Origin of the sequence: Mycobacterium sp. GA-0227b (assembly GCF_001499855.1) — a bacterium.
Lineage (GTDB): Bacteria > Actinomycetota > Actinomycetes > Mycobacteriales > Mycobacteriaceae > Mycobacterium.
In genome coordinates this window covers 1-111,361 of record NZ_LQIK01000032.1, presented here as the reverse complement: position 1 = coordinate 111,361, position 111,361 = coordinate 1, and the positions used below count along the sequence as shown (strand labels likewise).

Here is a 111,361-nt window from a genome sequence, read left to right as displayed (position 1 = left end):
GCGGCTCATCCGGCTGCTGGAGTTGCGGCCCGACCTGACCCAACCGCCACCCGGGACGATCGCTGCGCTGGCGGCCCGCGCCCAGGCCCGTCAGTCGGTCAAGGCCGCCACCGATGACCTCGACTTCCTGCGGCTCGCCGTGCTCGACGCGCTGCTGGTGCTGCACGCCGACACCGCCGCCGTCCCGCTGACCAAACTGCTGGAGTTGATCGGTGACCGCGCCGCTGAGGCGGCCGTCGCCGGGGCCGTCGACGATCTGCGCGACCGTGCGCTGGTGTGGGGCGACACGACCGTTCGGGTGGTGGCCGAAGCCGCCGCGGGGCTGCCGTGGTATCCGGGGCAGGCGACCGTCGAGGACACCACGGCAACGCCGGAGGAGATCGCGGCGCGGCTCGAAACGCTCGACGAGGCCCAGTCCGATCTGCTGCGCAAGCTGCTGGAGGGCTCGCCGGTGGGCCGCACCCGCGATGCCGCGCCCGGCACACCGCCCGACCGTCCGGTGCAGCGCCTGTTGGCGGCCGGACTGCTGCGCCAGGTGGACGCGGAAACGGTGATTCTGCCGCGTCTGGTCGGTCAGGTGCTGCGCGGCGAACTGCCCGGGCCCGTGCAGTGGACCGAACCCGACCCGGTGGTCGCGACGACGACGGCGGCCGACGCCGACGCGGTGGCTGCAGGAGCTGCCCTGGACTTACTGCGTGAAGTCGAGGTTGTTCTCGAAACCCTGGGGGCCACACCGGTTCCCGAGCTTCGCAGCGGCGGGCTCGGAGTGCGCGACGTCAAGCGGCTGACCAAGATGACCGGCATCGAGGAGCGCAGGCTGGGGCTGATCCTCACGGTGACGGCGGCCGCGGGTCTGATCTCGGCGGGCATGCCCGAGCCCGAACCGGAAGCCGGCGACGGGCCCTACTGGGCGCCGACGGTGTCTGCCGACCGGTTCGTCGAATCGCCGACCGCGGTCAAGTGGCACCTGATGGCCACGGCGTGGCTGGACCTGCCCGGTCGGCCGGGCCTGATCGGCAGCCGCGGACCTGACAACAAACCCTATGCCGCGCTGTCGGATTCGTTGTTCTCGACCGCGGCGCCGCTGGACCGCAAGTTGTTGCTCGAAATGCTCGCGAGCCTTCCGTCGGGCGCGGGCGTCGACGCGACGGAGGCGTCGCGCGCGATGATCTGGCGCAGGCCGCGCTGGGGGGCGCGGCTGCAACCGGCGCCGGTCGCCGACCTGCTGACGGAGGCACACGCGCTGGGCCTGGTGGGCCGCGGCGCGATCGCCACTCCGGCCCGGGCGCTGCTCGCCGACGCCGCCGGCGATGACGTGGTCAAGGAGATGGAGCGGATCCTGCCCGCGCCGATCGACCACTTCCTGCTCCAGGCCGACCTGACGGTGATCGTGCCGGGGCCGCTGCAACGAGACCTGGCCGAAGAACTGGCCGCGGTGGCGAGCGTGGAGTCTGCGGGCGCAGCAATGGTGTATCGCATCAGCGAAGCGTCGATCCGGCGGGCGCTCGACACCGGGCGGACCGCCGGTGAGCTGCACGCCCTGTTCGCCCGGCACTCCAAAACCCCTGTGCCGCAAGGTCTGACGTATCTCATCGACGACGTTGCGCGCAGGCACGGCCAGCTTCGCGTCGGGATGGCAGCATCGTTCGTGCGGTGCGAGGACGCCGCATTGCTGGCGCAGGCGGTTTCCGCGCCGGCGGCCGAAGCCCTGGAGATGCGGCTGCTCGCGCCGACCGTCGCGGTGTCCCAGGCGCCGATCTCCGAGGTGCTCGCCGCGCTGCGACAGGCCGGCTTCGCCCCGGCAGCCGAGGACTCGACCGGCACCATCGTCGACATCCGGGCGCGCGGCGCGCGGGTACCCGCCCCGCCCGGGCGTCGGCGCACCTACCGACTCCCCCCGACCCCCACCACCCAGACGCTGGCCGCCATCGTCGCGGTGCTCCGCAAGGTGGCGTCCGCCCCGACCGGCGGGATGCGGCTGGACCCCGCCGTGGCGATCACCCAGTTGCAGGAGGCCGCGCACATGCAGGCTTCCGTCGTGATCGGCTACGTCGACCCCGCAGGGGTGGCGACGCAGCGTGTCGTCGCGCCGATCAACGTGCGCGGGGGCCAGTTGACCGCCTACGACCCGGCGTCAGGGCGGGTTCGTGACTTCGCCGTCCATCGGATCACGTCGGTGGTCACCGCCGACGACGACTGACGCTCCCTTTGCGCGAGCGGGCGCGCCTGCACACCACAAGCGACGGAAAAGCAGCAGTTCACGCATGCTCGGCGGTGCCGAGGTCGGGCGGTTCTGGATAATGGACCGGATGACCAGCCAGCGAGAAACGCAGCGGATCGCGCATGACTGACGGCCCCCTGATCGTGCAGTCCGACAAGACCGTGCTGCTCGAAGTCGACCACGAGCAGGCGGGCGCCGCGCGTGCGGCCATCGCCCCGTTCGCCGAACTCGAACGTGCGCCCGAGCATGTGCACACCTACCGGATCACCCCGCTGGCGCTGTGGAACGCCCGCGCGGCGGGGCACGACGCCGAGCAGGTCGTCGACGCGCTGGTGACCTTCTCCCGGTACGCGGTGCCGCAGCCGCTGCTGGTCGACATCGTCGACACCATGGCCCGCTACGGCCGTCTACAGCTGGTGAAGAGCCCGGTGCACGGCCTGACCCTGGTCAGCTTGGACCGCGCGGTGCTGGAGGAGGTGCTGCGCAACAAGAAGATCGCGCCGATGCTCGGTGCGCGTATCGACGACGACACCGTCATGGTGCACAACAGCGAGCGCGGCCGCGTCAAGCAGATGCTGCTCAAGATCGGTTGGCCCGCAGAGGATCTGGCCGGCTACGTCGACGGGGAGAAGCACCCGATCAGCCTCGCGCAGGACGGCTGGCATCTGCGCGACTACCAGCAGATGGCCACCGAGTCGTTCTGGGAGGGCGGATCGGGGGTCGTCGTGCTGCCGTGCGGTGCGGGCAAGACGCTCGTCGGTGCGGCCGCGATGGCGAAGGCCTCGGCGACGACCCTGATCCTGGTGACCAACACGGTCGCGGGCCGGCAGTGGAAGCGTGAGCTGATCAACCGAACGTCGTTGACCGAGAACGAGATCGGCGAATACTCCGGTGAGCGCAAGGAGATCCGCCCGGTCACGATCGCCACCTACCAGGTCATCACGCGTCGCACCAAGGGCGAATACCGCCACTTGGAATTGTTCGACAGCCGGGACTGGGGGCTGATCATCTACGACGAGGTGCACCTGCTGCCGGCCCCGGTGTTCCGGATGACCGCCGACCTGCAGTCACGCCGTCGACTTGGCTTGACCGCCACGCTGATTCGCGAGGACGGTCGCGAAGGTGACGTGTTCTCGCTGATCGGGCCGAAGCGGTACGACGCGCCCTGGAAGGACATCGAGGCCCAGGGCTGGATCGCGCCCGCCGAGTGCGTCGAAGTGCGCGTGACGATGACCGACAACGAGCGGATGCTCTATGCGACCGCCGAGCCCGACGAGCGCTACAAACTGTGCTCGACGGTGCACACCAAGATCGCGGTGGTCAAATCGATCCTCGACAAGCACGAGGGCGAGCCGACGCTGGTGATCGGCGCCTACCTCGACCAACTCGAAGAACTCGGAACCGAACTCGACGCGCCCGTCATCCAGGGCTCGACGAAGACCGCCGAGCGCGAAGCGCTGTTCGATTCGTTCCGCCGTGGCGAGATCCCGACGCTGGTGGTGTCCAAGGTCGCCAACTTCTCCATCGACCTGCCGGAAGCTTCTGTGGCGGTGCAGGTTTCAGGTACCTTCGGTTCCCGGCAGGAGGAGGCTCAGCGGTTGGGCCGGCTGCTGCGGCCCAAGGCCAGTGGCGGCGGCGCGATGTTCTACTCGGTGGTCTCCCGCGACAGCCTCGACGCCGAGTACGCCGCTCACCGTCAGCGGTTCCTTGCCGAGCAGGGCTACGGCTACGTCATCAAGGACGCCGACGACCTGCTCGGCCCGGCGATCTAGCGGCTCGCGATCAGATATGGGGCCCAACGGGATTCGACACGGTCAGTAGCACGGCCGAGTCCTCGATCGCCTGCAGTCCGTGCCGCGACTTCGGCACCACGATGTGGTCGCCCGCCGAACCCTCCCAGTTCGCCGACTCATGGGTCAGCCGCACCCGACCGTGCAGCACATGAAGGGTGGCCTCCCCGTTCGTCTCGTGGTCGTCGAGCTTGGAGCCGCCGGTCAAGGCGATCAGCGTCTGGCGCAGCGAGTGCTCGTGGCCGCCGTAGACGGTGTGCGCGCTACGCCCGCTTCGCGCGGCACGGGCGGTTTCGAGTTGCTCACGCGCGAGTGCGGTCAGGGAGGTCTTGTTCATCGCAAGCTTCCTTCCGAGACGGCCGAGCACGCCCACCCGCGTGTGGGCCATGGATCGTCTCAATCGAGGGCTGTTCGATCGCGGTATGGCAAGAAGACAATCCTAAAGGTCGCGGGCACCGAGGAGGTGTCGGGCCGCGATACGCCACCGCTCGTACCTGCGCGCCTTCCGCGGTGAGCCGCTAGCCTCGTTACCCATGACCAGAGGCTGGCGCGCTCGTGCCCTCTCATCCGTCAAGGCCCAGACCGCGCTGGCCGGCGTCGCGGCCGGTCTCGCAGCACTCGCCACTGCCGGCCTCGCCAGTGCGGATCCCGAGATCCCGGCCCCGCCGGCGCCCGCGCCCGCCGTTGCCGACGCACCTCCGGCGCCGGGACAGCCCTATGTCGCGCCCGCGGACGCGGCCGATCCCCCACCCGCGCCGCCGCCCGTCGGCGCTCCGCCGGTTCCCGAGATCGCGAACCCCCAGTACGGCCAGGGCTCGAGGCCTGGTCCCCTGGGCTTCCTCAGGGACGCCTGGCACCAGGCTCAGGACCCTTTCGGGTTCACCGGAATGCCGCCCGGTCAGGTGCCCGCGGGAGCCCCGCCACCACCCGGGGCCGGGCCCGCGCCGCAGCTGCCACCCGGATACACGTCAATAACCGCGCCGGAGTCCAACGGTCCACCGGTGGCGCCACCGGCAGGAGGCGGCCCTCCGCTGCCGCCCGGATACCACTCCCTGGACGGCCCACCGCCGCCCGGTTACTACGACACTCCAGCCGCACCGACTCCGGGGCCGGTTCCGCCGACGCCCTAGCTCAGCGCGGGGATGACCTGTCGTTCGAAGAGTTCGATTCCGGAGCGGTCATACGCGGCTTCGGGGAAGTAGAGGATGGCGTACTCGCAGCCCAATTGTCGCATCTTCTCCAGCTTTTCGACGACCTGTTCCGGTGTGCCGCTTGCGGATTCGGGTGCGGAGACGGTGCTCAACATCGCGTCCACCGCTGACTCGTCGGCCTTGGCGACCTGCCGCGCACGCACCCTGCCCACCCGGTCCTTGACGTCGGACTCCGACTCGCCGATGACCGCGTTGAAGTTGGCCGAGCGCACGATCGCGTTGTAGTCGGTGCCGACCTCGCGGCAGTGGTCGGCCAGCACCTGCGACTTGTGCGCGAACCCCCCAGGCTCGGAGGTGAAGTTGGTGTACTGGGCGTACCTGGCGGCGATGCGCAGCGTCACCTTCTCGCCGCCGCCGGCGATCCACATCGGAATCCCGCCTTCCTGCAACGGCTTCGGCTCGACTATCGCTCCGGCGACCTGGTAGTGCTTGCCGTCGAAGCTGACCTTCCCGGCCCGCCAGGCGTCGCGCATGATCCGCACTCCCTCGTCGAGGCGGGCCAGCCGCTCCCCGGCGGACGGGAACCCGTATCCGTAAGCGCGCCATTCGTGTTCGTACCAGCCGGCCCCGATGCCCATCTGGACCCGGCCGCCCGAGATGACGTCTGCGGTGGCGGCGACCTTGGCCAGGTAGACCGGGTTGCGGTAGCTCATCGCCGTACACATCTGGCCGAGCTTGATCCGTGACGTCGTCGCTGCGTACGCCGCCATCAGCGTCCACGCCTCGTGGGTGGCCTCGGAGGTGGGGACCGGCACGGTGTGGAAGTGGTCGTACACCCACAGCGAATCCCAGGCGTCGCTGCCGTCGGCGTAGGCGGCGAGGTCGTGCATCACCTTCCACTGGTCCTCGGGTGGGATGCCGATCAGATCGAGTCGCCAGCCCTGCGGGATGAACAGTCCGAAGCGCATGGCACCCGACTTTAAGCCACCGGCGACGCCGGGTCAGTAGGGCGCGAGGCGCGTCCGAGTGGTGTCGGTCGGCCATCATTTCCGGCGGCTGCCACACCCGCGCCGCGCCGCCTACCGCGCAAAGCACTTAGCTGCGCTTCACATGATCACCATGCAGCGGGGAGTTGTCGGGGCATGCGCCGACAGCGCCACCCCGCATCCCGCCTCAGCCACCGCGGCGCGCGCCGCACAGGCCAGAAAGCCCGTGCCGGTTCGCTGACCGGCGGTTTCTGTTGTATGGTGTGGCTCACAGACCAAGCTGTGTGTGACCTGAGCCACAATGAGGAGGCGGTCGTGGCCCGTGATCGGATCACCCGGATGGAGTCTCACCCCGCGCGTCACAACGGCGCCATCGGGGTCCGCTGGTTCTACGCGCTTTTGCTGGCGCTCATCGCCATCGCCGCTGTCGCCGGCATCGTGAGCACCGCGGCGATGGGTCAGACGCCCGTCGCGATCGCAATCGGCATCGTCACACTCGCCTTCTTCTCCCGGATCGGGTGCTGACGCTCGATCCGCCGGATCATGTCAGAGGCCGCGGCTAACCTGGCGCCATGGCCCTGTCGAAGGACGAACGCGAACAATTCCTGGCCGAACCTCATGTCGCCGCGCTGTCGGTGAGTGCGGGCGACAAGCGCGGTCCGCTGACCGTGCCCGTCTGGTACCAATACAGCCCCGGCGGTGAGCCGTGGGTCCTCACCGGTGACGGCTCGCGCAAGCACAGGCTCATCGAGACCCAAGGCGAATTCACGCTGATGGTCGAGCGGATCGAACCGACGGTGCGCTACGTGGCGGTCGACGGCCCGGTCAGTCGGATCGAGCCGGGCACCGACGAGCACCTCGTCGAGGTCGCCAAACGCTATCTGCCGCCCGAGAAAGTCGACGACTACCTCGAGTACGCGCGCCGCGAGCACGGCGAGAGCGTAGTGATCTTCATGAAGCCTCAGCACTGGCTGTCGTCAGATCTCGGTTCGTTCTGAGCCGATGTCGTCACGGCAGCTGCTGTTCAACGTCTTCTACCGGCTGGGGTTCACGCCGTGGGACGGCCACCCCCTGCCCGCCAGCCTGCGCAACCTCGTCGAAGGCGTCGACGCGCTGCCCGCCGGCAGCGCACTCGATCTCGGCTGCGGCACCGGCGACACTTCGATCTATCTCGCCCGGCACGGCTGGCGCGTCACGGGTGTCGACTACGTCGCCAAGGCGGTGAACACGGCGAGAGCCAAGGCCGCCGCGGCGAAGGTCGACGTGACGTTCACTCGGGCCGACGTGACCCGGTTGTCCGCCGAAGGCGTCGGCTCGGACTTCGACCTCATCGTCGACAGCGGCTGCCTGCACGGGATGAGCGCCGACGATCGCGACGCCTACGTCCGCGAGGTCACCGCGGTGGCCGCACCCGACGCGCGACTTCTCCTCGTCGAATTCGTCCCCGGCGAACGGTTCGGAGTGCCGGGCATCGAGCCGGCCGAGGTGCAACGGCGGTTCGCAACAGGCTGGTCCCTGCTGTCGACCGGGGACGAGCCGGAAGTCGCTCACGACGGCGGGCACGCGCCCCGCCACTACCTCTTCGCGCGCAGTTCGTAAAGCGCCGCGACGGCCGGCAGGCTCACCTTCAGCGCCGGGTTGCGCGGCAGTTCGTCGACGGCTGCGAAAGCCACCGGCACGTTGTACACCGGCAGGGTCGAGCGGACCAGCTCGGCCAACTCGTCCTCGGACGGTACCGGCGACCCGGGCGTCACCTCGATCGCCGCGAACGGCACTTCGCCCAGACGCGCGTCGGGCACCCCGACAACGCAGGCATCACGCACGGCGGGATGCGAAATGAGAACGCGCCTAACGGTTTCCGGCAGTATCTTGAACCCGCCGCGGTTGATGGCGCCATCGGCCCTGCCGTGTAGCGTGACGAAACCGTCGGCGTCGATCGAGGCGATGTCGGTGGTGCGGATCCAGTCCGATCCGATTGCAGCGACCTTGGCTTCCAGCAGACCCTGCTCTCCGGTGGGGAGCTCGGCGCCGGTGTCGGGGTCGACGACACGCAACTGGACATCGGGCAGTGCCCTACCGACGCTGTTGCGCTTGGCCGAACCGAATTCGCGCGCCATCTCCGGAGTCCACGCGCACAGCGAGCCCGCGAATTCCGTTGCGCCGTAAGCCAGCATGATCGGAATGGCGTACTTTGCCTCGAACTCGTCGCGGGTCTCCGGATCGAGCGGACCCGAGGCGCTGATCAGAAAATCCAGCGACGCGAGATCCTCCTTGGCGACCTCGGCGTCCAGCAGCATCCTGACGACGGCCGGCTGAACGCCCGAACGCCTGATTCGGTGCCGCTTCACCGCGTCCACGTAAGCCTCGACGCTGAACCGCTCGAGCATCGCGATCCGCCTGCCGTTGTAAATGCCCGCGATCAGTTGGCACACACCGATTCCGCCGAACTGCCAGTACGCGAGCTCGGGCGGGGCGTCGTCGGCCGCGGCCTCGCCGCTGGTGACGCTGAAGACCGTGCGTTCGAGCACCGCCGTCTTGATCGACTGCCGTTTGGGCGGGCCCGTCGTTCCGCTGGTCAGGATCTGCAGCGCCACTCCAGGTTCCGCGTGCGCGTGCGAGCGGCTCGGGTTGCGACGTTCCAGCCCCGGAACCGCGGCGACGGTCGGCGATCGCGATGAGATCGCCACGCCGACGCTTCCCGTTCGCCTCGCGGCGCCGACGACGGGTGCCGCCCAGTCGTCGACGTCGGCGATGATGGCCGACAGCCGCAGCGTCTCGACGTCACGGCCGATCGCCTCCGGTGACTGAAACGAGTAGATCATCGACACTGTGCGACCGGCGCCGAGAAACCCGATGATCGCCGCGGCGTGGGGTAGCCGGTTGCGCACCACGAGCCCGACCGGGGCGTCGTCGGCAACACCCGCGGTCCGCAGGGCCTCGGCGACGGCGACGCCGTACGCCGCCACCTCGTCGCCGGTGTACCAGCGGCCCTCGAACTCGATGCACGGCTTGTCGCCGTAGCCGGCCAGCCCCGCCGCGAATTCGTCGGTGAAGCTCTGGGGCACGGTGGCCAATCTAGCGGCCACCGCCCCAGTGAGCGCTACGGAGTCAGGGAGGCCGGCGGGTTGAACCGCTCGCCGTACTTGGCGGCCAGCTCCTTGGCGCGGGCCACGAACGCCTCCCTGCCGATGCCGCCCGCGCCCTGGTAGCCGACGATGAACTGCGCCGAACCACCGGTGTACGGCGGGAAGCCGATGCCCATGATCGAGCCGATGTTCGCGTCGGCAGTCGAGGTCAGCACGCCTTCGTCGAGGCACTTCTGGGTCTCCAGCGCCTCGGCGAACAGCATGCGATCGATCATGTCTTGCAGCGGGATTTGAGACGTTGAAGTGGAGCCGGACTTGAACGTTTCCCGCAGGCCCGGCCACAGACCGGTGCGCTTGCCGTCGACGTACTCGTAGAAGCCGGCGCCCTTCAGGCGGCTCGGTCGACCGATCTCGATCATCTTCTCGACGACCGCCTCGGCCGGATGCGGCTCGTAGGTGCCGCCGGTCGACTCGACACCCTTGCGGGTGGCGACGGCGATCTTGTGCATCAGCTCGAGGTTGAGCTCGTCGGACAGCTGTAGCGGCGGCGCCGGATAGCCGGCCTGCGAACCCGCCGCCTCGATCGATGCCGGCTCCACACCCTCGCCGAGCATGGCCAGCGCCTCGTTGACGAAGGTGCCGATCACGCGGCTGGTGAAGAACCCGCGGCTGTCGTTGACGACGATCGGGGTCTTGCCGATGGCCAGCGTGTAGTCGAACACCCGGGCCAGCGCCTCGTCAGAGGTCTTCTCGCCCTTGATGATCTCTACCAGCGGCATCTTGTCCACCGGTGAGAAGAAGTGGATGCCGATGAAGTCCTCCTGGCGCTTCACACCGGTCGCCAGACCGGTGATCGGCAGCGTCGAGGTGTTCGACCCCAGCAGCGCGTTCGGTTCGACGATGTCCTCGATCTCCTGGAAGACCTTGTGCTTGAGGTCCTGGTCCTCGAACACCGCCTCGATGACGAAGTCCACGCCCTTGAGGTCGGCCGGGTCGCCGGTCGGGGTGATGCGATCGAGGAGCGCCCTGGACTTTTCCTCGGTGGTCCGCCCCCGCTCGAGCGCCTTGGCCTCGAGTTTCTCGGAGTACCCCTTGCCCTTCTGCGCGGCCTCGAGGCTGACATCTTTGAGGATGACATCGAAGCCGGCTTTGGCCGACACGTAGGCGATACCGGCGCCCATCATGCCCGCGCCGAGCACGCCAATCTTGTTGATCTTGACCGGCTCGATGCCCTCGGGGCGGCTGCCGCCGCCGTTGATGTACTGCAGGTCCAGGAAGAACGCCTGGATCATGTTCTTGGCGGTCTGGCCGGTGACGAGTTGCGTGAAGTAGCGGCTCTCGATGCGGCTCGCGGTGTCGAAGTCGACCTGCGCGCCCTCGACGGCCGCGTCGAGAATCGCGCGCGGCGCCGGCATCGGCGCACCCTTGAGCTGCTTCTTCAACAGCGCGGGGAACGACGGCAAAATGCTCGCCAGGCCAGGCGACGACGGGGTGCCGCCGGGCATCTTGTAGCCCTTGGCATCCCACGGCTGGGTGTGACTTTCCGGATTCGCCTTGATCCAGGCCTTGGCGGCCGGCAACAGTTCCTCGACGCTGCTGACGAGTTCGTCGACCAGGCCGGTGTCCTTGGCCTTGCCCGGCTTGAACCGGGTGCCCTGCGAGAGCACCTCCATGAACGCCTTCTGGATGCCGAACATCCGCACGGTGCGGGTGACGCCGCCGCCGCCGGGCAGCAGGCCCAGCGTGACCTCGGGCAGTCCGATGACCGAACCCTTCACGTCGGCAGCGATGCGGTGATGACACGCCAGCGCGATCTCCAGGCCGCCGCCCAGCGCGGCGCCGTTGATGGCGGCCACGACCGGCTTGCCCAGCGTCTCGAGCTTGCGCAGGTCGGCCTTGATGGACTCGACCTCGTCGAACGCCTCGGCGGCGTTGTCGGGGCCGACGTTCATCATGCCCTTGAGGTCACCGCCGGCGAAGAAGGTCTTCTTCGCGCTGGTGATGACGACGCCGGTGATCGAGTCCTTCTCGGCCACAAGGCGTTCGACGGCGTTGTGCATCGACTCCTTGTAGTGCTCGTTCATCACGTTGGCCGAGCCGGTCGGGTCATTCAACGTCAGGGTGACGATGCCGTCGGCGTCCTTGTCCCACTGAATGGTGTTCTCTGCCATTGCTTTTCCTTAGACTCGCTCGATGATGGTGGCCACGCCCATGCCGCCGCCCACGCACAGCGTGATCAGCGCGCGCCGGGCGCCCCGACGCTCGAGCTCGTCGACCATGGTTCCGGTGATCATGGCGCCCGTGGCGCCCAGCGGATGGCCCATCGCGATGGCGCCGCCGTTGACGTTGAGTTTCTCATCGGGGATGTTGAGGTCCTTCTGGAACTTCAGCACCACCGACGCGAACGCCTCGTTCAGCTCGAACAGGTCGATGTCGTCGACCGTCAGGCCGGCCCGGTCGAGCACCTTGCGAGTGGCCGGCGTCGGGCCGGTGAGCATGATGATCGGATCGCTACCGCTGGTCGCGGTCGCCACGATCCGGGCGCGCGGCGTCAAACCCTGTGAGGTGCCTGCCTTCTCTGAGCCGACGAGCACCAGCGCCGCACCGTCGACGATGCCCGAGCTGTTGCCGCCGGTGTGCACATGGTTGATCTTCTCGATCCAGTGGTACTTCTGCAGCGCCACGTCGTCGAAACCGCCCATCGCACCGATGCCGTCGAACGCGGTCTTGAGCTGGCCCAGGCTCTCCACCGTGGTGCCCGGACGCATGTGCTCGTCGTGGTCGAGGATCACCAGACCGTTCTGGTCCTTGACCGGCACCACGGATTTCGCGAAGTAACCGCCCGACCACGCCGCGGCTGCGCGTTCCTGCGACCGCGCGGCGTAGGCGTCGACATCCTCGCGCGAGAAGCCCTCGATGGTGGCGATCAGATCCGCGCCGATGCCCTGCGGCACAAAGCCGACCGCGTAATTCGTCTCCGGGTCGGTCGCCCAGGCGCCACCGTCCGAACCCATCGGGACCCGACTCATCGACTCCACACCACCGGCGAGCACCAGGTCGTCCCAGCCCGAACGGACTTTCTGCGCGGCAGTGTTGACCGCCTCCAGGCCGGAGGCGCAGAACCGGTTGAGCTGCACACCACCGGTGGTCTCCGGAAGGCCCGCCGCGATCACCGCAGTGCGCGCGATGTCGCCGCCCTGATCGCCCACCGGCGATACGACGCCGAGGATGACGTCGCTGATCAGGTTCTCGTCCAGATCGGGAAAGCGCAGCCGCATCTCATCGATCAAGCCGGTGACCAGGTTGATCGGCTTGACCTCGTTGAGCGCACCGTTCTTGTTCTTGCCGCGAGGCGTACGAATCGCCTCGTAGATGAAGGCTTCTTCAGACATGAAGATATTTCCTCTTCAGATTGGGTTCCGGGACGCCTGTCCAGATGGACGGTAGTCCTCCGCCCGGCAGCCTAACAGTTTCGGCCAACCTGTTGGTTGGCCGGGCGGTCGGCGGTAATGCTGACACAATGTCGCGCTGAGGGTTCCGCCGAGGCTATATATCCATGGCGACGCTGTCAGGCTGACATTGCGACTAGGTGGGTTCAAAACCTTAGGCTCGACAGCCGTGACAGTCAGACGGCTCCAGCCCTATGCGGTGACGATCTTCGCCGAGATGTCTGCGCTGGCCACCCGGATCGGCGCCGTCAACCTCGGCCAGGGCTTCCCCGACGAAGACGGTCCGCCCGCGATGCTCGAGGTCGCCGAGCAGGCGATCGCCGAGGGCGTCAACCAGTACCCACCCGGTCTCGGCATCCCGCCGTTGCGCCAAGCCATCGCCGCGCAGCGCGAACGCCACTTCGGCACCCCATACGACCCCGACTCCGAGGTCCTGGTGACCGTCGGCGCCACCGAAGCCATCGCGGCCGCTGTCCTCGGCCTCGTCGAGCCCGGATCCGAGATCCTGCTGATCGAACCGTTCTACGACTCCTACTCCCCCGTGATCGCGATGGCGGGCTGCCAGCGCCGCGCGGTCCCGTTGGTCCAGGACGGCCGCGGGTTCCGGATCGACGTCGACGGGCTTCGGAAGGCACTCACGCCGAACACGAAGGCGCTGATCGTCAACTCGCCGCACAACCCGACCGGGATGGTGGCCGGCGACGACGAACTACGCGCGCTGGCCGAACTCGCCGTCGAGGCCGACCTGCTGGTGATCACCGACGAGGTCTACGAGCATCTGGTGTTCGACGGGCACCGCCACATCCCGCTGGCCTCCTATCCCGGGATGGCCGAGCGCACGATCACGATCTCCAGTGCGGCCAAGATGTTCAACGTGACCGGCTGGAAGATCGGATGGGCCTGCGGCGCAGCCGATCTCATCGCCGGCGTGCGTGCCGCCAAACAGTACATGTCCTACGTCGGCGGCGCGCCGTTCCAGCCCGCGGTCGCGCACGCACTCAACAACGAAGAGGCATGGGTGACGTCGCTGCGGGATTCCCTGCAGGCCAAGCGCGACCGACTGGGCGAAGCGCTGACGGAGTTGGGTTTCGAGGTGCACGACAGCTCCGGAACCTACTTCCTGTGCGCCGACCCGCGGCCGCTCGGCTTCACCGACAGCGCCACGTTCTGTGCGGACCTGCCGCACAGCGCCGGAGTGGCCGCGATTCCGATGTCGGCCTTCTGCGATCCGGGCGCCGAGCACGCCGGTGCGTGGAATCACCTGGTGCGTTTCGCGTTCTGCAAAAAGGACGACACGCTAGACGAGGCGATCCGCCGGTTGGCCGCACTGCGCCGGCCCTGACTCTGGCGACGATTTCCGTCGGCAGATTCACAATCGAGACGCCTGGGCTACTCCGGCTGACCGGATGGCTTGCCGCCCAACACCCGTCGGCGCAGACCCTCCACCTGCGCGTCGATCACCGACTTGCCGACCCGCTCGATGAGGAAATCCGGGATGAGCGAGTCGGTTTCGGCGGTGACGTCCATCCGCACAGTCGTCGATGTTCGCGTGTAGTCCGGCCGCAGCGTGTACTCGATGTGCTGCGAGTACCGCTGTGTGGTGCGTTCTGAGTCATACACCAGCCAATCAGGCCCCCAACGGTATTCGAGAATGTCATCGAACACCTTGCCGAGCACCTTGACCGCGGTGTGCACGTGGTGGGGACGGCCGTCCTCGTAGGTGTCCAGAACGTCGGCGCACTTGAAGGCGGGCGAGTATGACGGCAGCGAGCCGACATCGGCCAACGCGGCCATGACGGCTTCCGGTGGCGCTTCGATGACGATCTCGCGTGATGTCCGTACGGCCACGGGGTGCTCCTACCGTGCGTCCGCCATCACTCGTCGCCGGAGGTGCTCGGTCGCGACGTCGAGCACCATCTTCTTCGCGCGGCGCAGCAGGAAGTCGGGAATCGGCGCGGCCAGGTCGATGACGATGTCGAAGCGCACGCGCGTGCGATCCTCGCCGACGGGGGTGAGGTTGTACTCGCCGTGCTGACCGCGCTGCTGCAGGGTGGCTTCGGCGTCCCAGACCACCCAGTTGTCACCCCAGTGGTATTCGAGCACTTCCTTGTCGGTGACGCCCATGATCTTGAACGTCGCCTTGACGTGATGGGGACGCCCGTCGGGATGCCGGTCGAGCACTTCGGCGCGTTTGTGCACGGGCGACCACGTGGGAACGGCGTCGATGTCGGCGAGCGCGTCCAAGATCGCATCCTTGGGCGCTTCGAAAACCACTTCCCTCGATGCCCGGACCGCCATGTGGCAATCGTAAGTAGCTCGACAGCCGCGTGTATAGGACCTTCCAGCTAATTCTCCGGCCAGTCGATGTCGGCGATCGGAGTCGCGGCCTGCGGCGGGGAACCGATCGGACCCGCCGGCGTCCGGGAGAACCGCGGCGCCGGCGCCGCCTGGTCGACGCCGTTGACCTGCACCAAAGTTGACCGGCCGCGCAGGTGGTCGTTCTGCGCGGCCTCACTCCATGTCAGTACCGGTGTCACGCACGCGTCGGTGCCCGCAAAGATCGCTGCCCATTCGTCACGAGTCTTGCTCGCAAACCGGTCGGCGAACAGCCTGTGCATCTGTGGAAACGCGGACTTGTCCGACTGCCGCGGCACCTCGTCGGCACTCAACCCCAGGCCATGAAGCAACTGCGCGAAGAACTGCGGTTCGATCGCGCCGACCGCCATGTACTTGCCGTCGGCGGTCTCGTAGGTGCGGTAGAACGGTGCGCTGCCGTCGAGCATGAACGACTCCCGGTCGTCGCTCAGCGTGCCGGTCGACTTCATCGTCCACATGTCCTGAACCAGCACGGACACGCCGTCGACCATCGCTGCGTCGATCACTTGCCCTTGGCCGGAGCACTCCCGCTCGTAGAGCGCCGACACGATGCCCACCAGCACCAGCATCGATCCGCCGCCGAAGTCGGCCACCAGGTTCAGCGGCGTCACCGGCGGCCGGTCGCGGTAGCCGATGGCCGCCAACGCGCCGGTCTGCGACAGGTAGTTGATGTCGTGGCCGGCGGTCTGAGCCAGCGGGCCGTGCTGACCCCAGCCGGTGATTCGAGCGAAGATCAGCCGCGGGTTCACCGCCGCGCAGTCGTCGGGTCCGATTCCCAGTCGTTCACAGGTGCCGGGCCGGAACGCGTCGATGAGCACGTCGGCCTTCGCGACCAAAGCCAGCAGCGAGGCCGGGTCCTTCTTCAAGTCGAGGTCGACGACGCGCTTGCCGCGGTGCAGCAGGTCGACGTTCTCTGCCGGCATCTGCAGCCCGCCGGGCCTGCGCACCCGCACCACGTCGGCGCCGAGGTCGGCCAGCATCATCGCGGCGTGCGGTCCGGGCCCGATGCCGCCGAGCTCGATGACCTTCACTCCCGCGAGGGGTCCTTGGCTCGTCATGAGTCGCAGACTAGTGGGATGACCGAAACCGACCAGCGCTCCGGCGAGAGCACGCTGACCGTCCTCGTCGCGTTCGGCGCCAACCTGGCGGTGGCCCTCGCCAAAACGGTGGCCGCCGTCCTGACGGGTTCGGCGTCGATGACCGCGGAGGCCGCCCACTCCTGGGCCGACGCCGGCAACCAGAGCTTGCTGGCCATCGCCAACCGAAGAAGCCGCCGACCGCCGGACGCCGACCGTCCGTTCGGCTACGGCCGGGAAGCGTACGTGTGGTCGTTGTTGGCGGCCGTCGGATTGTTCGTCGTCGGCGGTTCCCTTTCCGTCTGGCACGGCATCACCGAATTGCTGCGCGGCGAGACCGGACCCGAGAACTATCTCGTGGCCTACATCGTGCTGGCCGTCGCGTTCGGGCTCGAGTCGATGTCACTAGTCCAGGCCCTGCGACAACTGCGCACAGAAGCTCGTCGCTTCGAGCGCGATCTGCTCGACCACGTGCTCGAGACCTCGGATCCGACCACCCGCGCAGTGTTCGCCGAGGACACCGCAGCGTTGATCGGAATCATCCTCGCCGCGTTGGGAATTGGCCTGCATCAGCTCACCGGCAACGCCGCCTGGGACGCAGTCGGGTCAATCATGGTGGGGCTGCTGCTCGGGGTGATAGCGGTGGTGCTGATCGACCGCAACCGCCGCTTTCTGGTCGGCGAGCCCGCCGATCCGCGGGTGCGTGAGGCCGCGATCAGGCGCATCGAGCGATTACCCGAGGTCGCCGCGGTGCGCTTCGTGCGTCTGGTGTTCGTCGGGCCGAAGCAACTATTCCTGGTGGCAAGCGTCGATCTCGAAGGCGATGCGAGCGAATCACGGGTCTCCGAGACGCTTCGGCGCCTGGAGATGCAGCTGCAGGCCGACCCTTACATCGTCGACGCCGTGTTGACCATCGCCGAACCCGACGAGCTGGAAGCGTCGTCGGCTAGCGGTTCTTCTTGACCTTGAGCACCTGCTTGCGCAGGCCGTCGGTGGCAGCCTCCAAGCCGCCCTTCATCGCGCGCTTCAACACGAAACCGGGGATCGGCACCGCCGGGTCGACGGTGATCTCGAAGCGCACCTTGGTCTTGTCGCCGTCGGGCGTGAGTGTGTACGACGCGCTCTGGGTCTTGAGCTGAGTCGATTCCAGCAGCGTCCAGCTGGCCTTGTTCTCCGCCCAGGTGTACTGCACCACCTGCTCGTCGGAGATGCCCATGGTTTTCAGCTTGAGCCGCACCCGGCCCGGCCGGCCATCGGCGTCTCTGTCGAGCACTTCGGCGCCTTGGTGTTGGGACGACCAGTCCGGTGCGGACTCGACGTCGGCGATGACGTCGAGGATTTCGGCCGGGCTCGCCTCGATCACGACCTCACGGGAATCGCTGGTAGCCATGGCCTGACCCTAGCCCCGTTACGGTTGGCCTATGGAGCTTTGGGAGCTTTCCGCCCGCGAACACATCAGAGACACCCTCGCCCGATACAACTGGTCGGGAGATGCACTGCGCCTCACCGAGCTTGCCGCCGCGTTCTGCGACGACGGCATCCTCGAAGTGCGCGGCAGCGAACCGGCGCAAGGCCGCGATGCGATCGCCGAGTTCTTGGGCGGCGCGGTCGCGGCGCCGAAAGCGGCGGCGTCGCAGTCGAACGTCAAACGCATCGTGCGGCACAACGTGACCAACATCCGGTTCACCGACGTGACGCCGCAAGAGGCGCATGTCGCATGCTATTTCACGGTGTTCACCGAGATCGGCCTGGACCACTACGGCCGCTACCGCGACGTGTTCGTCCCCGTCGACTCGGTGGACGGGGACTGGCTGATCCGCCACCGGTTCGTCTCGACCGACTGGAGCGCGCCGAACTCGACGATGGCGCGTTAGGGGGAGAAAAGCGGCGACTGAAATCCGGCTCGATGGGTACCCGATGCCGGTGAGCGACTACAAGAAAGACAATCCCGACACCACCGATACCGACGCAGGCCCGTCGAAGGCCGACGACGACGTGCAGAGCGATCCGGCTCGTGGCACCGACGGCACCGAGGAGGGCGTGGACTGGTCGGATGAGGGCGGCGCGACGCCGAGCGGTCCCGCCGACACCGGCGACCCGACACAGTGATTCAGCGCGAGTCGGCCAGCTGCGACAGTGTCTCGGCGGCAGTGTGTTTCGGCTGCCAGCCAAGTTGAGTCTTCGCCTTGGTCGTGTCCATGACGACCGATGTGCGTCCGACGTGTAGCCACTCGAGCATCGACGGGACGAACGGCAGCCGCGCGATGATCTCCGACGCGACGGTCGCCGAGACCTTCGGCACCCGCACCGGACGAGCCCCGAGCTTGCCCGTGACGTCGGACATCGACACCAAACCGTCACCGGCGATGTTGTACGCGCCGGGCGGCGCGGATGTCGTGGCGGCCAACGCTATTGCGGTCGCCACGTCGTCGTGATGCACCAACTGCAGCGGTATGCCGGGGTCGGGGACCGGCGGTTTCAACAGCGGCAGCCCACGCGTGATGCCCTTGACCGGTCCGGGCAGTTTGTTCCACGGCATGGCGTCGGCCAGCGCGGGCGCCTTCGGCCCGGCGACGATGCATGGCCGCAGCACATAGACCTCCAGCGGTGTGCCGTCGGTGACCTCGGCCAGCGTGGCCTCACATGCGGCCTTCTGTTGTGAGTAGTAGTGCTCGGGTGACCCTCGCGGCGGGACACTTTCGGTGATCGGCACGGGGTTGTCGGAGTGGTAGCCGTACGCTGCGACCGACGAGGTGTACACCAGTCGGCGCGGGCGCGCCGCGGCCACCGTCGCCTCGAAGACGTTTCGGGTGCCCTGCAGATTCACCCGAGCACTCTCCTCCCGCGAGCCCATGATGATGAAGGCCAGATGGACCACCACGTCGGCGCGGGCGACCAGTGAGTCGACCGCGTCCCGGTCGAGGATGTCGCCTTGCTGATACGTGGTCTTCGACCAACCGTTGTCGGCCGGGTCGAAAGGCCTGCGCGCCATGCCGACGATCTCGTCGACCTCGGCCACACCCTCGAGTGCCTCCACGGCCGACTTGCCGATCTCGCCGGTGGGCCCGGTGACAGCCACGGTCAATCCCATGGACGAGGCATTCCCGGCACCGCCGTATCGGAAACGAACGACCGGCGTCAGGACATGTCGGCCAGCACCTGCTTGGCCGCGTTGTACCCGGGAACGAACGTGATACCCGGCCCGCCGTGGCAACCCGCGCTGGCCAGGTAGAGCCCGTCGATCGGAATCGGTTGATCCAAATAGCCTTTGGGCCCCGGCCGGTTCGGGCCCATCTGTTCGGGGTGGATCAGTCCGTGGCAGTAGTCGCCGCCGGGAGCGCCGAACATGGTGCCCATGTGCTTGGGGGTGAACGTCGTGTGCTTCGTGATCAGACTTTCGAAGTTGGGCGCCAGCCTGGTGATCTTGTCGATCACCCGTTGCCCCATCTCCGCCTTCATCGCGCCGTAGCTCGACGGGCCGTCCTCTCCGGCGTCTGCGCTCCTCGCGTCCGCGGGCGGAAACCACAGCGAGAATGCCGACGCCGCATGCTTGCCCGGCGGCGCGAGGCCGGGGTCGTTGACCGACGGAATCTGTAGCGCGATGGCCGGGTCGGCGGGCACGACGCCGCGCCTGCAGTCCTCCCACTGTTGCTGAAGCTCCTCAGGTGTGCTGAAGATCCCGATGTTGGACTGCATCGCCGGGTCGTTGAGCAGTTCATAGGGTGCTGCGAACTCGGGGACGCCGTCGAGCGCGAAGTGCATCTGTAGATAGCTACCGCGATGGTCCAGCCGGGCGAACCGGTCGCGCACGTCCGCAGGCATCGCGGCCGGATCGACGAGGTGGTTGACGGTGAGATCCGGTGCGATCCCAGAGACGACGATCGGCGCGGTCAGCGTCGTGCCGTCCTCGAGGCGCACGCCGGTCACGCGGCCGGCGACGACGGTGACCTCCACGACCTTGCTGCGTAGCCGCAGTTCGCCCCCGCCGGCTATGAACACATCGCACAGGTGCGACGTGAGCGCGCCGATCCCGCCGCGCAGCTTCTTGACCAGCAGCGCGTTCTCGTCGGGAACGGCGAAGCCGTAGGCGAGCGCTGCGGCGGTACCCGGTGTGGCGGGTCCGCGGTACGTGGTGTTGCACGCCAGCAGCGCCAGCATGCCGCGCAACGCGCCGAACTTCTCCTTGTCCGGCAGGTAGCGGTCGAGCACATCGGTGACCGATCCGAACAGCAGGTCGGTGATCGCCGACCGTTCGAATTCGTTTGTGGCGCAGGCATACATCTCGTCGAGCGTCTTCGGTGGCTGACCCGCGTCGAATCGGCCCAACGCCCGGGTGGGCGCCTGACACCACGCCATCAGACCGGCCATTCCGTTGACGGCTTCGGCGCCGTGCACCTCGTTGAGGTGCGTCAGCAGCTTCATCGGGTCGGTGTAGTAGACCAGCGGTTCGTCACCGACCCCGCGCAGCGACACCGACATCACGTCGAGGTCGACGGTCGGCAACTCGTCGAGCCCGAGTTCCCGGCTGACCACCGCCGACGTCGGGATCTGCACCGAGCCGGCGATCTCGAATCTGAACCCGTCGAACAACTCCACCGTGGAGGCCATCCCACCGGCGTACAGCTTGGTGTCCAGGCAGAGGGTGCGCAATCCCTGCTTCTGAAGCAGTGTGGCCGCGGTCAACCCGTTGTGCCCCGCGCCGATGACGATCGCGTCGAAGTCGCTCATCGGCCGAGGCTGACACGCCATGCAATGTTTTGTCAATGATGACAAAACATTGTCAGTCGATTCCGTCGGCCACGACCCTCAGCGCTTCTCCGGTGAGCCGCGACAACTCGGGCAGGGACCGCTCCTGCCCGAGCATCCACACCTCCATCGCCCCGAAAACCGCGGCGGCGATGCACCGCGCGGTGACGGTGATCCGCATTCGCTCATCGGCGGAGACGGTTGGTGGACCGGCCTCGCTCAGATGCTCCTCGATCGCCCGGGCGAAGTCGGCCTCGACCTGGCGCATGTGCCGCACGACCCGGCCCGGTTCGAGTTCCTGCGCGCGCAACGCGGCGGTCTGCGCGACGGCCCAGTCGTCGTACGGGCGTGCCATGATCGCGGACTGGACGGACTCGACGATGGACTCGTCCGGGTTTCGCGCCGCCAGCGCCGCCCGAAACCACTCCAACCCCGCGTAGTCCGCGAAGAGCAGATCGTGCTTGGACGCGAAGTGCCGGTAGAACGTCCGCAGCGAGACGCCGGCGTCGGCAGCGATCTGTTCGGCCGAGGTCTCCTCGACGCCCTGGGCCAGGAACCGGACCACCGCCGCCCTTCGCAGCGCGTCGCGCGTGCGTTCACTGCGTGCGGTGTGGGCCGGCCGTGGCATGTGCATGAAGGTACCCGACCCAAGTTATGTCACGATTGACAAAACTTCGGCGGGTGGCCAGACTCCCCGCTATGGTCTCGCTGATCGTTCACCTCCTCCTCGGGTTCGCCACGCTCGCCGTGATCGTCAAGGCAAATCCGGCGATCTTCGCGCGCTACTCCTCGGGCCCGCAGGTCACCAAGCTCGAGTTGTTCTACTACGTCGCAGGCATCGCCTCGGTGCTGCTCGGCTACTACTTCAACAACCAGTTCGTGGCCGAGTACGCGCCACCGGGTGGGCTGCACAACTTCATCTGGGGACCCGGCAGTTGGTCGGAGTTCATCGCGCTGGGCTACGACAACCCGGCCGCCGGCTCGGCGAGCCAGGACTACACGATCATGAGCCTGCTGCTCTTCCCGGCATGGTTGCTGGTCGACGGCCGCAGGCGCGGAATCAAACATGCCTGGCTGTATCTCGGCTTCATCCTGTTCGCCAGTTCGGCGTTCGCCTGGGCGTTCTACCTGGCCACGATCGAGCGGCAGCGCCGGCATCAGCAGTCGGCGGCGGAGGTCAAGTCGACCGCCTGACGCCGCTTCCGGCCGTACAGTGCGGAGATGATCACCGGCGGCGCGCCGTGAAGGTGCACCACCTCAACTGTGGATCGATGCGACCGCCGAGCGTGCATCGCCTGGTGTGCCATGTGCTGCTCGTCGAGACCGACAACGGTCTGGTACTCGTCGACAGCGGCTACGGCCTGCGCGACTGCGACGCTCCGGCGCCGCGCACCGGCCCGATCCGCCGCATCACCCGACCGGTCTTCGACCGCGACGAGAGCGCCGTTCGACAGGTGCAACGGTTGGGCTTTCGCCGCGACGATGTGCGACACATCGTCGTCACCCACTTCGACGCCGACCACATCGGCGGCATCGCGGACTTTCCGGACGCCGAAATTCATTGCACCGCAGCAGAAGCGCTCGGCGCGATGCAAGCGCCCACGCGGGCGGAGAAGTTCAGGTTCCGGCCCGCGCAGTGGGCGCACGGACCCAAGATCGTCGCACACGATCCCGACGGCGAGCCGTGGCGCGGCTTCGCCGCCGCCAAGGAGCTGACCGAAATCTCGGCGGGCCTTGTGCTGGTCTCGCTGCCTGGGCATACCCGTGGCCACGCCTGTGTCGCCGTCGATGCCGGCAGCCGCTGGCTGCTGCACTGCGGGGACGCGTTCTACCACCCCAGTACCATCGGGGGCGAAGGTCGAATTCCCTGGCTGTTAGGAGCTTTCGAGGAGTTCGCGGCGTTCGACCGCAAACGGGTGCGCGACAACCACGCCCGGCTCACCGAGCTGTACGGCCGCAACGAGCCCGACCTGTTCCTGATCTGTTCGCACGATCCTGGCCTGTTGGACCTCGCGGTCCGGACCGCCTAGCGGCTCGAGCGCTTGCGCAGGAACGCCTCGAGGCCGCCGAGCGCGTCGTAGTAGCGGGTCGGCGCAATGCGTCCGAGCGCGTCGAACAGGTAGGCGTCGGGGCCGACGAGGATGCGGGCCTTGCCTGCCTCCACGCCCCGGTGAATGATCGCCGCCGCCTTGTCCGGTTGCGTCATCGTGATCGAGGCGAACTCCTGGGCCATCTGTTCCTGGGTGCGGCCACGGCCGTCGGGATCCTGCCGGTACCGAGCGTTGCGCACGATGTTGGTGTTGATGCCGCCCGGATGCACGTTGACCGCCGATACCCCGGTGCCGCGCAATTCCTGGCGAAGCGAGTCGGTGAACCCGCGGACCGCGAATTTGGCTGCACAGTAGGCGCTTTGCGTCGGCATGCCGACGAGGCCGAACACGCTCGACGTGTTGACGACAACGCCTTCGTCCTGTTCGACGAGGATCGGCAGGAACGCCCTGGTGCCGTTGACCACACCACCGAAGTTGATGTCCCACAGCCACTGATCGTCTTCCGGCACTGCGTCCAGCACTTTCGACGCCACCGCGACGCCCGCGTTGTTGAACACCGCGCCGATCGGCTGCGGCGCCCACTCACGCACCTCGGCGGCGAAGTCGCGCTGCGCGTCGGCGTCGCGCACGTCGAGCACCCGCAGCAAGGCCGGACCGCGCAGCGACGCCTCTGTCTCCTTGAGCCCGCGCTCGTCGACGTCGGCGATGGCCACCGGGCAGCTGTACGACGAAAGACGTTGTGCCAGTGCACGACCGATGCCTGATGCGGCGCCGGTGATTACCGCGGTGCGGCCGCTTATCGTCCTGCGCTGCTTGCTCATGCTGACTCCTTGACGGTGATGTGGTCGATGATGAGGTCAATGACGCGGTCCCACGCACCGGTGGGCAGGTCATGGCCGAGGCCTTGGATGGTTTCCAATCGAGCGCCCGGGATCGCGCGCGCGGTCGCCGCGCCGCCGGTCGGGTGCACCATGCGGTCCCGGTCGCCGTGGATGACCAGGGTGGGCACGTCGATGTGGGCGAGTTCGGCGGTTCGGTCGCCGGAGGCGAAGATGCCCGCGAGTTGGCGCACGATGCCGCCGTTGGTCGGGTCGCGGTCCCAGGCGATGGCTGCGGCTTCGCGGACCGCGCGCTCGTCGTACGGGTAGCCGTGAGAGCCGATGTGTCGGAACATGTTCGCCGCACGGTCCATCGCCTCGGCGCGCGTGCGCGGCGGCCGGGCCGTCAACATGCGCCGCCAGGTCGACCACGCGGGCCTGCCGAGACGGGACGCACCCGTGGTCGACATGATCGAGGTCAACGTGCGGACACGGCCGGGGTGATGCGCGGCGACGGTCTGCGCGATCATGCCGCCCATCGAAATTCCGACCAAATGCGCGTCTTGGTAGCCGAGCGCGTCCATCAGCCCGATGGTGTCGCGTGCCATGTCGCCCAGGTGGTAGGAGTTGCGGCCGCGGAACATCGCGACGGGGTTCGGCGGCCGGTGGGTCATGTGGGTGGACCGGCCCGCGTCGCGGTTGTCGAAGCGTGTCACGCAGAACCCGCGGGCGGCCAGTACGGTGACAAAATCGTCCGGCCAGGAATGCAACTGCTGGCCGAGGCCGGCGATCAGCAGCAATGGTGCGTCTGTCGGATCGCCGATCTGCTGATAGCACAGCTCGATGCCGCGGCCGACGTCGACGACCGTCTCTTGCCCGATCACGCCGACACCCGCTGTTCATCGCTCTTCGAAGTCATCCGGGTCGCCGTCGGCCGCCGGAACACGACGGCGCGGCCACCGCGGGCAGGCGCGGTGGCGACCCCGCGTGACCGCCGACGCTCCCCCGGTTCATATGTCGTGCCGAACTCGAACTCGCGCAACAGGGTTCGCAATGTGACGTTCATTTCCATGTTCGCGAACGCGGCACCGATACACCGGCGGATGCCCCCGCCGTAGGGAATCCAGGTGTGGGTGTCGGGGTTGGCCCCGAGGAACCGGTCCGGGTTGAACACGGCGGGATCGGTGAAGTTCTGCGGGGACTCGTGAGACATCCCGATGCTGGCGATGACGGTGTGGCCCTTCGGAACCACCCACTCGCCCAGCCGAAGCCGACCACGGGTGACCCTGATCGTCGCCTCGACGACGGGTCTTGTCCGCTGCACCTCCCACACCGCGGCCTGGGTCAACTCGGTGCCGCCGGCGTCGACTTCGGCGGTCAGCCGCGACAGCAGCCTTGGATGTCGGCGCAGCCGTTCGACCGCCCACGCCAGCGTGGTCGCGGTCGTCTCGTGCCCGGCGGCCAGCAGCGTGAGCAGTTCGTCGGCGACGTGACCGTCGGAGATCGGCGAACCGTCCTCGTAGCGGGCCTGCAACAGCAGGGCGAGGATGTCGGTGCGGTGTTCGAATTCGGGGTCGGCGCGCGCCTCGGAGATGAGCGTCGCGATGATCTCGTCGTAGTGCCGCCGAGCGCGCTGCACCCGGCCCCACGGACTCCACGGCCCGACATCGCGCCGCAGCGCCTTGGGTAGCAGGGCCATTCGGGACGCCAGCGGCACCATCGGCGGCAGCAGTTCGCGCAGCTCGTCGAGAGCGCCGCCCTCGGCACCGAAGACCGTGCGCAGGATCGCGTTGAGCGTGATGCGCATCATCGGCTCCAACGTTTCGAACTCGTGGCCCTCGGGCCATGTGGCGATCTCGCGCATCACCTCTTCCTCGACGATCGCCTCGTAACCGACCATCCGCTTGCCGTGGAACGGAGGCACGAGCAGTTTTCGCCGTTCGCGATGCTCGTCGCCGTCGAGGCTGAACGTCGACCCCGGTCCCAGCACCTGCCCGAGGTTGGATGCCCTGGCAACCAGGTCACTGTTCGAGGTGAACAGTTCCTTGATGAGGCTTCGCTCGCTGATCACGAGTGCGGGGCCAAAGACCGGCAGTTCGACGCTGAACGCACCACCGTACTTGCGGCCGAGCGCCACGATCGCCCTGTGCCGGGCGGTCAGGAATGCCAGTCCGACCGCCGCCTTGGGGAGCCGAGGCCCGGGCGGGAGCCGCACGGGGTCCGTCGTCGCTTCGGCCATGAGCCGCCTTTCCTACTGCGCGGTGGTACACCAAGGTACCGATGTACGGTACGTGGTGGTACCGGAGAAGACAAGGGGGCGGCTCCCCGTAGCGCCCGGCGCGGCGTCACCCCCTGGCGGGGCGCAAGTCCGCGTGCGCCCGCGGCCGAAGTGACATCATCAGGGGCCCGTCCGGACCGCCGGTGAAGGTGAGTTCGCGGCGCAGTCGCTGGCCGGGGACGAGGACGAGCTCGAATCGCTGCGCCAAAGTCGCCACCAAGAGGTTCGCCTCCAGGGTGGCGAAGCCCGAGGCGACGCACATCCGCTTGCCGGCGCCGAACGGGATGTGAGCGCGACGCTGGTGCGGGTCGAGGTTCTCTTTCAAGAAGCGCCCCGGGTGGAAGTTCTGCGGGTCCTCCCATACCCGGTCGTTGTGGTGCACGCCGTGGATGAGGATCGCGACGTTGGTGCCGCGCTTGATCGGGTAGTCGCCGAGGACGTCGTCGGACTTGGCCACCCTGCCCAGCCCCATGATCGGCGGATACCTGCGCATTGCCTCCGCAACCACCGCCTGGGTCCACGGCAAGTTGTCGACGTCGTCGGCGGTGGGCTCGCGGCCGGCGAGTACCTCGTCGAGCTCACGGCCGAGCCGGCTTCGTGCCTGCGGGTTCTGAGACAGCAGATACCAGGTCCAAGCCAGGGCGGCCGCAGTGGTTTCGAAGCCCGCGCCGAGGAACGTCATCAGCTCGTCGCGGATCTCCACATCGCTGTAGCGGTAACCCGTTTCGGGATCCTGGGCGGCAATCAGCAGCGCCAGCAGATTGTCGGTGCGGTCGATGCGTCCACTGCGATACTCGGCGATCAGTCCGTCGATGAACCGCTCGATGCGGCGCAGCCCGCGCATGGTGCGTGGAGCGGTGACCGAGGCGCCGACGCGTAGCGCCTTGATGGCGAGCCGCGGTGAGCCCACGCGGTCGCTGAGCCGGCGCCACGGCCGCGCCGCTGCGCCGATGAACCCGTAGCCGAAAAGCGTGAGCAGCCTGGAGAAGTCGATCCGCATTTGTTCGGCGAGCCGACCGCTCAGCTCGATGCCGAACATGGTGCGGGCGATGACGTCCATGGTGATGTAGTTCATCTCGGCCGCAATGTCGAGGGGCTGGCCAGTGGCGGCATGGCGATGCCACCGCTCGGCGGCGGCCACTGCCGCGGCGGTCATCTGTGGGGCGAGAGTGTCGACCTGTCGCTTCGCGAAGATCGGCTGCACCAATCGGCGATTGCGTTGCCACTGCTCATCGTTGAGGTCGGTGACTAGGCCACGGCCGAAAGCCACTGCGAGAAGATCGTATTCGGCGTTCTTCGCGTAGTTGTCCTGATTGGAGACCAGGACGTGGCGGGCGATGTCTGGATTGCGGACGACGACGAACTTGGCCAGCGGCGCTCGAGCCACCACGATGTCGTCCTGGCCCGGCAGCTGCGAGGCGTAGTCGAAGATGGTGTGGCGGTATCCCGCCCACAGCCCCTTGAACGTCAGCTGCCAGGACCTGAGCCAGCCGATCTGCGTGTGCTGCCAGCGGACAAAGGTGGGGGCCCAGCTCGGCGGATGAAGTTCTGCGTTGACGCCCACGAACTTATACAGTACCGCCGGTACTGCATAAGTTCTAGACCCTGCCGTTCTCGATCGCGCCGGCCTGTGAAGATGCGGCTCCACGCGAGGTTCAGCCACCGGCCGCGCCGTCTTACCCCAACAAGGCGGCGATAGCCTGCTGGGCCTTGGTGATATCGGGTTGGTCGCCGGTGATGATGTCGGCGTAGAGGAACGATTCGACGATTCGCACAATCAAGTAGGCGAGGTCGTTCGGCGGTAACGGAGGTTGCAGTCCTGCATTCGTGATCTCTTCGCGCAGAAGGGTTTCCACTGCGGCGACAATTCGTTGCTGGACCGTGCTGGCGCGGGTGGTAAGGATTCGCAACGCGCGTTCGGGTTCACGTCGCAGGAACTCACGGAAGTAGTCGGCCTCATCGAGCATTGTGGCGAACCGGTCCATGATGGCCACCACCCGCCGCCCGCCGCGCCCGGGCGCGCCGTCGGCCGCCAGTGCCAGCGTCGGTTCGGCGAGTGACCAGATGATCTCCGCGACCAACTCATCTCGTCCGCCGACCCAGCGAAAGAGAGTCGCTCGGTTCACTCCTAGTTCGGCGGCCAGTTCCTGCATCTCGATCCGGCGGCCGTCGATGAACCACCGCCGGGCGATGCGGAAGGCGGTCAACGCGTCGGGGCGACGGTCCACCTCGGCCAACATCCGGGCCAGCCGCGTTTCGGTGATGATGCACCTCCCGTAGGTGAGCGCCGTTGACAACGTCCCGGCGTACGACGCAGGATCGCGAAATCCTAGCAAGCGTTGCACACGACGCGGACCGTGCAGACGTCGGTGTCGCGGCAAAAGGCCCAGGAAACGCCTTAGATCTACCCTGCGTGCAGTTGACGTCCAGCGTTCACCGCGTGTGACGTTCATCCTATTCACTGCATCTATGCAACATATCTAGCTATGGTGCATTCCGGGAAATCTTTCGACAGGGGGAGTTTGTGATGAGCGTTCTGGACCGCTTCCGGATCGATGACCGGGTCGCGATCGTCACCGGCGCATCCAGCGGTGTCGGTGTCTCCTTCGCGCAGGCACTCGCAGAAGCCGGTGCCGATGTGGTGCTCGGCGCGCGGCGCGAGGACAAGCTGGCCGGCACCCGCGCGCTGGTGGAGTCGGCGGGCCGCAAGGCGGTCGCAGTGCGTACCGACGTCACGAAGCCCGAGGACTGCCAGGCCCTGGTCGACGCCGCGATGGAGACGTTCGGGCGGGTCGACATCCTGGTCAACAACGCCGGCGTGGGCACGGCGATGCCGGCCATCCGGGAGACCCCCGACGCATTCCGGTCGGTCATCGACATCAACCTGCACGGCTGCTTTTGGATGGCGCAGGCCTGCGCCAAGGTCATGCAGCCCGGCAGCTCGATCGTCAACATCACCAGCATCCTCGGCATGACCACCGCCGGGCTGCCGCAGGCCGCGTACGCCTCGTCCAAGGCCGGGCTGATCGGACTCACCATGGATCTGGCCCAGGAATGGACGGGCCGGCGGGGAATCCGGGTCAACGCGCTCGCACCCGGCTACTTCAAGTCCGAGCTGACCGACAAATTGAGCGACGAGTACTTCGAGTCCACCGTCATCCCGCGCACCCTGACCGGCCGGCTCGGCTACGCCGAAGAACTCAGTGCCGCGCTGATCTTTTTGGCCAGCGATGCCAGCAGTTACGTCACCGGCATCACGCTGCCCGTCGAGGGCGGGATGTCGACCAGCTGAAAAGCGTTCGACGCGAAACGATTTCACAGCACGCAGCCACTAGGGGGACTACTAATGAAGCAGCTCAGCGGCTTGGACGCCAGCTTTCTGCACATGGAGACGCCGACGACCTACGGCCACGTCTCCAGCGTGACGATCTTCGAACGGCCCGACCCCGACTTCGACCCGTACGCCGCCGTGTACACCAAGTTCGCCTCGCTGGTCGGCGAGCTCGAACCGTTGCGACGGCGCCTAGTCGAGGTCCCGTTCGGGCTCGACCGTCCGTACTGGGTCATCGACCCCAACTTCGACCTCGAGTTCCACGTCCGCGAGCTGCGGCTGGCGCGGCCGGGCTATGCCGATCAGCTGGCCGACCAGGCGTGCCGAATCGTCGCGCGGCCAATGGATCGCAGCCGGCCGCTGTGGGAGGCGTACGTCATCGATGGTCTGGCGGATGGACGCTGGGCGCTGCTCAGTAAGTACCACCACGCCACCATCGACGGCGCCTCTGGGCAGTTGCTGCTGGAAAGCCTCCTCGACACCGACCCCCACGCACCGGCGCCCGAACCCAGCCCGCCATGGCAATCCGAGCCGCTTCCAGGCGACTCCGAGCTGTTGCGCCGGGCCCTGGTGAACTTGGCCGGTAATCCGTTCAAGGCAGTGTCGGTCCAGGCTCGCATCGTGCGTCAGCTCGCCGATACCGCCGGAATCCGTGGCCTGAGCAGCGCAGCGGCGGCAGTCGGGGGCGCGGTCAAGGCCATTGCCCGATTGGGCAGCAATGAGCGACCCCAGATCTCGTTGCCCTCCACATCTGCGCCTCGGACGCCGTGGAACAAGCCGATCACCCCGCACCGGCGCTTCGCGATGCGCACCGCGTCGCTGGAGAACGTCAAGCGGCTCAAAGCTGCCACCGGCGGCACGGTCAACGACATCGTCATGGCGATCTGCACCGGCGCACTACGGGAGTATCTGCTGGCTCATGACGCTCTGCCGGACCGTCCGCTCCGGGCCATGGTTCCGGTTTCGATCCGGACGGGCGACGAGGCCGACCCGTGGACCAACCGGGTGTCGGCCCTCGTCTGCGAATTGCCGACGGACTCCGCCGATCCGCTGCAACGCGTGGCCCGCTGCCGGGATGCGATGCAGCGTGCCAAGCGGACGCACGAGTTGGTGCCGGCCGCGGAGCTTGTCGACCTCACCCAGTACTCTCCGCCGGTTCTGGCCACCGCCGCAGTGCGGCTGGTGTCGCGGCTGCGGCTGGCCGACCGCGTGGTCCCGCCGTTCAACGTGGTGATCTCCAACGTTCCGGGACCCCGTCAACCGCTGTACTTCGCCGGGGCGAAGCTGTGTCACCAGTTCCCGTTGTCGATCGTGACCGACGGGCTGGGCCTCAACATCACCGTGACGAGTTATCTCGATAGGTTGGACTTCGGCGTCGTCGTTGACCGCGAGGTGGTGCCCGACGTCTGGGATCTGGTCGACGCGCACATCGCCGAAATCGACCGGTTGTTCGAGGCCACCAAAGCAGAGTGGGCGGAGCCGGCGCCGCCGAACTTCCTGCAACGCGGACCGATCGAGCTGGCCAAGCCGGCCAGCTCAACCATCACGACTTAGGGCGCACAGCCAAGCGAGATCGACTTGTCGGCATGGTGTCTCCGATGCAATAACCAACGGCTACTCGTCGGGCGCACGGCAAACCGCCCAGGGATTGCTATTTGTTCGGTGGCCAGGGCCGGGATCGAACCGGCGACCTTCCGCTTTTCAGGCGGACGCTCGTACCAACTGAGCTACCTGGCCGGAAGGCACCGGTCGTGCACAACCCCAGATGCCTCGCCGTAATGGCGACCCTGACGGGACTTGAACCCGCGACCTCCGCCGTGACAGGGCGGCGCGCTAACCAACTGCGCCACAGGGCCTTGCTGTGCGTCCCATCGTACGGGCCGTCACGTGTACCCCCTACGGGATTCGAACCCGCGCTACCGCCTTGAAAGGGCGGCGTCCTAGGCCGCTAGACGAAGGGGGCCAGCCGAATCTCTCCGGGGTACTCGCAACGCGATGACGTTGGGAGCCTCGATAGCTTAGGGTACCGGCTCCCCAATCCTCAAACGAGCGGACCAGAGGTACCCAGTATCCTGTCCTTCGCGCCCCTATAGCTCAGTTGGTAGAGCTACGGACTTTTAATCCGCAGGTCCTAGGTTCGAGTCCTAGTGGGGGCACCACATACGTTGCACCACAGCGTTACCGCCGCCGCGAGTGCACACTTACGTACACGCCTTCTCGGCGTTTCGCGTACGTAACCGTGCGCTCGGCGTTCGTGGTCCGCGCTATGTACAACAGGTCGGATCCAGCACAGCGCACAGCGCAACGAGGGCGTCGCGGTGCGCCCGGTGGTAGACGTTCATGCCCCGACGCTCCGACTCGACGAGCCCAGCCCGCCGAAGCTGGCTGATGTGGTGACTCACCGTCGACTCGGTCAAGCCCAGAACAGTGGCGAGCTCGCTGCTGTTCTCTTCGCCGGAAGCCGAGCTGAACAGATACGACATGATCTTGACCCGAGCCGGATCGCCGAGGGCCTTGAGCCGCAGCGCGACGTGCAGCGCATCGTCGTCGCTTATCGGGCCGGCCGCCACGGGCGCGCAGCACACCGGAGCGGACATGTCGATCACTGGTAGTGCCTTGGGCATGCAACCATCCTGCCACAGAGTATTGACATATATCGAAAAGGTGCCCATGCTGAATGCAGCGCTATTTCGATATATGTCTCACAGGTATGGAGGAAGCATCATGTCCCGCGTCCAGCTCGCTCTCAACGTCGACGACCTCGACGAGGCCGTCGCCTTCTACTCGAAGTTGTTCGACACCCCACCCGCCAAGGTCAAGGAGGGCTACGCCAACTTCGCCGTCTCGGAGCCGCCACTGAAACTCGTCCTGCTGCAGAACCCCGGCAAGGGCGGCACCATCAATCACCTCGGCGTCGAGGTCGAGTCCAGCGACACGGTGCATGCCGAGATCGCCCGACTGACCGACGAGGGCCTCTTCACCGACGAGGAAATCGGCACCACCTGTTGCTTCGCCAAGCAGGACAAGGTGTGGGTCACCGGTCCGGCCGGCGAGAAGTGGGAGATCTACACGGTCCTCGCCGACTCCGACACGTTCGGCGCCAGCCCACAGCGCGCCGATGGCGATGAGGAGATCATCTGCTGTGGAGGTGCAGCATCCGACGACGCTGCCTGCTGCTGACGGTCCGCGCGGACCGGCCGGGCATTCGTTTGCGGATGGTTTCGATAGATGTCAATATCGATGGATGTCTAAACCGGCGGTGCCCGGCTGCGAATATGCACCCGTGGTCCGGGAACCTTTGTCGGTCGTGGCCGCCGCCGACGTCGCGATCAAACTCAAAGCCCTGTCCGACCCGGTACGACTTCGGCTACTCAGCTTGATCGCCAGTCACGCCGGTGGAGAGGCATGTGTATGCGACATCTCCCGCGATTTCGACGTCACGCAACCGACGATCTCCCACCACCTCAAGGTGCTCAAGGAGGCCGGACTGCTGACTTCCGAGCGCCGAGCGTCGTGGGTCTATTACTCGGTGGTCCCTGAGGCGCTACGGAACGTCTCGTCGGTGCTGAGCGTCGCCGACAGCGACGAAACCGTCGGAACGCCACAGTGAGCGGTCCCCTCGTCCGCGAGACGCACGTCGTCGAGAGGCTCTCGCCACTGGACCGTCTCCTTCCAGTCTGGATCGGCATTGCGATGGTCGTGGGTTTACTCATCGGCCGGCTCGCACCCGGTGTGAACGGGGTGCTCAATCATGTTCAGGTAGACGGTATCTCGGTGCCGATCGCGCTCGGACTGCTCATCATGATGTACCCGGTGCTGGCGAAGGTCCGTTACGACCGGCTCGACACCGTAACGGCCGACCGCAAGCTGCTCATCAGCTCTCTGGTGCTCAACTGGCTCCTCGGTCCCGCGCTGATGTTCGCGTTGGCTTGGCTGTTGTTGCCGGATCTGCCCGAGTACCGCACCGGCCTGATCATCGTCGGCCTGGCGCGCTGTATCGCGATGGTGATCATCTGGAACGACCTCGCATGTGGAGACCGGGAGGCCGCCGCCGTCCTGGTAGCGCTCAACTCGGTCTTCCAAGTCCTCATGTTCGCGGTTCTCGGTTGGTTCTACCTTTCCGTGCTGCCCGGCTGGCTGGGGCTCGAGCAGACGACCATCGACACGTCGCCCTGGCAGATCGCGAAGTCGGTGCTGATCTTCTTGGGCGTCCCGCTCCTGGCGGGTTATCTGTCGCGTCGGTTGGGTGAGCGGGCCAAAGGACGCGACTGGTATGAGTCGAGATTCCTGCCCCGAATCGGTCCTTGGGCGCTCTACGGACTGCTGTTCACGATCGTCGTCCTGTTCGCGTTGCAGGGAGATCAGATCATCAGCCGCCCCTTGGATGTCGTTCGTATCGCCCTGCCGCTGCTCGCCTATTTCGCGATTATGTGGGCGGGCGGCTACGGTCTCGGCTTGCTGCTCGGGATGGGATATGAGCGCACCACGACGCTGGCGTTCACCGCCGCGGGCAACAACTTCGAACTCGCCATCGCCGTGGCCATTGCCACGTACGGCGCGACTTCCGGACAGGCTCTCGCCGGCGTCGTCGGGCCGCTGATCGAGGTGCCCGTACTCGTCGGGCTCGTCTACGTCTCCCTGTTTCTACGCCGACGGTTCGCAGAGATCACACCAGTGGCGATCCGATGACCACCGTGCTGTTATTGTGCACTCACAACGCGGGCCGCTCGCAAATGGCAATGGGTTTCGCTGAATTCCTTGGCGGCGACCGTATCTCGGTATTCTCGGGCGGATCCGAGCCGGCTGATCAGGTGAATCCCTCTGCAGTCGCTGCGATGGCCGAGAAGGGCATCGACATCGCGTCCGCGCAACCGAAGCAGTGGACCGACGACATGGTTCGAGAGGCGGACGTCGTTGTCACCATGGGCTGCGGTGACACCTGCCCGCTGCTTCCCGGCAAACGCTACGAGAACTGGGAATTGCCCGATCCGGCTGGCCGATCCGTCCACGACGTCCGCCCGATCCGAGACGAGATCGAGCAGCGCGTCCGAATATTGTTACGCGAACTCGGTTTTCCACCGGCTGCCTGACGGCCGCGGATCAGACCTGCGGGCAGTAGAACTGCGGCTGACCGCGATACTCGACCGGCGGCAGGTTACGCGCCGGAGTCTGCGCCAGTGGGGCGTCCCCGGGGATGCGGCCGGTCGCGCGATCAAAGGCAGAGCGCTTCCGCGGATGCATCAGCATGCGCTTGGGCAGCACCTTGCTTGCGAAAGTGACTACGTCACAAAACCTCCGGTGCAGCCACTCCTGGCGGGGCGACCACGTATAGCCCATCAGCTTGCGCACGGGCGGGTCGTACAGGGCCACGGTCATGAACGTCAGGAAGTGCTGCATGACCTTCAGGTTCAGCCGCCACAGCGGATCCGGAATCCATTCCAGCGAGGGGTGTTTGGGCATGGTCGACAGATCCATCACCTCGCGCGCCGCCCAGTTGTTCTCCAAGACGTTGTGGCACATGTGATCCCAGTACTCCTGGAATTCCTCCCAGGTCTTCGGCACCGGTCGCATGCTCATCCCGTACATCCGATACCAGGTGATGTGCTCGTCGAACAGTTGACGTTTCTGGTCCTCGGTCAGCCCGCCGCCGAACTTCTCGGCAGCCAGCAGTGTCGACTTGAAGAACGTCGCGTGCGCCCAGTAGAAGACGTCGGGGTTGAGTGCGCTGTATCGCCGACCCTGCTCGTCGACGCCCTTGATCCCGATGTGGTAATCGCGCACCTCAGCCCCGGTCATCGGCGCCCGGTCGCCGTCGAAGACCACGCCGCCGATCGGATAGATCGACCGCAGCAGCCGAGGAATCCGCTCCATGAAGAAGATCGAATGCTCCTGCACCGCCGCACCCAACTGCGGATGCATGTTCTGCATCGAGCCCGCCCAGGTGCCCTGAAACAGTCCCGTCCACTGACCGAAGTACCTCCACGTCAGCGAGTCAGGACCCAGCGGAAGTGGCGGCGCGTCGTAGCCGCCAGACGTCACCGGGCAGCCGGCCGCCATCGGGGACACGCTGGTCACCGGGCACGTCTCAGACGTATCTTGAGTCACTGATGTACTTCCGTCCGGGTCCATCGCAGATTTTTGACTACGGGCGTTGTCATCGCCGAGCTTAGGAGGGATGTGCCTTCGGGTCAACGACGGGGCCGATGGTCCGGCGTGCCGCTGCAAGACCGTCAGGTGTTGCGCCGCGACGAACTCATCGCCGCGGGCGTCGAACTTCTCGGCAGCGCGCACGGCCCTTCCCTCACTGTCCGCGCTGTGTGCCGGGCCGCGGGTCTGACCGAGCGCTACTTCTACGAGAGCTTCACCGACCGCGATGAATTCGTCCGTGCGGTCTACGACGACGTGTGCGCGCGGGCGATGTCGACCTTGATGACGGCCGAGACTCCGCGCGACGCCGTCGAGCGGTTCGTGGAACTGATGGTTGACGATCCGACCCGGGGGAGGGTGCTGCTGCTCGCGCCGGCCAGTGAACCGGTGCTGACCCGATCGGGCGCCGAGTGGATGCCCAGCTTCATCGAACTGCTGCAGCGAAAGCTCACCCGCATCACCGATCCCGCGCTGGCGGCCATGGTCGCCACCGGGTTGATCGGGGCGCTGACCGCGCTGTTCACCGCGTATCTCAACGGCAGGCTCGCCGTCACGCGGGAGCAGTTCATCGACCACTGCGTCGCGATGTTGCTCGGCCGCGTGTCGAGTTACTGAACGCTACTCGTCGGGCGTGACGGGGTTCTCGAGTTCCTGTTCTTCCTGCTTTGCGGCTTCCTCTTCGGCCTCCGACTTCGCCTGTCGACCAGCAGGACTGCCGACCGAGGCACCCGGGTGGGTGGCCGTGGCGTATTCGCCGGCACAGTTCAGCGCGACGGAAATCTCATCGCTGTCGGGCTCGGCGATACGCAGGAACGAGGAGTCCCAGGCATGCGTCACGATGCATTCGCCCTCATCGAGCTTGTCACCGACCTTGGTGGCGATCACCGGCGTCCCGCCGCTGTCCTCGATCTGCTGCTGCGCATCGGAGTATTTCATCCCGACCACATCGGGCGCGGCGGCGGCGATACCCGCCCCGCACAGGGCAGCCGATGCCGCGGCTGCACTCGTCGCCGACAGGAACGCGATCGAGATGACCTTTTTCACGATGCCGCCAACCTGCATGTCCGGGCGATGACCGCCATGTGCATAGCTGGTGGAAGTCTATTGCGTGCGGGTGTATGCCGCCACCGCTGCGAAGTGGCAAAAGTTCAGGTGTTCGGCGTCTCCGCCCGGGCCAACTCCTGCTCTTCCAGCCTGGCCGCTTCCCGCGCGGCCTTGGCCGCCTGGCGTTGCTGCTCGGCCTTGGCGTCGCGGCCGACCGGGCTCATCGCCGAGTTGCCCGGCGCACCGGGAGCCGCCACGGCCGCGTTGCAGTTCAGCGCCACCATCACATCGGAGTTGGCGACCGGGCGCCCACGCGAGTTCGGCCGCCGAACCGCCGCGTCCCACGCGTTCGTCACCAAGCACTCGGCTTCGTCGGCGCCGCTTCCCACCCGCGTCGCGATCACGGCGTTTCCGCCTGCCCGCTGGATGATCTTCTGTGCGTCGCTGTAAGTCCGGTCGACGACGTCGGGGACGGCCGTCGCCTCGCCCGCTCCGACGAGCGCAACACCTGAGGCTGCCGCCGCGGCGAGCGCAGCGGCCAGTAGGTTCCGCGGCTTGAGCAACGCCCGCCCTCCAAGACTCGTGACGCTTCGGCCCGGGCGTCGATGTTGCCCGGCGGGATACTACAACGCACAGATGCGACTGGTGGTGCGTACGTGACACCCCTGACGGAACTTGAATGTCACCGGGGTTCACAGATATATTGAGTGCAACCAACAGGTACAGATAACTGGAGGGGCTTCCCGCACGCGAGGAGGACGAACGACCCATGCACGCGAGAAGGACTGAGGACCGATGCACGAGAACCTGACTGACCTGCACCTGCTGCATGAGCTCGAGCCCGTGGTTGAGAAGAACCTCAACCGGCACCTGTCGATGCGCAAGGACTGGAACCCCCACGACTACATCCCGTGGTCGGACGGAAAGAACTATTACGCGCTCGGCGGTCAGGATTGGGACCCCGAGCAGGCCCAGCTGTCAGAGGTCGCCCAGGTCGCGATGATCCAGAACCTGCTGACCGAGGACAACCTGCCGTCGTACCACCGCGAGATCGCGATGAACTTCGGCATGGACGGCGCCTGGGGGCAGTGGGTGAATCGCTGGACGGCCGAGGAGAACCGCCACGGCATCGCGCTGCGGGACTACCTCGTCGTCACCCGCGCGGTCGACCCCGTGCAGCTGGAACAGTTGCGCGTCGAGCAGGTCACCCGCGGCTTCTCCCCCGGCCAGAACCAGCAGGGCGACCTCTTCGCCGAAAGCCTCTTCGATTCGGTCATCTACGTCACGTTCCAGGAACTGGCGACCCGTGTCTCGCACCGCAACACCGGCAAGGCGTGCAACGAGTCCGTCGCCGACCAGCTGCTGGCCCGTGTCTCGGCCGACGAGAACCTGCACATGATCTTTTATCGCGACGTCAGCGAGGCCGGCTTCGAAATCGCCCCGGACCAGGCGATGCATTCGCTGCACCGGGTGCTGCGCAACTTCAAGATGCCCGGCTATACCGTTCCGGAGTTCCGCCGCAAGGCCGTCATCATCGCGGTGGGCGGCGTCTACGACCCGCGCATCCACCTCGATGACGTGGTGATGCCGGTGTTGAAGAAGTGGCGCATCTTCGAACGCGAGGACTTCACCGGTGAGGCCGCTCGGATGCGCGACGACCTCGGTGTGCTCGTCGAGGAGCTGGAGGACGCCTCGCAGAAGTTCGAGGAGTCCAAGCAGCGCCGCCTCGAGCGCGAGGCGCGCAAAGCCGAGAAGCTGTCCGCGAAGAAGGTCCTGGCCGCCAGCTCGACGTGACCGGCGTCATGACGGTCCTGGCCGACACGCGCGAACTGCAGATCGGCCCGCTTCGACTCCGCAGCCCCGTCGTACTGGCCCCGATGGCCGGTGTGACCAACGTGGCGTTCCGCACGCTGTGCCGCGAACTCGAGTTGGCCAGGGCGGGCACGGTCAGCGGCCTGTATGTGTGCGAGATGGTCACTGCGCGGGCCCTCGTCGAACGGCATCCCGCGACCATGCACATGGTGACGTTCGCACCCGATGAGAGCCCGCGGTCACTGCAGCTGTACTCGGTCGATCCGCAGAACACCTACGCCGCGGCGAGGATGATCGCCGACGAGGGGCTGGCCGACCACATCGACATGAACTTCGGCTGCCCGGTGCCCAAGGTCACCCGGCGCGGGGGCGGCGCGGCGCTGCCGTTCAAGCGCAAGCTGTTCGGGCAGATTGTGGGGGCTGCGGTTGCCGCGACGGAAAACACCGACATACCCGTGACGGTGAAGTTCCGCATCGGCATCGACGACGCCCACCGCACTCACCTGGATGCGGGCCGGATCGCCGCCGAGGAGGGCGCCGCGGCGGTCGCCTTGCATGCCCGCACGGCGGCCCAGCGCTACTCCGGCACGGCGGACTGGGAGCAGATCGCGGCGCTCAAGCAACACGTCACCGACGTGCCCGTGCTGGGCAACGGCGACATCTTCGAGGCCGCGGACGCGCTGGCGATGATGTCGGCGACCGGGTGCGACGGCGTGGTGATCGGTCGTGGCTGCCTCGGCAGGCCGTGGCTGTTCGCCGAGTTGTCGGCGGCCTTCACCGGACGCCCGGCGCCCACGCCCCCGACGCTCGGGGAGGTGGCGTCGATCATCCTGCGGCACGGCGAGTTGCTGTCCGCACATTTCGGCGAGGACAAGGGCATGCGCGACATTCGCAAGCACATCGCCTGGTATCTGCACGGCTTCCCCGCAGGCGCCGAGCTGCGACGGTCATTGGCGCTGGTCAAATCCCTCGGTGAGCTCGAGGCGCTGCTCGGCAGGCTCGACGCCACCGTGCCGTTTCCCGACGCGGCGACCGGACCGCGGGGGCGCCAGGGTTCCGCGGCCGCGGTCGCTCTGCCGGAGGGCTGGTTGACCGATCCGGACGACTGCACCGTGCCCGCCGGCGCCGAGGTCATGCACTCCGGGGGCTGACCCGCATCCCGGCCGTCTCGCAGTCGTCTCTTTTCCGAGACGACTCCGACATCACATCTCTCAGGATGTCTCAGTACGATATGAGTCTCGTCTGTAATGAGCTCCCGTCGCGGGGCCACCCAGGTGCCGACGCAACGGCGCGCGGCACCGGCGCACACCCCTGTGCTGCACGCGATACGAGTCGGAGGCCGGTAGGAACATGAGTGACGGCGACAACGCCACTCCTGGCCCCGGGGACCCGACCGGCGGGGACAACCAATGGCTCACCCGAAGCCAGCGACCGGCGGCGGGTTCAGCGCCGTGGGAGCGCACCGGCGTTTCCCCCCATCCTGACAGGTCAGAGCCGTTCGCAGCCGACGCCGACGACCCGGACGACGGTGCGCCCACCGGCAACCACACCGACGGCGTCACCGTCGCCGACCTGATCGCCAAGCTGTCGGGCGACACCGCGGTACCGCCGGAATTGCGCCGTCGGCGCCGTGAACCCGAACCACCGACCCCCACCGAACGCCCTGAACCTCCCGCCCCGCCATCGCCGCCCACCGAGATCATCGACGCGGTGCCCGGACCGGACGCACCAACCGAAGCCGGGGCCGACGACAACGACACCGAGATCCTGCCGGTGCTGCACGACCACCCGGACCTGCCCGATCTGGCCCTGGTGCGCCGCCCGAGCAGGGTGCCCGCGGCGCACTCGGTCACGCGCCGCACGCGCTCGAACCCGCGCCGCCGTCGCCGCAGGGCGGTCATCGCCGGGCGCGCGGTCGCAGCCGTGATCGCCGTGCTCGCGCTCGCGCTGACTGGCGGGGCATGGCAGTGGCAGTCCGCCAAGAACAACATGCTCAACCGGATCTCCGCGCTCGACCCGGACTCCCGCGACATCCTCGACCCGAACGCACAGTTCGGTGACGAGAACTTCCTGATCGTCGGCGTCGACAGCCGGATCGGCGAGAACAGCGACATGGGCGCGGGCACCACCGAGGACGCCGCCGGCGCGCGGTCGGACACCGTGATGCTGGTGAACATCCCGGCGAACCGGGAACGCGTTGTGGCTGTGTCGTTTCCGCGTGACCTCGCCATCGAACCGATGAAATGCGAGCCGTGGGATCCCAAGACCCGCACGTACGGACCCATCACCGACCCGGATTCGCCGATGTACGGGGCCGAGGAGGTCTACACGGAGTACAAGCTCAACTCGGCGTACGCCGTCGGTGGCCCGAAGTGTCTGGTGAAGGTCATCCAGAAGATGTCGGGTCTGTCGATAAACCGTTTCATGGCAGTCGATTTCGCGGGCTTCTCCAAGATGGTCGACGCGCTCGGCGGCGTTGAAGTGTGTAGCACCACACCGCTCGAGGACTACGAACTCGGCACGGTGCTGCCGAAGGCCGGCCGCCAGATCGTCGACGGGCACACGGCGCTGCAGTACGTTCGCGCCCGCCAGGTGACCACCGAAACCAACGGCGACTACGGGCGAATCAAACGTCAGCAGCTGTTCTTGTCCTCGCTGATGCGCGAGATGATTTCCAAGGAAGTGTTCTTCTCACTGTCTAAGCTCAACAACGTCGTCAACATGTTCATCAACGACAGCTATGTCGACAACATGGACACCAAGGACCTGGTCCGGCTCGGCCAGTCGATTCAGGGCATCGCGGCGGGCCGGATCACGTTCCTGACCGTCCCGACGACCGGCTACATGGACGAGTACGGGAACGAGCATCTGCGCGAGGAAGACACCCGCGCGATCTTCGACGCGATCATCAACGACGATCCGCTGCCCGAGGAGAAGAACGCCGACAACACCCCGGTGCCGGGCACGCCAGAGTCGATGAGCGCCCAGCCCGAGTCGGCGGCACCGACCCACGATTCCGCACCGTCGAGCGAATTGGTCGACGCGATCACCACGAATCCGGCCGACATCACGGTTCAGGTGTCGAACTCCACCGGCGAGACCGGCCTCGCCGCGACCGCGGCCAGCGAACTGCAGACCCACGGTTTCAACGTCACCACCCCCGACGACTACCCGGATCCCCTGGACTCGACGACGGTGTTCTTCTCGCCGGGCAATGAGGAGGCGGCCGCGACGGTGGCCTCCTCCTTCGCCAGCCCGATGATCGAGCGGGTCTCGGGCATGGGCGACACCGTGCGCGTGGTCTTGGGCAGCGACTTCTACACGGTGAACGCGCCATCGCCGAGCGGGTCGCCGGTCCAGGTGCAGGTCGTGCGCGGGATCCATAGCACTCCGACGCAGCTCCCCGAGGATCTCGCGGTCACCAACGCCGCCGACACGACCTGCGAGTAGCGGTCCTCATCACCGCGTTTGGGCGGTCGGCGTTCACCGGTCGTTCACCGCTCGCCTCATGCCGTTCGGGCAGCAAAGCCCGTAGGCTGGAGCCATGCGTACCGCGTACCACGAGCAGTTGGATGCCCTGACCAGTCAGCTAGGCGAGATGTGCGGACTGGCCGGCGCAGCGATGGAGCGCGCGACTCAGGCCCTGTTGCAGGCCGATCTGGTGCTGGCCGAACAGGTCATCACCGACCACGAACAGATCGCCGCGATGAGCGCGCGCGCCGAGGAGGCGGCGTTTGTGCTGCTCGCGCTGCAGGCGCCGGTCGCCGGGGACCTCCGCGCGATCGTGGGCTCAATCCAGATCGTCGCTGATGTTGATCGCATGGGCGCGCTCGCACTGCACGTTGCCAAGATCGCTCGTCGCCGCCACCCCCAGCACGCCCTGCCTGAAGAGGTGAACGGTTACTTCGCCGAAATGGGGCGTCTCGCAGTCGAACTCGGTAACAGTGCCCAGGAGGTGCTGGTCACCCGCGACCCGGAGAAGGCGGCCCGGATCGGCGAAGAAGACGATGCGATGGACGACCTGCACCGCCATCTGTTCACCGTGCTGATGGATCGCGAGTGGAAGCACGGGGTGGCCGCAGCGGTCGACGTGACCCTGCTGGGCCGCTTCTACGAGCGGTTCGCCGACCACGCCGTCGAGGTTGCCCGGCGGGTGATCTTCCAGGTCACGGGTAAGCATCCGGCGGAAGAGGAGATCCCCGCGCCGCGCTGACCCGCGCTCGTTCGCGCTGACCCGCGCCTACCCGCGAGCAGACGTCAAGTGCCCATTTTTCACAACAAGTAGGGACGCTTTACGTCTGCTCGCGCAGAAAGGCCTCGCGCAGAAAGGTCCCGCCCAGAAAGGCGGGCCAGACGGTCAGCCGAACCGGCCGGAGATGTAGTCCTCGGTGGCCTTCTGCGTCGGGTTGGAGAAGATCTTCTCGGTGTCGTCGATCTCGATCAGGCGTCCCGGCTTGCCGGTGGCCTCGAGGTTGAAGAACGCCGTCTGATCACTCACCCGAGCGGCCTGCTGCATGTTGTGCGTGACGATGACGATCGTGAACTCCTGCTTGAGCGTGGCGATCAGATCCTCGATCGCCAGCGTGGAGATGGGGTCGAGCGCCGAGCACGGCTCATCCATCAGCAGCACATCGGGTTGCACGGCGATCGCCCGGGCGATGCACAACCGCTGTTGCTGACCGCCGGACAACCCACCGCCGGGCTTGTCCAGCCGGTCCTTGACCTCGTTCCACAGATTGGCGCCCCGCAGCGACCGCTCGGCCACCTCGTCGAGCGTCTTCTTGTTGCGGACGCCTTGGAGCTTGAGCCCGGCGACGACGTTGTCACGAATCGACATGGTGGGGAACGGGTTCGGGCGCTGGAACACCATGCCGATCGTCTTGCGCACGCCGACCGGGTCCACGCCGGCGGCATAGATGTCTTCGCCGTCGAGCAGCACCGACCCCTCGACCCGCGCACCCGGGATCACCTCGTGCATGCGGTTCAACGTCCGCAGCACGGTCGACTTGCCGCAGCCCGACGGACCGATGAACGCCGTCACGTTGCGGGGCGGAACCGCCAGCGAGACATCGGCGACGGCGTGAAATGAGCCGTAGAAGATGTTGACGTCCTTGAGGTCCAAACGCTTGGCCATCGAAAGCTCCTAAACCTTCTTGGGGGCAAAGATCTTCGCGAGGAAACGGGCCCCGATGTTGAGTATCGCGATCAGCAGGATCAGGGTCAGGGCAGCGCCCCACAGCCGGTCGGTGGGAACAGGATTGGCGCCGGCGCCCGCCGATGTCTGGTCGTACATCATGCCGGGCAACGAGCCCATGAAGCCGTCGAACATGTCGAAGTTCATCGCCTGCGCATAGCCGACCAGAACCAGCAACGGCGCGGTCTCGCCCATGACGCGCGCCAGCGCCAGCATGACCCCGGTCACGATGCCCGACAACGCAGTCGGAATCACAATGCGCGCAATGGTCTTCCACTTCGGCACGCCGAGCGCGTAACTGGCTTCCCGCAGATCCATCGGAACGATGCGCAGCATCTCCTCGGTGGCGCGCACGATGACCGGGATCATCAACAACACCAGCGAGAGTGACACCGCGAATCCCGACCGCGGAAATCCCAGCGTCGCCACCCACAACGCGTAGATGAACAGCGCGGCGACGATCGACGGAACACCGGTGAGGATGTCGACCATGAAGGTGGTCACCTTGGCGAATCTCGTTCCGCCGCCGTACTCGACGAGATAGATCCCGACGAACACGCCGATCGGGATCGAGATGATCGCGCACACCAAACCCTGCAACAGCGTGCCCACTATCGCGTGGTACACGCCGCCGCCGGCCGCGAAAGCCGTCATGCCCGCCTGCGAATTGGTGAACCAGACCGGTGATGTCAGCGCCGTGAAGCCCTTGACGATCACCGAGTACAGCACCCACAGCAGCGGCACCAGAGCGATCAGTACCGACAGCGTGACCAGAACCGTCGCGACGTTGTTGGTCAGCTTGCGCCGAAGCCCGACCCCTTGGAATGTCGTCGCCTTGACCGGGCGGTCCAGCGTCGAGGTCATTTCGCTGCCTTCCCGGCGACCGCGGCGCGCGCCAGCGAGTTCACCACGAACGTCAGGATGAACAGAACGAGACCGGCCGCGATGTAGGCGCCCGCCTTGTACTGATCGTTGAATTCGCTTGCCGTGGCGGCGATCAGGCTGGCAAAGGTGTATCCGCCGTCGAACAGCGACCACCCGAACGCTTCCTGCGTGCCACGCAGGATGATCAGCAGCGCAATCGTCTCACCGAGCGCACGGCCGAGGCCGAGCATGGCGCCGCTGATGTAGCCCGACATGCCAAAGGGCAGCACGGTGGTCCGCACCACCTCCCAGCGGGTCGCGCCCAGCGCCAGCGCCGCCTCGATCTGACCCCGCGGTGTCTGAACGAACACTTCCCTCGTCACCGCGGTGATTATCGGCAGGATCATCACCGCCAACACGATTCCGGCGGTGAAGATGGTGCCGCCGCCGGCAACCGACGCGGTTCCGGTCTTGAAGAGAAACAGCCAACCAAGATTCTCGTTGAGCCACAACGCGATCGGTTCCAGAACGGGCGCAAGGACGTAAAGCCCCCAGACACCGTAGATGATCGACGGTACCGCAGCGAGCAGGTCGACCATGTACCCGAGCGGGCCGCCCACCCGCCGCGGCGCGTACTGGGTCAAAAAGATTGCGATGCCCAGCGCCACAGGCATGGCGAGCACCAGTGCGAACACCGACACGAACACCGTCACCTGCAGCAGGTCGAGAATGCCGAAGTGCATCGCCGACGTGTCGGTGGTGATCCAATTGCCGCCGTAGAGGAAGAAGTTCTCCTCATTGCGTGCCAGCGCCGGAATCGCCCGCCACAGCAGGAATCCGCCGATCGCCGCGATCAGCGCGACGATGAACGCGCCGGAACCCTCCGCCAATCCGCGGAAGATGCGGTCGCCGACACGCTCTTTGGCGTTCCTCGACGGGCTGGTGGAGATCGGGGTCGGCTCGGGAAAGGGTGAAGCAAGCGCTTCACCCGATCCCGCGTCGGCCGGGTTGGGGATTGTCACTTCGAGCCTATCGGTCATCGGTCCCAGGACCCATCCTCACCGTATCCGTGCCGGCGCGCCACGAAACTAGGCAATAGCTTCGATGGACGTCAGCAGGCGCTCCTTGAAGCGGTCCGGAAGCGGTACGTAGCCCGCAGGCGAAAGATTCTGCTGTCCCTCGTTCGCGGCGACCGTCAGGAACGACTTGACCGCCGCCGAGGTCTCCGGGTCGTAGCCCTTCGAGCAGACGATCTCGTAGGTGGCCAGCACCAGCGGGTAGGCGCCCGGCTCCTTGGTTCCATACAGCGAGTTCAGGTCCAGCGTCAGGTCATTGCCTTCGGCGGCGAACTTGGCGGCGTCGATCGCCTTCTTGGCCGATTCGTCGGTCAACGCGACAGCCCCTGCGCCGCTGTCGATTTGAGCGAACGGCGCACCTGCCTGTTCGGCGAAACCCTTCTCCACGTAACCGATCGCACCGCCTGTGGCCTGGACGGCCTGCACGACCCCCGCGGACTTCTGGGCGCCTTCGCCGGCGCCGCCCTGGAACTCGCTGCCCTCGCCCTTGGTCCAACTCTGCGGGGCCGCGGTGGCCAGGTACTTCTGGAAGTTGTCGGTGGTGCCCGACGAGTCCGAGCGGTAGATCGGGGTGATCGCGGTGTCCGGCAGGTTGGTGCCCGCGTTCAGCGCCGCGATCGCGGGGTCGTTCCACCTGGTGATCTGACCCTGGAAGATCTTGGCGAGCAGGTCGGCGTTGAGCACCAGCTTGTCGACGCCCTCGAGGTTGTAGGCCAGTGCGACGGGGCCGAACACCAGCGGGAGGTTCCACGCCGGGTTGCCGCCGCAGCGCTCGGCGGCCTGCTTGACCTGGTCGCCCTTGAGCGCCGAATCCGACCCGGCGAAGTCGACCTGATTGGCGATGAACTGCTCGCGACCCGCGCCCGAACCCGTGGGGTTGTACGACAGGTTCTTGCCCTCGCACAGCTGGCCCCAGACCTTGTTGAACTCGGCGATCGCGTTCTGCTGAGCTGTCGAGCCCTCGGCGGTGACGGAATCCTTGCCACCGCACTCCGCGGCCGACGCTGCCCCGTTGCCGCCCGTCGCGGTCGTACCGGCGTTGTTGTCGCTGCCGCACGCGGACAGGGTCAACGCGGCGATCGCGGTCACCGACAGCGTGGTTCCGAGTGTCTTGCCAAGGTTGAGCTTCACTTATCCCACTTTCGACTTTGGACGGTTGGCTTCAAACTCCCTGGCAACGTATGCGGCGCCGGTGGACAACTCCCGGATGGAAGGTGAACGGCCGGTGAACACGTTCAGTTAGTTCGTCGTGGTTTCCCAGCTAGCGCGAGGAACGCGCGGCGTATGCGGTGTCCACCGCGAAGATCTCGAAGCCCAGCTTCCGGTAGGTCTTCACGGCCGCCGAGTTATCTGCCTCGACGTAAAGCATGACCGTGGGATGCGAGCTTTGCGACAGCCGCCCGGCAATGTGGTGCAGACCGGTCAGGGTCAGCGCAGCGCCCAGGCCGCGGCCCTGCGCCGCCGGGTCCACCCCGACCACGTAAACCTCTCCGAGGTCGGCGCTGTGAACCTTGGTCCAGTGGAAGCCGAGCATCTCGCCGGTGTCCTCGTCGACGGCGAGGAACAGCCCGTCGGGGTCGAACCATGGTTCGCCTCGGCGCTCGGCGATCTCGGCCTCGGTCCAGCCACCCTGCTCGGGATGCCAGGCGAACGCGGCGTTGTTGACGCGCAGCAGCGCGGCATCGTCGGCGGGACCGGAGTAAGTGGTGATGCGGATGCCGTCGGGCGCCGGCGTCGGCGGCAGGTCAGTCAGCGAGCGTCGCATCTGCAGCAGCTCGCGCACGACAACCAGCCCCAGCGACGCCGCGGTGGCGCGCGCCGGCTCGAGGTTGCCGTGGGCCCACACCCTGGCGTCGCCGCCGCCCTCCGCCAGGCCGGCGCGCACCAGAGCCGATCCGATCCCGCGGCGCCTGGTCCGGGGGTGCACAACCAGTTCCGCCATCGCGGACGCCTCACCGGCTGACAGATTCAGATAGCCGACGACGTCGTGGTCGTCGCGGGCCACCAGGTGTCGGGTCCGGTCGTGCGGCAGTTCCCGGAGCACCTGCTCCCCGACCGGGGCGACGCCGTCGGCGGCCGTGGCGGCTGCGATCAAGTCCCGGATGCGGCGCTGTTCATCGTCGGAAAGAACAGTGCGCCAGAGGAATTCCGTCACGGACTTCGCAGCGGGTCAGCAAGCGCTTCGGGGATCGTGGCGGGCGCCTCGTAGTCGCCGCCGTCGATGTCGTCGGACACCTCGGCGCCTTGGGCGGGCGGGCGGCCGCGTGCCGGGCGAACCGCTTTGTAGCCGACGTTGCGCACGGTGCCGATCAGCGACTCGTACTCCGGGCCGAGTTTGGCGCGCAGCCGTCGCACGTGCACGTCCACCGTGCGGGTGCCGCCGAAGAAGTCGTAGCCCCACACCTCCTGCAGCAGTTGTGCGCGCGTGAACACCCGGCCCGCGTGCTGGGCCAGATACTTGAGCAGCTCGAATTCCTTGTAGGTGAGGTCGAGCGGTCGGCCGCGAAGACGCGCGGTGTAGGTGCCCTCGTCGATCACCAACTCGCCGAGGCTGATCTTGCCGACGTTCTCCTGATTGGCCATGCCGCCCCGACGGCCGACGAGCAGCCGCAGCCGCGCGTCGATCTCGGCGGGGCCGGTGCCCGGCAGCAGGATCTCGTCGAGACCCCATTCGACGCTGACGGCCACCAGGCCGCCCTCGCTGACGACGGCCACGACCGGCACCGAGGTTCCGGTCGTGCCCAGCAGCCGGCACAACCCGCGGGCAGCGGCCAGGTCGGTGCGCGCGTCGACGATCGCGACGTCCGCGCTGCCGGCCTCCAGCAGCGACGACACCTCGGTCGGCGCTGTCCGCACTGTGTGAGGAAGCAGTGACAATGACGGCAGCACCGACTCGGGGTGTGGGTCGACGGTCAGTAGCAGTAGATCCAACTGGCCCTCCAGCAGCCACAGGGACCTCGCCTGGACAACTTTGTCGGTCGGTGACTTCCCAGATTCATGCTCGACATCCGGCCGTTACCCGGCCAATGGTGCTTTAACGATAGCGCGCAACCTGCCGGTCAGCTGCGTCGAACGCACCGACGCGGCGAAGGTGGGCCAGAATGTCCGGGTGCGCAAGCTGCTGCTCGGGGTGGTCGCGACGGTGCTGGCCGTCGCCGTCTGTGCCGTCGGGGCGGACTTCGGGGCGGCGATCTACGCCGAATACCGGCTGGCCAGAAGCGTGCGCAGCGCCGCGGAGCTACAGCACGACCCGTCGGTGGCGATCCTCGGTTTCCCATTCGCCACCCAGGCGATGGATCACCATTACGACGAGGTCGAGATCCGGGCCAATGGCGTCGATCACCCCGTGGTGGGCAAGGCCTCGCTGGAGGCCACGCTGCACGACATCGACCTTCCCGACGGCTCCTGGCTGATCGGACCCGACGCCGTGTTGCCGGTCGGCAAGGCCGAGAGCCGCATCATCATCGACTCGACGCATCTGGGCCGCTTCATGGACATCCCCGACCTGCTGGTCGAGGCGCCGACGGGCGAGAGCAACGACGCCACCGGAGGCACCACGGAATCGGGTATCTCGAGTAACCGGGGCGTGGTGTTCACCGGGACACCCGAGAAGGCGGACTTTCACAGCAAGGTCAGCATCGCCGTGGACCTCGACGTCGCCGGGCCGGACCAGACGACGCTGGTGATGACCGCTACCGGCGTGCTGACCGGGCCGGGCACCGCCGACCAGGAGGTGCCCGACGACAAGAAGGACGCGGTGCTGGCGGCGTTCACCGCGACCCTGCCCGGCCAGAAGCTGCCGTTCGGGCTGGCACCCACCGCGCAGGGCGCGCGGGGCTCCGACATCATCATCGAGGGCATCGCCGAGGGAGTAACCGTCGCCCTCGACGAGTTCAACATGCGATGAGCGCCTACGCGAAGAGCAGACTGCAGAGATGAGCTCCTCTTGGGTGTTGGCGATCACCGTGCTCGTCGCGGCGCTGGGCGTGGCGTATGTGATCGGCCGGCTGCTCGCGCTGCGGTCGGGCCTGCTCAAGGCGAGCGAGGCCGCGGCCAACGTCGACACCAGCGACCTGGGCTTGTCATCGACCGGACCGACGGTGCTGCACTTCTCCGCCGAATGGTGCGGTCCCTGCGCGGCGGTGCGCAGGGTGGTCGACGAGGTATGCGCCGAGCTGCCGGCGGTGGCGCACGTCGAGATCGACATGGACGCCAACCCGCAGGCGGCGCGGCGGCTTTCGGTGCTCTCGCTGCCCACCACGATCGTGTTCGACAAGGACGGCAGGCCTCGGTACCGGACCCACGGCGTCCCGAAGGCCGCTGACCTGCGCTCGGCGTTGGAACCGCTGTTGGCTTGATCGCCGAGTCGGTTGGTAAGCTGTCCGGCGTGTCCGCCCGCCTCGAGCCGATGCTCACCAAGCGCCGCGCAGTCGATCTGTGCCGCGTCGCGGGTTCTTGCTGTTGTTGTTGCAGCTGCTGAGTAGCCGCGCCGTTCTTCGCGCCGCACTCGGGAGCGACCTCTGTGGTCAATCCCAGCCCAGCCCATGACAGCCCACAGGAGCACATGAATGTCAGCGACGGATATGTCGACAATCAAGACCCGGACACCCGATCAAGTGGACGTGCGCGGACCGCGGTTCGCCGCGTGGCTCACCACCGGGGTCCTCGTGGCGACGCTGCTGGTGTGGCCGCTCAGCCCGGTCGCAGCGGCTGCGCTCCTGGGCGCGCAGGCGGTGGTGTTCGCCGTCGGCGCGTGGCGCGGGCCGCCATCGCATCCCTACGGCCTGATCTTCGGCCGCTTCGTCGCCCCGCGGCTCGGACCCGTCACCGAGAAGGAACCCGTCGCGCCGCTCAAGTTCGCCCAACTCGTCGGCTTGGGGTTCGCGGTGGTCGGCGTCGCCGGCTTCGTGACCGCCCATCCGCTGCTGGGCCTCATCGCCACCGGCTTCGCGCTCGTGGCGGCCTTCCTGAACGCGGCCTTCGGCATCTGCCTTGGCTGTCAGCTCTACCCGCTCGTCGCACGCGTTCGAAAGAACGCAGGCACACCGTCACCCGCATAGAACTTCGAACCTGAAGCAACCGAAAGGATCTCCTATATGGCACGCTCCGACGTCCTGGTCACGGTTGACTGGGCCGAGAGCAATCTCAACGCGCCGAACACCGTCTTCGTCGAGGTCGACGAGGACACCAGCGCCTACGACACCGGTCACATCGAGGGCGCCGTCAAGATCGACTGGAAGACCGATCTGCAGGATCCGGTGCGCCGCGATTTCGTTGACCAGCAACAGTTCTCGAAACTGTTGAGCGAGCGCGGCATTTCCAATGACGACACGGTGATTCTCTACGGCGGCAACAACAACTGGTTCGCCGCGTACGCCTACTGGTACTTCAAGCTGTACGGGCACCAGGACGTCAAGCTGCTCGACGGCGGCCGCAAGAAGTGGGAGCTCGACGGTCGTCCGCTGTCCACCGACGTGGTCAAGCGCCCGGCGACCAGCTACACGGCCAAGGCGCCCGACAACACCATCCGGGCTTTCCGCGACGAGGTGATCGCCGCGATCAACAGCAAGAACCTCGTCGATGTGCGTTCTCCCGACGAGTTCTCCGGCAAGATTCTGGCTCCCGCGCACCTGCCCCAGGAGCAGAGCCAGCGGCCCGGGCATATCCCGGGGGCGATCAACGTTCCGTGGAGCAAGGCGGCCAACGACGACGGCACGTTCAAGTCCGACGAGGCCCTCGCGAAGCTGTACGCCGAGGCCGGCCTGGACGGTGAGAAGGAGACGATCGCCTACTGCCGCATCGGTGAGCGGTCGTCGCACACGTGGTTCGTCCTGCAGGAGTTGCTCGGACACCAGAACGTCAAGAACTACGACGGCAGTTGGACGGAATACGGCTCCCTCGTGGGTGCCCCGATCGAGTTGGGAAGTTGATATGTGCTCTGCCCCGAAACAAGGCCTGACGTTGCCCGCCAGCGTCGACTTGGAAAAGGAGACGGTGATCACCGGCCGCGTCGTGGACGGGTCGGGACAGGCCGTCGGCGGCGCGTTCGTGCGGCTGCTGGACAGCTCTGACGAGTTCACCGCCGAGGTGGTCGCATCAGCCACCGGCGACTTCCGGTTCTTCGCCGCACCCGGTACGTGGACGCTGCGCGCGCTGTCGAAGGTCGGCAACGGCGATGCCGTCGTGGCCCCGTCCGGCGCAGGGATCCACGAGGTCGACGTCAAGGTCGCGTAGCGCGCTTCCACGTCGAAACTGAGCTTGTGCTTGAGAATTCGTGAAAAACTCGCGCACAAGTTCAGATTCGGCGGGCCGGGGCCGGCGAACCCGGCGACGAGCCGAAGGATAGACTGCACCCCGTGGTGCTGTTCTTCGAACTCCTGCTGGTGGCCGCGACGGTGGTCATCACCTGGTTCGCGTTGTACGCGCTGTACCGGCTGATCACCGACGAGTCGTGACGTCGGGCGACGACGCAGTCGCGGCGGCGGCCGAGCGCGCGAAAACGACCGCCGCGCGGAACATCCCGGTCTTCGGTGATCTGCCGGCGCCGTCCGACACCGCCAATCTGCGCGAAGGCGTGAACCTCAACGACGCGCTGCTGGCCCTGCTGCCGCTGGTCGGTGTCTGGCGCGGTGAGGGTGAGGGCCGCGGTGCCGACGGCGACTACCGGTTCGGCCAGCAGATCGTGGTCTCCCACGACGGCGGGGACTACCTGATCTGGGAAGCGCGCTCGTGGCGGCTGACCGAGTCGGGCGACTATGACCAGCCGTCGCTGCGCGAGTCGGGCTACTGGCGGTTCGTCAACGACCCGGCCGATCCGTCCGAGTCGCAGGCCATCGAACTGCTGCTCGCCCATTCCGCCGGCTACATCGAGCTGTTCTACGGCCGCCCCCTCACCCAGTCGTCGTGGGAACTCGTCACGGATGCGTTGGCGCGCAGTAAGTCCGGGATGCTGGTCGGTGGGGCGAAACGGCTCTACGGCATCGTCGAGGGCGGCGATCTCGCGTACGTCGAGGAGCGCGTCGACGCCGACGGCGGCCTGGTTCCGCACCTGTCGGCCCGGCTGTCGAGGTTCGTCGGCTGATGCGCGCGATCTGGCTCGCCACGGGCGTCGTCGCGGCCGCGATCCTGGCCGGCTGCGCGTCGGACCCGCCGGCCGAGCAGCAGACCACCACATCGAACACATCGAACGCCCCGGCCGGCCACGGGTCGCTGGCGCAGTGCCTCAACGACCACGGGGTCCCCGCCGCTCCCGGTCCTGCGGCCGCTCCGCCGCCGGGAGTCGATCCCGATACCTGGCATCGGGCCATGCAGGCTTGCGCGTCGTTCGCGCCGGGACCTGCCGGCTGAGCAAACCGCCACGGCTCGTTACCAATTCGCCCCCAGATATGGGGCGGCCCCCGAGCCGTGTGTTCCTGGCGGACAAAACCGAGGGGCTCGGGGGCCGGGTGACTGCGGGGAATTCGCCAGCGCGCGCAGAGCGCGAAGAGCCGTCAGCTCATTCCCCTGGCGCTGCTAGCTCGCAGCCACCTCACAAGTCCATAAGTCACTCAAAATCTCGGACCACCTCCTTCCCTGTGTACCGGCGAAGGTACCACTGACGCTATTAGGGCTGGTAGTGATTTATCTCCCGTGCCGGGCGGATGCACTTGCCTACCCAGTTGAACGGGTGCCGAGGCAGCGGGCCCGAAATCGGCTATTCCGCTGACGTGTGGATGCGGTCGGCGAAGGACTCGATGATTCGCGCGACGTCCTTCGGGTGTTTGAGGTCGGCACCGTGATCACGGCCGGCCATCACCACACGTTCCGCATCTGGTATCGCGCGTTCGATCGCATCCAGGCGCCGAACGAGATGTTGTGGGCTTCTGTCACCGCCCAGCAAGAGGGTGGGCACTCGGATCGTGGCGTAGGTGTTGAGACGGTTGCCGAGCTGGTCCAGCGCTTCGAGGGCGTCGAGTTGGCACGGCACCAGCCGACGAAGGCGCGGGATGAGCGCGCAGGCCATCGCTGCTAGTGGTGCCTGCCAGGCCGGTAGCTCGATTGTTTCGCGGAAAAAGATGGCCATCGCCTTGTCGGGGCGGCCAGCGGCCAACGCCGCTCGCGCCTTGGCCAGCACCTCGCCGTGCTCGCCTGCCAGAGGTTTGTCGATGACAGCTGCGGGTTCGAAGATCACGCCGCCGGTGAACGAAGACGGCGATGTCGCCAACGCCTCCAGGGCGACAACGCCACCGTCAGAATGGCCGTACAGCAGCACCGATTCCCCGACAGTCCGCACGATTGCGAGTAAGTCTTCGACCTCATCGGCGATCGTTGCAGGCGGTCCTCCCAATTTCGGGTCGCGCTTGAGGTCGAGCCGGTATTGGCGGCGGTGCAGTCGGATGACGCGGAACCTCGCGGCGAGTAGGCCGGAGAGTTTCTTCGTCCTTGTCCCGTCGTCCAATCCCGGACCGACGATCACGATGGCGGGGCCATGCCCCTCGTCGTACGCGTGTACCTCGACGCCGTCGGAAGACGGAACGGCAAGCATGGACTCACCCTAGCTACGCGCGAAGCGATGATCGACACCGCGCTACGCCTCGTCGACGAAGTCGGTTTAGACGCGGTGCGCCCGCAGATTCGAATATCACCAGCGCGAACTTCTAGCTGCCGCAACAGTTGACGAGCCACGGGAAAGACCGCAAGGTTCGCCTGGATAGGATGCGGGGCGGACTTACATAGGGGCCCGCCAGCCATGATTCTCCCGAAGGTGCGCGATCCGCGCTTTGTGACCGTCCGCCGCGGTGGGACATTGACGGACTCGGATCACCATTTGCTCGCACTATGGGCGGCCTCATGCGCGGAGCACGTGCTTCACCTCTTCGAGTCAGCTCACCCTGAGGATCCACGACCGCGTCAGGCCATCGAGCATGCCCGCGCCTGGGTGCGGGGCGAGGTCAAGATGATGGAGTCTCGCGCGGCAGGAGGTCATTCCATGGGAGCGGCGCGAGACAAGCAAGGGGCAGCACGGCACGCCGCATACGCAGCTGGCCAGGCTGGCGCCGTAGCCCATGTCGCCGCCCACGAACTCGGCGCGGCCGCCTATGCGATCAAGGCCGCACGTGCTGCTGCGCCGGACGGCGAGGCCGAAGCCGCAGGACGACTCGAGTGCCGCTGGCAGCGGGACCAGCTCCCGGAGGCGATCCGAGAACTCGTACTTGACGATCAGCGATTGCGGAACCACATCTGCTGGTTGGTGTTCGACTGCTGAGCCGGCCAGCCTGTATCGGCGTACCGGTTCATCTGCACACGGCGAGGCGATGGTTCCCCGTATACGCGCGACGGTACCCGCGTTCAGCGATCGCTGACGACCGCGGCGTCGACGAGTTCGGCGAACTCCGCCGCCAACGGGCTCGGCGGCAGCGCTCTGCCGTCGAGGGTGTGCACCCGCGCGGCGAGCGTGATGCTCGACACCAGCCAAACACCTTGAGCGGTAAGCAGATCCGTTGTCCGCAACGAGCGGTAGTCGCAGTCGTACCCCTTGTTGCGCGCCACCTCGAACAACGCCTGCTGCGTGGTGCCGCGCAGGATCGGGAACCATGGCGGCGGCGTGAAGAACGCGACGTCGCCCGCGCCCGGTTCGGACTCGGCGGCGATCACCACGGTCGAACGCGGTCCCTCGAGGAGGTGACCATCGGCGCCGACGAAGATCACATCGCCGGCGCCGTGCCGCTCGGCATGCCGCAGGGCGGCCATGTTCACCGCGTACGACAACGTCTTCGCGCCGGCCAACAGCCACGGCATCTCGGCGGTGCCCTCGGTCGGTAGTCCGCGGGGCAGCGTCAGCGCCGCAAGCCCGTGGCGGCGCACCTGGGCCACCCGCGCCGGCAACGCACCGATCGTGGCGAACGCCGTCGGTGGCGACCCGCCTTCGCGGCCCCGGCTGTACACCAGCCGCAGCACGCCCTCGTCGTCGGCGCGCGCGTTCCATTCCTCGACCGCTGCGGACACCGCGGCCCGCCACCGCGGCAGGTCGGGTGCCGGCAAGTCGGTCATCCGCGCCGATTGGCTGAGCCGGGCCAGGTGGCTTTCGAGCAGGCACGGTCGGCCGTCGCGGATCAGCAGCGTCTCGAAGACACCGTCGCCGCGTACCGCTGCGAGGTCGTCGGCGTGCAGCAGCGCCGCCGCCGGATCGTGCAACCGCCCGTCCAGCGTCACCACGACCCCGGGTTCGCCAGCCATGGGCCCACAGCGTAGCCGCGGCCCGCCGAGGGCCGAACGTAGAGTTGACGTGTGACATTCTCTGCGCCAGCCGTCCCCGCTCCCGACACCGGACCCGACGCCGGCGCTGTCTGGCACTACGGCGATCCGCTGGCCGAGCAACGGGCGGCGGCGGACGCGGCGGTCGTCGTGGACCGCTCACACCGCGCTGTGCTCACCCTCACCGGCGGCGACCGCAGGACCTGGCTGCACAGTCTGACCACCCAGCACGTCAGCGACATGGGCGACGGCACGGTCACCGAGAATCTCAGCCTCGACGGCCAGGGCCGTGTCGAAGATCACTGGCTGCAAACCGAACTCGGCGGCGTCACGTATCTCGACACCGAAGCGTGGCGTGGCGAGGCGCTGCTGAGCTACCTGCGCAAGATGGTGTTCTGGTCCGACGTCGCGGTCGAACCGGCCGACCTGGCGGTGTTGTCACTGCTCGGCCCGCGGTTGGCTGACGCCGCGGTGCTCGACGCGCTCGGCGTCGGTTCGCTACCGGCGGAACGCACGGCCGTCGCGCTTCCCGAAGGCGGCTTCGTGCGGCGCCTCGGCGGATCGGCGCTCGAACTCGACCTCGTGGTGCCCCGCGAACAGGTCGACCGCTGGCGCCGGCGGCTCGACGACGCAGGGGTCCGGCCCGCCGGGGTGTGGGCCTACGAGGCCCACCGGGTGGCCACGCTTCGGCCCCGGCTGGGTGTGGACACCGACGAGCGGACGATCCCGCACGAGGTCGGCTGGATCGGCCCCGCCGTGCATCTGGACAAGGGCTGCTACCGAGGGCAGGAGACCGTCGCCCGGGTGCACAACCTGGGTAAACCGCCGCGGATGCTGGTGCGGTTGCATCTCGACGGTTCGACCGACCGGCCCAGCACCGGCGACCCGGTGCTCGCCGCCGGCCGGACGGTCGGTCGCCTCGGCACGGTGGTCGACCACGTGGACGACGGCCCCGTCGCGCTGGCGCTGCTCAAGCGGGGGCTGCCCGCGGACACCGAATTGACCGTCGCAGGGGTGCCCGCGCTGATCGACGCGGACTCGATGCCGCCGCCCGACGTCGCAGGTGCCGGACGCCGCGCGGTCGAACAGCTGCGCGGCGGAAACCGCTGACCGCCGAGGGCCTGGCAGCGCACCGCAGCCAGGCACGGTAAAGTGTCGGCAGGACGATAAAAAGACAGATCAGATCGGAGCCGCCTGCAAATCGGGCCGCTCCGTTATTGCGCGAGGGGGTCCCCCCATGGGCCGCGGCCGGGCAAAGGCAAAGCAGACCAAGGTTGCTCGTGAGCTCAAATACAGCTCACCGCAGACCGACTTCGAGCGGCTTCAGCGCGAGCTGTCGGGCGCTCCCGATGACGACATGGCCGGTACCGACCCGGTGGCCGACGACTGGGTCGACGACGACGACTGGCGCCGCTGACGCTCAGAGCTGAGGCTCAGAAGCGCGGGTGCTGACCCACGAGCCTGGCTCGAGGACCGTTCTTGCCGCCCTTCTTGACGGTGCCCAGCGTCCAGCAATTCAGGTGACGCGCGGTCAAGATCGCCAGGGCGCGGTCGGTGTCCTCCGGTGCGACGACCGCGACCATCCCGACACCCATGTTGAAGGTCTTCTCCATCTCGCTGCGCTCGACCCGTCCGCGTTGCCCGATCATCGCGAACACGGGTGCCGGCGTCCAAGTGCCGCGGTCGATTTCGGCGACCAGCCCGTGCGGGACCACCCGCTCGAGGTTGCCGGCCAACCCGCCGCCGGTGACGTGGCAGAAAGTGCGTACCTGCGTCTCGGCGGCCAGGGCCAGGCAGTCCTTGGCGTAGATGCGGGTCGGCTCCAGCAGTTCTTCGCCGAGCGTGCGACCGAACTCTTCGACATGACCGGCCAGGTTCATCCGGTCGATTTCCAGCAGCACCTTGCGGGCCAGTGAGTAGCCGTTGGAGTGCAGGCCGGTCGAGGCCATCGCGATCAGCACGTCCCCGGGCTTGACCCGGTCCGGGCCGAGCACGTCGTCGGCCTCGACGATGCCCACCCCGGTGGCCGAGATGTCGTAGTGGTCGGGCGCCATCAGGCCGGGGTGCTCGGCCGTCTCGCCGCCGAGCAGCGCGCAGCCGGCCAGCTGGCAACCGTTGGCGATGCCGGCCACCAGTTCGCCGATCCGCTCGGGAACCGTGCGCCCGACCGCGATGTAGTCCTGCAGGAACAGCGGTTCTGCGCCACAGACCACGAGGTCGTCGACGACCATCGCGACCAGGTCGATTCCGACCGTGTCGTGCTTGTCCATGGCCTGGGCGACCGCCAGTTTGGTGCCGACGCCGTCGGTCGACGAGGCCAGCACCGGTTCCCGGTAGCCGCCACGCAGCGCGAACAGTCCCGCAAAGCCGCCGATGCCGGCGCGTACCTCGGGCCTGGTGGCCTTCTCGGCGAGTGGTTTGAGGAGTTCGACGGCCCGGTCACCGGCTTCGATGTCGACCCCGGCCGACGCGTAGGAGATGCCGGCAGGTTCGGCGCGTTCGGTCATCGCGATAAAGGCTACCGGTGTTCGCCGCGCCGCGGTAACCGCCTTCTTGGGTTTGCGCGCACCAAACCGGCGATCCCGCCGGGATGACAGACGCGATTCGCTGCTTGGTGACGGGCGCGACCGGCTATATCGGCGGCCGGTTGGTGCCCGCTCTGCTCGACCACGGTCATGCGGTGCGGGCGCTGGCGCGTAACCCCGACAAGCTCGACGACGCGTCGTGGCGCGACCGGGTGGAGGTGGCACGCGGCGACCTCGGTGGCACGGACTCGCTGCGCAACGCGTTCGAGGGCATGGACGTCGTCTACTACCTGGTGCACTCGATGGGCACCTCGCCCGATTTCGTCGAGGAAGAGGCCCGGTCGGCCCGCAACGTCGTCGCCGCTGCACGCGATGCGGGGATCAGGCGGTTGGTGTATCTGGGCGGCCTGCACCCAGCAGAAGCCGACCTGTCCCCGCATCTGCGGTCGCGGACCGACGTCGGCGAGATCCTGATTGGGTCCGGAATCGAGACCGTCGTCCTGCAGGCCGGAATCGTGATCGGCGCGGGATCGGCTTCTTTCGAGATGATCCGGCACCTGACCAACCGCCTGCCGGTGATGACGACACCGAGATGGGTGCACAACAAAATCCAGCCGATCGCGATCGACGACGCGCTGCACTATCTGGCCGAGGCCGCCGCTGCGCCGGTAGCGGCATCGCGCACATGGGATATCGGCGGACCCGACGTGCTCGAATATCGTGAGGCGATGCAGGTGTACGCCGATGTGGCCGGTCTGCGACGGCGGGTGATCATCGACTTACCTTGGCTCACACCGACGTTGGCGAGTTGGTGGATCGGGTTGGTGACGCCGCTGCCCGGCGCGCTGGCACGTCCGCTCGTCGAGTCGCTGGAGTGCGAGGCGGTGATGGCCAACCACGACATCGATGACGTCATCGCGCCGCCGCACAGCGGCCTGACGGGTTATCGCGACGCGGTGGCGAAGGCGTTGCAGCGCGGCCCGCTGCCCGGCGATCCGCGCTGGGCGCACGTAGGGCGGTAGTTACGGCCTGCGCAGCGCCGAGACGTTGTCGTTGTCGGACTGCAGCGGCACGCCGGTCTTGGCGGCCGTCGCGAGCATGTGCTCGATCACGTTCTTGCCCAACGCCGATTCGCCCGGCAACTCGATCGGATACTTGCCGTCGAAGCAGGCGCTGCACAACCTGGAAGCGGGCTGCTCGGTCGCGGCGATCATGCCCTGCTGGCTGATGTAGCCGAGGGTGTCGGCGCCGATGGCGTGGCGCACCGCCTCGAGCATCTCCCCCTGGTCCTCGACGGCGTTGGCGATCAGTTCGGCCGGGGTGGCGAAGTCGATGCCGTAGAAGCAGGGCCATTTGACGGGCGGCGACGCGATGCGGACGTGCACCTCCACGGCGCCGGCCTCGCGCAGCATCCGGATCAGGGCGCGCTGGGTGTTGCCGCGCACGATCGAGTCGTCGACGACGATCAGTCGCTTACCCCGGATCACTTCCTTGAGCGGGTTGAGCTTGAGCCGGATGCCGAGCTGGCGGATGGTCTGCGACGGTTGGATGAACGTGCGTCCCACGTAGGCGTTCTTCATCAGGCCTTGGCCGTAGGGGATGCCGGACTCCTGCGCATAACCCACCGCGGCGGGGGTGCCCGACTCCGGCACGCCGATCACCAGATCCGCCTCGACCGGCATCTCCCTGGCCAGTCGGCGGCCGATGTCGACGCGGGTGGCGTGCACCGAACGGCCGGCCAGAGTGCTGTCCGGGCGCGCCAGATAGACGTACTCGAAGACGCAGCCCTTGGGTTCGGGGTTGGCGAACCGGGTGGAGCGCACCCCGTCGGCGTCGATGGCCAGCAGTTCACCGGGCTCGATGTCGCGGACGAACGAGGCGCCGACGATGTCGAGCGCCGCGGTCTCCGACGCGACGACCCAGCCGCGGTCCAACCGCCCCAACGCCAACGGTCGCACCCCGTACGGATCGCGCGCCGCATACAGGGTGTTCTCGTCCATCCACGTCAGGCAGAACGCGCCACGCACGGTCGGCAGCAGTTCCAGCGCGGCCTGCTCCAGCGTCGCGTCGGCCGCCCCGTGGGCGAGCAGCGCACCGAGGATGTCGGAGTCGGTGGTCGCCGCCGGAGCGCCCCTGGTACCGAGCAAACCGGCCTCGCGGGCGCGGGCGGCGAGTTCGGCCGCGTTGACGAGGTTGCCGTTGTGTCCCAGTGCGACGCCGGTGCCCGCCGCCGTGTTGCGGAACACCGGCTGGGCGTTCTCCCACGTCGTCGAACCGCTGGTCGAGTAGCGGCAGTGCCCGATGGCGACGTGGCCTTCCATCGCGGCCAGCGTCTGCTCGTCGAAGACCTGGCTGACCAGGCCCAGATCCTTGAACACCAGCACCTGGGAGCCGTCGGCGACGGCGATTCCCGCGGCTTCCTGGCCGCGGTGCTGAAGCGCATAGAGGCCGTAGTAGGTGAGCTTGGCGACCTCTTCACCCGGCGCCCACACGCCGAATACGCCACACTCTTCGCGGGGTTCAGGATCGGTCTGCGGGCCGGTCACGATATGGCTGCTCCCAGGGCGGAATGGGTAGACCGCCTCAGTCTACGTACATCACCGGTCATTCACCGAATGCGGCGGGGGTGTCGCCGCAGTCGAAACAAGCCGTCCGCTTGCGCATGTTTCTGCCGTTCAACCTGCGATTTCGGTGTACTTCGCCGCGCGCATCGCGACGAACTACACCGAAATCAGCCGTAGCGAAGGTGTGGCCAAGTTAACCGTCGAGGTCGACCAGCGGTAGCCAGGTCGCGATCTCCCCGGCGCGCGACCCCGACAGCGTCAACCGGCCGTCTGCCACGGCGTCGTTCGGCGACAGCATCCCGCAGGCGAGCAGCAGCCAGGTCCGCGGATCCGTCTCGGCCACATTGGGCGGGTTGCCGCGCCGGTGCGACGGCCCCGCGATGCACTGCACCGCGATGAACGGCGGTACGCGGACCTCGACGCTGGAACCCGGCGCGACGGCGGCGAGCGTGCGGGCCGTCAACCGGACCGCCTCGGCGAGTTCGGTTCTGGCCGGCGCTGGTCGCTCATCGTCGCGTAACCAGTCCGCGAGCGCCGCGACCGCCGTGCGGGTCTTCGCCGGATCGGCAGGGCGGACCCGTCGAGAGGTGGCCATCCCTTACTGTCTCAAAGTGTTCGTCGACCGCCACAAGCCGCCGTACAAGGTGGCCGGTGCGATGTTCCTGGTCATCGCCACCGTCGCGGCGGGCGTGCTCTATCTGCAGTTTCGCGGCGACCTGTTGCCTCGGACCCAGCTGACGTTGCTGTCGCCGCGCGCCGGTCTGGTCGTCGAACCGGGCGCGAAGGTGACCTACAACGGCGTGGAGATCGGGCGGGTCAGCCGGATCTCGCTCGTCGACGTGGGCGACGGGCACCAGGCGAAACTCACGCTCGAAGTCAATCCCCGCTACCTGGACCGCATTCCGGTGAACGTGGTTGCCGAGATCCGTGCCACCACGGTGTTCGGCAACAAGTACATCTCGTTCACCGCACCGGAAGACGCGTCGCCACAACACATCACGGGTCGAGATGTGATCGAGGTGTCGGCGGTGACGACGGAGTTCAACACAGTGTTCGAGACGGTCATGGCGCTCGCAGAACAGGTCGACCCGATCAAGTTGAACCAGACCCTGGCCGCGACGGCGGAGGCGCTCACCGGTCTGGGAGACCGATTCGGCGAGTCGCTGCTCAACGGCAACCGGATCATCGACGACCTCAACGCCCGGATGCCGGCGATCCGGTCCGACACTCAACTGCTGGCCGATCTCGCCGACGTGTACGCCGACGCGTCACCGGAGCTGTGGGACGGCCTCGAGAACGCGGTGACCACCGGCCGCACGTTCAACGACCACCGCGCCGACCTCGACGCCGCGCTGATGGGCGCGCTCGGCTTCGCCGACATGGGGGCCGACGTCTTCGAGCGCGCGGGCCCGTATCTGGTCCGCGGCGCTGCCGATCTGGTGCCCACGGCGAAGCTGCTCGACTACCACAGCCCCGCGCTGTTCTGCACTATCCAGAACTTCAACGAGGTCCAGCCGCGGGTGGCGAAGACGTTGGGCGGCAACGGGTATTCGCTGACCGGTGGCGGTGGCGTCCTCGCGGGGGCCGGCAATCCGTACATCTACCCGGACAATCTGCCGCGGGTCAACGCCACCGGCGGGCCGGAGGGCCGTCCCGGCTGCTGGCAGGACATCACCCGGGAGCTGTACCCGATGCCGTACCTGGTGATGGACACCGGCGCCAGCATCGCCCCGTACAACCATCTGGAACTCGGTCAGCCGTTGTTCATCGAGTACGTGTGGGGCCGCCAGGTCGGCGAGCTCACGATCAACCCGTGAGGTTCAGTCCGGGAAACCGAACAGCTTGACCACGCCGTGGTCGCGACCGGCGGTGTAGCCACCGTCGACCGCGATGGCCTGCCCCGTCACGAACGACGCATCGGTCGACACGAGAAACGCTGCGACGGCCGCGATCTCGTCTGGCCGGCCGCGCCGTTGCAGAGCGTGCTCCTCGGTGATGGAACGCAGTGGGCCCGCCATGCCTTCGAGGCCCATCACGCTCTGGAGCATCGGGGTGTCGACGAACCCGGGGCAGATGGCGTTCGCGCGGATACCGCTCGGGCCGTAGTCGACGGCGATGTTCTTGGTGAGCAGCACGACACCGCCCTTGGCGGCGTTGTAGCTGCTGCCGCCGGCGGTGCCCTCCAGACCTTCGACGCTGGCCAGGGTGACGATCGACCCGCGCTCGCCGTCGACGCGCGGTTGCTCGATCATCTTCGCCACCGCGGCCTTGGCCACCAGGAACGTTCCGGTGAGGTTGACCGCGATCACGCGGTCCCACTCGGCGCGGTCGAGCAGGTGCACCGGCCCGCCGCCGGCGACCCCGGCCGAGTGCACGACGCCGTCGAGGCGTCCGCGAACCGCGGCGAACACCGATGCCACGGCAGCTTCATCGGTGATGTCGGCGGTGACGAACTCGAAGCGCTCGCAAGGTTCCTCGGGTGGTGGCGCCACGTCGGCGCCGATCACGGTGTCGCCGCGGGCGAGCAGGCGCCTGACGGTGGCCAGCCCGATGCCCGACGCAGCCCCGGTCACGACGATGGTGCGCGGACGGTCGCGCTCGGCGGTGCTCATGCCCGGGACTCTATGCGCCGCTGAACGGCGAGCGCTGCCAACGCCGCGGCCTCGTTGGCGGCCAGATGGGCCAGCATCGGCGCGGCGAGGCTGCCCGAGCGGGCATGCAGCCACCCGAACGCCCAACCCGCAACGCCGGTGAGAAGGACCGTGCCCAACACCGGGTTGCGGGTGAGGCGGGCATCCATGATGTGCCACAGGCCGAACGCCACCGACTGCAGAAAGCGCCCGCCGACCGGTTCGAACGCGGTCTCGGCGGCGGTACCCAGCGTCGCCCGGTAGGCGACCTCCTCGGGCCAGACGGTTCCGACCGGAATGTCGAACGCCATCCACCGCACCGGACGGTCGGGCAGTTCACGCGCGGCCATTCCGCCTCGTACCGACGGGACCGCGGTCGCCGCCGCCACCCCGAGCGCGATCACCGCACCCGCGGCCAGGCCGTGGCGCAGGCCGGACCACAGTGCGGGCGGACGCAGGCCCAGCGGGGGGCGAGCGAGCGCGTACAGCCCGGTGCCCAGCGCGGCGTTCGCAATCGGATGGAACCGCACCCGAGGCGCGATGAAACTCCATCCCACCAGGGCGACGGCCACAGCTGCCGCGCGAAACTTGTTCGCCGCCATCAGTATTCCGGTCCGTCCTCGCCCTCGGTCTTGGTCAGCGCGGTGCGGATCCGTTCGGTGTCCTCACGGGTCCAGCCGTCGGGCGGTGCGACGGCGGCCCAGCCGTCGAGCACGAGATCGCCGTAGTTGTGGCCGTGCCCTCCCGGGACCGAACTGGCGTTGGTCATGTCGGCCGCAACCTGACCGAACGTCACGATCGGATACCACCGCATGGAGGCCGTGCGGTCGCGACCGGGCGGTTCGCGCAGCCAGTCCGGCCGGCTGAACAGCAGATCCGGCGACCACCACACGATCGGATCGGACGGGTGCTGCAGGAACAGCACGCGCGTGCCCTCCCACGGCGGCGCTGTGTCCCGCTCGATCTCGGCGGGATCGGTGGCTTCGGAGAACCGGACGGTGCGGCCGTTGTCGTAACGCGGCTCGACTTGCGGGGTGCCCGGATCCCGCCGCTCGGTGATGGCTTTCCACAGCGGGCTGGCGTTCGGTGGTCCCACCCACAGCACCGACGAGAAGCCCATCCGCGAGATGTCGGGCAGCCACTCGAACGCGCCCTGCCCGGCCATCGAGCCCAGGCTCTCCCCGTAGAGCACGAGTTTCGGCCGCCGGTCCTGCGGAAGTTCTTCCCAGCGTTGCTGAATCGCGTCGATCATCATGCGCCCCGAGACCATCGACTTCTGCTGGTCACCGAGGAAGGAGATCCAGCTCGGCAGGAAGGAGTACTGCGATCCGACCAGCGCGGTGTCGCCGTTGTACATCATCTCCAGCGCCCGGGCTGCCACCGGATTGATCCAGCCGGTGCCGGTGGTGGGGATGATGACCAGCAGCTCACGCTCGAACGCGCCGGTGCGCTCGAGCTCGCTGAGCAGGACCGCCATTCGCTGTTCGGCGGTTTCGGCGGTCTGCAGCCCGACATACACCCGGATCGGCTCCTGGGCGGGCGCTCCGTTGAGTTCGGTGAGCTCGTCGGCGTGCGGACCGGTGGCGACGAAGTTGCGGCCCTGGTAGCCCAATGTGTCCCAGGCCGCGAAAGACTCTGGACTGCCCGATCTTTCGGGTTCGATCGGTTGGATGACGCCTTCCCGAGTGGTGGTGTTCTGCGGTTGGAACACCCGGTTGGCGCCGGCGAGGAAGCCGCGCACCAGCACACCGTTGATCAGCGTGATGGCAAGCACGACGACGATCGCAGTGCCGATGAACAGCGCCACCTCGTCGTGCAGACGCCAGCGCCGGATGAAGAACCGGGCCATCGTCTTGATCACCTCGAGCAGCACGCGCGCGACGGCCACGCACACACCGCCGACCAGCAACGCGACGACCAGCGTGCGCAGGTACCCGAGCGTGGCCGGTCCCTCGATGCCCATCACCGCCGACACCTGTCGCTGCCACGCCGCTGCCGGGATCACCATCACGATGCTGGCGGCGATCGACAGCACCACCGTCGCGGTCTTGAGCACCAACAACATCCGCTTCGATGGAGGCCACCAGGTGCGACGGCGTAACACGAAGCGGCGCAGCATTTTTGCGAGGAAGACGCCGATGCCGTAGCCGATCGCGGCGTTGAGACCGCCGATCAGGCCTGCGAACAGCCAGTCACGCGGCAGCAGCGACGGCGTCAACGACAGGCAGAAGAACAATGCGGCGAACGCGACGCCGACGAAGTCGAGGCGGACCAGGCGCCACGCCCAGACGTGTATCGGGTGTCGTTGCCGCGTGTGTTCGCTCACCCGAACAACCTGGGCAGCACGCTTTCTGACGTGCTGCGCAGGTCCTCCAGAGTGACGGTGAACAGACCTTGGACCTCGATCGCATCGCTGGCGGCATCGACCACGCCGATGCGGGTGGCGGGCAGGCCGCGGGCCTCGCACATGGCGCGGAACCGGCTCTCTTCGGTGCGTGGCACCGCCACCAGCACCCGGCCCGCAGATTCGGAGAACAAGAACGTGAACGGACCAGTTCCTTCTTGCCAGTCCTCGGGAAGCACGATGCGGCAACCGGTTTCACCGCGCAGCGCGGCCTCGACGACGGCCTGGATCAGCCCGCCTTCGGACAGGTCGTGCGCAGCTGAGACGAGACCGTCGCGGGACGCGGCGGTAAGCACCTCGGCGAGCAGTTTCTCGCGTGCGAGATCCACCGCGGGCGGCAGCCCGCCCAGGTGGTCGGCGGTGACCTGCGCCCAGATGGATCCGTCGAATTCGTCGCGGGTGTCGCCCAGCAGCATCAGCGTCTCGCCCGGTTCGTCGCCGAAACCGGTGGGAATGCGTCGTTTCACGTCGTCGATCACGCCGAGCACACCGACGACCGGTGTCGGCAGGATCGCGGTGGTGCCGGTCTGGTTGTAGAAGCTGACGTTGCCGCCGGTGACCGGAATGCCCAGCGCCGCAGCGCCATCCGCCAGGCCGCGCACCGCCTGGCTGAACTGCCACATCACGCCGGGGTCCTCCGGCGAACCGAAGTTCAGGCAGTTCGTCACCGCGACCGGAGTCGCGCCGGTGACCGCGACGTTGCGGTATGCCTCGGCCAGCGCCAACTGCGCCCCGGCGTACGGGTCGAGCGCGGTGTAGCGGCCCGACGCGTCGGTCGAGATCGCGATGCCGCGCCCGCTGGTCTCGTCGACGCGCAATAACCCGCCGTCGGCGTCTTCGGCCAGCACGGTGTTGCCGCGCACATAGCGGTCGTACTGCTCGGTGATGAAGGCACGGCTGCACAGATGCGGACTTCCCAGCAGCGCAAGCAGAGCCGCTTTGAGCTCTGCACCGGTCGATGGCCGCGGCAGCCTCGCCGTGGTGTCGGCGTTGAGCGCATCCTGCGTGTCGGGCCGCTGTACCGGTCGTTCGTAGACCGGGCCTTCGTGCGCGACCGTGCGCGGTGGCACGTCGACGACGGTCTCGCCGTGCCAGGTGATCTGCAGTCGGTCGCCGTCGGTCACCTCGCCGATGACGGTGGCCAGCACCTCCCACTTGCGACAGACGGCCATGAATTTGTCGACGTTGTCGGGCGTGACGACCGCGCACATCCGCTCCTGCGATTCGCTCGACAGGACCTCGGCGGGCGTCATGTTGGCCGCCCGCAGCGGCACCGTGTCCAGTTCGATGCGCATGCCTCCGTCGCCGGCGGAGGCGAGTTCACTTGTGGCGCAGGATAATCCGGCACCGCCGAGGTCCTGGATGCCGACCACCAGGTCGTTGGCGTACAGCTCGAGGCAGCACTCGATGAGCACCTTCTCCATGAACGGATCGCCCACCTGCACGCTGGGCAGCTTCTTGCGCCCGGGCGCGCCGCTCTCGTCGCCGCCGAAGGTCTCCGAGGCCAGCACCGACACGCCGCCGATGCCGTCGAGGCCGGTGCGGGCACCGAACAGAATGATCTTGTTGCCCGCTCCCGACGCGAACGCCAGGTGCAGGTCCTCCTTGCGCAACACCCCGACGCACAGCGCGTTCACCAGCGGGTTGCCCCCATAGGACGCGTCGAACACCGTTTCGCCGCCGATGTTGGGCAGTCCCAACGAGTTACCGTACCCGCCGATTCCACGCACCACGCCGTCCACGACGCGGCGGGTGTCGGGCGCGTCGGCCGCGCCGAACCTCAGCTGGTCCATGACCGCGACCGGGCGGGCGCCCATCGCCATGATGTCGCGCACGATCCCGCCGACGCCGGTGGCCGCACCCTGATAGGGCTCGATGTAGGAGGGGTGGTTGTGCGATTCCACCTTGAAGGTGGCCGCCCACCCGTCACCGATGTCCACGACGCCGGCGTTCTCACCGATGCCGGCCAGCATCGTCTTGCGCATCTCCTCGGTGGTGGTCTCGCCGAAATAGCGCAGATGGACCTTCGACGACTTGTAGGAGCAATGCTCACTCCACATCACGGAGTACATCGCCAGCTCGGCGTCGGTGGGCCTACGGCCCAGAATTTGCCGGATCCGCTGGTACTCGTCGTCCTTGAGTCCGAGTTCACGAAACGGTTGCGGCTGATCCGGGGTGGCGGCGGCGCGGTCGACGGTGTCCAAGGCGTGGGTTAGCTCCGACGTCACGTGGCCAGTCTAGTTTGGGCCGTCGGACCCAGGCCCTCGACACGGGTTTGGCCGTGGTCGCTCCGGGTAGGCGAATCTCGTCACCAAAGGAAGGAGGCGACCAATGAGCACATCCACCGAAACCGGCCAGGTGACCGGGACGAAGGACAAGAACTACAACCTCATCTGGTACACCGAGCAGTGCCTCGAGAACGCGCTGCGGATGGAGACCTACGTCCGGGACGCCGAGCGCGACGGCGACGATGAGCTCGCAGAACTGTTCCGCAAGGCGCAGGCTGACAGCAGGAAGGGCGCCGAAGAAGGTAAGCGCCTGCTCGCCAGCAGGATCAAGTAACCACCATCCGGTCCCGGCGACGGCCCGCCTGTGCCGCCGCCGGGGCTACGGGTGATCGGCCGAGCCGATACAGAACAGGTTGCCGTCCGGATCGGCGAGCACCACCCAGCCGAAGTCGCCGATGCTGTGCCGGGCGGTTTCGGTGGCGCCGATCCCGACCAGGCGTTCGACCTCCGCCTCGGTGTCGCCGACGCCGAAGTCGAGGTGCACCCGGTTCTTACCCGGCGTGGGATCGTCGACCTTGTGAAAACCGAGGCCCGGGCCGCCGTCCGGCCGGGACACGGTGACGAAAAAGCCTGGCGCAACCGCGTTTACCTGGCCGCCCAGAGCGCGCGCCCACCACTCGGCGAGCATATCGGGATCCGTGCTGTCGAAGGTGACGTTCACGATGGCGAGGGTCATGGCGCCGACCCTAGATCACTGCGGTGACAAGAACGCCGTCAACGCCGCGGCGTAGGCGGTGACGTCATCGGCGCCCATCACCTCCCGGGCCGAATGCATGGCCAGCTGCGGTGCGCCCACATCGACGGTCGGGATGCCGGTGCGAGCCGCGGTCATCGGCCCCACCGTCGACCCGCACGGCAGATCCGCCCGGTGCTCATAGCGCTGCAGCGGCACTCCGGCCTGCGCGCAGGCCAGTGCGAACGCCGCAGCGGTCCGGCCGTCGGTGGCGTAGCGCAGGTTCGGCTGAACCTTGAGAACCGGGCCCGCGTTGACCTCTATGAGGTGCCCCGGCTCATGTCGTTCGGGGTAGTTCGGATGAGTCGCGTGCGCCATGTCGCCGGAAGCCACCATCGAGTCCGGTAGTCGGCGCAGAAACTCCTCGCGCCCGCCGCCCTCGGCCAGTGTGATGCGCTCCAGCACGGTTGCCAGCAGATCGGACTGTGCGCCGTGGTCGGACTGCGAGCCGACCTCCTCGTGGTCGAAAAGCACCAGCACCGGCAGGTACGCGCGTGGTTCGGCGGCCAAGAACGCTTCCAGTCCGGCGTAGCAGGTCGCCTGGTTGTCCAGCCGAGGCGCGCTGACCAGCTTGCCGCCCGAGCCGACAAGCCGTGAGGGGGTCAGGTCGTGGGTCATCAGATCGGCGCCCAGCACGTCGTCGGCCGGCACGCCGGCGTACTCGGCCACATAGTCGAGGAACGCTTCGGGCCCGCCACCGACGCCCCACACCGCGTTGACGTGGCGCTGCGGGTTCAGCTCGACGGCCTTGCGGTCCTCGGCGAGGTGGATGGCCAGTTGCGGCACCCGCAGGATCGGTTCGTCTATCCGGATGAGTTGGTGCACCAGGTGGCTGCCGTCGCGCACCGAGAGCCGGCCGCTGACGCCGAGGTCGCGGTCCAGCCACGAGTTCAGCCACGCGCCGCCGTACGGCTGCAGCGCGACCACCCGCCATCCCGAGATGTATCGGTCGGGGTGCTGCTTGACCCGCAGGTTCGGGCTGTCGGTGTGGGCGCCGACGATGCGAAACGGTGCGCCCTGGCTGTCCGCATCCGTCCGCCAGGCGATCAGCGAGCCGGCCCGCACGGTGAAGAACCGGCCCCCGGACGACGGCCAGGGGTCGGCCTCGGAGAGTTCGCGGAAGCCCGCCGAGCGCAGCCGGTCCGCGGTGGTCTCGCAGACGTGGTACGGCGAAGGCGAGGCGTCGATGAACTCACACAGGCTCTGAGGGCTGGCTGCCATCTCTTCATCTTTACGGGTGATTCAAGATCATTGGCGATAGGGTCCAGTTGTGCCCGAAATACAGCCGCAGCCGGTGCTCGAACCGTTGACGCCGGCGGCCGTCTTCCTGGTGGCGACCATCGTCGCCGGCCGGGAGGAGACCGTGCACGATGCGCTGACCGAGATCTCGGGTCTGGTGCGGGCCATCGGTTTCCGCGATCCGACAAAACGGCTGTCGGCGGTCACATCAATTGGCTCCGATGCCTGGGACCGGCTGTTCAGCGGTCCTCGACCGGCCGAGCTGCATCCCTTCACCGAGATCCGCGGCGGGCGCCACCACGCCCCGGCGACCGAGGGCGACGTGCTGTTCCATATCCGTGCCGAGTCGATGGACGTCTGCTTCGAGCTGGCCACCAAGCTGGTCGAGGCGATGGACGGGGCGATCACCATCGTCGACGAGACGCACGGCTTCAAGTTCTTCGACAACCGCGACCTGATGGGCTTCGTCGACGGGACCGAGAACCCGGATGGTGCGCTCGCGCGCTCGGCAACCCAGATCGGCGACGAGGACCCCGATTTCGCGGGCGGCTGTTATGTGCATGTGCAGAAGTACGTACACGACATGGCGGCATGGAACTCGTTGGCGGTCGAGGAGCAGGAGCGGGTGATCGGCCGCACCAAACTCGACGACATCGAACTCGACGATGCGGTCAAGCCGACCAATTCACATGTCGCACTGAACGTGATCGAAGACGACGCCGGCAACGAGCTGAAGATCGTGCGGCACAACATGCCGTTCGGCGAGATCGGAAAGGGCGAGTTCGGCACCTACTTCATCGGGTATTCGCGGAGCGCCGCGGTCACCGAACGGATGCTGGACAACATGTTCATCGGCGACCCGCCGGGCAACACCGACCGCATCCTGGACTTCTCGACCGCCCTGACGGGCGGCATGTTCTTCACCCCGACCGTCGACTTCCTCGACGACCCTCCGCCACTGCCTGATTCGGTCGCCGACGGGGCTCCGCCGGCGGTGGCCGTGGTGACTCCCGCCGAATACGAAGGCTCGCTCGACATCGGCAGCTTGAAAGGAATCCGTTGATGAACAACCTGTATCGCGATCTGGCGCCGGTCACCGAAGCCGCCTGGGCGGAAATAGAATTGGAGGCCAGCCGCACGTTCAAACGGCACATCGCCGGGCGGCGGGTGGTCGACGTCAGCGAGCCCGGCGGGCCGGCGACCGCTGCGATCAGCACAGGGCATCTGCGTGACGTCGCTCCTCCCGGCGACGGCGTGATCGCGCACCTGCGCGAAGCCAAGCCGTTGGTACGGCTGCGGGTCCCGTTCACCGTGTCCCGCACTGCAATCGACGACGTCGAGCGGGGCTCGCAGGATTCGGACTGGGACCCGGTCAAGGATGCCGCGATGAAGCTGGCCTTCGCCGAGGACCGGGCGATCTTCGAGGGCTACGAGGCGGCGTCCATCGAAGGCATCCGGGCGTGCAGTTCCAACACCGCGCTGGCGCTGCCCGACGACGAGCGCGACATCCCCGACGTGATCTCCCAGGCGTTGTCCGAGTTGCGGCTCTCCGGCGTCGACGGCCCCTACTCGGTGCTGCTGTCGGCCGAGGTGTACACCAAGGTCAGCGAGACCACCCAGCACGGCTATCCGATCCGCGAGCACCTCCACCGGCTCGTCGACGGCGACATCATCTGGGCGCCCGCTATCGACGGTGCGTTCGTACTGTCAACGCGCGGAGGCGATTTCGACCTGCAGCTGGGTACCGACGTGTCGATCGGCTACCTGTCGCACGACGCAGGAACAGTCGAGCTGTATCTGGAGGAGACGCTGACGTTCCTGTGCTACACCGCCGAAGCCTCGGTCGCGCTGACGCCCTGAGTGCGCGAGCGGACCAGCGGAGGTGGACAACCCAAACAAGCAGGCCGCTACGATTCCCAGCGTGGAGACGGAGAAGGTGAACCGTTGCTTGCCGACGGCGGGGGGCTCTTGAACATCGTCAAGCAGGGTCTACAGCGGCGCGGTGGTGTGCTCGGATTCCTCCTCGGCATCGCCGCCGTCGTTGTGTTGGTGGCTGCGTGCACGAACTCTGCACCGACCTCCCGGCCGCCGGATGTGCCACTGCAGACGGGCACGCAGAGTACGTTCCCGCTTGTCGCGATGGGCATTTCGTCGTTGAGCGTCGACGATGAGAACGTCCTCTATCTGGGTGGCGCCACCGGAATCTCCACTCTGGCACCAGGAGCAGTTCGCCCGACCCCGTTGAACCTCAGTGGTTATCCGACAGTCTCAACGTCCGCCGTTGCACCGGACGGCACGCTGTACTTCGTCACTCTCGACGGTCTCGTTCAGACCGTCTCACCCGGATCCACGGAACCGAAGCGGCTGCCCTTCGCCAAGCTGCAAAATTACAGCGATATCGCGGTGGCGACCGACGGCACAATCTATCTCGGCGACAACAAGCAGAACAAACTGTTGAAATACATTCCGGGTGCGGACAGTCCGACCGAGCTGCCCGTAACCGGCGTCACTGGGGCAGGACACGTGGCGATCGACGCCGAAGACAACCTGTTCGTGTTCACGATGGGTGAGATCGTGAAGATAGCGAAGGACGCGGAGGCCGCCGAACCGGTCGACGGTGGGCCCGAAGATGTCGGTGGCCTAGCCGTCGACACTGCGGGCAATCTGTATGCAACCGACGTGAAGGCAAATACCGTCTCACGCATGCCCGCCGGGGGAGGCGAATGGGCCCAGCTACCGTTCACCGGCCTCCAGAGCCCGACCCACATCACCGTCGACCGCGACGGCAACGTATACGTCGTGCACCAAGGGCGAGAGCTCGTCAGGCTCGCTGCCAAATAGCGCGCAGAGGGGCTGTTGAAGCGCGGCGTGTCGTGTGCTCCGCTCAGGCGCTCAGCACGCCGTCCAGCGCGGAGTAGAACAGGCCGAGCCCGTCGTCGGACGGTCCGGTGAGCGCCTCGGTCGCGTGCTCGGGATGCGGCATCAGGCCGACGACGCGTCCGTCGGCGGAGCTGATGCCGGCGATGTTGCGTTGTGAGCCGTTGGGGTTCTCCCGGTAGCGGAACACCACCCGTCCCTCGCCCTCGAGCTCGTCGAGCACCTTGTCGCTGGCCACATAGCGGCCCTCGCCGGACTTCAGGGGGATCAGCAGGTCGGCGCCCTGCTCGTAACGCGATGTCCACGCCGAGGAGGTCGATGCGACTTCCAGCCAGATGTCACGGCAGACGAAGTGCAGTCCGACATTGCGGGTCAACGCGCCCGGCAGCAGACCCGACTCGCACAGCACCTGAAAACCGTTGCAAATACCCAACACCGGCATACCCTGCCCGGCGGCCCGCACCACTTCGCCCATCACGGGCGCGAACTTCGCGATCGCGCCGGCCCGCAGATAGTCCCCGTAGGAGAACCCGCCGGGCACCACCACCGCGTCGACGTTCTTCAGATCGGCGTCGGCATGCCAGAGCGGAACGGCTTCGGCACCGGCCAACCGAACGGCGCGCGCGGCGTCGACGTCGTCAAGGGTGCCGGGAAATGTGATGACGCCCACACGAGCGGTCACGACTGCTCCCTGCTCACCGACCAGTCCTCGATCACGGTGTTCGCCAACAGCGATTCTGCGATCTCCGCGAGAGTGTCATCGTCGATGCTGTCGTCGACCTCGAGCTCAAAGCGCTTGCCCTGCCGCACATCTGAGACACCGTCGAAGCCAAGTCGGCCCAACGCGCCGACGATCGCCTGCCCCTGCGGGTCGAGGATCTCCGCCTTGGGCATCACGTGCACCACCACCCTTGCCACGCGTCAACTGTACCGGCGGCTTCGGCTTGCGCGAGTCACCGGCACGAACCCAGGTACGCGCCGCACAGCGGGGCGGTCAGCGCGTCAAAAACCTGCGCGTCGGGCACCGCGACCCAGGGCACCTGCACCGGCAGGGTCGACCACATCGCCAGTTCGACGATCGTGCCGCTCGTCGGATGCGCGAGCAGATACTGATGCACCACCTGTTGGCCGGCCACGCTGATCACCGCGGCCAGCCGCTCCGGGTCGGTCGTGGTGATCGACGGCGACACCAGCGGAGCCGTCAACTGGCAGGTCCGCAGCCTTTGTCGCGCGGTGTCGAGCACCGACCGCGACAGCGGACCGTTGTGCGCGACGTCTCCGCGCCAGTGCAACACCTGCGCCCGTAGCTGCCACTGACCAGCTGGATTGCCGACCTCGGCCCTGGCCGCGACCACATAGTCGCGCAGGTCGGCGGGCACCGGGGGGCTGCTGCAGAGTTCCTCGAACATGAACCGCGGCGAGGGCGCGCTGACCGCCAACCCGGCCAGGCCCGGCCAGCGGTACACCGAGTACAACGGAAGCTCACTGGACACCGACCACGCGGAATCGGGAATCGCGTCGCAGATCGGCGGGCAGATGCCCGGCACGGCGGCCGCCGTCGGGATGGGTGTCATCGCCACACCGAACGCCGTGAGCGCCACTGCCAGCAGCAATCGCACGACTCAAGTACCCCCTGAACACGGCCAGCGCCGCCACAATATAGGCATGGAATTGACGCATTTCGGACATTCATGCTTACTCGCGAATTTCAAGGGTGAATCGGGTGGCGAATCGACGATTCTTTTCGATCCCGGGACGTTCTCGCACGGTTTCGAGGGCATCACGGGGCTGTCGGCGATCCTGATCACCCATCAGCATCCCGACCACGCCGACACCGAGCGATTGCCCGCGCTGCTCGACGCCAATCCGCAGGCCGCGCTGTACGCCGACCCGCAGACCGCCGCCCAACTCGGCGATCCGTGGCGCGCGGTCAACGTCGGCGACGAGTTCACCATCGACCACCTCACGGTCCGCGGTGTCGGCGGCAAGCACGCGGTGATCCACCCGGAGATCCCGGTGATCGACAACATCTCGTACCTGATCGGCGACGGCTCGCATCGTGCCCGCCTCATGCATCCCGGCGACGCGCTGTTCACTCCTGGCGAACCGGTCGACGTGCTTGCGACGCCCGCGGCCGCGCCGTGGATGAAGATCGCCGAGGCGGTGGATTACCTACGCGCCGTGGCGCCGACGCATGCGGTGCCCATCCATCAGGGGATCATCGATCCCAGCGCCCGCGGCATCTTCTACGGCAGGCTCTCGGAGATGACGGACACCGACTTTCAGGTGCTGGACCCGGAGAACAGCAGGGCTTTCTGAGCGCGAGCTGGGGCCACGCGAGCAGACGCAAACTGCCCATCTTTCACGCGTTTTCGGGGCACTTTACGGCTGCTCGCCGGGTCTAGGCGGTGTCGCGTGCCGCCGCGCGGCCGGCGGCCCGGCCGGAGAACACACACCCGCCGAGGAAGGTGCCCTCCAGCGACCTGTATCCATGCACGCCGCCACCGCCGAATCCCGCAGCTTCCCCCGCGGCGAACAAGCCCTCGAACACGCCGCCGTCGGGTCGCAGTACCCGCGCGTCGAGGTCGGTTTCCAAGCCACCCAGGGACTTTCGCGTCAGGATGTGCAGTTTGACCGCGATCAGCGGACCGGCCTTCGGATCGGTCAACCGGTGCGGCGCGACGACGCGACTCACCCGGTCGCCGAGATAGTTGCGCGCCACCCGGATCGAGGCGATCTGAAAGTCCTTGGTGAACTTGTTCGCGACCTCCCGGTCGCGAGCGGTGACCTCGGCCTGCACCGTCGCGTAGTCCAGCGGCTGGACATCGGGGACGGCGTTCATCGCAGAAACCAACTCGCGCAGGGAATCAGCGCTGACGAAGTCGACCCCACGGTCGACGAACGCCTGCACCGGTCGCGGCGCGCCGGCACGTACCCGCGCCAAGACATCGCGGACGCTGCGGCCCGTGAGGTCCGGGTTCTGTTCCTGACCGGAGAGCGCAAACTCCTTGGCGATGATCCGCGCATTGAGGATGAACCACGTGTAGTCCTGCCCGGTCTGTGCGATGTGCTCCAGCGTGCCGAGCGTGTCGAACCCCGGATACAGCGGCGACGGCAGGCGGTTACCGTTGGCGTCCAACCACAACGACGACGGCCCGGGCAGGATCCGGATCCCGTGCAGCGGCCAGATCGGGTCGTAATTCGTGATGCCCTCGGTGTAATGCCACATCCGGTCGCTGTTGATCACCCGCGCCCCGGCCGCCTCGGTGATGCCGATCATGCGTCCGTCCACGTGCGCGGGTACGCCGGACAGCAACTGTTCGGGCACCCGGCCCATCCGCTGGGGCCAGTTCTGCCGCACCAGGTCGTGGTTGCCTCCGATGCCGCCACTCGCGACGACGACCGCCTGTGCACGGAACTCGAACTCCGCGACTGCTTTTCGTGACGATGCGACACCGCGCGGCTCGTCCGAGGGCTCGAGCACTGTTCCGCGCACGCCGACGACGGCGCCGTTCTCGACGATCAGCTCGTCGACGCGATGCCGATGCGCGAACCGGGCGCGTCCGATCAGGCGGCGCGCGAAGATGTCGACGATCGCCGGTCCGGTACCCCAGGTGATGTGGAACCGCGGCACCGAATTGCCGTGTCCGCGGGCGTCGTATCCGCCGCGCTCGGCCCACCCGACGATCGGGAACGTCTGCAGGCCACGCTCGCGCAGCCAGCCGCGCTTCTCGCCCGCTGCGAAATCGACGTAGGCATGCGCCCATTGGCGTGGCCAGTGATCCTCCGGGCGGTCGAATCCCGCCGAGCCAAGCCAGTCCTGCAGAGCCAACTCGTGGCTGTCCCGGATGCCCAGCCGGCGCTGTTCGGGGCTGTCGACGAAGAACAGTCCGCCGAACGACCAGTACGCCTGACCGCCGATGTTGTTGGAGTTCTCCTGGTCGAGAATCAATACGCGGCGGCCACGTTCGACGAGTTCGCATGCCGCCACCAGGCCCGCAAGCCCGGCCCCGACGACAATGACGTCAGCATCTGCCATGTCGCCACGTTAGCGGGCGGACGCTATGCGGCGTCTGTCAATGCGCTGAACGGCCGCCATTCGTAGACACCGGGCACACACCGGTGCATGAGTGCGAGGTCGACGGCGTCGAGCATCGCCTGCCGCGGCCCCGGCCTGCGCAGATGCCGGGCGGCGACGGCCACTCGAACCACCCCTCCTCGTCGCGCGATGCGCTCGGCGGACAACACCAGTGTCCGGCACCACCACGGCTCGCTGAGGAAACCTTCACCGATGCCGAGGACCCGCGACCGTACCGCCGTCCCGCGGGCCAGATCGGTGATCTCCGTGAGACCGGCGACCAGCCGAAAGCCATTGCGCGGCAGCGCCATGAGTGTCCCCTGCGACACCGTCCAACCCGGCGCCGCGAACAGCCGCGTGCGCAAACCCATGTGCTCCATCACGCGGTCGGCGGCCGTCAACCGCAGATTCGCCTCGTGCGCCGGCAGTGTCGCGAACTCTCCACGCCGATTCTTGGTGGCCGCCTCGTCGAAACCGTGCAGCACAATCACGTCGCGCGCATCGCGTCTGCGTGCCAGCCACTGCACCGTGGCGGCGTCGTCGTCGAGCCGGTAGCCGCCCTTGATCCTCGGCGCCACCAGGAACGAGACAGGCACTCCGCGCATGTCGAGTTGCGCGCAGAACTCCGCCACGTCGGGGATCGTGCGATCGCTGATCCCGGAGACGGAGACGATCAGTTGTCCAGCCACGCGGCCAGTATGGCAACGTCAGGTGTCACAACGGTTTACGACAGGCTGACGGCACATGACCATCGCATGCTATCGCGGCAGGACACCCTCGATGGCCGCGATCACCTCAGGAGAATCGGGCTCGGTGCGGGGACGGAACCGCTTGGCCACCGTTCCGCCCGGCGCGAGCAGAAACTTTTCGAAGTTCCACTGGATGTCGCCGGCCTCGCCGCTGTCGTCGGGTGTCTTGGTCAGTTCGGCGTACAGCGGATGCCGGTCGGTACCGTTGACGTCGGTCTTGGCCAGCAGCGGGAACGTCACTCCGTAAGTGGTCGAGCAGAATTCCCGAATCTCCTCGGCGGTACCCGGCTCCTGGCCCATGAATTGATTGCACGGCACGCCGATCACCGTCAGACCGCGGTCGCGGTAGTCCTTGGCCAGTTGCTCGAGCGCGGTGTACTGCGGCGTCAGGCCGCATTTCGAAGCGACGTTGACCACCAGCGCGGCGCCGTCGGCAAGTTCGCCCAACGTGGTGTCGCGGCCGTCGAGGGTGGTGACAGCGATATCGGTCAGCGGAGTGTCGGTCATGCCCGCACGTTACCCGGTCTTGAAAAGCATGCCCGCCACGCGGTGGACCGTTGCCATCGGATCACCGTCGACGTCGATCGCCTTATTCAGCCACAGCAGCGAAAACCCATGCACCAGTGACCACGCCGCCAGCGCGGCAGCTTGGGGGTCCTCGGTGGCGCGCGGATCGTCGAGGGTCCCGACGCCCTGTGCCAGCTCGGCGCCCGCAGCATCCTGAGCCGCCACCAACTCCGGGTTGGCCGGGTCGACAAGCGACCGGTCGAACATCACCGCGTAGTGGCCGGGGTTGTCGAGGGCGAACCGCACGTACGCCAGTGCGGCATCGAGGAAATCCGGCCTCGCATCGGCCAGGGCAGCGGCCAGCTTTCGCCAACCCTGGGCCGCCAGCGCGGTGAACAGGCCACGGCGGTCGGTGAAGTGGTGCGCGGGCGCCGCGTGCGACACCCCCGCCACGCGGGCCAGCTCGCGCAGCGAGATGCCGTCGGCGCCACGCTCGGCCACCAGATCGGCCGCCTCTGCGAGGATGACGGCCTTCAGATCGCCGTGGTGGTACGAGGTCCTGCTCATCCCACCAGCATACCCGGAGAACTTGACAGTGCCTAGATTGTGGTTAGGGCCGACGCTCGTGATCGGCCTTGGCGACATCCAGTAACCAGGCGTACTGGAACGCGGTCTCCTTCCAGCGCTCATAGCGTCCGCTGATACCAGCATGGCCGGCGTTCATCTCGGTCTTGAGTAGCACCGGATTGCCGTCGGTCTTGATGTGACGCAGTGCCGCAACCCATTTCGCAGGCTCGACGTAGTACACCCGGGTGTCGTTGAGCGACGTCATCGCGAGGATCGGCGGATAATGCTTGGCCGCCACGTTTTCATACGGCGAGTACGACTGCATGTACTCGTAGACTTCCTTGCTCTCCAACGGGTTTCCCCACTCGTCCCACTCCGTGACGGTGAGCGGGAGTGACGGATCCAAGATCGTGGTGAGCGGGTCGACGAACGGCACCACCGCGAGGATTCCCGCGAACAGTTCCGGCGCCATATTCGCGACCGCGCCAACCAGGAGACCGCCGGCGCTGCCCCCGTAAGCGACGAGGTTCTCCGGTCGGGTGATGTCGGTCTGCACGAGATGGTTTGCAACGGTGATGAAGTCGGTGAAGCTGTTCTTCTTCTCGAGCATCTTGCCGTGCTCGTACCACGGCCTACCCAGCTCCCCGCCGCCGCGCACGTGGGCGACCGCGAACACCATGCCGCGCTCGAGCAGCGACAGACGTGCGATGGAGAAACGTGGATCCTCGCAAGCCTCGTATGCGCCGTATCCGTAGAGCAGCGTCGGCGCCGGATACTGCAGGCCGATCTTGTGCACGATCGAAATCGGTATCCGCGCACCGTCGGGCGCCACTGCCCAATCGCGGCGTTCGACGTAATCCTCGGGGCGGTAGTCGCCGAGCACGGGCTGCTCGCGCAGCAGCGTCCGTTCACCGGTGGCGAGGTCGACGTCGTAGACGCGCACCGGGATGACGTATGAGGTGGCGCCGATCCGTAGTTTGGGTGCGCTCCAGTTCGGGTTGACGCTCAACCCGGCTGACGTGAGTTCGGACTCGAACGTGAAGTCCTCGGGGTGGCCGTATTCACCATTCGGATAGATGGGCCACAGCTGGATCTTCGGCAGCGCCTCGCTCCGGTAGCTGACGACGAGGTGCCTGTCGAACGCGTCCACGGAATCCAGGCGGGCGTCGTCGCGGTGCTCGATCAGTGTGCGCACCGCGGTGGGGTCGTCGACCGGCGCATCGACGAGCGTGAAGTTCTCCGCACCGTCGTTGTGCAGGATGAGGAACCGGTCTTCGCCGCCCACGACGGCGTGCTCGACGGAATACTCGACGAAGTCGCGGCGTGGCCACACGACCGTGAACTCGGCCTCCGGATCCGTCGCATCGGCGTAACGCACCTCGGAGGTGACGGCGCTACCGGCGGCGATGATGACATACTTGTCGCTGCGGGTCCGGCCGACGCCGAGCCAGTACCGTTCGTCGGGTTCGTGATACACGCGTTGCGCAGGCAGGCCGGCGCCCAGCCGGTGCCGCCAGATGGTGTCCGGGCGCCACGCCTCGTCGAGCGTTGAGTAGTACACGGTGCGGTTGTCGGCCGCCCATGTCGCGCCCGGGCCGATTCCGACGATCGTGTCGTCGTACAGTTCTCCGGTGCGTAAATCCTTGAACCGCAGCGTGTATCGCTCGTCGCCCTTGACGTCGACGGAGTACGCCAGGATGTTGCCGTCCAGGCTGACCGAGGCGGCGCCCAGGGAGAAGAAGTCGTGTCCCTCGGCCTCGACGTTCTCGTCGAGCAGCACCTGCTCGCCGGGAATCTCGGTGTTCTCGTCGAGCACCGGCGGCGTCCAGTCGTCGGGATCGGCGACGGGGCAACGGCAGTGCACGCTGTACTGCTTGCCCTCGAAGCTGCGGCCGTAGTACCACCAGGCATCGCGTCGGGTCGGCACCGAAAGGTCGGTCTCCTTGGTGCGTGCCTTGATCTCGTCGAAGATGTTCTGCCGCAACGGCGCCAGATGCTCGGTGACGTGCTCGGTATAGGCGTTCTCCGCTTCGAGGTGTGCGGTCACGTCCGGATCGCTCTTGTCGCGCAGCCACTCGTAGGGGTCGACGAAGACGTCGCCGTGATGCTCGCGGCGGGTCTCGACGCGTTTGGCGACCGGCGGCTTCATCCGCTGTTGATTCGCTCCGCAAGCGTCGCTCATCCGCCGATCCAATCGCTGAAGTCGAGGCCCGAAATGCGCTCGTACGCCTCGATGTAGCGAGCCCTGGTGGCTTCGACGACGTCCGGCGGCAGGGGTGGCGGTGGGGTGTCGCCGGTTCGGTCCCATCCGGAATCCGGCCCGGTGAGCCAGTTGCGGACGAACTGCTTGTCGAAGCTCTGCTGCACGACACCTTCTTCCCAGTCGTCGGCGCGCCAGTATCGGCTCGAGTCCGGGGTGAACACCTCGTCTGCCAGCCGCAGTTCGCCGTCTTTGTCCACGCCGAACTCGAATTTGGTGTCGGCGACGATGATGCCCTTGGTCAACGCGTGCTCGGCGCCCTGGATGTAGGTCCGCAGTGTCCGGTCGCGGACCTGTTCGGCTCGCTGCGTGCCGATCAACTCGACCACCTCGTCGAATGAGATGTTCACATCATGCTGTCCCAGTTCGGCTTTGGTCGCCGGGGTGAACAGCGGCTGCGCGAACCTGCTGGCCTCGCGCAGTCCCGCGGGCAGCGCGATCCCGCACACCTTGCCGGTCTGCTGATAGTCGATGAGACCCGACCCCGTCAGGTAGCCGCGCGCGACGGCCTCGACCGGCAGCATCTGGAGTTCCTGCACGACCAGCGCGCGACCGAGCACGTCGGCGGGGATGCGCTCGTCGTCGGGTGGGCCGGCGAGGTGGTTGGGCGCGTCGAGGAGGTCGAAGAAGAACACGCTCATCGCGGTCAGGATGCGGCCCTTGTCGGGGATCTGCGAGTCCAGGATGTAGTCGTAGGCGGAGATGCGGTCACTGGCCACGAAAAGCAGCGTCTCGTCGTCCACGCGGTACAGCTCGCGAACCTTGCCGCTGGCCAGATGTTCGTAGTCGGACAGAGCGGGGCGCATCGGGCCAGCCTATCGGGCAGCATCTACAGCCATGACTTCGCGGTTTATCCCCTACGCCACCACACCGTCGCGTGTCCTCGGCCAGCTGATCAGCGACATCGTCGTGGTCGCCTGGACCACCGTGTGGGTGATGGTCGGCATGGCCGTGCACTCGGCCGTCTCGACGATCGCCGCGGTGGGCCGTCAAGTCGAGACGGGCGCCAACGGGGTGTCCGAGAATCTCGACACCGCGAGTGACCGCACCGGCGACTTCCCGCTCGTCGGCGACGCGCTGAGCAAACCGCTGCGGGCGGCCAGCGAGGCCGCGCTCGACATCGCGGGGGCCGGTCAGAGCCTCGACACCACCGCGTCCTGGTTGGCGTGGGTGCTTGCGCTGGCGGTGGCCGCGCCGCCAGTCCTGTTCGTCGCGATGCCGTGGCTGTATCTGCGGCTTCGGTTCTTCCGTCGGAAATGGACCGCGATCGCGCTGGCCCGCACTCCCGCCGGCGAGCAACTGCTGGCGCTGCGCGCGCTGGCCAACCGGCCGCTGGCCAAGCTGGCGGCGATTCACCCCGATCCCGTCGGGGCGTGGCGCGAGCACGACGCCACGGCGATCCGCGGCCTGGCCGCGCTGGAGCTGCGTTCGGCAGGAGTCGCGCGGCTCCGTACCTGAGCGATTTGTGGAGTTTTGGCGGCGGTGAGAGCCGGTGCGGCTCCACGAGTCGCCCGGAATGGAACCGGTCGGGCACGTTCTCGCGTCCACACAGAGTGCCCGACGACTATCTGTGCCGACAGGACGGCGTACTCACCCGAACCCAGGCGCTTCGTGTGGGGCTGAGCCAGGTTGCGATCAACCGCAGGATTCGGTCGGGGCGTTGGCTGCGCTGCGCTCGCGGCGTGTACTTCGTCGCCGATCGGCGATTCACCGACGCCGCTCGGGTACGCGTCGCTGTGTTGGCCTACGGCCCGCAGGCATGCGCGAGCGGCATGGCGGCGGCATGGTGGCACCGGCTGACGCAATTCGCGCCGACGACGGTCGAGGTCACCGTTCCACGAGACAGCCGACTTCGACATCGGCCGGAAACCCGGCTGCGGCGGCGTGACCTCGACCCGCACGACGTGGTCGAGCGCGACGGGCTGCGAGTCACCGCACTGCCGCTGACAGTCGTTGAAGCCGCGGTCCGGCGCGGTGGCGGAGCCAAGTTGATGGATACCGCATTGCAGCGCCACGTCGACCTCGCGTAGCTATGGCGAGCGCACCTACGCAACAAGGGCAGGTACGGCTCGCCCTCGGCACGCAGGCTCTTGCAGGCGGCCGAGGACGGCGCCCGCTCGGAGGCCGAGCGACTGCTGGTGAAGCTTCTTCGCGACGCTGGGTTCACCGGCTGGAAGGCGAATTATCCCGTCGGCGGCTACAAGGTCGACGTCGGCTTCGTCGCAGCGAAAGTCGCCATCGAGGTCGACGGGTGGGCCTTCCACCACGACCCCGATGCGTTTCAGATCGACCGCAAGCGCCAGAATGCAATATCGCTTCTCGGCTGGAAGGTGTTGCGCTTCACCTGGCTTGACCTGACGGAGTATGCGCAACGCGTGATCGCTGAGATCGCCGCGGCGACCGGCCAGTGAACCGCACTACCCGAGCACGCGCCGCCACACCCGCCCGAACGAGTACCGCGCCGTCACCGACCCGAACCGCACTCGGCCGCGGACCACGACATGCAACCGCTCCGACCCCGGGCCGCGGGGCACCTTGACGGTCGTGCTGCCGGCGAACGTCTCGACACCGTCGAGGTCGGCGGTGGCGCCGTCGGGCAGGATCAGTTCGGTCGAGCTGAAGTAGTCGTCGATGTCCAGGACGACGGTCGGACCGCGCACGGCCGCGTTGGTGAAGTCGAGCGTGGTGTCACACATTCGGGTGTTCACCCTCAGGTGTGACGGCACAGTCCACCGCCCCCGCCGCGACACCGACGACATCCGACCACGCAACACCTCGCCATCGGCAGGGCCCGCCGTCGCCGGTGGCGGCACATCCATGTCAGGGAGATCGGCCAAGACCTTGCGCAGGTCTCCGCGAGTACGCGCGGCCAGCACAGTGTCGATCCGCTCGCTGAACTCGTCGAGGGTGAGCATGCCCTGGCCCACCGCCCGTTCGAGCAGTTGGCTCACATGGGCACGGTCGTCGTCAGAGATCCGCAGGTTCGCATCATCGGAGTCCATGTCTTGAGGGTAGGTGGCGACGGACACGCAACCGCCATGCGCCGGCGAACGCCACGATGAGCCACGCGGCGAACGCGATCCAGAAAAAGGTCAGCGAAACGCCGGACAGGACAGGCCATCCGGTCTCCACAGCCATCGCGTGGCTGGCCGCCGAGTACATGCCCAGCGGAAACACCATCGCCCACCACACCGCGGCGAAACGCCGGGCTTCGGCCCGCTGGATGTGTCGAAGGCCGAAGTAGAGAAGCGGCAGGATCCACAACGAAGCCACACACCACGTCGCGATGGTCATGGCGCGGACGTCGTCGATCCCCGCCCGGTGGAGGTGGTCGCCGGCCAACGTGGCAATGGCCATGGCGCCCATCAGTATCCACGCGTCCGGCTCGAACCCGCTGGGGTCCAGTCGCGCGGCGAACGCCCGCGCCAGGATCAGCGCGGTCATCAACACATACACCGCGATCGCCACCAGCCAGATCGCCGCACCGATCATCAGCAGGGCGTGCGAACCCGTGTCACGCGCCAGCGCCACGGTGACGATCGCCAGTCCGGAGGTGCCGACGCTGCCCAGTTCCCATGCGCCGCGCGCCCGCTCCTGCAACTCCTTCCAGGACCTGGCCGCCATATTCCGCGCCGTCAAAGCGCTCACCACCAACCACGCCACCGCCGCCAGCACGCCGAGTGTCCACACCACCGCCGATATCGACGTCAACCTGCTGTCGATGACCGCGCACGCCGCGACGAACGTGAACATGCCGATCGTGACGTCGGGATCCGCAATATCCGGCGGCTGCCCGCGCCAGGAAACTCCCGCGGCCGCCATGAGGACCACGAGCCCGACGATGGCCACCACAGCCAGCCCGTCGCTGACGTACACGAAGCCGTGGTCCGTCGCAGCGATCGACACAATGCCGGTCGCCATCACGAACGCGAACGCGTCGGGTCTCACCGCTCGAAGCTCACCGCAGCTCCACGACAAGATGCCGAATGCCGGTGTGCCGGTTGCTGCGCGTCCACTCGACGGGTTTGACCAGCGTGGCCAACGAGAACCGCGTCAGCAGTTCCTCGAACAGCACCCGAAGCTCCAGCCGCGCGAGGTTGGCACCGAGGCAGTAATGCACACCGTGCCCGAAGCCCAGATGCGGGTTCGGTTTACGCCCGATGTCGAACACATCCGGGTCGGTGAAAACCGTCGCGTCGCGATTGGCCGAGCCCTCCCAGATCTGCACTTTCTGACCGGCCGCGATCTCACAGCCGCCCAACGACACATCGCGCGTCGCGGTGCGCCGCTTCGACGGTGAGGGCGACGTCCAGCGCACCATCTCCTCGATGGCCGACGGCAACGAACCCGGATCCGAACGCAGAGCCGCAAGCGAATCGGGATTGTCGATCAACGCCAACAACCCGCCGGCCACCGCATTGCGCGTCGTCTCGGCGCCCGCGCTGAACAGCAGGCTGAAGAATAGATACAACTCGATTTCCGAAAGGAGGGCCGGCGAACGCGCGCCGTCGTCCACGGTGTCATCTAGGCAAGCGTTCGCCACCACCGACAGCATGTCGTCGGTCGGCGACGCGCGCTTGGCGGCGATCAACTCCTGGCCGTAGGCGTACATCCGCGAGCCGGCCTCCTCGGCCGACAACTGACCAAGGGTCGCCTTCCGTGAACCGCCGAAATCGAACTGCGGCTCGATCGCGTGAAAGAGCCAATGACGTTCGGACTCAGGAACTCCCAACAGAATGCAGATCATCTGCATCGGCAACTCGGCGGCCACGTCGACCAGGAAGTCAAACGGCTCCCCCGGCTCGACAGCGTCCAACAACCGCCGCGCCCGCGCACGCAGATCGTCCTCGACCCGGCGGATCATTCGCGGCGTCAGGCCCGAGCTGACGAGCCTGCGAATCTGCGCGTGTCGCGGATCGTCCATCATGTTGAGCACCTGCCCGGCGATCGCCAGGTCTTGCAGCAGCGTGCCGCCGTATGCGCGGGAGCCGCCGGTCACCGACGAGAAGGTCTGCGGATCACGCAGCACCGCATGCGTTTCGGCGTAGGTGGCGACGGACCAGAATCCCTCGCCGTCGGGGGTGTGCTCGGTCGGCTTGTGCCAATACACCGGCGCCTCGCGCCGATGCACTGCGAACAGGTCGTGCGGAAAGCCGTTCGCGAAGTTGTCCAGATCGGTGAAATCGACCGCCGCCAGTGTCACAAGATGGCACCCGAAGTGTATTTGGCGGCTTCGGGATAGCGGCTGACCAATTCGCCGACGGCCTCGACGACCCGGTCCACCTGGTCGCCGGCCGCACCAGTGAACGCCTGTTTGTCGGCCAGCGCCGCATCCAGCGCAGGCCGGTCCAGAGGTAGCCGCGGATCGGCCGCCAGCCGGTCCAGCAGGTCGGGTTCCTGGCCCTTCTCCCGCATCGCCAGGGCCACCGCGACGGCGTGCTCCTTGATCACCTCGTGGGCGGTTTCGCGGCCGACCCCGGCGCGGACGGCGGCGATCAGGATTCGCGTCGTCGCCAGGAACGGCAGATACCGATCCAGCTCTCGCTGGATCACCGCGGGGTAGGCCCCGAACTCGTCGAGCACCGTGAGGAAGGTTTCAATCTGCCCGTCGACGGCGAAGAATGCGTCGGGCAGCGCCACCCGGCGCACCACCGAACAGAACACATCGCCCTCATTCCATTGCGCGCCAGCCAGTTCGGCCGCCATGGCGGCGTAGCCACGCAGCACGACCTGCAATCCGTTCACCCGCTCACACGAGCGAGTGTTCATCTTGTGCGGCATCGCCGATGACCCGACCTGGCCGGGCGCGAAGCCTTCGGTGACGAGTTCGTGTCCGGCCATCAGCCGGATGGTGTGCGCCAAGGACGACGGTCCCGCGCCCAGCTGCACCAGCGAGGAGACGACGTCGTGGTCCAGCGATCGCGGGTACACCTGTCCGACGCTGGTGAAAATGTCTGTGAAGCCGAGGAATTCGGCGACACGTCGCTCCAGATCCGCAAGCCGCGAAGCGTCACCGTCGAACAGGTCGAGCATGTCCTGCGCGGTGCCCATCGGGCCCTTGATGCCCCGCAGCGGGTAACGGTCAATCAACGAGCGCAGGCGCTGCAGCGCGATCAGCATCTCTTCGGCCGCCGACGCGAATCGCTTGCCCAAGGTGGTCGCCTGCGCGGCGACGTTGTGGCTGCGGCCGGCCATCACGAGGTCGCGATACAGAACGGCGCGTTCGGCCAAGCGGGCCACCACCGCGACCCCATGCGAATGCACCAGCTCCAGGGACCGGCGGATCTGCAGCTGTTCCACGTTCTCGGTGAGGTCGCGGCTAGTCATGCCCTTGTGCACGTGCTCGTGGCCGGCCAACGCATTGAACTCCTCGATGCGCGCCTTGACGTCGTGGCGCAGCACCCGCTCGCGCGCCGCGATCGACGCCAGGTCGACCTGTTCGAGCACCCGCTCGTAGTCCGCCACCACCGTCGCCGGAACGTCCACACCCAACTCCGCCTGCGCGCGCAGCACGGCGACCCACAGCCGGCGCTCCGCGACGACCTTGGCCTCCGGCGACCAGATGGCCACCATGTCCTCGCTGGCATAACGATTGGCCAGCACATTGGGGATCGTCACAAACACTCAGCTTACGGCGCGGGTAAGGCAGGCTGGCCCCATGTACTTCGTAGGGCTCGATCTCGCGTGGGCGGACGCGAACCAAACCGGTGTAGCCGTCCTGGACGACGATGGACGGCTCGTGCAGGTCGGCACGGCGGTCAGCGACGACGAGATTGCGGCGACCCTCGCGCCGTATGTCGACGGCCCCTGCGTCGTGGCCATCGACGCTCCCCTCATCGTCAAGAATCCCAGCGGCTATCGACTCGGTGAGACCCTGTACAACCGGGATTTCATGCCGTTCGAGGCAACCGCGCAGCCCTCGAACACGGGCAATCCGCTCTTCAACCCGCCCCGCGCCGAAGTTCTCTGCGAGCGACTGGGCCTCGATCCCGACCCGCAGTCGCGCGGTGATCGTCGCGCGATCGAGGTCTACCCGCACGCAGCAACGGTTTCACTTTTCAAACTCGGCAAGACGCTCAAATACAAGCGGCGCGCCAAGGATGTCGCGAAGCGCAAGTCCGAGCTGCTGAGGATGGTGGAGCTGATCGAGGGGTTGCACGACGCGACGCCGCAACTTCGCGTGCGCAGTAGTCCCGCCTGGCTCGAACTTCGCAAGAGAATCGAGGCGGGCGTTCGAGCGTTTCAGCTGAACGCATGCGAAGATCCCGTCGACGCGGTGCTCTGCGCGTACGTCGCGCTGTATTTCGAGCGACGGCGCGAGGACATCACGATCTACGGTGACCGCGAAGTCGGCTACATCGTCACGCCTGCGTTGCCACCGGAGCTGACGCCCGCTCCTCGGGCTCGTGCGGTGCCAGACCCCGACCCCGGCGAAGTGTTGCCGCGGCTCGAGCAGGTTCAACTTCTCATCGAACGCGCACAGCGTGAGCTGACCGAGATTCGCAGGCAGCTGGGCGGCTAATCCGGCGTTTCGGCCAGCCGGGTCGGGTCGGTGATGCCGGCGTCCCTGATGCCGAGCTGCTTGTTGATCATCATGGTGATCACGAACAACACGACGCCGATAACGAGCAGAACGCCGGCCACCAGGTACTGCGAACCGGGGCGGCCCGACAGCGGCGTCACCAGATACAGCGATGTGATGAACCCGATCACGGGCAGCACCGTCGGTGTTTTGAAGTGCCCGCCGGCCTCGCGGACGTCGCGGCGCAGCACCAGCACTGCGACGTTGACCATCGCGAAGACCGCCAACAACAACAGCGACGTCGTGCCACCGAGCACCGAAACCGCCTTGCTGCTCGCGAACGCAGAGACATAGAAGATCAGACCGAATGCGATGACCGTCGTGAACACGATTGCAACCCATGGAGTGTGGCGTGTTCGGTGCACCGTGCCCAGCACGGGCGGCAACACATGCTGTCGTGCCATGCCGTAGATCAGCCGGCTCGCCATCAACATGTTGATCAGCGCGGTGTTCGAAACCGCGAACATCGTGATGAACGGGAACAGCTCGTCGATCGGAAGTCCGGGCGCCGCCGCCTCGACCACCGCGACAAGCGGTGTGGCGCTTGCCCTCAGTTCGCCGATGGGCACCAACGCGACGGCGATGATCGACACCACGATGTACACCACGCCGGCGAGGCTCAAGCCGGTCAACAAGACCTTCGGGAAGATCCGGACCGGGTCCTTGGTCTCCTCGGCCATGTTGACCGAGTCCTCGAACCCGACCATCGCGAAGAACGCTAGTGACGTCGCCGCGGTGATCGCGACGAATGTGCTTCGCTCCTGGCTGCTTTCGAACATGACAACGCGCGAGAAATCATAGTCACCGGCCTGGGTGAACGCCCACAGCCCGACGAAGATCACCATCATCAGTCCGGTGATCTCGATGACGGTCAGGCCGACGTTGAGCTTGACGCTTTCGCTGACGCCGCGCAGGTTGATCGCGGCCAGAACGGCCATGAAGGCCAGCGCGATGACGGCGACACCGGCCTTGCCCCAATCCAGTGCGAAACCTTTGATCAGGTTGGCCGCGAACGCTTGTGACGCGGTCGAAGCAGACGTGATGCCGGAACACATCACCACGAACGCGACGAGGAAGGTGAAGAACTGAACTCCGAATGCCTTGTGCGCGTACAGCGCTGCGCCCGCAGCCTGCGGATATTTGGTCACCAGCTCCAGGTAGGAGAACGCCGTGATCGTCGCGATGCTGAACGCCAGCAGGAACGGCAGCCAGGCCGCCCCGCCGACTTCACCGGCAACCTGGCCGGTCAGCGCGTACACGCCGGTGCCGAGGATGTCGCCGACGATGAACAGAAGCAACAAACCCGGACCCATGACCCGCCGAAGTTCCGGTTGCTTGTCCACCGGCGTACTCATCGGTGTCCTCTGCTCTTCGCGCAAGCGCTCATCGGTGTCCTCTGCTCTTCGCGCAAGCGCTCATCGCCCTCCTTGTGGCGTCTACACCTGCGCCACTCGCTCGTCGATAGGTGCCAACACGTCTATCACGTCGATCAACGTCGCGCGCGCTGTTGCGCGCGGGCCGTCGCCCTCGGCGACGAGCGCCGCGACCACCGCACCGTCGACGGCGTTGACCAAGGCGGTCATGTACTCCGCCCGCACCGACCGCCCCGAGCGTTCGATGACCTCGATGACCGCGTCGCTGCGCTGGCGCAAAATCCGCCGTTGGATGTCGCGCAACAGGGGGTGTCGTGCGCATGCGATGTAGCGCTCGTACCGCGAGATCAACTGCTGCCCCACCGTGTCATCGACCAACAGGTCGACCAAGATGTCGGCGGTCGACTCCGCGCCTCGACGCCGCCGCGACAGCATCGCGACGCGCGCCCGCAACTGCTCGGCCTCGCGCTCGCCGACGTATTCGACAGCCTTCGCGATCAGGTCGTCGAGCGACGAGAAGTAATAGGTCGTCGACGCCAGCGGCAGCCCGGCACGACGGGCCACGGCGCGATGTCGCACCGCGTCGAAGCCGCCTTCGCACAGCAGATCGGCAGCCGCGCTGACCAGCGCATACCGCCGACGTTCTCCCTTGGGAGTGACCGCTGCCGTCACGCCTAGCATGCTGCCAGCCGGGCGGGTCTCCCATCGGACTTTCGGCCAAACGTCAGGCTTTGCCCACAGAAGTCGGGACTGGTGTTTCTGATGCGACGCCCAAACGGCCGCGCCGGCCGAGCAAGCGCCGATGGCATGATGGCCGCCATGTCCGAGCTGACTCGCCGTTCGCTTCTGCGCCTCGGAGTCGGTGCCGCGGCCGGCGCGGTGGCGTTGCGGATGGCGCCGGCGGTTCCGGCGGCCCCCGCCGCGCCGACCTACGTCGACGGCTCCTTCGTCTCGGCGGCGCGGGGAGGACTGGCGACCAACTGGGCGATCGCCCGCCCGCCCGGGCAGAGCGCCCCGTTGCGTCCCGTCATTGCGCTGCACGGGAAGGGACAAGACGCGGCCGGTGTGATGGCCGGAGGTGTGGAGCAAGGCCTGGCCGAGGCCGTCGCCGCGGGGCTGCCGCCGTTCGCGGTGGTCGCCGTCGACGGTGGCGGAAGCTACTGGCACAAACGGGCGTCCGGCGAGGACTCCGGGGCGATGGTGCTCGACGAGTTGCTCCCGATGCTCGACTCGCAGGGCCTGGACACCTCGCGCGTCGGCTTTCTCGGGTGGTCGATGGGCGGCTACGGCGCGCTGCTGCTCGGCGCCCGACTCGGACCCGCCCGCACGGCGGCGATCTGTGCGGTGAGCCCGGCGCTGTGGACGTCGCCAGGGGCGGCCGCACCCGGCGCATTCGACAGCGCCGAGGACTATGCGGCCAACAGCGTGTGGGGATCGCCCGCGCTGGCGTCCATCCCGATCCGAATCGACTGCGGCACCGACGATCCCTTCTATTCGGCGACCAAAGAGTTCATCGCGCAGCTGCCGAATCCGCCCGCCGGCGGCTTCTCTCCGGGCGGTCACGACGGCGGGTTCTGGAGCTCGCAGCTGCCCGGCGAGCTGAGCTGGATGGCGCCGTTGCTGACGGCCTAGAGTGCAATTCGCCCTTCGGCCGCTGCCAACCCGATATCACTGCGAAAATGACTGCCCGGCAATCGAATCGACTTGATCAGCTGGTAGGCGGCCGCACGCGCGGCCGGGAGGTCCACACCCGTGCCGACCACCGAGAGCACGCGTCCGCCCGATGACACGATCGCGCCGTCGTCACGCCGACTGGTGCCCGCGTGCAGCACCCCGTCGACCTCGGACCCGGCGATCGCGTCGCCAACTCGCGGGCGGCCCGGGTAGTTCTCCGCTGCCAGCACCACGGTCACCGCGGCGCCGTCGCGCCATTGCAACGGCGGCTCGCCCGCGAGGTCCCCGATCGCTGCGGAATACAAGAGTTGTCCCAGCGGCGTCTCCAGCAACGCCAGCACACATTGGGTCTCCGGATCGCCGAAGCGGCAGTTGAATTCGACCACCGCGGGCCCACCCGACGTGATCGCCAACCCGGTGTAGAGCAGGCCCGAGAACGGGCAACCGCGCGCAACCAGTTCGGCGGCAACGGGTTTCACCACTTCATCGACGATCCGGTTGACGACGTCGTCGGGCAGCCACGGCAACGGCGCGTACGCCCCCATGCCTCCGGTATTGGGTCCGGTGTCGTTGTCCCCGACGCGTTTGAAGTCCTGCGCCGGAAGCAGGGGCACCACGGTCTCGCCGTCGACGACGCAGAACAGCGACACCTCCGGGCCGTCGAGGAACGACTCGAGCAATACCGGATGCCCCGCGTCGAGCAGGCTTGCGGCATGCGCCCGCGCGGTGGCGCGGTCAGCCGTCACCACCACACCCTTGCCCGCCGCCAGGCCGTCGTCCTTGACCACCCACGCGGGGTCGCCGCCCGGTGGGCCGAACCGGTCGAGCGCGGCATCGAGGCGTGCCGGATTGTCGACGACCTCGCTCCTGGCGGTGCGCACGCCGGCGGCGGTCATCACGTCCTTGGCGAACGACTTCGAACCCTCGATGCGGGCCGCGTCCTTCGTCGGCCCGAAGCAGGCGATCCCGACGCTGCGCACGGCATCGGCGACGCCGAGCACCAACGGCACTTCCGGCCCGATGACGACCAGGTCGGCGGCGATGCGCTGGGCCAACTTCGCGACCGCCTCACCGGAGGTGATGTCGACGTCGTACTGATCGGCGATCCCTGCGGTCCCCGCGTTACCTGGGGCGACCGCCAGCCCCTCGACCTCGGGGTCTCGCCGCAGCGCCAGCAGCAGCGCATGTTCACGGGCTCCGGAGCCGATCACCAGGACTCGCACAACTGCTCACCCTAACGCCTGTCAACCCAACCCTTCGGCCATACACTTGACACGACACTGTATGGTCGAATGTATGACGCACGCCACATGTCCGTTCCTGCCCGAGGGATACGACTTCACCGACCCCGAGGTGCTGCTGCGCGGCATCCCCGTGACCGAATTCGCCGAGCTGCGCAAGACCGCCCCGGTGTGGTGGAACGAGCAGCCCGAGTCGATCTTCGACGACGGTGGCTACTGGGTGATCAGCCGCCACGACGACATCAAGGCCATCTCCCGCAACGGTGACCTGTGGTCGACCAACCGCAAGGGCGCGGTGATGCGCCTGCCCGAAGGTGTGACCGCCGACCAGCTCGAGCTCACCAAGGCCTTGCTGATCAACCACGACGCCCCGGAGCACACCAGGCTGCGCAAGCTGGTGTCACGGTTGTTCACACCGCGGGCGATCACCACCCTCGAGGCGAAGCTGGCCACCGCTGCACGTGAAATCGTCTCCGCCGCAAAGGAAAAAGGCAGCGGCAACTTCGTCGACGACATCGCGATGAGCCTGCCGCTGTTGGCGATCGCCGACCTGATCGGAGTACCGGAGGCCGATCGCGAAAAACTGTTCCACTGGACCAACGCGATCATGAACACCGACGATCCGGACTTCGACTCCGACCCGACCGCGGCCAACGCGGAATTGATGGGCTACGCCTACTCGATGGCAGAGGAGCGTCGGCGTTGTCCGGCCGACGACATCGTCACCCGGCTCGTGCAGGCCGACATCGAGGGTGAGTCTCTCGAGGACGTCGAGTTCGCGTTCTTCGTGATCCTGCTGGCGGTCGCCGGCAACGAAACCACCCGCAACGCCATGACACACGGCATGAACGCGTTCTTCGAGAACCCCGACCAGTGGGACCTGTTCAAGCGGGAACGACCGGACACCACCGCCGACGAGATCGTGCGCTGGGCCACCCCCGTGCACTGTTTCCAGCGAACTGCTCTGGCAGACAACGAACTCAGCGGTGTCACAATAAGCGAGGGCCAGCGCGTCGGACTGTTCTACAGCTCGGCCAACTACGACGAAGAGGTCTTCGACCGGCCCTTCGAATTCAACATCCTGCGCGACCCCAACCCGCACCTCGGCTTCGGCGGCAACGGCGCGCACTACTGCATCGGCGCGAACCTGGCCCGCATGGAGATCAAGCTGATCTTCAACGAGATCGCCGACCAGATTCCCGACATCGCCAAACTCGGCGAACCACAACGTCTTCGGTCGGGCTGGATCAACGGCGTCAAGGATCTGCAGGTCTCCTACACGGGTTGATGGGGCTGGCTGAGTAGGATTTTCGCCGTGCGCACCCACGGCTGGTCCGGATCGGCACCGTCGACGGACGAGGAAGCGGTCGCCCGCATCCTTGACGCCGCAGGCAAGGCGATCGACGCCCGCGGCGCGGAATTTTCCATCGCCGACGTCGCTCGCACCCTCGGTGTCACGAGGCAGACCGTCTACCGGTACTTCCCCAGCACCGACGCGCTGCTCGAAGCCTCCGCGCAACGCGCCGCGACCGGCTTCCTGGATCGGTTGGCCGACCATCTGCAGGGAGTGACCGACCCGCAGGAGGCGGTCGCCGAGGGTATCGCCACCGCGCTCGAGTGGCTGCCGAAGGACAAGCACATGGGCCTGCTGCTGATGCCCGGTCGAGCCAGCGCCTTCAGTCAGACGGTCACCTCGGATGTGGCGCTGCAGTTCGCCAACTCGATGCTGCGGCGCTTCGACGTGGACTGGACCGGTCTCGGCTTGACCGACGGCGACCTCGACGACTTGGCCGAGCATCTGCTGCGGATCATCCAGTCATTCATCATCGACCCGGGCCGCCCGCCGCGCCGAGGCGCGGAACTGCGCAAGTACCTGCGCCGTTGGGTCGGCACCGCGCTGGCGCCCGAAATTGCCGTCGAACGCACGAGTTGACCGGCTTTAGACTCCGATCGTGAGTGTCCTGGCTGCTTTCTTGTCGACGTGGGAACGCGCGCACACCACGTTCGGCGAGGGCACTCCCCACGGCGGTGACGGCCTCGACCAGAGTGCGCGGTTCCGACGACTGCAAAGCGATGTCGACGCCGCCGCGCCGCGGGACTGGACCGGCGCAGGCTCGGACTCGTATGCCGAGGCGAACCAGCGACAGAGCCGTGCACTGTCCGCGATGGCGGACCTCGATCAGCGACTCAAGGCGGAGGTCGACCGGTCGGCGGCGGTGGTGGCGGCCGGCCGACGCGACCTCGAAGCCGTCAGGCAGTGGGTGGTCGACGCTGCCGCGACCGTCCCGAGAACCGCCCTTGGTGAGCAGATGCTGTGGCCGGTCGTCAGCAAGGGCGCGAGCGAGGTCGCCGAGATCATCCGCCGTTCCCATGGTGAGCTGTCCGCCATCGCCGAGAGGATGCGGGGGCTGGGCACCGAGTACGAGGCTCTTCGGCCACCGACTCGCGACGCCTGAGAGGTATCAGAGCACAGTCAGCGGCAGCGACTTGCGGTCCTCGAACTCCCACGTTGAGCCGCCGCTGACCCTGACCACCGACACCTCGGAGAATTCCTTGGCCGCCGTGTCGGTTTCGACGACGCGCGCGGTCCAGTCCTCGTGGTTGCCCGTGACTTCCACGTCGAATCGCGGGTCGATGACCCGCACCGCCGCCTGCAACGGGCGCACTTCGTCGGGAGACACCAGCGACACCCACGCGCCGTCCTCGTGGGCCGGTGACCGTCGCACCTGCACGATGTCCGGACCGAACTCGGCGTCGACGTATGCCTGCGGGTTGAGCATCGGATGCAGCTTCAGGGTCTGCACCGCTCCCTCGATCCCGCCCGGCAACTTCAGCGCGCGATGGATGCGCTCGGCGGCGATACCCGCCACCCCGATGAGCTGCTTGGTGCAGATCTCGGTTGCCAGTTCGGTGTTCGTCCCTGCCCGCTTGCCGACCGCGATGACGAACGACAGATTCAACAAGTGCATCTGCAGGCAGACCTCGTCCGCCATGCGCACCAACGCCGAATGCGAGAACGCGGCGAAGTCGAAGTCCGAAAGCAGCGGGCCCGAGTAGTCGGCCTGACCCTCGTCGGACGGATCGATCGGGTCGAGTTCCGTTCTGGCGGCGCGGCTTCGGCCGACAACCTCCAATACCGGGTGGTCCTCGACCTCGGGATGGGACTCGTCGATGATCACGGTCCACGCGCAGTGCGGGTGCTGGTCGGCGGGGGTGCGCGGCGGACGGTGGATCGGGCGGATCTGTGCCCTGCGGTTGGTCGCGACGGCCGTCGCGTCGAACGTCGGGTCCTCGATGTCGTGGCACATGCCGCGCACGTACTCTTCACCCATCGGCTCGACGTCCAGCAACGCGCCACAGTGGTCGAGGTGGAATTCGCCGTGCCACCGGTCGTGCACGGTGTAGCGGAAATCCATGAACTGCGGCGGTGCCCCGATGTCGAGCTGCAGACCTTTGAAGATCGTGATGACGTCGACGCCCTCGTACTTCAGCGCCTTCTGCATCCGCCTGGTGTAGATCGGGCTGGCGCCCATCCACTCCTCGATCGCGATCTGCAGCATCTCCTCGCGTCCGAAATTGCTGATGCACCATGCCATTCCAGACCGGTCGATCAGCTGACCGATCAGCAGCAGCTCGGGCACCAGCACCGCGAGTTCGTCGCGGGACAGCGAGGAGTACCTACTTGTCATCGAGACTGCTCCCCGAGTGCATCTTCAGCGCGGCGTTCACATTGCCCTTTTTGTCCTCGCCCTGCTCGGCGGTCTTCTTCCGGTTCTTGATCACCTTGGTGACCGCCCCGTCGAGCTTGGATCCCAACGGGAACCCGAGGTAGTGCGTCAGGAAGATGGCCATCTCCTTGAGCTCCTCCTCGGTGATCTCACCGTTCGCCAGCGCGGCGTTCGCCTGGATCTCAGCCAGGTCCGAAATCCCCAGCGCCGTCACGACCGTCAGCGTCATGATCCGCTTGTCGCGCATCGAAAGCCCCGGCCGCGTCCAGATGGTCCCGAAGAGGTGATCGGCCGTCAGCGCGAAGTACTCGCCGGGCATGTCGGGCATCTCCCAGCCGTACACCTCGTTCATCTTCTCGAGGCCCTTGCGGCGCAACTCGTCCATACTGCTACTCCTTCGTACGCGGAACGCCGAGTCCGGCCGCCAGGTCTCGCAGCGCGATCTCGGCAAGCGGCAGTTCGATTCCATTCTCCGCGCCGAGCCTCAGTGCCAAACCCAGATCCTTTTCTGCGAGCCCACGGGTGTGGACGAACATGTCGTACACGAAGTGGTCGGGCTGCAGTGGTTTGGTGTCGTCGCGAACCATGATCGCTCCGGGTCCGCCGCTCTGCGCATCGCTGTGTCGCACAACCCGGCCGAGCTTCTGCAGATCGATGCCCGCCGCCTCCGCGAGCCGCTGCGCTTCACACGCCGCGGCGAATCCGACGAAGGTCAGCATGTTGCGGGCCAGCTTCATCCTGGTTCCGGCACCCGGTTCACCGGCGCGGACCACCATCGATGCCCACTTCTTGAACACCGGCTTGACCGTGTCGTACGCCTCGTCATCCGCGCCGACCATGACGGCCAACTCGCCCTTCTCGGCGGCACCGGCGCCACCGCTCACCGGCGCATCGACGATGTGAATGTTATTACTCCGTAGCTGCTCGGCGAGCTCACCTGCGGTGCCGGGCTCTATGGTCGAGTGGATCGCGATCACAGTGCCGCTCTTGGCATGTTCGGCGAGCTGTTGCACCACGTCGCGCACCTGTGCGTCGTTCAGCACGGTGACGCTGATGACGTCAGCAGCCTTGGCGACATCGGCCACACTGTCGGCCAGTTCGGCACCCAGTTCGGCCAGTGGCGTCATGGCCTCGGTGCGCACATCGAAGACCACCAGGCCGCCCGGCCAGTCGACCAGGCGCTTGGCCATCGGCGCACCCTGGTTGCCGAGACCGATGTAGCCGAGCTTCATATCGGTCACCTGATGATCTGCCCGCCGTCGACGTTGAAGATCTGACCGGTGATCCACTTGGCCTGATCCGACAGCAGGAACAGACACATGCCGACCAGGTCCTCGGGCTCTCCCATGCGCGACAACGGAATTCGCTTCACGATGTCATCGACCATCTCCTGCGGCGTGGTGGTGCGGTTGGCCTCGGTGTCGATGGGCCCCGGCGCGATCGCGTTCACGCGGATGTTCTGGCCGCCGAGTTCGGTGGCCAACTGCTGCGTCAGCCCGTTGATGCCGACCTTGGCCAACCCGTAGAAGTTCGAGTACAGCCACGCCGCGGTGGACGACTGGTTGACGATCGCCCCGCCGCCCCGCTTTGCCATCTTCTTGTAGACCGCGCGGGTGCACACCAGGGCGCCGTCCATGTTCACGCTCATGAACTTCTTGTAGTAGTCCCAGTCGACGGTGATCAGGAAGTCCAGCTTCATGCCGCCGAAGATCGCGGCGTTGTTGACCAGGTAGTCGATGCCGCCGAACTCCGAAAGCGTCTGCGCCGCCATCTCCTTGGCCGATTCGGGATCGGACACGTCGACCCGCACGGCCAGCGCGTTGCCGCCCTCGCCCTTGATCCCGTCGGCGACCTTCTGCGCACCCTCGGTGTTGATGTCGGCGACGACGACGGCCGCGCCTTCGCGGGCCAGCGCCTCGGCGTAGGCCTGGCCGATCCCGCCACCCGCACCGGTGACGATCGCGACTTTCTCGTTGAACTGCCCCATCTCTCTCCCTATCTGCCGAGTCGTGTCACCGTGCGGTCGCGATGGCCTTGATCTCCAGGTATTCCTCGAAACCGGCCAGACCCATTTCGCGGCCGAGGCCGGACTGCTTGTAGCCACCGAACGGCATGTCCGCCGAGTACCAGACGCCGCCGTTGATGTTGACCGTGCCGACCCGCATCCGCGCCGCCGCCCGGTTCGCGCGCTCCTCGTCGGCGGAGAACACCGTGCCGGACAACCCGTATGGCGAATCGTTGGCGATGCGCACCGCGTCGTCGTCGCCGTCGTGGGCGATGACCGTGAGCACCGGGCCGAAAATCTCTTCACGGGCGACCTTGGCGTTGTTGTCCAACCCGGCGATCACCGTGGGCTCGATGAAGAAGCCGGTGTCGCGGTCCTGTGGGCGGCCGCCGCCGCATGCGAACTTGCCACCCTCGTCGATCGCCGAGTCGAGATAGCCCTGGACGCGATCGCGCTGGCGCGCGGAAATCACCGGCCCGCAGATGGTTCCGGCGTCCTGCGGGTCACCCGGCCGAAGTCCGGCCATCGTCGCGGCCGCCGCCTCGACGGCCTCGTCGTAACGGGCCCGTGGTACCACCAACCGCGTGGTGATCGCGCAGCCCTGGCCCGCGTGCATGGACGCGGTGAACGCCGACATCGAGCACGCGCCCGCCAGATCCGCGTCGTCGAGCACGAGAAACGCAGACTTGCCGCCGAGTTCGAGGAACACCTTCTTGATCGTGGCCGCGCCGTCGGCCATCACGGCACGGCCGGTGGCCGTCGACCCGGTGAACGAAACCATATCCACCCGAGGGTCTTTCGACAGCAGGGCGCCGACTACGTGGTCGCTCGACGTGACGATGTTGACCACGCCCGGCGGGATGTCGGTCTGGTCGGCGATCAGTTCCCCGACCGCGGCCGCACACCACGGCGTGTCCGGCGCCGGCTTGAGCACGACGGTGTTGCCCGCCGCCAGCGCGGGACCGATCTTGGCGAGGTTGATCTGGTGCGGGAAGTTCCACGGCGTGATAGCACCTACGACGCCGACGGCCTCGCGAACCACCTTGCGACGAGACGGAATCCCCATCGGCGAGGCGACTCCCAGGTCGGTGACCCACTGATACGACTCGGCAGTGTCGGCGCAGAACGTCAGATCCTCGACCGGTCCCTCGAGTTGGGCTGCGGAGGTCAACATCCGCGGCGCGCCCACCTCGGAAATCGTCAGCTCCCGTAGCTCTTCGATGTTGTCGCGCAGCACCTGCTGCAGTTGGCGCAGGCAGCGCACTCGCAACTCGGTGTTGGTCGACCAATCCGTCTCGTCGAAGGCGCGGCGGGCCGCCTCGATCGCGCGCGCCATGTCGTCGGCGGTCGCGTCGGCGGCGACGCCGAGCACCTCCTCGGTCGCGGGGTTGACGGTCTGGAACGTCCCGCCACTGCCGCCGACGAGCTTGCCGTCGATGAGCAACTGACTCTCGCGATTGGCCAGCATTGCCATCTGCGCTCCGTTCCCCGTTGCTGGACAAGTGTCCGGGTTGATTTGCAAGCAACCTTAGACCTCTGGCCTGGCAAGTGGCAAGCAGACGCGTCCGAGCTGCGCACTTGCGGGCCGGACTTGGGATCAGATAGCTTGGACATGTGTCCAGTGAACCCGTGGTCGCGGTCACAGAGCCGTCGCCCGTGACTGTCGGCGAGACGCCGCGCAACCGTCGCCAAGAGGAGACGTTTCGCAAGGTGCTCGCGGCAGGGGTCGAGATGCTGCGGGAATCGAGCTACGCCGACCTGACGGTGCGAGCCGTCGCCGCGAAGGCCAAGGTCGCCCCGGCGACCGCCTACACCTACTTCTCGTCGAAGAACCACCTGATCGCCGAGGTCTACTTCGACCTGATGCGCCAGGTGCCGTACTTCACCGACGTCAACGAGAGCAGACTGACCCGCGTCGAGAAGACGCTGCGCGCCATGGCGCTGATGGTTGCCGACGAGCCCGAGGTCGCGGCGGCCTGCACGACCGCGTTGCTGAGCGGGACCGACGCCACCGTGCGCGCCGTGCGCGACCGCATCGGCGCCGAGATCCACCGCCGCATCCGCTCGGCCATGGGACCCGACGCCGATCCACGCGCGCTGGCCGCCTTGGAGATGACGTTCTTCGGCGCGCTGGTCAACGCCGGCAGCGGCGTGTTCACCTACCACCAGATCGCCGACCGGCTTTCCTACGTCGTCGGCCTCATCTTGGGAGACGAGCAGTGACCCCTCAGACCGGAGCCGCCTCCGACGTGATCCTCGACCCCTACGATTACGACTTCCACGAAGACCCGTATCCGTACTACAAGCGATTGCGCGACGAAGCGCCGCTGTACCGCAACGACGAACTCGGCTTCTGGGCGCTGTCGCGGCACCAGGACGTGCTGGCGGGTTTCCGCAACAGCACCACGCTGTCGAACAAGTTCGGCGTGTCTCTGGATCCCGCCTCCCGCGGCCCGCACGCGTCGAAAACCATGTCGTTCCTGGCGATGGACGATCCGGCGCATCTGCGGTTGCGCACACTGGTGTCAAAGGGCTTCACGCCACGCCGCATTCGCGAGTTGGAACCGCGGGTCACCGAGATCGCGGTCCAGCACCTCGATGTCATGCTGGATCGAGCCGGACCCGACTCGACCGTTGATTACGTCGACGAATTCGCAGGCAAGCTGCCGATGGACGTCATCTCCGAACTGATGGGCGTGCCCGAACCCGACCGCACCCAGGTCCGAGCCTGGGCGGACGGCGTGATGCACCGCGACGAGGGTGTGACCGACGTGCCGCCCGCGGCCGTCGAGGCGTCCATCAACCTGATCGTCTACTACCAGGGCATGGTCGCCGAACGCCGTAAGAACCCGACCGACGACCTCACCACCGCGCTGCTGGAAGCCGAGATCGACGGCGACCGGCTCACCGACGACGAGATCCTCGGCTTCATGTTCCTGATGGTGATCGCCGGCAACGAGACCACCACGAAACTGCTTGCCAACGCGGCGTTCTGGGGCCACAAGAACCCCGACCAGCTGACTCCCGTCTACGCCGACCTGGACCGCGTGCCGCTATGGGTCGAGGAGACGCTGCGCTACGACACCTCGAGCCAGATCCTGGCGCGCACCGTCGCCGGTGAGCTGACGCTGTATGACACCACCATCCCCGATGGGGACGTGCTGCTGCTGCTGCCGGGTTCGGCACACCGCGACGAGCGGGTCTTCGATGATCCCGACCGGTTCATCATCGGCCGCGAAATCGGCTCAAAACTCATGAGTTTCGGCAGCGGCGCACACTTCTGCCTCGGCGCGCACCTCGCGCGCATGGAGGCCAGGGTCGCGCTGACCGAGTTGTTCAAGCGAATCCGCGGATACGAGGTCGACGAGGCCAACGCCGTCCGTGTCCACTCGAGCAATGTCCGCGGGTTCGCTCATCTTCCGATCACTCTCCAAACCGTCTGAAGGCCAACACATGCCCCGTTTCGAACCGCTACCCGAACGGCGACCCGCCATCGTCGCCGGCGCCTCGTCAGGAATCGGCGAGGCGACGGCCGTCGAGATGGCCGCGCGCGGCTTCCCGGTCGCGCTCGGCGCGCGCCGCGTCGAGAAGCTCGACGACATCGTCGGCAAGATCAACGCCGACGGCGGTGAGGCGGTCGGCTTCCATCTCGACGTCACCGACCCGAACTCGGTCAAATCCTTTGTCGCCCAGTCCGTCGACGCGCTCGGCGAGATGGAGGTGCTGGTGGCCGGCGCGGGCGACACGTACTTCGGCAAGCTCGCCGAGATCACCACCGACGAGTTCGAATCGCAGTTGCAGATCCACCTCGTCGGCGCCAACCGACTCGCGGCCGCTGTGCTGCCCGGCATGCTCGAGCGTCAGCGCGGCGATCTGATATTCGTCGGCTCCGATGTGGCGCTGCGGCAACGCCCGCACATGGGCGCCTACGGCGCGGCCAAGGCCGCCCTGGTCGCGATGGTCAACAACTTCCAGATGGAACTGGAGGGAACCGGCGTGCGTGCCTCGATCGTGCACCCCGGCCCCACGAAGACCAGCATGGGCTGGAGCCTGCCGGCCGAGAAGATCGGTCCGGCACTCGAGGACTGGGCTAAATGGGGTCAGGCCCGCCACGACTATTTCCTGCGGGCCTCCGACCTGGCGCGCGCCATCACATTTGTGGCGGAGACGCCGCGCGGCGGGTTCATCGCGAACATGGAATTGCAGCCCGAAGCCCCGTTGGCGGACGCACCCGTGGAACGTCAGCAGCTCAAGCTGAACGAGGAGAACCTGAACTCATGACTGAATCCAATGCGACGACGACGGCGGTCGTCCCCCGGGTTTCCGGCGGCGAGGAAGAGCACGGCCACCTCGAGGAGTTTCGCACCGACCCGATCGGTCTGATGAAGCGTGTCCGCGAGGAATGCGGTGATGTCGGCTGGTTCCAGCTGGTCGACAAGCACGTCATCCTGCTCTCCGGCGCGGAAGCCAACGAGTTCTTCTTCCGTTCGGCCGACGAGGATCTCGACCAGGCCGAGGCCTACCCGTTCATGACGCCGATCTTCGGCAAGGGTGTGGTATTCGACGCCAGCCCGGAGCGGCGCAAGGAGATGCTGCACAACTCGGCGTTGCGCGGCGAGCACATGAAGGGCCATGCGGCCACCATCGAGGGCGAAGTCAAGAAGATGATCGCCGACTGGGGCGACGAAGGCGAGATCGAACTGCTCGACTTCTTCGCCGAGCTGACGATCTACACCTCGACGGCATGTCTGATCGGGTTGAAATTCCGCAACCAACTCGATCATCGATTCGCCGAGTACTACCACGACCTCGAGCGCGGCACCGACCCGCTGTGCTACGTCGATCCGTACCTGCCGATCGAGAGCTTCAAACGCCGCGACGAAGCCCGCGTGAAACTCGTTGCGCTGGTTCAGGAAATCATGAACCAGCGCATGGCCAACCCGCCGAAGGACAAATCCGACCGCGACATGCTCGACGTGCTGGTGTCGATCAAAGACGAGGACGGCAACCCGCGGTTCTCCGCCGACGAGGTGACCGGCATGTTCATCTCGCTGATGTTCGCCGGACACCACACCAGCTCGGGCACGTCGGCGTGGACGTTGATCGAGTTGATCCGGCACCCCGCGGTGTACGCCGAGGTACAGGACGAACTCGACGAGCTCTACGCCGACGGCCAAGAGGTGAGTTTCCATGCGCTGCGTCAGATCCCGAAGCTCGACAACGTGGTCAAGGAGACGCTGCGGCTGCATCCACCGCTGATCATCCTGATGCGCGTGGCGCAGGGCGAGTTCGAGGTGGCCGGCTTTCCGATCCGCAAGGGCGACTTCGTCGCGGCCTCACCGGCCATCAGCAACCGGATCCCAGAGGACTTCCCGGAACCCGACGCCTTCAACCCGGACCGTTACAACAAACCCGAGCAGGCCGACGTCGTCAACCGGTGGACCTGGATTCCGTTCGGCGCAGGCAGACACCGCTGCGTCGGCGCCGCATTCGCCCAGATGCAGATCAAGGCGATCTTCTCGGTCCTGTTGCGCGAGTACGAATTCGAGATGGCCCAGCCGGCCGACTCCTACCGCAATGACCACTCCAAGATGGTGGTCCAGCTGCAGCGGCCGGCCAAGGCTCGTTACCGCCGGCGCGTCAAGTAGGTCGCCATGGGTTGCTTTCGGATCGAGGTGGATCTGGACCTGTGCCAGGGCCACGCGATGTGCGAACTCGAGGCGCCCGACTACTTCACGGTGCCCAAACGCGGCAAGGTCGAAATCCTCGATCCCGAACCGCCGGAAGACGCCCGCGATGAGGTCCAGAACGCGGTCGACATGTGCCCCACCCAAGCTCTGTCCATCAAGGAATTAGGAGAGTAGACAATGCCATCACTGCCTCGCGAGGACCTCGACAAGTGGGTCGAAGAATGGCTGGAGGCCAACCGGGACGCCGAGCGCAACGGCGACTGGAAGCCGTTGGCCGAGTTCTACACCGACGACGCCACCTACGGCTGGAACATCGGCCCCAAGGAAGACGTCATGTGTGTCGGCATAGAAGAAATCCGCGAGATCGCCTTAGGCCTGGAGATGGAGGGTCTGGAGAACTGGGTCTACGAGTACCAGAAAGTGCTCGTCGACGACAAACAGGGCGAAATCGTCGGCTTCTGGAAGCAAATCGTCAACAAATCCGATGGCTCGCAGGACGAGATCTACGGCATCGGCGGCAGTTGGTTCCGACTCGATGCCAACCTCAAGATCGAATGGCAGCGCGACTTCTTCGACTTCGGCCACGTGGCCAAGGGATACGCGAAGCTGATCGAGTCCGGCGACCTGTCACCGGGAATGCAAAAGCGCATCGAGCGCTCGCTGGCGGGTGAGAAACTGCCCGGCTACTACCCGCTCGGTCAGGCCCCCGCACCCATCTGGTGACCGGCCAAGCAGTTGATTGGGGGTGACTGTGACGTACCTAACTACTCCCTCTAGTCTGTGGTCACCGGCTCTAACGGAAGGCACGTGCGAATGAAGACAAAAGGCGCTCTCATCTGGGAGTTCAATCAACCGTGGTCGATCGAGGAGATCGAGATCGGTGACCCCGTCAAGGACGAGGTCAAGGTTCAGATGGAAGCGTCGGGGATGTGCCACTCCGACCACCATCTGGTGACCGGCGGCATTCCGATGGCCGGCTTCCCCGTGCTCGGCGGCCACGAGGGCGCGGGCATTGTGACCGAGGTCGGGCCGGGTGTCGAAGACATCAAACCCGGCGATCACGTGGTGATGTCGTTCATCCCGTCCTGCGGCAACTGTCCGTCGTGTCAGGCAGGCATGCGCAACCTGTGCGACCTCGGCGCCGGACTGCTCGGGGGCACCGCGGTCTCCGACGGCACCCATCGCATCCACGCAAACGGGAAGCCCGTCTTCCCGATGACGCTGCTGGGCACCTTCAGCCCATACATGGTCGTGCACAAGAGCTCGGTGGTGAAGATCGACGAGTCGATCCCGTTCGAGGTCGCCTGCCTGGTCGGCTGCGGCATCACCACCGGCTACGGTTCGGCGGTGCGCAGCGGCGACGTCCGGCCCGGTGAGGACGTCGCGATCGTCGGCGTCGGCGGTGTCGGCATGGGAGCGCTGCAGGGCGCCGTCACGGCGGGTGCCCGCCGCATCTTCGCCATCGACCCGGTGGAGTGGAAGCGTGATCAGGCGCTGAAATTCGGTGCCACACATGCCTATCCGGACTGGGAGTCGGCCATGGCAGGCATCGGGGAGGTCACCTGGGGCTTGATGGCCCACAAGGTGATCGTCACCGTGGGCGAGTTGCACGGCAAGGACGTCGACAACTACCTCAACCTCACGGCCAAGGGCGGCACCTGCGTGGTGACCGCAATCGGGAGCCTGCTCGACACCGAGGTCAACCTGAACCTGGCCATGCTGACCCTGATGCAGAAACGACTGCAGGGCACCATCTTCGGCGGCGGTAACCCGCACTTCGACATCCCCCAGCTGCTGTCGATGTACAAGGCCGGCAAGCTGAACCTCGACGACATGGTCACCCGGCAGTACAAGCTGGAGCAGATCAACGACGGCTACAAGGACATGCTCGAGGGCCGCAACATCCGCGGGGTCATCCGCTACACCGACGACGACCGCTAGGCCCCGATGTCCGACAAGAACACCGAAACGGCCGAGAAGACACCGGCTTTGGCCGCGTCGCACAACTCGTGGAAGTGCGTGCACGCCCACGACAAGCAGGGCTGGCTGGCCTTGATGGCCGACGACGTCGTGATCGAGGATCCGATCGGCCAGTCCTTCACCAACCCTGACGGCGACGGTGTGCGCGGGAAGGAGACGGTGTCCAGGTTCTACGACGCCAACATCGCCTCCAACGACCTGAAGATCACGTGCGAGGAGACGTTTCCCTCCAGCTCACCGCACGAGGTGGCCCATATCCTGGTGTTGCGCAGCAAGTTCGACAACGGCATGACCAGTACCGTGCGCGGCGTGTTCACCTACAAGACCGACGACTCGGGATTGCTGACCAACCTGCGCGGCTACTGGAACATGGACATGATGGAGTTCGGCCAGGCGGCCAGCCAGCCAACGGATGACAAGTAGCCCGCCACTGCGCGGGCGCGGCGCGGTTGTCGTCGGTGGTTCGCGTGGTCTCGGGCTGGCGGTCGCCGAGCTGCTCGCCGCACACGGCGCGGGGGTCATCGTCAACGGCCGCGACGCCGACGCCGTAACCCAAGCAGCGCAACGGATCTTGAACGCGCGCGGCCTGCCCGGCTCACCCGCAGATCCGGCCGTTGCGGACAGCCTGATCGACATGTGCGTGCAGGAATTCGGTCAGATCGACATCCTGATCAACTGCGCGGGCACCGCCGAACCGCACGGGTCGTCGATCCTCAACGTCACTTCTGCGCAGTTTCGCGATCTGATCGACGCGCACCTCGGCACGGTGTTCGAGACATGCCGGGCAGCTGCCCCGAAGATGGTGGCGCAAGGCGGCGGCGCGATCGTGAACACCAGTTCGTTCGCTTTCCTCGGCGACTATGGCGGCACCGGTTACCCGGCGGGCAAGGGCGGCGTCAACGGCCTGACGCTGGCGATCGCCGCCGAGTTGAAAGGCGACGGTGTGCGCGCGAACGTGGTGTGTCCCGGAGCCAGGACGCGACTGTCCACCGGCCCGGAGTACGAGGCACACATCAATGACCTACACCGGCGAGGTCTGCTCGACGAGATGAGCATGCAGGGCGCCCTGGACGCCGCACCGCCGGAGTATGTGGCGCCGACCTACGCGTACCTGGCCAGTGACCTCGCCGCAAACGTGACGGGGCAGATCTTCATCGCCGCCGGTGGGTTCGTCGGGCGCTTCGACAGGCCGACGCCGACGATTCTCGCCTACCGCGACCATCACGACTCGCCTCCGTGGTCGGTCTCCGAGCTGGATGGAGTTATCCACAGGGGTGGTGACCGGCGCTGATTTTGTCGGCCGGTCGTGGCATGCTCGGAGACATGGTCGAACAGGTGTTCGATACGAAGTTTGAGGCAGCCGACGACGCGGCCGTCGTGGCTGTGATCGCGGACTGCGCTCGCGCAGAGGCGGTTCTGGCCGCGCGTCGGCTGGCGGCCACCGCCGAGCTGACCGCCCGGTACACCGAACCCGACGGCCAGCGCGAGCATCTGGCGGTCGATGGCTGGCGGATGGCCTCGGCCGAGGTGTCGGCCGCGATGGGCATCGGCGACCGTGGCGCTTCGCGGGAGATGTGTATCGCGATGGCGCTGCGCGAGCGGCTGCCCCACGTGGCTGCGTTGTTCGCCGAAGGCCGCTTGAGCGCTGGGCTGGTCGCGACCATCACCTGGCGCACGCAACTGATCGTGGACTCCGAGATCCTGGCGAAGGTCGACACCGCCATCGCGGACCGTGCGGCCAAGTGGGGGTCACTGTCGGTGGCGAAGCTGGAGTCGGCGATCGACTCGCTGGTCGACGAGCACGACCCCGACGCGCGGCGGCGCCTGCGCGAGGCCGCCCGCAGCCGAGACGTCCAATTCGGTAAGCGCGACGATGTGACCGGAACGACGTCACTGTGGGGCCGCTTATCAGCCGCCGACGCAGAGCTACTCGAACGTCGGCTCGCACAAATGTCAAGCGAACTGTGCAAGGACGACCCCCGCACCGCCGGGCAGCGCAGGTCCGATTCGCTGGGTGCCATGGCCGCACACGCTGAGCGACTGACCTGCCAGTGCGGCAGCCCGGAATGCCCATCTGGCGGAGATGATCCGCGAGCAACCAACTTCGTCATCAACGTGATCACCGGACCCGCGGCCCTGACCGCACAACCGGATCCGCAAATGTCCGGCGATGACCAAATGCAACCTACCGAGCCCGCAGCCCAGCCTGCCCAACCCCCGGCAGAACCTGCCGCCGCTGCGGCCGAGCGGGCCCAACCCCGGGCAGAGCCTGCCGCCGCTGCGGCAGGGGGTGCGCCGTCGAATTGCGCGGCGGTTATCCTCGGCGGTGCTCTGATTCCGGCCTCGCTGTTGGCCGAGCTGATCAACAACGGCGCAACGGTCCGGTGGGTGCACACGCCCGATGCGGCCCCCGAACCCGGTTACCGACCATCGCAAAAGACCGCACGGTTTGTCCGGATGCGCGATATGACCTGTCGATTCCCCGGCTGCGCCCGCCCCGCGCAGTACTGCGACATCGACCACACGGTGCCCTATCCGGCCGGGGCCACCCATCCGTCGAACACCAAATGCCTGTGCCGAATCCATCACCTACTCAAAACTTTCGGTGGGTGGCGCGATGAGCAACACAGCGACGGATCGGTCCACTGGACGGCGCCGTCGGGCCGCACGTATGTCACCCATCCGGGTAGCCGGTTGTTCTTCCCCGGCTGGGATACCTGCACCCCCGCCCTGCCAGCGACACCACGACCAACAGAAAACGGCGACAAAGGCGCCATGATGCCGCGCCGACGACGCACCCGCACCCAAGACCGGCTACGACGAATCGAACGCGAACGCGCCCTCAACGCCCTTGACCGCCACCAACCCCCGGCACCCATCACCACCGAACCCGAAAGACCACCACCAGATGACTTGTGGAATATCGACATCAGCACCGGCACCAACTGCTCCGACGCCGACCCCCCACCCTTCTGACAAACACGTCGACCTCTACCAAGAGGAAGGCGGATATGAGCCATCCCCCAGAACGCGTTTGAGTGGGTGCATGCCGCACTCCGAACCTCAGGTCGAGTCTCGTTGGCTTCTGCGATGCCTTGAGAGCTCCGTCGCCGTGGCTCTCACTATGCTCGACCCATGGCGAGCGTCTTCACCAAGATCATCAACGGAGAGTTACCCGGCCGCTTTGTCTACGAAGACGACGACATCGTCGCTTTCCTGACGATCGCGCCGATCACCCAGGGCCACACGCTCGTGGTGCCCCGAGCCGAGATCGACCACTGGCAGGACGTCGAATCCACGGTCTTAGGCCGGGTCATGGAGGTCTCTCAGTTGATCGGCAAGGCGGTGGTCAAGGCGTTCCCCGCCGAGCGCGCCGGGGTCATCATCGCCGGCATGGAGGTGCCGCACCTGCACGTGCACGTCTTCCCCACCAACAACCTGGCCGATTTCGGTTTCGCCAACGCCGACCAGAACCCGTCGCCGCAATCTCTCGACGAGGCTCAGGCCAAGATCAAAGCCGCGTTGGCTCAGCTGACCTGAGAAGCCACGCCGGTCTTGCGCTGTCCATAGACTGAGGCGATGAACTACGGCAAAGCCCTCACGGACCTGGCCATTGCGCCCGTCAAGGTGGGGCTGGCCGTCGCCGACGCCGGGCTCTCCATGGCCAATGGCGCGTTGGGGCTGGCTCAGAAGACGATCGGCGAGGCGAACACGGCGACCAGGAACGGTTCGGCTTCGTTCGCGCACATGCTGGGTCTCGACGAGGCCGTGGAGCGGGCGAACCGGCTGGCCAGGCTGATGGACGACGATGCCCCGCTGGGACGGGCGCTGGCACCTAACGGTCCACTGGACCGGCTGCTGCGGCCGGGCGGACTGGTCGACCAGCTGACCACTGAGGGTGGACTGCTGGACCGGTTGACCGCCGAGAACGGCGCGGTGGCCCGAGCCGTGGCACCGGGTGGGCTGGTGGATCAGGTGATGGCCGAGGGCGGGCTCGTGGACCGGATGACCACCGATGACGGCGCATTATCGCGAGTGATCGCGCCCGGGGGCCTGGCCGATCAACTGCTGGCCAACGACGGACTGGTCGAGCGGGTGCTGCGCGAGGACGGCGTGGCCGACCGCCTGCTCGCCGAGGATGGCCTGCTGGACACGCTGACCGATCCGGACGGACCGCTGCTCAAGCTCGCTGACGTCGCCGACACCCTGAACCGACTGGCGCCGGGCCTCGAGGCGCTGGCGCCGACGATCGACGCGCTGCACGACGCCGTCGTTACGCTGAGCCAGGTGGTGAACCCGCTGAGCAACATCGCCGACCGGATCCCGTTGCCGGGCCGACGGCCACGCGCCCGCACGTCGTCACGGACTGTGACCTCACAGCGCGTCATCGACGTCGAGGAGTGACGTCAGGCGTCGGCTTCGATCGTTTCGACCGCGGCTGCGACGCTTTCCGGGCTCGGAGGCTGATTTTCCGGCTGCCACCGTGCAGTAGGAGTACCGCGGCGCCGCGCAGGATGCGCACGTAGTCGTCGACGTCGGCCTTGTTGTACGACTCGATACGGGCGGCGATGTCGGGCGACAGCGGCTTGATGGCAGTCGCGACGCTGAGGCCCAGGCCGCCTCCGGTGCTCGCGCTCTCGTCGAGGAGCGTGAGTAGTCGCTCCACCTGCGGCCGGGTCAACCCCGGATAGACGTGCGGGAAGTCGCTCAGGAGATCGTCCTTGACACTCACGGGCAGCGGGTTCCCCGAACGAGCGACCGGATAAACTCGGGGCCCGCAGGCCTCCTTAGCTCAGTGGTAGAGCAACGCACTTGTAATGCGTAGGTCGTCAGTTCAATCCTGACAGGGGGCTCAATGAAGGTGTATTAGTGCGGTTGAGGCTTGACATTTCGTCTTCGGTTGATGGGCGACAGTGTTTCGGCTGATGGTTGACAGTT

117 protein-coding genes, 5 tRNA genes and 2 pseudogenes (1 of these 124 cut by a window edge) are annotated in these 111,361 nt (G+C 66.9%); 61 read left to right on the top strand and 63 right to left on the bottom strand.

The genetic code is table 11. The features are described from left to right. On the top strand, window positions 1-2,200 hold the 3' portion of the coding sequence (locus AU185_RS21495; protein WP_059157007.1) for a helicase-associated domain-containing protein. 59 nt of this gene lie to the left of the window's left edge; 2,200 of the gene's 2,259 nt are visible here — the last part of the coding sequence; its start codon lies off the left edge, out of view; the stop codon is at window positions 2,198-2,200. 143 nt (window positions 2,201-2,343) lie between these two features. After that, window positions 2,344-3,993: a DNA repair helicase XPB gene (locus tag AU185_RS21490; RefSeq protein WP_059098270.1), complete on the top strand. Its 1,650-nt coding sequence runs from the start codon at window positions 2,344-2,346 to the stop codon at window positions 3,991-3,993. Window positions 3,994-4,003: 10 nt separating this feature from the next. Here the strand turns inward: AU185_RS21490 and AU185_RS21485 are convergent, their stop codons facing one another. After that, window positions 4,004-4,348, bottom strand: coding sequence for a cupin domain-containing protein (locus AU185_RS21485; RefSeq protein WP_059098466.1), 345 nt, complete (start codon window positions 4,346-4,348; stop codon window positions 4,004-4,006). 196 nt (window positions 4,349-4,544) lie between these two features. Between AU185_RS21485 and AU185_RS24885 the strand changes: the two genes are divergently transcribed. Beyond that, window positions 4,545-5,141, top strand: coding sequence for a hypothetical protein (locus tag AU185_RS24885; RefSeq protein ID WP_082684014.1), 597 nt, complete (start codon window positions 4,545-4,547; stop codon window positions 5,139-5,141). Here the strand turns inward: AU185_RS24885 and AU185_RS21480 are convergent. Continuing rightward, window positions 5,138-6,130: an LLM class F420-dependent oxidoreductase gene (locus AU185_RS21480; protein ID WP_059098271.1), complete on the bottom strand. Its 993-nt coding sequence runs from the start codon at window positions 6,128-6,130 to the stop codon at window positions 5,138-5,140. The two genes, AU185_RS24885 and AU185_RS21480, sit on opposite strands and share 4 nt — an antisense overlap. Window positions 6,131-6,463: 333 nt before the next feature. On the opposite strand from AU185_RS21480, the gene AU185_RS21475 reads away from it, so the two are divergent. From AU185_RS21475 to AU185_RS21465, 3 genes are read left to right on the top strand one after another with little or no spacing between them, the layout of a single operon-like run. Further along, a complete protein-coding gene (locus AU185_RS21475) occupies window positions 6,464-6,673 on the top strand; it encodes a hypothetical protein (protein WP_156425622.1) in 210 nt (69 codons plus the stop codon). A gap of 47 nt (window positions 6,674-6,720) precedes the next feature. Then, complete coding sequence (locus AU185_RS21470) at window positions 6,721-7,146, top strand: pyridoxamine 5'-phosphate oxidase family protein (RefSeq protein WP_059098273.1); 426 nt, start codon at window positions 6,721-6,723, stop codon at window positions 7,144-7,146. 4 nt (window positions 7,147-7,150) lie between these two features. Then, window positions 7,151-7,747, top strand: coding sequence for a class I SAM-dependent methyltransferase (locus AU185_RS21465; protein ID WP_059098274.1), 597 nt, complete (start codon window positions 7,151-7,153; stop codon window positions 7,745-7,747). Here the strand turns inward: AU185_RS21465 and AU185_RS21460 are convergent. From AU185_RS21460 to AU185_RS21450, 3 genes are read right to left on the bottom strand one after another with little or no spacing between them, the layout of a single operon-like run. Beyond that, a complete protein-coding gene (locus tag AU185_RS21460; RefSeq protein WP_082684013.1) occupies window positions 7,723-9,213 on the bottom strand; it encodes a class I adenylate-forming enzyme family protein in 1,491 nt (496 codons plus the stop codon). The genes AU185_RS21465 and AU185_RS21460 overlap by 25 nt on opposite strands. 35 nt (window positions 9,214-9,248) lie before the next feature. Further along, entirely contained in the window at window positions 9,249-11,405 is a 2,157-nt protein-coding gene (locus tag AU185_RS21455; RefSeq protein ID WP_059098276.1) for a 3-hydroxyacyl-CoA dehydrogenase NAD-binding domain-containing protein, read from the bottom strand. Between the two features lie 9 nt (window positions 11,406-11,414). Next, on the bottom strand, window positions 11,415-12,626 hold the full coding sequence (locus AU185_RS21450) for an acetyl-CoA C-acetyltransferase (RefSeq protein ID WP_059098277.1): 1,212 nt from the start codon (window positions 12,624-12,626) through the stop codon (window positions 11,415-11,417). Window positions 12,627-12,852: 226 nt separating this feature from the next. Between AU185_RS21450 and AU185_RS21445 the strand changes: the two genes are divergently transcribed. Next, on the top strand, window positions 12,853-14,025 hold the full coding sequence (locus AU185_RS21445) for a pyridoxal phosphate-dependent aminotransferase (protein ID WP_059098278.1): 1,173 nt from the start codon (window positions 12,853-12,855) through the stop codon (window positions 14,023-14,025). A gap of 47 nt (window positions 14,026-14,072) precedes the next feature. Here AU185_RS21445 and AU185_RS21440 read toward each other — a convergent pair whose 3' ends face one another. The 3 genes from AU185_RS21440 to AU185_RS21430 are packed head-to-tail and all read right to left on the bottom strand — an operon-like array spanning window position 14,073 to window position 16,117. Further along, entirely contained in the window at window positions 14,073-14,531 is a 459-nt protein-coding gene (locus AU185_RS21440) for an SRPBCC family protein (RefSeq protein ID WP_059098279.1), read from the bottom strand. 9 nt (window positions 14,532-14,540) lie between these two features. After that, window positions 14,541-14,981: an SRPBCC family protein gene (locus AU185_RS21435; RefSeq protein ID WP_059098280.1), complete on the bottom strand. Its 441-nt coding sequence runs from the start codon at window positions 14,979-14,981 to the stop codon at window positions 14,541-14,543. A 47-nt stretch (window positions 14,982-15,028) separates the two neighbouring features. After that, on the bottom strand, window positions 15,029-16,117 hold the full coding sequence (locus AU185_RS21430; RefSeq protein ID WP_059098281.1) for a CaiB/BaiF CoA transferase family protein: 1,089 nt from the start codon (window positions 16,115-16,117) through the stop codon (window positions 15,029-15,031). Between the two features lie 18 nt (window positions 16,118-16,135). Between AU185_RS21430 and AU185_RS21425 the strand changes: the two genes are divergently transcribed. Next, window positions 16,136-17,098 (top strand): cation diffusion facilitator family transporter, encoded by a 963-nt coding sequence (locus AU185_RS21425; protein ID WP_059098282.1) that lies wholly within the window; start codon window positions 16,136-16,138, stop codon window positions 17,096-17,098. Here the strand turns inward: AU185_RS21425 and AU185_RS21420 are convergent. Continuing rightward, window positions 17,082-17,525 carry an SRPBCC family protein gene (locus AU185_RS21420; protein ID WP_059098283.1) on the bottom strand — a complete coding sequence of 148 codons (444 nt, stop codon included), beginning with the start codon at window positions 17,523-17,525 and terminating at the stop codon, window positions 17,082-17,084. The genes AU185_RS21425 and AU185_RS21420 overlap by 17 nt on opposite strands. A 31-nt stretch (window positions 17,526-17,556) precedes the next feature. On the opposite strand from AU185_RS21420, the gene AU185_RS21415 reads away from it, so the two are divergent. Both AU185_RS21415 and AU185_RS21410 read left to right on the top strand, forming a co-directional pair. Further along, entirely contained in the window at window positions 17,557-18,009 is a 453-nt protein-coding gene (locus AU185_RS21415) for a nuclear transport factor 2 family protein (protein ID WP_059098284.1), read from the top strand. 49 nt (window positions 18,010-18,058) lie between these two features. Next, entirely contained in the window at window positions 18,059-18,244 is a 186-nt protein-coding gene (locus tag AU185_RS21410; protein ID WP_231740237.1) for a hypothetical protein, read from the top strand. Window position 18,245: 1 nt separating this feature from the next. On the opposite strand, the gene AU185_RS21405 is transcribed toward AU185_RS21410, so the two are convergent. From AU185_RS21405 to AU185_RS21395, 3 genes are read right to left on the bottom strand one after another with little or no spacing between them, the layout of a single operon-like run. Next, a complete protein-coding gene (locus AU185_RS21405; RefSeq protein WP_059098286.1) occupies window positions 18,246-19,226 on the bottom strand; it encodes an NAD-dependent epimerase/dehydratase family protein in 981 nt (326 codons plus the stop codon). 47 nt (window positions 19,227-19,273) lie between these two features. Further along, window positions 19,274-20,863: a phytoene desaturase family protein gene (locus AU185_RS21400; RefSeq protein ID WP_059098287.1), complete on the bottom strand. Its 1,590-nt coding sequence runs from the start codon at window positions 20,861-20,863 to the stop codon at window positions 19,274-19,276. A gap of 52 nt (window positions 20,864-20,915) precedes the next feature. Further along, a complete protein-coding gene (locus tag AU185_RS21395; RefSeq protein ID WP_059098467.1) occupies window positions 20,916-21,509 on the bottom strand; it encodes a TetR/AcrR family transcriptional regulator in 594 nt (197 codons plus the stop codon). 71 nt (window positions 21,510-21,580) lie between these two features. On the opposite strand from AU185_RS21395, the gene AU185_RS21390 reads away from it, so the two are divergent. Both AU185_RS21390 and AU185_RS21385 read left to right on the top strand, forming a co-directional pair. Further along, a complete protein-coding gene (locus AU185_RS21390) occupies window positions 21,581-22,075 on the top strand; it encodes a DUF2834 domain-containing protein (RefSeq protein ID WP_059098288.1) in 495 nt (164 codons plus the stop codon). Between the two features lie 47 nt (window positions 22,076-22,122). Further along, window positions 22,123-22,911, top strand: a complete 789-nt coding sequence (locus AU185_RS21385) for an MBL fold metallo-hydrolase (protein WP_059098289.1) — start codon at window positions 22,123-22,125, stop codon at window positions 22,909-22,911. Here AU185_RS21385 and AU185_RS21380 read toward each other — a convergent pair. The 5 genes from AU185_RS21380 to AU185_RS21360 form a co-directional block, all read right to left on the bottom strand. After that, window positions 22,908-23,753, bottom strand: a complete 846-nt coding sequence (locus AU185_RS21380) for an SDR family NAD(P)-dependent oxidoreductase (protein ID WP_059098290.1) — start codon at window positions 23,751-23,753, stop codon at window positions 22,908-22,910. The genes AU185_RS21385 and AU185_RS21380 overlap by 4 nt on opposite strands. Next, window positions 23,750-24,634, bottom strand: coding sequence for an alpha/beta fold hydrolase (locus AU185_RS21375; RefSeq protein WP_231740238.1), 885 nt, complete (start codon window positions 24,632-24,634; stop codon window positions 23,750-23,752). The genes AU185_RS21380 and AU185_RS21375 overlap by 4 nt, the downstream gene beginning before the upstream one ends. Next, window positions 24,631-25,989 (bottom strand): cytochrome P450, encoded by a 1,359-nt coding sequence (locus tag AU185_RS21370; protein WP_059098291.1) that lies wholly within the window; start codon window positions 25,987-25,989, stop codon window positions 24,631-24,633. The genes AU185_RS21375 and AU185_RS21370 overlap by 4 nt, the downstream gene beginning before the upstream one ends. A gap of 106 nt (window positions 25,990-26,095) precedes the next feature. Continuing rightward, window positions 26,096-27,592 carry a cytochrome P450 gene (locus AU185_RS21365; protein ID WP_231740239.1) on the bottom strand — a complete coding sequence of 499 codons (1,497 nt, stop codon included), beginning with the start codon at window positions 27,590-27,592 and terminating at the stop codon, window positions 26,096-26,098. A 112-nt stretch (window positions 27,593-27,704) separates the two neighbouring features. Continuing rightward, window positions 27,705-28,373 carry a QsdR family transcriptional regulator gene (locus AU185_RS21360; RefSeq protein ID WP_231740240.1) on the bottom strand — a complete coding sequence of 223 codons (669 nt, stop codon included), beginning with the start codon at window positions 28,371-28,373 and terminating at the stop codon, window positions 27,705-27,707. 182 nt (window positions 28,374-28,555) lie between these two features. On the opposite strand from AU185_RS21360, the gene AU185_RS21355 reads away from it, so the two are divergent. Together AU185_RS21355 and AU185_RS21350 are read left to right on the top strand one after the other, a co-directional pair. After that, window positions 28,556-29,320, top strand: coding sequence for an SDR family NAD(P)-dependent oxidoreductase (locus AU185_RS21355; RefSeq protein ID WP_059098292.1), 765 nt, complete (start codon window positions 28,556-28,558; stop codon window positions 29,318-29,320). Window positions 29,321-29,374: 54 nt separating this feature from the next. Beyond that, window positions 29,375-30,913 (top strand): WS/DGAT/MGAT family O-acyltransferase, encoded by a 1,539-nt coding sequence (locus AU185_RS21350; protein WP_059098293.1) that lies wholly within the window; start codon window positions 29,375-29,377, stop codon window positions 30,911-30,913. A gap of 109 nt (window positions 30,914-31,022) precedes the next feature. Here AU185_RS21350 and AU185_RS21345 read toward each other — a convergent pair. From AU185_RS21345 to AU185_RS21335, 3 genes are all read right to left on the bottom strand, one after another. Next, window positions 31,023-31,096, bottom strand: a tRNA-Phe gene (locus tag AU185_RS21345). Between the two features lie 42 nt (window positions 31,097-31,138). Then, window positions 31,139-31,215: transfer RNA gene (locus AU185_RS21340), tRNA-Asp, on the bottom strand. Between the two features lie 34 nt (window positions 31,216-31,249). Then, window positions 31,250-31,322 (bottom strand) — tRNA-Glu (locus AU185_RS21335). A gap of 120 nt (window positions 31,323-31,442) precedes the next feature. Here AU185_RS21335 and AU185_RS21330 point away from each other — a divergent pair. After that, window positions 31,443-31,518: transfer RNA gene (locus tag AU185_RS21330), tRNA-Lys, on the top strand. 105 nt (window positions 31,519-31,623) lie between these two features. Here the strand turns inward: AU185_RS21330 and AU185_RS21325 are convergent. Continuing rightward, the gene (locus AU185_RS21325) at window positions 31,624-31,983 is read right to left on the bottom strand and encodes an Rv2640c family ArsR-like transcriptional regulator (RefSeq protein WP_059098294.1); all 360 of its coding nucleotides are present in this window, start codon (window positions 31,981-31,983) and stop codon (window positions 31,624-31,626) included. Between the two features lie 100 nt (window positions 31,984-32,083). Here AU185_RS21325 and AU185_RS21320 point away from each other — a divergent pair, with 100 nt between their 5' ends. The 3 genes and pseudogenes from AU185_RS21320 (at window position 32,084) to arsB (ending at window position 34,449) form a co-directional block, all read left to right on the top strand. After that, window positions 32,084-32,539, top strand: coding sequence for an ArsI/CadI family heavy metal resistance metalloenzyme (locus tag AU185_RS21320; protein ID WP_059098295.1), 456 nt, complete (start codon window positions 32,084-32,086; stop codon window positions 32,537-32,539). A 64-nt stretch (window positions 32,540-32,603) separates the two neighbouring features. After that, window positions 32,604-32,969 carry an ArsR/SmtB family transcription factor gene (locus tag AU185_RS21315; RefSeq protein ID WP_059098296.1) on the top strand — a complete coding sequence of 122 codons (366 nt, stop codon included), beginning with the start codon at window positions 32,604-32,606 and terminating at the stop codon, window positions 32,967-32,969. Further along, a pseudogene (gene arsB / locus AU185_RS21310) lies at window positions 32,966-34,449 on the top strand (ACR3 family arsenite efflux transporter). The gene AU185_RS21315 and the pseudogene arsB overlap by 4 nt, the downstream one beginning before the upstream one ends. Before the next feature lie 10 nt (window positions 34,450-34,459). Here the strand turns inward: arsB and AU185_RS21300 are convergent. Next, window positions 34,460-35,416, bottom strand: a complete 957-nt coding sequence (locus AU185_RS21300; RefSeq protein ID WP_502687998.1) for an oxygenase MpaB family protein — start codon at window positions 35,414-35,416, stop codon at window positions 34,460-34,462. Window positions 35,417-35,536: 120 nt separating this feature from the next. Between AU185_RS21300 and AU185_RS21295 the strand changes: the two genes are divergently transcribed. Beyond that, window positions 35,537-36,121: a TetR/AcrR family transcriptional regulator gene (locus AU185_RS21295; RefSeq protein ID WP_059098300.1), complete on the top strand. Its 585-nt coding sequence runs from the start codon at window positions 35,537-35,539 to the stop codon at window positions 36,119-36,121. 3 nt (window positions 36,122-36,124) lie between these two features. Here AU185_RS21295 and AU185_RS21290 read toward each other — a convergent pair whose 3' ends face one another. Both AU185_RS21290 and AU185_RS21285 read right to left on the bottom strand, forming a co-directional pair. Beyond that, complete coding sequence (locus AU185_RS21290) at window positions 36,125-36,568, bottom strand: PASTA domain-containing protein (protein ID WP_059098301.1); 444 nt, start codon at window positions 36,566-36,568, stop codon at window positions 36,125-36,127. 86 nt (window positions 36,569-36,654) lie between these two features. After that, window positions 36,655-37,113, bottom strand: a complete 459-nt coding sequence (locus AU185_RS21285) for a PASTA domain-containing protein (RefSeq protein WP_231740241.1) — start codon at window positions 37,111-37,113, stop codon at window positions 36,655-36,657. Window positions 37,114-37,345: 232 nt separating this feature from the next. On the opposite strand from AU185_RS21285, the gene AU185_RS21280 reads away from it, so the two are divergent. From AU185_RS21280 to phoU, 4 genes are all read left to right on the top strand, one after another. After that, window positions 37,346-38,344, top strand: coding sequence for an acyl-ACP desaturase (locus AU185_RS21280; RefSeq protein WP_059098302.1), 999 nt, complete (start codon window positions 37,346-37,348; stop codon window positions 38,342-38,344). 8 nt (window positions 38,345-38,352) lie between these two features. Next, window positions 38,353-39,513 carry a tRNA dihydrouridine synthase DusB gene (gene dusB, locus AU185_RS21275; RefSeq protein WP_059098472.1) on the top strand — a complete coding sequence of 387 codons (1,161 nt, stop codon included), beginning with the start codon at window positions 38,353-38,355 and terminating at the stop codon, window positions 39,511-39,513. 199 nt (window positions 39,514-39,712) lie between these two features. Continuing rightward, entirely contained in the window at window positions 39,713-41,812 is a 2,100-nt protein-coding gene (locus AU185_RS21270; RefSeq protein ID WP_059098303.1) for an LCP family protein, read from the top strand. A gap of 94 nt (window positions 41,813-41,906) precedes the next feature. Next, window positions 41,907-42,575: a phosphate signaling complex protein PhoU gene (gene phoU / locus AU185_RS21265; RefSeq protein ID WP_059098304.1), complete on the top strand. Its 669-nt coding sequence runs from the start codon at window positions 41,907-41,909 to the stop codon at window positions 42,573-42,575. Between the two features lie 144 nt (window positions 42,576-42,719). Here phoU and pstB read toward each other — a convergent pair whose 3' ends face one another. The 6 genes from pstB to AU185_RS21235 form a co-directional block, all read right to left on the bottom strand. Next, window positions 42,720-43,496 (bottom strand): phosphate ABC transporter ATP-binding protein PstB, encoded by a 777-nt coding sequence (gene pstB, locus AU185_RS21260; protein WP_059098305.1) that lies wholly within the window; start codon window positions 43,494-43,496, stop codon window positions 42,720-42,722. 9 nt (window positions 43,497-43,505) lie between these two features. Then, window positions 43,506-44,420, bottom strand: coding sequence for a phosphate ABC transporter permease PstA (pstA, locus tag AU185_RS21255; RefSeq protein WP_059098306.1), 915 nt, complete (start codon window positions 44,418-44,420; stop codon window positions 43,506-43,508). Continuing rightward, entirely contained in the window at window positions 44,417-45,460 is a 1,044-nt protein-coding gene (gene pstC / locus AU185_RS21250) for a phosphate ABC transporter permease subunit PstC (RefSeq protein ID WP_059098307.1), read from the bottom strand. Before pstC ends, pstA begins: the two co-directional genes overlap by 4 nt. Before the next feature lie 48 nt (window positions 45,461-45,508). Further along, window positions 45,509-46,627: a phosphate ABC transporter substrate-binding protein PstS gene (gene pstS / locus AU185_RS21245; RefSeq protein ID WP_059098308.1), complete on the bottom strand. Its 1,119-nt coding sequence runs from the start codon at window positions 46,625-46,627 to the stop codon at window positions 45,509-45,511. A gap of 130 nt (window positions 46,628-46,757) precedes the next feature. Further along, on the bottom strand, window positions 46,758-47,651 hold the full coding sequence (mshD, locus tag AU185_RS21240) for a mycothiol synthase (RefSeq protein ID WP_059098309.1): 894 nt from the start codon (window positions 47,649-47,651) through the stop codon (window positions 46,758-46,760). Then, window positions 47,648-48,427, bottom strand: a complete 780-nt coding sequence (locus AU185_RS21235; RefSeq protein WP_059098310.1) for a winged helix-turn-helix transcriptional regulator — start codon at window positions 48,425-48,427, stop codon at window positions 47,648-47,650. The genes mshD and AU185_RS21235 overlap by 4 nt, the downstream gene beginning before the upstream one ends. A gap of 178 nt (window positions 48,428-48,605) precedes the next feature. On the opposite strand from AU185_RS21235, the gene lmeA reads away from it, so the two are divergent. The 8 genes from lmeA to AU185_RS21200 all read left to right on the top strand — a co-directional run bounded on the left by lmeA (window position 48,606) and on the right by AU185_RS21200 (window position 52,843). Next, on the top strand, window positions 48,606-49,403 hold the full coding sequence (gene lmeA, locus AU185_RS21230) for a mannan chain length control protein LmeA (RefSeq protein ID WP_059098473.1): 798 nt from the start codon (window positions 48,606-48,608) through the stop codon (window positions 49,401-49,403). Window positions 49,404-49,431: 28 nt separating this feature from the next. Continuing rightward, complete coding sequence (locus tag AU185_RS21225) at window positions 49,432-49,854, top strand: thioredoxin family protein (protein ID WP_059098311.1); 423 nt, start codon at window positions 49,432-49,434, stop codon at window positions 49,852-49,854. Between the two features lie 29 nt (window positions 49,855-49,883). Continuing rightward, window positions 49,884-49,976: an Ms5788A family Cys-rich leader peptide gene (locus tag AU185_RS25860; RefSeq protein ID WP_353612127.1), complete on the top strand. Its 93-nt coding sequence runs from the start codon at window positions 49,884-49,886 to the stop codon at window positions 49,974-49,976. A 103-nt stretch (window positions 49,977-50,079) separates the two neighbouring features. Continuing rightward, the gene (locus tag AU185_RS21220) at window positions 50,080-50,556 is read left to right on the top strand and encodes a DUF4395 domain-containing protein (RefSeq protein WP_059098312.1); all 477 of its coding nucleotides are present in this window, start codon (window positions 50,080-50,082) and stop codon (window positions 50,554-50,556) included. Between the two features lie 36 nt (window positions 50,557-50,592). Continuing rightward, entirely contained in the window at window positions 50,593-51,426 is an 834-nt protein-coding gene (locus tag AU185_RS21215) for a sulfurtransferase (protein ID WP_059098313.1), read from the top strand. Window position 51,427: 1 nt separating this feature from the next. After that, the gene (locus AU185_RS21210) at window positions 51,428-51,730 is read left to right on the top strand and encodes a DUF1416 domain-containing protein (RefSeq protein WP_059098314.1); all 303 of its coding nucleotides are present in this window, start codon (window positions 51,428-51,430) and stop codon (window positions 51,728-51,730) included. Between the two features lie 217 nt (window positions 51,731-51,947). Then, window positions 51,948-52,577, top strand: coding sequence for a heme-binding beta-barrel domain-containing protein (locus AU185_RS21205; protein WP_059098315.1), 630 nt, complete (start codon window positions 51,948-51,950; stop codon window positions 52,575-52,577). Further along, window positions 52,577-52,843 carry a YajG family lipoprotein gene (locus AU185_RS21200; RefSeq protein WP_059098316.1) on the top strand — a complete coding sequence of 89 codons (267 nt, stop codon included), beginning with the start codon at window positions 52,577-52,579 and terminating at the stop codon, window positions 52,841-52,843. The genes AU185_RS21205 and AU185_RS21200 overlap by 1 nt, the downstream gene beginning before the upstream one ends. 346 nt (window positions 52,844-53,189) lie before the next feature. Here the strand turns inward: AU185_RS21200 and AU185_RS21195 are convergent, their stop codons facing one another. After that, complete coding sequence (locus tag AU185_RS21195; protein WP_059098317.1) at window positions 53,190-54,020, bottom strand: alpha/beta fold hydrolase; 831 nt, start codon at window positions 54,018-54,020, stop codon at window positions 53,190-53,192. 204 nt (window positions 54,021-54,224) lie between these two features. On the opposite strand from AU185_RS21195, the gene AU185_RS24880 reads away from it, so the two are divergent. Further along, complete coding sequence (locus AU185_RS24880) at window positions 54,225-54,740, top strand: putative immunity protein (RefSeq protein ID WP_082684012.1); 516 nt, start codon at window positions 54,225-54,227, stop codon at window positions 54,738-54,740. Window positions 54,741-54,823: 83 nt separating this feature from the next. On the opposite strand, the gene AU185_RS21185 is transcribed toward AU185_RS24880, so the two are convergent. Beyond that, entirely contained in the window at window positions 54,824-55,711 is an 888-nt protein-coding gene (locus tag AU185_RS21185; protein ID WP_059098319.1) for an aminodeoxychorismate lyase, read from the bottom strand. A gap of 51 nt (window positions 55,712-55,762) precedes the next feature. On the opposite strand from AU185_RS21185, the gene ygfZ reads away from it, so the two are divergent. Beyond that, on the top strand, window positions 55,763-56,839 hold the full coding sequence (gene ygfZ / locus AU185_RS21180) for a CAF17-like 4Fe-4S cluster assembly/insertion protein YgfZ (protein WP_059098320.1): 1,077 nt from the start codon (window positions 55,763-55,765) through the stop codon (window positions 56,837-56,839). Window positions 56,840-56,966: 127 nt separating this feature from the next. Next, the gene (locus AU185_RS21175; RefSeq protein WP_059098321.1) at window positions 56,967-57,146 is read left to right on the top strand and encodes a DUF3073 domain-containing protein; all 180 of its coding nucleotides are present in this window, start codon (window positions 56,967-56,969) and stop codon (window positions 57,144-57,146) included. A 16-nt stretch (window positions 57,147-57,162) separates the two neighbouring features. On the opposite strand, the gene purM is transcribed toward AU185_RS21175, so the two are convergent. Beyond that, window positions 57,163-58,236: a phosphoribosylformylglycinamidine cyclo-ligase gene (purM, locus tag AU185_RS21170; protein ID WP_059098322.1), complete on the bottom strand. Its 1,074-nt coding sequence runs from the start codon at window positions 58,234-58,236 to the stop codon at window positions 57,163-57,165. Between the two features lie 83 nt (window positions 58,237-58,319). On the opposite strand from purM, the gene AU185_RS21165 reads away from it, so the two are divergent. Then, a complete protein-coding gene (locus AU185_RS21165) occupies window positions 58,320-59,276 on the top strand; it encodes an NAD(P)H-binding protein (RefSeq protein WP_059098323.1) in 957 nt (318 codons plus the stop codon). Here AU185_RS21165 and purF read toward each other — a convergent pair whose 3' ends face one another. Both purF and AU185_RS21155 read right to left on the bottom strand, forming a co-directional pair. Continuing rightward, on the bottom strand, window positions 59,277-60,800 hold the full coding sequence (gene purF / locus AU185_RS21160; protein WP_059098324.1) for an amidophosphoribosyltransferase: 1,524 nt from the start codon (window positions 60,798-60,800) through the stop codon (window positions 59,277-59,279). 211 nt (window positions 60,801-61,011) lie between these two features. Beyond that, window positions 61,012-61,413 (bottom strand): sterol carrier family protein, encoded by a 402-nt coding sequence (locus AU185_RS21155; RefSeq protein ID WP_059098325.1) that lies wholly within the window; start codon window positions 61,411-61,413, stop codon window positions 61,012-61,014. 61 nt (window positions 61,414-61,474) lie between these two features. On the opposite strand from AU185_RS21155, the gene AU185_RS21150 reads away from it, so the two are divergent. Then, window positions 61,475-62,635: an MCE family protein gene (locus AU185_RS21150; RefSeq protein WP_059098474.1), complete on the top strand. Its 1,161-nt coding sequence runs from the start codon at window positions 61,475-61,477 to the stop codon at window positions 62,633-62,635. Between the two features lie 3 nt (window positions 62,636-62,638). On the opposite strand, the gene AU185_RS21145 is transcribed toward AU185_RS21150, so the two are convergent. The 4 genes from AU185_RS21145 to purL are packed head-to-tail and all read right to left on the bottom strand — an operon-like array spanning window position 62,639 to window position 68,080. Then, window positions 62,639-63,430 (bottom strand): SDR family NAD(P)-dependent oxidoreductase, encoded by a 792-nt coding sequence (locus AU185_RS21145; RefSeq protein ID WP_059098326.1) that lies wholly within the window; start codon window positions 63,428-63,430, stop codon window positions 62,639-62,641. Continuing rightward, the gene (locus AU185_RS21140) at window positions 63,427-64,050 is read right to left on the bottom strand and encodes an Rv0804 family intramembrane glutamic endopeptidase (protein ID WP_059098327.1); all 624 of its coding nucleotides are present in this window, start codon (window positions 64,048-64,050) and stop codon (window positions 63,427-63,429) included. The genes AU185_RS21145 and AU185_RS21140 overlap by 4 nt, the downstream gene beginning before the upstream one ends. Further along, window positions 64,050-65,774 (bottom strand): alpha/beta hydrolase, encoded by a 1,725-nt coding sequence (locus AU185_RS21135; RefSeq protein ID WP_059098328.1) that lies wholly within the window; start codon window positions 65,772-65,774, stop codon window positions 64,050-64,052. The genes AU185_RS21140 and AU185_RS21135 overlap by 1 nt, the downstream gene beginning before the upstream one ends. Further along, a complete protein-coding gene (gene purL / locus AU185_RS21130) occupies window positions 65,771-68,080 on the bottom strand; it encodes a phosphoribosylformylglycinamidine synthase subunit PurL (protein ID WP_059098329.1) in 2,310 nt (769 codons plus the stop codon). Before purL ends, AU185_RS21135 begins: the two co-directional genes overlap by 4 nt. A 103-nt stretch (window positions 68,081-68,183) precedes the next feature. Between purL and AU185_RS21125 the strand changes: the two genes are divergently transcribed. Beyond that, entirely contained in the window at window positions 68,184-68,414 is a 231-nt protein-coding gene (locus AU185_RS21125) for a hypothetical protein (RefSeq protein ID WP_059098330.1), read from the top strand. Between the two features lie 45 nt (window positions 68,415-68,459). Here the strand turns inward: AU185_RS21125 and AU185_RS21120 are convergent, their stop codons facing one another. After that, window positions 68,460-68,816 carry a VOC family protein gene (locus AU185_RS21120; RefSeq protein WP_059098331.1) on the bottom strand — a complete coding sequence of 119 codons (357 nt, stop codon included), beginning with the start codon at window positions 68,814-68,816 and terminating at the stop codon, window positions 68,460-68,462. 15 nt (window positions 68,817-68,831) lie between these two features. After that, a complete protein-coding gene (locus AU185_RS21115; RefSeq protein ID WP_059098332.1) occupies window positions 68,832-70,094 on the bottom strand; it encodes a M18 family aminopeptidase in 1,263 nt (420 codons plus the stop codon). A gap of 49 nt (window positions 70,095-70,143) precedes the next feature. Here AU185_RS21115 and AU185_RS21110 point away from each other — a divergent pair, with 49 nt between their 5' ends. From AU185_RS21110 to AU185_RS21100, 3 genes are all read left to right on the top strand, one after another. Next, complete coding sequence (locus AU185_RS21110) at window positions 70,144-71,175, top strand: Dyp-type peroxidase (protein ID WP_059098333.1); 1,032 nt, start codon at window positions 70,144-70,146, stop codon at window positions 71,173-71,175. Beyond that, the gene (locus tag AU185_RS21105; protein ID WP_059098334.1) at window positions 71,175-71,972 is read left to right on the top strand and encodes a family 1 encapsulin nanocompartment shell protein; all 798 of its coding nucleotides are present in this window, start codon (window positions 71,175-71,177) and stop codon (window positions 71,970-71,972) included. The genes AU185_RS21110 and AU185_RS21105 overlap by 1 nt, the downstream gene beginning before the upstream one ends. An 84-nt stretch (window positions 71,973-72,056) precedes the next feature. Further along, window positions 72,057-72,953 (top strand): NHL repeat-containing protein, encoded by an 897-nt coding sequence (locus tag AU185_RS21100; protein WP_156425620.1) that lies wholly within the window; start codon window positions 72,057-72,059, stop codon window positions 72,951-72,953. A 43-nt stretch (window positions 72,954-72,996) separates the two neighbouring features. Here AU185_RS21100 and purQ read toward each other — a convergent pair whose 3' ends face one another. The 3 genes from purQ to AU185_RS21085 are packed head-to-tail and all read right to left on the bottom strand — an operon-like array spanning window position 72,997 to window position 74,608. Further along, window positions 72,997-73,671, bottom strand: coding sequence for a phosphoribosylformylglycinamidine synthase subunit PurQ (gene purQ / locus AU185_RS21095; protein ID WP_059098336.1), 675 nt, complete (start codon window positions 73,669-73,671; stop codon window positions 72,997-72,999). Continuing rightward, window positions 73,668-73,907, bottom strand: coding sequence for a phosphoribosylformylglycinamidine synthase subunit PurS (gene purS, locus AU185_RS21090; protein WP_059098337.1), 240 nt, complete (start codon window positions 73,905-73,907; stop codon window positions 73,668-73,670). Before purS ends, purQ begins: the two co-directional genes overlap by 4 nt. 35 nt (window positions 73,908-73,942) lie before the next feature. Next, window positions 73,943-74,608 (bottom strand): hypothetical protein, encoded by a 666-nt coding sequence (locus AU185_RS21085; RefSeq protein WP_059098338.1) that lies wholly within the window; start codon window positions 74,606-74,608, stop codon window positions 73,943-73,945. A 46-nt stretch (window positions 74,609-74,654) separates the two neighbouring features. Here AU185_RS21085 and AU185_RS21080 point away from each other — a divergent pair, with 46 nt between their 5' ends. Further along, window positions 74,655-75,308 (top strand): MBL fold metallo-hydrolase, encoded by a 654-nt coding sequence (locus AU185_RS21080; RefSeq protein ID WP_059098339.1) that lies wholly within the window; start codon window positions 74,655-74,657, stop codon window positions 75,306-75,308. Between the two features lie 82 nt (window positions 75,309-75,390). Here AU185_RS21080 and AU185_RS21075 read toward each other — a convergent pair whose 3' ends face one another. From AU185_RS21075 to AU185_RS21050, 6 genes are all read right to left on the bottom strand, one after another. Further along, entirely contained in the window at window positions 75,391-77,028 is a 1,638-nt protein-coding gene (locus AU185_RS21075; RefSeq protein ID WP_059098340.1) for an FAD-binding dehydrogenase, read from the bottom strand. Between the two features lie 23 nt (window positions 77,029-77,051). Further along, complete coding sequence (locus tag AU185_RS21070; RefSeq protein ID WP_059098341.1) at window positions 77,052-77,756, bottom strand: DUF2334 domain-containing protein; 705 nt, start codon at window positions 77,754-77,756, stop codon at window positions 77,052-77,054. 69 nt (window positions 77,757-77,825) lie between these two features. Continuing rightward, the gene (locus AU185_RS21065; protein ID WP_059098342.1) at window positions 77,826-78,323 is read right to left on the bottom strand and encodes a glutathione peroxidase; all 498 of its coding nucleotides are present in this window, start codon (window positions 78,321-78,323) and stop codon (window positions 77,826-77,828) included. Window positions 78,324-78,332: 9 nt separating this feature from the next. Next, entirely contained in the window at window positions 78,333-78,890 is a 558-nt protein-coding gene (locus AU185_RS21060; protein ID WP_059098343.1) for a TetR/AcrR family transcriptional regulator, read from the bottom strand. A gap of 43 nt (window positions 78,891-78,933) precedes the next feature. Next, window positions 78,934-81,039: a S9 family peptidase gene (locus tag AU185_RS21055; protein ID WP_059098344.1), complete on the bottom strand. Its 2,106-nt coding sequence runs from the start codon at window positions 81,037-81,039 to the stop codon at window positions 78,934-78,936. Between the two features lie 29 nt (window positions 81,040-81,068). Further along, window positions 81,069-81,956, bottom strand: a complete 888-nt coding sequence (locus AU185_RS21050) for a phosphoribosylaminoimidazolesuccinocarboxamide synthase (protein ID WP_059098345.1) — start codon at window positions 81,954-81,956, stop codon at window positions 81,069-81,071. 31 nt (window positions 81,957-81,987) lie between these two features. Here AU185_RS21050 and AU185_RS21045 point away from each other — a divergent pair, with 31 nt between their 5' ends. Then, on the top strand, window positions 81,988-82,608 hold the full coding sequence (locus tag AU185_RS21045) for a hypothetical protein (protein WP_059098346.1): 621 nt from the start codon (window positions 81,988-81,990) through the stop codon (window positions 82,606-82,608). Window positions 82,609-82,703: 95 nt separating this feature from the next. After that, window positions 82,704-83,561, top strand: a pseudogene (locus tag AU185_RS21040) (PDDEXK-like endonuclease domain-containing protein). Window positions 83,562-83,567: 6 nt separating this feature from the next. Here AU185_RS21040 and AU185_RS21035 read toward each other — a convergent pair. From AU185_RS21035 to purB, 4 genes are read right to left on the bottom strand one after another with little or no spacing between them, the layout of a single operon-like run. Then, window positions 83,568-84,152, bottom strand: a complete 585-nt coding sequence (locus AU185_RS21035; protein ID WP_059098347.1) for a DUF1707 SHOCT-like domain-containing protein — start codon at window positions 84,150-84,152, stop codon at window positions 83,568-83,570. Further along, the gene (locus tag AU185_RS21030; protein ID WP_231740242.1) at window positions 84,139-85,098 is read right to left on the bottom strand and encodes a tellurite resistance/C4-dicarboxylate transporter family protein; all 960 of its coding nucleotides are present in this window, start codon (window positions 85,096-85,098) and stop codon (window positions 84,139-84,141) included. Before AU185_RS21030 ends, AU185_RS21035 begins: the two co-directional genes overlap by 14 nt. 10 nt (window positions 85,099-85,108) lie before the next feature. Beyond that, window positions 85,109-86,353, bottom strand: a complete 1,245-nt coding sequence (locus AU185_RS21025; RefSeq protein WP_059098348.1) for a cytochrome P450 — start codon at window positions 86,351-86,353, stop codon at window positions 85,109-85,111. Then, window positions 86,350-87,768: an adenylosuccinate lyase gene (gene purB / locus AU185_RS21020; protein WP_059098349.1), complete on the bottom strand. Its 1,419-nt coding sequence runs from the start codon at window positions 87,766-87,768 to the stop codon at window positions 86,350-86,352. Before purB ends, AU185_RS21025 begins: the two co-directional genes overlap by 4 nt. A gap of 40 nt (window positions 87,769-87,808) precedes the next feature. Here purB and AU185_RS21015 point away from each other — a divergent pair, with 40 nt between their 5' ends. Continuing rightward, window positions 87,809-88,672 (top strand): DUF429 domain-containing protein, encoded by an 864-nt coding sequence (locus AU185_RS21015; protein ID WP_059098350.1) that lies wholly within the window; start codon window positions 87,809-87,811, stop codon window positions 88,670-88,672. On the opposite strand, the gene AU185_RS21010 is transcribed toward AU185_RS21015, so the two are convergent. Both AU185_RS21010 and AU185_RS21005 read right to left on the bottom strand, forming a co-directional pair. Beyond that, entirely contained in the window at window positions 88,669-90,087 is a 1,419-nt protein-coding gene (locus AU185_RS21010; protein WP_059098351.1) for an APC family permease, read from the bottom strand. The two genes, AU185_RS21015 and AU185_RS21010, sit on opposite strands and share 4 nt — an antisense overlap. A gap of 81 nt (window positions 90,088-90,168) precedes the next feature. Continuing rightward, window positions 90,169-90,786, bottom strand: a complete 618-nt coding sequence (locus AU185_RS21005; protein WP_059098352.1) for a TetR/AcrR family transcriptional regulator — start codon at window positions 90,784-90,786, stop codon at window positions 90,169-90,171. A 126-nt stretch (window positions 90,787-90,912) separates the two neighbouring features. Here AU185_RS21005 and AU185_RS21000 point away from each other — a divergent pair, with 126 nt between their 5' ends. Then, on the top strand, window positions 90,913-91,737 hold the full coding sequence (locus tag AU185_RS21000) for an alpha/beta hydrolase-fold protein (RefSeq protein ID WP_172800187.1): 825 nt from the start codon (window positions 90,913-90,915) through the stop codon (window positions 91,735-91,737). Here the strand turns inward: AU185_RS21000 and purD are convergent. Next, on the bottom strand, window positions 91,734-93,002 hold the full coding sequence (gene purD, locus AU185_RS20995) for a phosphoribosylamine--glycine ligase (protein ID WP_059098353.1): 1,269 nt from the start codon (window positions 93,000-93,002) through the stop codon (window positions 91,734-91,736). The genes AU185_RS21000 and purD overlap by 4 nt on opposite strands. 73 nt (window positions 93,003-93,075) lie before the next feature. On the opposite strand from purD, the gene AU185_RS20990 reads away from it, so the two are divergent. The 3 genes from AU185_RS20990 to AU185_RS20980 are packed head-to-tail and all read left to right on the top strand — an operon-like array spanning window position 93,076 to window position 95,476. Continuing rightward, window positions 93,076-94,308, top strand: a complete 1,233-nt coding sequence (locus tag AU185_RS20990; RefSeq protein ID WP_059098354.1) for a cytochrome P450 — start codon at window positions 93,076-93,078, stop codon at window positions 94,306-94,308. 27 nt (window positions 94,309-94,335) lie between these two features. After that, window positions 94,336-94,953: a TetR/AcrR family transcriptional regulator gene (locus tag AU185_RS20985; protein WP_059098355.1), complete on the top strand. Its 618-nt coding sequence runs from the start codon at window positions 94,336-94,338 to the stop codon at window positions 94,951-94,953. Window positions 94,954-94,972: 19 nt separating this feature from the next. After that, entirely contained in the window at window positions 94,973-95,476 is a 504-nt protein-coding gene (locus AU185_RS20980) for an EspA/EspE family type VII secretion system effector (RefSeq protein ID WP_059098356.1), read from the top strand. Between the two features lie 6 nt (window positions 95,477-95,482). Here AU185_RS20980 and AU185_RS20975 read toward each other — a convergent pair whose 3' ends face one another. Genes AU185_RS20975 through AU185_RS20955 form a run of 5 tightly spaced genes read right to left on the bottom strand, consistent with a single transcriptional unit; the run spans window position 95,483 to window position 100,227 of the window. Beyond that, window positions 95,483-96,709 carry a hypothetical protein gene (locus AU185_RS20975; protein WP_059098357.1) on the bottom strand — a complete coding sequence of 409 codons (1,227 nt, stop codon included), beginning with the start codon at window positions 96,707-96,709 and terminating at the stop codon, window positions 95,483-95,485. Continuing rightward, complete coding sequence (locus tag AU185_RS20970; RefSeq protein WP_059098358.1) at window positions 96,699-97,133, bottom strand: carboxymuconolactone decarboxylase family protein; 435 nt, start codon at window positions 97,131-97,133, stop codon at window positions 96,699-96,701. Before AU185_RS20970 ends, AU185_RS20975 begins: the two co-directional genes overlap by 11 nt. A gap of 4 nt (window positions 97,134-97,137) precedes the next feature. Beyond that, on the bottom strand, window positions 97,138-97,980 hold the full coding sequence (locus AU185_RS20965; protein WP_059098477.1) for an NAD(P)-dependent oxidoreductase: 843 nt from the start codon (window positions 97,978-97,980) through the stop codon (window positions 97,138-97,140). A 5-nt stretch (window positions 97,981-97,985) separates the two neighbouring features. Continuing rightward, window positions 97,986-98,735, bottom strand: a complete 750-nt coding sequence (locus AU185_RS20960; RefSeq protein WP_059098359.1) for an SDR family oxidoreductase — start codon at window positions 98,733-98,735, stop codon at window positions 97,986-97,988. Between the two features lie 25 nt (window positions 98,736-98,760). After that, the gene (locus AU185_RS20955) at window positions 98,761-100,227 is read right to left on the bottom strand and encodes an aldehyde dehydrogenase (RefSeq protein ID WP_059098360.1); all 1,467 of its coding nucleotides are present in this window, start codon (window positions 100,225-100,227) and stop codon (window positions 98,761-98,763) included. Between the two features lie 140 nt (window positions 100,228-100,367). Here AU185_RS20955 and AU185_RS20950 point away from each other — a divergent pair, with 140 nt between their 5' ends. From AU185_RS20950 to AU185_RS20895, 12 genes are all read left to right on the top strand, one after another. Next, window positions 100,368-100,976 carry a TetR/AcrR family transcriptional regulator gene (locus AU185_RS20950; RefSeq protein ID WP_059098361.1) on the top strand — a complete coding sequence of 203 codons (609 nt, stop codon included), beginning with the start codon at window positions 100,368-100,370 and terminating at the stop codon, window positions 100,974-100,976. After that, the gene (locus AU185_RS20945) at window positions 100,973-102,196 is read left to right on the top strand and encodes a cytochrome P450 (protein WP_059098362.1); all 1,224 of its coding nucleotides are present in this window, start codon (window positions 100,973-100,975) and stop codon (window positions 102,194-102,196) included. The genes AU185_RS20950 and AU185_RS20945 overlap by 4 nt, the downstream gene beginning before the upstream one ends. Window positions 102,197-102,206: 10 nt before the next feature. Further along, window positions 102,207-103,034: an SDR family oxidoreductase gene (locus AU185_RS20940; RefSeq protein ID WP_059098363.1), complete on the top strand. Its 828-nt coding sequence runs from the start codon at window positions 102,207-102,209 to the stop codon at window positions 103,032-103,034. Then, window positions 103,031-104,401: a lanosterol 14-alpha demethylase gene (cyp51, locus tag AU185_RS20935; RefSeq protein WP_059098364.1), complete on the top strand. Its 1,371-nt coding sequence runs from the start codon at window positions 103,031-103,033 to the stop codon at window positions 104,399-104,401. The genes AU185_RS20940 and cyp51 overlap by 4 nt, the downstream gene beginning before the upstream one ends. A gap of 6 nt (window positions 104,402-104,407) precedes the next feature. Beyond that, complete coding sequence (fdx, locus tag AU185_RS20930; RefSeq protein ID WP_059098365.1) at window positions 104,408-104,617, top strand: ferredoxin Fdx; 210 nt, start codon at window positions 104,408-104,410, stop codon at window positions 104,615-104,617. 3 nt (window positions 104,618-104,620) lie between these two features. Then, the gene (locus AU185_RS20925) at window positions 104,621-105,166 is read left to right on the top strand and encodes a nuclear transport factor 2-like protein (protein ID WP_059098366.1); all 546 of its coding nucleotides are present in this window, start codon (window positions 104,621-104,623) and stop codon (window positions 105,164-105,166) included. Between the two features lie 90 nt (window positions 105,167-105,256). Continuing rightward, the gene (locus tag AU185_RS20920; protein ID WP_059098367.1) at window positions 105,257-106,384 is read left to right on the top strand and encodes an NDMA-dependent alcohol dehydrogenase; all 1,128 of its coding nucleotides are present in this window, start codon (window positions 105,257-105,259) and stop codon (window positions 106,382-106,384) included. Between the two features lie 6 nt (window positions 106,385-106,390). Beyond that, window positions 106,391-106,846 carry a nuclear transport factor 2 family protein gene (locus tag AU185_RS20915; RefSeq protein ID WP_059098368.1) on the top strand — a complete coding sequence of 152 codons (456 nt, stop codon included), beginning with the start codon at window positions 106,391-106,393 and terminating at the stop codon, window positions 106,844-106,846. Next, window positions 106,836-107,714, top strand: a complete 879-nt coding sequence (locus tag AU185_RS20910; RefSeq protein ID WP_059098369.1) for an SDR family NAD(P)-dependent oxidoreductase — start codon at window positions 106,836-106,838, stop codon at window positions 107,712-107,714. Before AU185_RS20915 ends, AU185_RS20910 begins: the two co-directional genes overlap by 11 nt. A 32-nt stretch (window positions 107,715-107,746) precedes the next feature. Further along, window positions 107,747-109,399, top strand: coding sequence for an HNH endonuclease signature motif containing protein (locus AU185_RS20905; protein WP_172800185.1), 1,653 nt, complete (start codon window positions 107,747-107,749; stop codon window positions 109,397-109,399). 159 nt (window positions 109,400-109,558) lie between these two features. Next, entirely contained in the window at window positions 109,559-109,963 is a 405-nt protein-coding gene (locus AU185_RS20900) for an HIT family protein (RefSeq protein WP_059098370.1), read from the top strand. Between the two features lie 39 nt (window positions 109,964-110,002). Then, complete coding sequence (locus AU185_RS20895; protein WP_059098371.1) at window positions 110,003-110,827, top strand: hypothetical protein; 825 nt, start codon at window positions 110,003-110,005, stop codon at window positions 110,825-110,827. Here the strand turns inward: AU185_RS20895 and AU185_RS20890 are convergent. Beyond that, window positions 110,808-111,155 carry a hypothetical protein gene (locus AU185_RS20890; protein WP_231740243.1) on the bottom strand — a complete coding sequence of 116 codons (348 nt, stop codon included), beginning with the start codon at window positions 111,153-111,155 and terminating at the stop codon, window positions 110,808-110,810. The two genes, AU185_RS20895 and AU185_RS20890, sit on opposite strands and share 20 nt — an antisense overlap. Window positions 111,156-111,204: 49 nt before the next feature. Here AU185_RS20890 and AU185_RS20885 point away from each other — a divergent pair. Next, window positions 111,205-111,276, top strand: a tRNA-Thr gene (locus AU185_RS20885). The last annotated feature ends 85 nt before the right edge of the window (window positions 111,277-111,361 follow it).

Coding starts and splice junctions, on each gene's coding strand:
- AU185_RS21490 (WP_059098270.1), top strand. CDS start 2,344: ATGACTGACGGCCCCCTGATCGTGCAGTCCGACAAGACCGTGCTGCTC.
- AU185_RS21485 (WP_059098466.1), bottom strand. CDS start 4,348: ATGAACAAGACCTCCCTGACCGCACTCGCGCGTGAGCAACTCGAAACC.
- AU185_RS24885 (WP_082684014.1), top strand. CDS start 4,545: ATGACCAGAGGCTGGCGCGCTCGTGCCCTCTCATCCGTCAAGGCCCAG.
- AU185_RS21480 (WP_059098271.1), bottom strand. CDS start 6,130: ATGCGCTTCGGACTGTTCATCCCGCAGGGCTGGCGACTCGATCTGATC.
- AU185_RS21470 (WP_059098273.1), top strand. CDS start 6,721: ATGGCCCTGTCGAAGGACGAACGCGAACAATTCCTGGCCGAACCTCAT.
- AU185_RS21465 (WP_059098274.1), top strand. CDS start 7,151: ATGTCGTCACGGCAGCTGCTGTTCAACGTCTTCTACCGGCTGGGGTTC.
- AU185_RS21455 (WP_059098276.1), bottom strand. CDS start 11,405: ATGGCAGAGAACACCATTCAGTGGGACAAGGACGCCGACGGCATCGTC.
- AU185_RS21450 (WP_059098277.1), bottom strand. CDS start 12,626: ATGTCTGAAGAAGCCTTCATCTACGAGGCGATTCGTACGCCTCGCGGC.
- AU185_RS21435 (WP_059098280.1), bottom strand. CDS start 14,981: ATGGCGGTCCGGGCATCGAGGGAAGTGGTTTTCGAAGCGCCCAAGGAT.
- AU185_RS21430 (WP_059098281.1), bottom strand. CDS start 16,117: ATGACGAGCCAAGGACCCCTCGCGGGAGTGAAGGTCATCGAGCTCGGC.
- AU185_RS21425 (WP_059098282.1), top strand. CDS start 16,136: ATGACCGAAACCGACCAGCGCTCCGGCGAGAGCACGCTGACCGTCCTC.
- AU185_RS21420 (WP_059098283.1), bottom strand. CDS start 17,525: ATGGCTACCAGCGATTCCCGTGAGGTCGTGATCGAGGCGAGCCCGGCC.
- AU185_RS21415 (WP_059098284.1), top strand. CDS start 17,557: ATGGAGCTTTGGGAGCTTTCCGCCCGCGAACACATCAGAGACACCCTC.
- AU185_RS21405 (WP_059098286.1), bottom strand. CDS start 19,226: ATGGGATTGACCGTGGCTGTCACCGGGCCCACCGGCGAGATCGGCAAG.
- AU185_RS21400 (WP_059098287.1), bottom strand. CDS start 20,863: ATGAGCGACTTCGACGCGATCGTCATCGGCGCGGGGCACAACGGGTTG.
- AU185_RS21395 (WP_059098467.1), bottom strand. CDS start 21,509: ATGCCACGGCCGGCCCACACCGCACGCAGTGAACGCACGCGCGACGCG.
- AU185_RS21390 (WP_059098288.1), top strand. CDS start 21,581: ATGGTCTCGCTGATCGTTCACCTCCTCCTCGGGTTCGCCACGCTCGCC.
- AU185_RS21380 (WP_059098290.1), bottom strand. CDS start 23,753: ATGAGCAAGCAGCGCAGGACGATAAGCGGCCGCACCGCGGTAATCACC.
- AU185_RS21370 (WP_059098291.1), bottom strand. CDS start 25,989: ATGGCCGAAGCGACGACGGACCCCGTGCGGCTCCCGCCCGGGCCTCGG.
- AU185_RS21355 (WP_059098292.1), top strand. CDS start 28,556: ATGAGCGTTCTGGACCGCTTCCGGATCGATGACCGGGTCGCGATCGTC.
- AU185_RS21350 (WP_059098293.1), top strand. CDS start 29,375: ATGAAGCAGCTCAGCGGCTTGGACGCCAGCTTTCTGCACATGGAGACG.
- AU185_RS21325 (WP_059098294.1), bottom strand. CDS start 31,983: ATGCCCAAGGCACTACCAGTGATCGACATGTCCGCTCCGGTGTGCTGC.
- AU185_RS21320 (WP_059098295.1), top strand. CDS start 32,084: ATGTCCCGCGTCCAGCTCGCTCTCAACGTCGACGACCTCGACGAGGCC.
- AU185_RS21315 (WP_059098296.1), top strand. CDS start 32,604: ATGTCTAAACCGGCGGTGCCCGGCTGCGAATATGCACCCGTGGTCCGG.
- AU185_RS21300 (WP_502687998.1), bottom strand. CDS start 35,416: ATGGCGGCCGGCTGCCCGGTGACGTCTGGCGGCTACGACGCGCCGCCA.
- AU185_RS21290 (WP_059098301.1), bottom strand. CDS start 36,568: ATGCAGGTTGGCGGCATCGTGAAAAAGGTCATCTCGATCGCGTTCCTG.
- AU185_RS21280 (WP_059098302.1), top strand. CDS start 37,346: ATGCACGAGAACCTGACTGACCTGCACCTGCTGCATGAGCTCGAGCCC.
- dusB (WP_059098472.1), top strand. CDS start 38,353: ATGACGGTCCTGGCCGACACGCGCGAACTGCAGATCGGCCCGCTTCGA.
- AU185_RS21270 (WP_059098303.1), top strand. CDS start 39,713: ATGAGTGACGGCGACAACGCCACTCCTGGCCCCGGGGACCCGACCGGC.
- phoU (WP_059098304.1), top strand. CDS start 41,907: ATGCGTACCGCGTACCACGAGCAGTTGGATGCCCTGACCAGTCAGCTA.
- pstB (WP_059098305.1), bottom strand. CDS start 43,496: ATGGCCAAGCGTTTGGACCTCAAGGACGTCAACATCTTCTACGGCTCA.
- pstA (WP_059098306.1), bottom strand. CDS start 44,420: ATGACCTCGACGCTGGACCGCCCGGTCAAGGCGACGACATTCCAAGGG.
- pstC (WP_059098307.1), bottom strand. CDS start 45,460: ATGACCGATAGGCTCGAAGTGACAATCCCCAACCCGGCCGACGCGGGA.
- AU185_RS21225 (WP_059098311.1), top strand. CDS start 49,432: ATGAGCTCCTCTTGGGTGTTGGCGATCACCGTGCTCGTCGCGGCGCTG.
- AU185_RS21220 (WP_059098312.1), top strand. CDS start 50,080: ATGTCGACAATCAAGACCCGGACACCCGATCAAGTGGACGTGCGCGGA.
- AU185_RS21215 (WP_059098313.1), top strand. CDS start 50,593: ATGGCACGCTCCGACGTCCTGGTCACGGTTGACTGGGCCGAGAGCAAT.
- AU185_RS21210 (WP_059098314.1), top strand. CDS start 51,428: ATGTGCTCTGCCCCGAAACAAGGCCTGACGTTGCCCGCCAGCGTCGAC.
- AU185_RS21200 (WP_059098316.1), top strand. CDS start 52,577: ATGCGCGCGATCTGGCTCGCCACGGGCGTCGTCGCGGCCGCGATCCTG.
- AU185_RS21195 (WP_059098317.1), bottom strand. CDS start 54,020: ATGCTTGCCGTTCCGTCTTCCGACGGCGTCGAGGTACACGCGTACGAC.
- AU185_RS24880 (WP_082684012.1), top strand. CDS start 54,225: ATGATTCTCCCGAAGGTGCGCGATCCGCGCTTTGTGACCGTCCGCCGC.
- AU185_RS21185 (WP_059098319.1), bottom strand. CDS start 55,711: ATGGCTGGCGAACCCGGGGTCGTGGTGACGCTGGACGGGCGGTTGCAC.
- AU185_RS21175 (WP_059098321.1), top strand. CDS start 56,967: ATGGGCCGCGGCCGGGCAAAGGCAAAGCAGACCAAGGTTGCTCGTGAG.
- purM (WP_059098322.1), bottom strand. CDS start 58,236: ATGACCGAACGCGCCGAACCTGCCGGCATCTCCTACGCGTCGGCCGGG.
- AU185_RS21165 (WP_059098323.1), top strand. CDS start 58,320: ATGACAGACGCGATTCGCTGCTTGGTGACGGGCGCGACCGGCTATATC.
- AU185_RS21155 (WP_059098325.1), bottom strand. CDS start 61,413: ATGGCCACCTCTCGACGGGTCCGCCCTGCCGATCCGGCGAAGACCCGC.
- AU185_RS21150 (WP_059098474.1), top strand. CDS start 61,475: ATGTTCCTGGTCATCGCCACCGTCGCGGCGGGCGTGCTCTATCTGCAG.
- AU185_RS21145 (WP_059098326.1), bottom strand. CDS start 63,430: ATGAGCACCGCCGAGCGCGACCGTCCGCGCACCATCGTCGTGACCGGG.
- AU185_RS21140 (WP_059098327.1), bottom strand. CDS start 64,050: ATGGCGGCGAACAAGTTTCGCGCGGCAGCTGTGGCCGTCGCCCTGGTG.
- AU185_RS21125 (WP_059098330.1), top strand. CDS start 68,184: ATGAGCACATCCACCGAAACCGGCCAGGTGACCGGGACGAAGGACAAG.
- AU185_RS21120 (WP_059098331.1), bottom strand. CDS start 68,816: ATGACCCTCGCCATCGTGAACGTCACCTTCGACAGCACGGATCCCGAT.
- AU185_RS21115 (WP_059098332.1), bottom strand. CDS start 70,094: ATGGCAGCCAGCCCTCAGAGCCTGTGTGAGTTCATCGACGCCTCGCCT.
- AU185_RS21105 (WP_059098334.1), top strand. CDS start 71,175: ATGAACAACCTGTATCGCGATCTGGCGCCGGTCACCGAAGCCGCCTGG.
- AU185_RS21080 (WP_059098339.1), top strand. CDS start 74,655: ATGGAATTGACGCATTTCGGACATTCATGCTTACTCGCGAATTTCAAG.
- AU185_RS21075 (WP_059098340.1), bottom strand. CDS start 77,028: ATGGCAGATGCTGACGTCATTGTCGTCGGGGCCGGGCTTGCGGGCCTG.
- AU185_RS21065 (WP_059098342.1), bottom strand. CDS start 78,323: ATGACCGACACTCCGCTGACCGATATCGCTGTCACCACCCTCGACGGC.
- AU185_RS21060 (WP_059098343.1), bottom strand. CDS start 78,890: ATGAGCAGGACCTCGTACCACCACGGCGATCTGAAGGCCGTCATCCTC.
- AU185_RS21055 (WP_059098344.1), bottom strand. CDS start 81,039: ATGAAGCCGCCGGTCGCCAAACGCGTCGAGACCCGCCGCGAGCATCAC.
- AU185_RS21050 (WP_059098345.1), bottom strand. CDS start 81,956: ATGCGCCCCGCTCTGTCCGACTACGAACATCTGGCCAGCGGCAAGGTT.
- AU185_RS21045 (WP_059098346.1), top strand. CDS start 81,988: ATGACTTCGCGGTTTATCCCCTACGCCACCACACCGTCGCGTGTCCTC.
- AU185_RS21035 (WP_059098347.1), bottom strand. CDS start 84,152: ATGGACTCCGATGATGCGAACCTGCGGATCTCTGACGACGACCGTGCC.
- AU185_RS21015 (WP_059098350.1), top strand. CDS start 87,809: ATGTACTTCGTAGGGCTCGATCTCGCGTGGGCGGACGCGAACCAAACC.
- AU185_RS21010 (WP_059098351.1), bottom strand. CDS start 90,087: ATGAGTACGCCGGTGGACAAGCAACCGGAACTTCGGCGGGTCATGGGT.
- AU185_RS21005 (WP_059098352.1), bottom strand. CDS start 90,786: ATGCTAGGCGTGACGGCAGCGGTCACTCCCAAGGGAGAACGTCGGCGG.
- AU185_RS21000 (WP_172800187.1), top strand. CDS start 90,913: ATGATGGCCGCCATGTCCGAGCTGACTCGCCGTTCGCTTCTGCGCCTC.
- AU185_RS20990 (WP_059098354.1), top strand. CDS start 93,076: ATGACGCACGCCACATGTCCGTTCCTGCCCGAGGGATACGACTTCACC.
- AU185_RS20975 (WP_059098357.1), bottom strand. CDS start 96,709: ATGACAAGTAGGTACTCCTCGCTGTCCCGCGACGAACTCGCGGTGCTG.
- AU185_RS20970 (WP_059098358.1), bottom strand. CDS start 97,133: ATGGACGAGTTGCGCCGCAAGGGCCTCGAGAAGATGAACGAGGTGTAC.
- AU185_RS20965 (WP_059098477.1), bottom strand. CDS start 97,980: ATGAAGCTCGGCTACATCGGTCTCGGCAACCAGGGTGCGCCGATGGCC.
- AU185_RS20960 (WP_059098359.1), bottom strand. CDS start 98,735: ATGGGGCAGTTCAACGAGAAAGTCGCGATCGTCACCGGTGCGGGTGGC.
- AU185_RS20955 (WP_059098360.1), bottom strand. CDS start 100,227: ATGGCAATGCTGGCCAATCGCGAGAGTCAGTTGCTCATCGACGGCAAG.
- AU185_RS20940 (WP_059098363.1), top strand. CDS start 102,207: ATGCCCCGTTTCGAACCGCTACCCGAACGGCGACCCGCCATCGTCGCC.
- cyp51 (WP_059098364.1), top strand. CDS start 103,031: ATGACTGAATCCAATGCGACGACGACGGCGGTCGTCCCCCGGGTTTCC.
- fdx (WP_059098365.1), top strand. CDS start 104,408: ATGGGTTGCTTTCGGATCGAGGTGGATCTGGACCTGTGCCAGGGCCAC.
- AU185_RS20925 (WP_059098366.1), top strand. CDS start 104,621: ATGCCATCACTGCCTCGCGAGGACCTCGACAAGTGGGTCGAAGAATGG.
- AU185_RS20920 (WP_059098367.1), top strand. CDS start 105,257: ATGAAGACAAAAGGCGCTCTCATCTGGGAGTTCAATCAACCGTGGTCG.
- AU185_RS20915 (WP_059098368.1), top strand. CDS start 106,391: ATGTCCGACAAGAACACCGAAACGGCCGAGAAGACACCGGCTTTGGCC.
- AU185_RS20910 (WP_059098369.1), top strand. CDS start 106,836: ATGACAAGTAGCCCGCCACTGCGCGGGCGCGGCGCGGTTGTCGTCGGT.
- AU185_RS20905 (WP_172800185.1), top strand. CDS start 107,747: ATGGTCGAACAGGTGTTCGATACGAAGTTTGAGGCAGCCGACGACGCG.
- AU185_RS20900 (WP_059098370.1), top strand. CDS start 109,559: ATGGCGAGCGTCTTCACCAAGATCATCAACGGAGAGTTACCCGGCCGC.
- AU185_RS20895 (WP_059098371.1), top strand. CDS start 110,003: ATGAACTACGGCAAAGCCCTCACGGACCTGGCCATTGCGCCCGTCAAG.